Origin of the sequence: Microbacterium sp. NPDC089188 (assembly GCF_040685155.1) — a bacterium.
GTDB lineage: Bacteria > Actinomycetota > Actinomycetes > Actinomycetales > Microbacteriaceae > Microbacterium > Microbacterium galbum.
Map to the genome: position 1 here is coordinate 57,672 of NZ_JBFBHH010000002.1, position 110,159 is coordinate 167,830.

At 71.5% G+C, this 110,159-nt stretch carries 113 protein-coding genes and 1 tRNA gene (2 of these 114 cut by a window edge); 64 read left to right on the forward strand and 50 right to left on the reverse strand.

Features of this window, described 5'->3' with window-relative positions; translation table 11 throughout:
- Both AB0N80_RS06345 and AB0N80_RS06350 read right to left on the reverse strand, forming a co-directional pair.
- Window positions 1-425 carry the 5' portion of an ATP-binding cassette domain-containing protein gene (locus AB0N80_RS06345; protein ID WP_363578221.1) on the reverse strand. Its footprint begins 352 nt before the window's first position, so the window shows 425 of its 777 coding nt (coding positions 1-425); its start codon is at window positions 423-425; its stop codon lies beyond the left edge, outside the window.
- Window positions 422-1,120 (reverse strand): nucleoside/nucleotide kinase family protein, encoded by a 699-nt coding sequence (locus AB0N80_RS06350; RefSeq protein ID WP_315995206.1) that lies wholly within the window; start codon window positions 1,118-1,120, stop codon window positions 422-424. Before AB0N80_RS06350 ends, AB0N80_RS06345 begins: the two co-directional genes overlap by 4 nt.
- A 235-nt stretch (window positions 1,121-1,355) precedes the next feature.
- Between AB0N80_RS06350 and AB0N80_RS06355 the strand changes: the two genes are divergently transcribed.
- On the forward strand, window positions 1,356-2,084 hold the full coding sequence (locus tag AB0N80_RS06355) for an SDR family oxidoreductase (RefSeq protein ID WP_315995205.1): 729 nt from the start codon (window positions 1,356-1,358) through the stop codon (window positions 2,082-2,084).
- A gap of 229 nt (window positions 2,085-2,313) precedes the next feature.
- On the opposite strand, the gene AB0N80_RS06360 is transcribed toward AB0N80_RS06355, so the two are convergent.
- Together AB0N80_RS06360 and AB0N80_RS06365 are read right to left on the reverse strand one after the other, a co-directional pair.
- The gene (locus AB0N80_RS06360; RefSeq protein WP_363578222.1) at window positions 2,314-3,561 is read right to left on the reverse strand and encodes a D-arabinono-1,4-lactone oxidase; all 1,248 of its coding nucleotides are present in this window, start codon (window positions 3,559-3,561) and stop codon (window positions 2,314-2,316) included.
- A gap of 100 nt (window positions 3,562-3,661) precedes the next feature.
- Complete coding sequence (locus tag AB0N80_RS06365) at window positions 3,662-4,822, reverse strand: ROK family transcriptional regulator (protein WP_363578223.1); 1,161 nt, start codon at window positions 4,820-4,822, stop codon at window positions 3,662-3,664.
- A 210-nt stretch (window positions 4,823-5,032) separates the two neighbouring features.
- Here AB0N80_RS06365 and AB0N80_RS06370 point away from each other — a divergent pair, with 210 nt between their 5' ends.
- The 5 genes from AB0N80_RS06370 to AB0N80_RS06390 all read left to right on the forward strand — a co-directional run bounded on the left by AB0N80_RS06370 (window position 5,033) and on the right by AB0N80_RS06390 (window position 9,724).
- Window positions 5,033-5,518, forward strand: a complete 486-nt coding sequence (locus AB0N80_RS06370) for a glutathione peroxidase (RefSeq protein ID WP_363391037.1) — start codon at window positions 5,033-5,035, stop codon at window positions 5,516-5,518.
- Window positions 5,519-5,685: 167 nt separating this feature from the next.
- The gene (locus AB0N80_RS06375; protein ID WP_315995201.1) at window positions 5,686-6,582 is read left to right on the forward strand and encodes an alpha/beta hydrolase; all 897 of its coding nucleotides are present in this window, start codon (window positions 5,686-5,688) and stop codon (window positions 6,580-6,582) included.
- Between the two features lie 102 nt (window positions 6,583-6,684).
- Window positions 6,685-7,872, forward strand: a complete 1,188-nt coding sequence (xylA, locus tag AB0N80_RS06380; protein ID WP_363578224.1) for a xylose isomerase — start codon at window positions 6,685-6,687, stop codon at window positions 7,870-7,872.
- 143 nt (window positions 7,873-8,015) lie between these two features.
- Window positions 8,016-9,410 (forward strand): xylulokinase, encoded by a 1,395-nt coding sequence (xylB, locus tag AB0N80_RS06385; RefSeq protein ID WP_363578225.1) that lies wholly within the window; start codon window positions 8,016-8,018, stop codon window positions 9,408-9,410.
- Between the two features lie 164 nt (window positions 9,411-9,574).
- A complete protein-coding gene (locus AB0N80_RS06390) occupies window positions 9,575-9,724 on the forward strand; it encodes a hypothetical protein (RefSeq protein WP_363578226.1) in 150 nt (49 codons plus the stop codon).
- 12 nt (window positions 9,725-9,736) lie between these two features.
- Here the strand turns inward: AB0N80_RS06390 and AB0N80_RS06395 are convergent, their stop codons facing one another.
- Window positions 9,737-10,471: a hypothetical protein gene (locus AB0N80_RS06395; protein ID WP_363578227.1), complete on the reverse strand. Its 735-nt coding sequence runs from the start codon at window positions 10,469-10,471 to the stop codon at window positions 9,737-9,739.
- A 66-nt stretch (window positions 10,472-10,537) separates the two neighbouring features.
- Between AB0N80_RS06395 and AB0N80_RS06400 the strand changes: the two genes are divergently transcribed.
- The 4 genes from AB0N80_RS06400 (at window position 10,538) to araA (ending at window position 15,650) form a co-directional block, all read left to right on the forward strand.
- Window positions 10,538-11,521: a LacI family DNA-binding transcriptional regulator gene (locus AB0N80_RS06400; RefSeq protein ID WP_363578228.1), complete on the forward strand. Its 984-nt coding sequence runs from the start codon at window positions 10,538-10,540 to the stop codon at window positions 11,519-11,521.
- Between the two features lie 240 nt (window positions 11,522-11,761).
- Window positions 11,762-12,478: an L-ribulose-5-phosphate 4-epimerase gene (locus AB0N80_RS06405; protein ID WP_315995196.1), complete on the forward strand. Its 717-nt coding sequence runs from the start codon at window positions 11,762-11,764 to the stop codon at window positions 12,476-12,478.
- On the forward strand, window positions 12,475-14,118 hold the full coding sequence (locus AB0N80_RS06410) for an FGGY-family carbohydrate kinase (protein ID WP_363578229.1): 1,644 nt from the start codon (window positions 12,475-12,477) through the stop codon (window positions 14,116-14,118). The genes AB0N80_RS06405 and AB0N80_RS06410 overlap by 4 nt, the downstream gene beginning before the upstream one ends.
- A gap of 20 nt (window positions 14,119-14,138) precedes the next feature.
- The gene (gene araA / locus AB0N80_RS06415) at window positions 14,139-15,650 is read left to right on the forward strand and encodes an L-arabinose isomerase (protein ID WP_363578230.1); all 1,512 of its coding nucleotides are present in this window, start codon (window positions 14,139-14,141) and stop codon (window positions 15,648-15,650) included.
- A gap of 300 nt (window positions 15,651-15,950) precedes the next feature.
- Here araA and AB0N80_RS06420 read toward each other — a convergent pair whose 3' ends face one another.
- Complete coding sequence (locus AB0N80_RS06420; RefSeq protein ID WP_363578231.1) at window positions 15,951-16,460, reverse strand: hypothetical protein; 510 nt, start codon at window positions 16,458-16,460, stop codon at window positions 15,951-15,953.
- 104 nt (window positions 16,461-16,564) lie between these two features.
- Here AB0N80_RS06420 and AB0N80_RS06425 point away from each other — a divergent pair, with 104 nt between their 5' ends.
- Window positions 16,565-17,632, forward strand: a complete 1,068-nt coding sequence (locus AB0N80_RS06425) for an SDR family oxidoreductase (protein ID WP_363578232.1) — start codon at window positions 16,565-16,567, stop codon at window positions 17,630-17,632.
- 258 nt (window positions 17,633-17,890) lie between these two features.
- Window positions 17,891-18,385, forward strand: a complete 495-nt coding sequence (locus tag AB0N80_RS06430; protein ID WP_363578233.1) for a hypothetical protein — start codon at window positions 17,891-17,893, stop codon at window positions 18,383-18,385.
- A 49-nt stretch (window positions 18,386-18,434) separates the two neighbouring features.
- Here the strand turns inward: AB0N80_RS06430 and dgt are convergent, their stop codons facing one another.
- Window positions 18,435-19,985, reverse strand: a complete 1,551-nt coding sequence (dgt, locus tag AB0N80_RS06435) for a dGTP triphosphohydrolase (protein ID WP_363578234.1) — start codon at window positions 19,983-19,985, stop codon at window positions 18,435-18,437.
- 234 nt (window positions 19,986-20,219) lie between these two features.
- Between dgt and AB0N80_RS06440 the strand changes: the two genes are divergently transcribed.
- Window positions 20,220-21,002 (forward strand): alpha/beta fold hydrolase, encoded by a 783-nt coding sequence (locus AB0N80_RS06440; RefSeq protein WP_363578235.1) that lies wholly within the window; start codon window positions 20,220-20,222, stop codon window positions 21,000-21,002.
- An 86-nt stretch (window positions 21,003-21,088) separates the two neighbouring features.
- Here AB0N80_RS06440 and AB0N80_RS06445 read toward each other — a convergent pair whose 3' ends face one another.
- From AB0N80_RS06445 to AB0N80_RS06460, 4 genes are read right to left on the reverse strand one after another with little or no spacing between them, the layout of a single operon-like run.
- Entirely contained in the window at window positions 21,089-23,407 is a 2,319-nt protein-coding gene (locus AB0N80_RS06445; RefSeq protein ID WP_363578236.1) for a glycoside hydrolase family 3 N-terminal domain-containing protein, read from the reverse strand.
- Between the two features lie 7 nt (window positions 23,408-23,414).
- Window positions 23,415-24,290, reverse strand: a complete 876-nt coding sequence (locus AB0N80_RS06450; protein WP_315995187.1) for a carbohydrate ABC transporter permease — start codon at window positions 24,288-24,290, stop codon at window positions 23,415-23,417.
- Window positions 24,287-25,300 (reverse strand): sugar ABC transporter permease, encoded by a 1,014-nt coding sequence (locus AB0N80_RS06455; RefSeq protein WP_363578237.1) that lies wholly within the window; start codon window positions 25,298-25,300, stop codon window positions 24,287-24,289. Before AB0N80_RS06455 ends, AB0N80_RS06450 begins: the two co-directional genes overlap by 4 nt.
- 11 nt (window positions 25,301-25,311) lie before the next feature.
- The gene (locus AB0N80_RS06460; protein ID WP_363390995.1) at window positions 25,312-26,598 is read right to left on the reverse strand and encodes an extracellular solute-binding protein; all 1,287 of its coding nucleotides are present in this window, start codon (window positions 26,596-26,598) and stop codon (window positions 25,312-25,314) included.
- Window positions 26,599-26,773: 175 nt separating this feature from the next.
- On the opposite strand from AB0N80_RS06460, the gene AB0N80_RS06465 reads away from it, so the two are divergent.
- From AB0N80_RS06465 to mmuM, 3 genes are all read left to right on the forward strand, one after another.
- The gene (locus AB0N80_RS06465; protein ID WP_315995184.1) at window positions 26,774-27,772 is read left to right on the forward strand and encodes a LacI family DNA-binding transcriptional regulator; all 999 of its coding nucleotides are present in this window, start codon (window positions 26,774-26,776) and stop codon (window positions 27,770-27,772) included.
- 151 nt (window positions 27,773-27,923) lie between these two features.
- Window positions 27,924-28,430 carry a MarR family transcriptional regulator gene (locus tag AB0N80_RS06470; RefSeq protein ID WP_315995183.1) on the forward strand — a complete coding sequence of 169 codons (507 nt, stop codon included), beginning with the start codon at window positions 27,924-27,926 and terminating at the stop codon, window positions 28,428-28,430.
- A complete protein-coding gene (gene mmuM / locus AB0N80_RS06475) occupies window positions 28,427-29,284 on the forward strand; it encodes a homocysteine S-methyltransferase (protein ID WP_363578238.1) in 858 nt (285 codons plus the stop codon). Before AB0N80_RS06470 ends, mmuM begins: the two co-directional genes overlap by 4 nt.
- A 4-nt stretch (window positions 29,285-29,288) precedes the next feature.
- On the opposite strand, the gene AB0N80_RS06480 is transcribed toward mmuM, so the two are convergent.
- Window positions 29,289-30,215 carry a hypothetical protein gene (locus tag AB0N80_RS06480; protein WP_363578239.1) on the reverse strand — a complete coding sequence of 309 codons (927 nt, stop codon included), beginning with the start codon at window positions 30,213-30,215 and terminating at the stop codon, window positions 29,289-29,291.
- Between the two features lie 68 nt (window positions 30,216-30,283).
- Window positions 30,284-30,757, reverse strand: coding sequence for an Lrp/AsnC family transcriptional regulator (locus AB0N80_RS06485; RefSeq protein WP_315995180.1), 474 nt, complete (start codon window positions 30,755-30,757; stop codon window positions 30,284-30,286).
- Between the two features lie 155 nt (window positions 30,758-30,912).
- Between AB0N80_RS06485 and ald the strand changes: the two genes are divergently transcribed.
- A complete protein-coding gene (gene ald, locus AB0N80_RS06490) occupies window positions 30,913-31,998 on the forward strand; it encodes an alanine dehydrogenase (protein ID WP_363578240.1) in 1,086 nt (361 codons plus the stop codon).
- A gap of 127 nt (window positions 31,999-32,125) precedes the next feature.
- On the opposite strand, the gene AB0N80_RS06495 is transcribed toward ald, so the two are convergent.
- Both AB0N80_RS06495 and AB0N80_RS06500 read right to left on the reverse strand, forming a co-directional pair.
- Window positions 32,126-32,809 carry a response regulator gene (locus tag AB0N80_RS06495; protein WP_315995178.1) on the reverse strand — a complete coding sequence of 228 codons (684 nt, stop codon included), beginning with the start codon at window positions 32,807-32,809 and terminating at the stop codon, window positions 32,126-32,128.
- Window positions 32,806-34,488, reverse strand: coding sequence for an ATP-binding protein (locus AB0N80_RS06500; protein WP_363578636.1), 1,683 nt, complete (start codon window positions 34,486-34,488; stop codon window positions 32,806-32,808). The genes AB0N80_RS06495 and AB0N80_RS06500 overlap by 4 nt, the downstream gene beginning before the upstream one ends.
- Before the next feature lie 59 nt (window positions 34,489-34,547).
- Here AB0N80_RS06500 and AB0N80_RS06505 point away from each other — a divergent pair, with 59 nt between their 5' ends.
- Together AB0N80_RS06505 and AB0N80_RS06510 are read left to right on the forward strand one after the other, a co-directional pair.
- Window positions 34,548-35,996 (forward strand): cation:dicarboxylase symporter family transporter, encoded by a 1,449-nt coding sequence (locus AB0N80_RS06505; protein ID WP_315995177.1) that lies wholly within the window; start codon window positions 34,548-34,550, stop codon window positions 35,994-35,996.
- Window positions 35,993-36,823, forward strand: a complete 831-nt coding sequence (locus tag AB0N80_RS06510) for an aldolase/citrate lyase family protein (protein WP_363578241.1) — start codon at window positions 35,993-35,995, stop codon at window positions 36,821-36,823. Before AB0N80_RS06505 ends, AB0N80_RS06510 begins: the two co-directional genes overlap by 4 nt.
- A gap of 110 nt (window positions 36,824-36,933) precedes the next feature.
- Here the strand turns inward: AB0N80_RS06510 and AB0N80_RS06515 are convergent, their stop codons facing one another.
- From AB0N80_RS06515 to AB0N80_RS06530, 4 genes are all read right to left on the reverse strand, one after another.
- Window positions 36,934-37,491 carry a DUF1992 domain-containing protein gene (locus tag AB0N80_RS06515; RefSeq protein ID WP_363390976.1) on the reverse strand — a complete coding sequence of 186 codons (558 nt, stop codon included), beginning with the start codon at window positions 37,489-37,491 and terminating at the stop codon, window positions 36,934-36,936.
- Window positions 37,488-38,420 (reverse strand): oxygenase MpaB family protein, encoded by a 933-nt coding sequence (locus tag AB0N80_RS06520; RefSeq protein WP_363578242.1) that lies wholly within the window; start codon window positions 38,418-38,420, stop codon window positions 37,488-37,490. The genes AB0N80_RS06515 and AB0N80_RS06520 overlap by 4 nt, the downstream gene beginning before the upstream one ends.
- A gap of 72 nt (window positions 38,421-38,492) precedes the next feature.
- Complete coding sequence (locus tag AB0N80_RS06525) at window positions 38,493-39,017, reverse strand: hypothetical protein (RefSeq protein WP_315995173.1); 525 nt, start codon at window positions 39,015-39,017, stop codon at window positions 38,493-38,495.
- 2 nt (window positions 39,018-39,019) lie between these two features.
- Window positions 39,020-39,430: a DUF4383 domain-containing protein gene (locus tag AB0N80_RS06530; RefSeq protein ID WP_315995172.1), complete on the reverse strand. Its 411-nt coding sequence runs from the start codon at window positions 39,428-39,430 to the stop codon at window positions 39,020-39,022.
- Window positions 39,431-39,682: 252 nt separating this feature from the next.
- Here AB0N80_RS06530 and AB0N80_RS06535 point away from each other — a divergent pair, with 252 nt between their 5' ends.
- From AB0N80_RS06535 to AB0N80_RS06545, 3 genes are read left to right on the forward strand one after another with little or no spacing between them, the layout of a single operon-like run.
- Window positions 39,683-40,111: a YdeI/OmpD-associated family protein gene (locus AB0N80_RS06535; RefSeq protein ID WP_315995171.1), complete on the forward strand. Its 429-nt coding sequence runs from the start codon at window positions 39,683-39,685 to the stop codon at window positions 40,109-40,111.
- Window positions 40,112-40,164: 53 nt separating this feature from the next.
- Complete coding sequence (locus AB0N80_RS06540; protein ID WP_315995170.1) at window positions 40,165-40,794, forward strand: asparagine synthase; 630 nt, start codon at window positions 40,165-40,167, stop codon at window positions 40,792-40,794.
- 53 nt (window positions 40,795-40,847) lie between these two features.
- Window positions 40,848-41,054, forward strand: a complete 207-nt coding sequence (locus AB0N80_RS06545) for a hypothetical protein (protein WP_363390967.1) — start codon at window positions 40,848-40,850, stop codon at window positions 41,052-41,054.
- Window positions 41,055-41,212: 158 nt separating this feature from the next.
- Here the strand turns inward: AB0N80_RS06545 and AB0N80_RS06550 are convergent.
- Window positions 41,213-41,285: transfer RNA gene (locus tag AB0N80_RS06550), tRNA-Arg, on the reverse strand.
- Between the two features lie 146 nt (window positions 41,286-41,431).
- Here AB0N80_RS06550 and AB0N80_RS06555 point away from each other — a divergent pair.
- A complete protein-coding gene (locus AB0N80_RS06555) occupies window positions 41,432-42,928 on the forward strand; it encodes an L-serine ammonia-lyase, iron-sulfur-dependent, subunit alpha (protein ID WP_363578243.1) in 1,497 nt (498 codons plus the stop codon).
- 18 nt (window positions 42,929-42,946) lie between these two features.
- On the opposite strand, the gene AB0N80_RS06560 is transcribed toward AB0N80_RS06555, so the two are convergent.
- The 3 genes from AB0N80_RS06560 to AB0N80_RS06570 all read right to left on the reverse strand — a co-directional run bounded on the left by AB0N80_RS06560 (window position 42,947) and on the right by AB0N80_RS06570 (window position 45,713).
- Window positions 42,947-43,372 (reverse strand): MarR family transcriptional regulator, encoded by a 426-nt coding sequence (locus AB0N80_RS06560; protein ID WP_315995167.1) that lies wholly within the window; start codon window positions 43,370-43,372, stop codon window positions 42,947-42,949.
- A 274-nt stretch (window positions 43,373-43,646) separates the two neighbouring features.
- Window positions 43,647-44,264, reverse strand: coding sequence for a histidine phosphatase family protein (locus AB0N80_RS06565; protein WP_363578244.1), 618 nt, complete (start codon window positions 44,262-44,264; stop codon window positions 43,647-43,649).
- Window positions 44,265-44,480: 216 nt separating this feature from the next.
- Window positions 44,481-45,713: an aminotransferase class V-fold PLP-dependent enzyme gene (locus tag AB0N80_RS06570; RefSeq protein ID WP_363578245.1), complete on the reverse strand. Its 1,233-nt coding sequence runs from the start codon at window positions 45,711-45,713 to the stop codon at window positions 44,481-44,483.
- A gap of 142 nt (window positions 45,714-45,855) precedes the next feature.
- Between AB0N80_RS06570 and AB0N80_RS06575 the strand changes: the two genes are divergently transcribed.
- Both AB0N80_RS06575 and AB0N80_RS06580 read left to right on the forward strand, forming a co-directional pair.
- Window positions 45,856-47,310 (forward strand): amino acid permease, encoded by a 1,455-nt coding sequence (locus tag AB0N80_RS06575; protein ID WP_315995164.1) that lies wholly within the window; start codon window positions 45,856-45,858, stop codon window positions 47,308-47,310.
- A gap of 109 nt (window positions 47,311-47,419) precedes the next feature.
- Complete coding sequence (locus tag AB0N80_RS06580; protein ID WP_315995163.1) at window positions 47,420-48,745, forward strand: NAD(P)/FAD-dependent oxidoreductase; 1,326 nt, start codon at window positions 47,420-47,422, stop codon at window positions 48,743-48,745.
- 220 nt (window positions 48,746-48,965) lie between these two features.
- Here the strand turns inward: AB0N80_RS06580 and AB0N80_RS06585 are convergent, their stop codons facing one another.
- Window positions 48,966-49,826: a sulfurtransferase gene (locus AB0N80_RS06585; protein ID WP_363578246.1), complete on the reverse strand. Its 861-nt coding sequence runs from the start codon at window positions 49,824-49,826 to the stop codon at window positions 48,966-48,968.
- Between the two features lie 4 nt (window positions 49,827-49,830).
- On the reverse strand, window positions 49,831-50,343 hold the full coding sequence (locus AB0N80_RS06590; RefSeq protein ID WP_363578247.1) for a DUF4188 domain-containing protein: 513 nt from the start codon (window positions 50,341-50,343) through the stop codon (window positions 49,831-49,833).
- 69 nt (window positions 50,344-50,412) lie between these two features.
- Between AB0N80_RS06590 and AB0N80_RS06595 the strand changes: the two genes are divergently transcribed.
- Entirely contained in the window at window positions 50,413-51,027 is a 615-nt protein-coding gene (locus tag AB0N80_RS06595) for a MerR family transcriptional regulator (RefSeq protein ID WP_363578248.1), read from the forward strand.
- On the opposite strand, the gene AB0N80_RS06600 is transcribed toward AB0N80_RS06595, so the two are convergent.
- Window positions 51,024-51,314: a DUF4287 domain-containing protein gene (locus tag AB0N80_RS06600; RefSeq protein WP_363578249.1), complete on the reverse strand. Its 291-nt coding sequence runs from the start codon at window positions 51,312-51,314 to the stop codon at window positions 51,024-51,026. The two genes, AB0N80_RS06595 and AB0N80_RS06600, sit on opposite strands and share 4 nt — an antisense overlap.
- Before the next feature lie 89 nt (window positions 51,315-51,403).
- Between AB0N80_RS06600 and AB0N80_RS06605 the strand changes: the two genes are divergently transcribed.
- Together AB0N80_RS06605 and AB0N80_RS06610 are read left to right on the forward strand one after the other, a co-directional pair.
- Entirely contained in the window at window positions 51,404-51,865 is a 462-nt protein-coding gene (locus AB0N80_RS06605) for a GNAT family N-acetyltransferase (protein WP_363578250.1), read from the forward strand.
- Window positions 51,865-53,625 carry a S16 family serine protease gene (locus AB0N80_RS06610; protein WP_363578637.1) on the forward strand — a complete coding sequence of 587 codons (1,761 nt, stop codon included), beginning with the start codon at window positions 51,865-51,867 and terminating at the stop codon, window positions 53,623-53,625. Before AB0N80_RS06605 ends, AB0N80_RS06610 begins: the two co-directional genes overlap by 1 nt.
- A 43-nt stretch (window positions 53,626-53,668) precedes the next feature.
- On the opposite strand, the gene AB0N80_RS06615 is transcribed toward AB0N80_RS06610, so the two are convergent.
- Window positions 53,669-54,451 (reverse strand): siderophore-interacting protein, encoded by a 783-nt coding sequence (locus tag AB0N80_RS06615; protein WP_363578251.1) that lies wholly within the window; start codon window positions 54,449-54,451, stop codon window positions 53,669-53,671.
- 82 nt (window positions 54,452-54,533) lie between these two features.
- Between AB0N80_RS06615 and AB0N80_RS06620 the strand changes: the two genes are divergently transcribed.
- The 4 genes from AB0N80_RS06620 to AB0N80_RS06635 are packed head-to-tail and all read left to right on the forward strand — an operon-like array spanning window position 54,534 to window position 58,283.
- Window positions 54,534-55,511 carry an ABC transporter substrate-binding protein gene (locus tag AB0N80_RS06620; RefSeq protein ID WP_363578252.1) on the forward strand — a complete coding sequence of 326 codons (978 nt, stop codon included), beginning with the start codon at window positions 54,534-54,536 and terminating at the stop codon, window positions 55,509-55,511.
- Between the two features lie 39 nt (window positions 55,512-55,550).
- Window positions 55,551-56,525: an iron chelate uptake ABC transporter family permease subunit gene (locus AB0N80_RS06625; protein WP_363390888.1), complete on the forward strand. Its 975-nt coding sequence runs from the start codon at window positions 55,551-55,553 to the stop codon at window positions 56,523-56,525.
- Complete coding sequence (locus tag AB0N80_RS06630; RefSeq protein ID WP_363578253.1) at window positions 56,518-57,528, forward strand: iron chelate uptake ABC transporter family permease subunit; 1,011 nt, start codon at window positions 56,518-56,520, stop codon at window positions 57,526-57,528. Before AB0N80_RS06625 ends, AB0N80_RS06630 begins: the two co-directional genes overlap by 8 nt.
- Window positions 57,525-58,283 carry an ATP-binding cassette domain-containing protein gene (locus AB0N80_RS06635; RefSeq protein WP_363578254.1) on the forward strand — a complete coding sequence of 253 codons (759 nt, stop codon included), beginning with the start codon at window positions 57,525-57,527 and terminating at the stop codon, window positions 58,281-58,283. Before AB0N80_RS06630 ends, AB0N80_RS06635 begins: the two co-directional genes overlap by 4 nt.
- A 4-nt stretch (window positions 58,284-58,287) precedes the next feature.
- Here AB0N80_RS06635 and AB0N80_RS06640 read toward each other — a convergent pair whose 3' ends face one another.
- The 3 genes from AB0N80_RS06640 to AB0N80_RS06650 all read right to left on the reverse strand — a co-directional run bounded on the left by AB0N80_RS06640 (window position 58,288) and on the right by AB0N80_RS06650 (window position 60,503).
- Window positions 58,288-58,509, reverse strand: coding sequence for a hypothetical protein (locus tag AB0N80_RS06640; RefSeq protein WP_315995152.1), 222 nt, complete (start codon window positions 58,507-58,509; stop codon window positions 58,288-58,290).
- A 169-nt stretch (window positions 58,510-58,678) separates the two neighbouring features.
- Window positions 58,679-59,668, reverse strand: a complete 990-nt coding sequence (locus tag AB0N80_RS06645) for a DNA-3-methyladenine glycosylase 2 family protein (RefSeq protein WP_363578255.1) — start codon at window positions 59,666-59,668, stop codon at window positions 58,679-58,681.
- Between the two features lie 73 nt (window positions 59,669-59,741).
- A complete protein-coding gene (locus tag AB0N80_RS06650) occupies window positions 59,742-60,503 on the reverse strand; it encodes a winged helix-turn-helix domain-containing protein (protein WP_363578256.1) in 762 nt (253 codons plus the stop codon).
- A gap of 440 nt (window positions 60,504-60,943) precedes the next feature.
- Here AB0N80_RS06650 and AB0N80_RS06655 point away from each other — a divergent pair, with 440 nt between their 5' ends.
- The 7 genes from AB0N80_RS06655 to AB0N80_RS06685 all read left to right on the forward strand — a co-directional run bounded on the left by AB0N80_RS06655 (window position 60,944) and on the right by AB0N80_RS06685 (window position 68,348).
- Window positions 60,944-61,243: a GNAT family N-acetyltransferase gene (locus AB0N80_RS06655; protein ID WP_315995149.1), complete on the forward strand. Its 300-nt coding sequence runs from the start codon at window positions 60,944-60,946 to the stop codon at window positions 61,241-61,243.
- 168 nt (window positions 61,244-61,411) lie between these two features.
- Window positions 61,412-61,621: a hypothetical protein gene (locus tag AB0N80_RS06660; RefSeq protein ID WP_315995148.1), complete on the forward strand. Its 210-nt coding sequence runs from the start codon at window positions 61,412-61,414 to the stop codon at window positions 61,619-61,621.
- Between the two features lies 1 nt (window position 61,622).
- Window positions 61,623-61,940 (forward strand): hypothetical protein, encoded by a 318-nt coding sequence (locus AB0N80_RS06665; protein ID WP_363578257.1) that lies wholly within the window; start codon window positions 61,623-61,625, stop codon window positions 61,938-61,940.
- A gap of 154 nt (window positions 61,941-62,094) precedes the next feature.
- The gene (locus tag AB0N80_RS06670) at window positions 62,095-63,249 is read left to right on the forward strand and encodes an exonuclease SbcCD subunit D (protein WP_363578258.1); all 1,155 of its coding nucleotides are present in this window, start codon (window positions 62,095-62,097) and stop codon (window positions 63,247-63,249) included.
- Entirely contained in the window at window positions 63,246-66,380 is a 3,135-nt protein-coding gene (locus AB0N80_RS06675; protein WP_363578259.1) for an SMC family ATPase, read from the forward strand. The genes AB0N80_RS06670 and AB0N80_RS06675 overlap by 4 nt, the downstream gene beginning before the upstream one ends.
- A gap of 34 nt (window positions 66,381-66,414) precedes the next feature.
- Complete coding sequence (locus AB0N80_RS06680) at window positions 66,415-66,597, forward strand: hypothetical protein (protein ID WP_315995144.1); 183 nt, start codon at window positions 66,415-66,417, stop codon at window positions 66,595-66,597.
- Window positions 66,598-66,845: 248 nt separating this feature from the next.
- The gene (locus AB0N80_RS06685; RefSeq protein WP_363578260.1) at window positions 66,846-68,348 is read left to right on the forward strand and encodes an MFS transporter; all 1,503 of its coding nucleotides are present in this window, start codon (window positions 66,846-66,848) and stop codon (window positions 68,346-68,348) included.
- Window positions 68,349-68,371: 23 nt separating this feature from the next.
- Here the strand turns inward: AB0N80_RS06685 and AB0N80_RS06690 are convergent, their stop codons facing one another.
- The 4 genes from AB0N80_RS06690 to AB0N80_RS06705 all read right to left on the reverse strand — a co-directional run bounded on the left by AB0N80_RS06690 (window position 68,372) and on the right by AB0N80_RS06705 (window position 70,492).
- A complete protein-coding gene (locus AB0N80_RS06690) occupies window positions 68,372-68,929 on the reverse strand; it encodes a nucleoside phosphorylase (RefSeq protein WP_315995142.1) in 558 nt (185 codons plus the stop codon).
- A gap of 95 nt (window positions 68,930-69,024) precedes the next feature.
- On the reverse strand, window positions 69,025-69,969 hold the full coding sequence (locus AB0N80_RS06695) for an aldo/keto reductase (protein WP_363578261.1): 945 nt from the start codon (window positions 69,967-69,969) through the stop codon (window positions 69,025-69,027).
- 188 nt (window positions 69,970-70,157) lie between these two features.
- Window positions 70,158-70,298 carry a hypothetical protein gene (locus tag AB0N80_RS06700; RefSeq protein ID WP_167494236.1) on the reverse strand — a complete coding sequence of 47 codons (141 nt, stop codon included), beginning with the start codon at window positions 70,296-70,298 and terminating at the stop codon, window positions 70,158-70,160.
- Window positions 70,295-70,492, reverse strand: coding sequence for a hypothetical protein (locus AB0N80_RS06705; protein WP_315995140.1), 198 nt, complete (start codon window positions 70,490-70,492; stop codon window positions 70,295-70,297). Before AB0N80_RS06705 ends, AB0N80_RS06700 begins: the two co-directional genes overlap by 4 nt.
- 91 nt (window positions 70,493-70,583) lie before the next feature.
- On the opposite strand from AB0N80_RS06705, the gene AB0N80_RS06710 reads away from it, so the two are divergent.
- Entirely contained in the window at window positions 70,584-71,081 is a 498-nt protein-coding gene (locus AB0N80_RS06710) for a DUF427 domain-containing protein (RefSeq protein WP_363390858.1), read from the forward strand.
- Between the two features lie 24 nt (window positions 71,082-71,105).
- Here AB0N80_RS06710 and AB0N80_RS06715 read toward each other — a convergent pair whose 3' ends face one another.
- Entirely contained in the window at window positions 71,106-73,166 is a 2,061-nt protein-coding gene (locus tag AB0N80_RS06715) for an NAD(+) synthase (RefSeq protein WP_363578262.1), read from the reverse strand.
- Window positions 73,167-73,275: 109 nt separating this feature from the next.
- Between AB0N80_RS06715 and AB0N80_RS06720 the strand changes: the two genes are divergently transcribed.
- Entirely contained in the window at window positions 73,276-76,818 is a 3,543-nt protein-coding gene (locus tag AB0N80_RS06720) for a TM0106 family RecB-like putative nuclease (RefSeq protein WP_363578263.1), read from the forward strand.
- A gap of 99 nt (window positions 76,819-76,917) precedes the next feature.
- Here the strand turns inward: AB0N80_RS06720 and upp are convergent, their stop codons facing one another.
- Window positions 76,918-77,550 (reverse strand): uracil phosphoribosyltransferase, encoded by a 633-nt coding sequence (gene upp, locus AB0N80_RS06725; protein WP_076677423.1) that lies wholly within the window; start codon window positions 77,548-77,550, stop codon window positions 76,918-76,920.
- A gap of 87 nt (window positions 77,551-77,637) precedes the next feature.
- Here upp and tadA point away from each other — a divergent pair, with 87 nt between their 5' ends.
- The gene (gene tadA / locus AB0N80_RS06730) at window positions 77,638-78,069 is read left to right on the forward strand and encodes a tRNA adenosine(34) deaminase TadA (protein WP_363578638.1); all 432 of its coding nucleotides are present in this window, start codon (window positions 77,638-77,640) and stop codon (window positions 78,067-78,069) included.
- 22 nt (window positions 78,070-78,091) lie between these two features.
- On the opposite strand, the gene AB0N80_RS06735 is transcribed toward tadA, so the two are convergent.
- Both AB0N80_RS06735 and AB0N80_RS06740 read right to left on the reverse strand, forming a co-directional pair.
- Window positions 78,092-79,021 carry an LLM class F420-dependent oxidoreductase gene (locus AB0N80_RS06735; protein WP_363390849.1) on the reverse strand — a complete coding sequence of 310 codons (930 nt, stop codon included), beginning with the start codon at window positions 79,019-79,021 and terminating at the stop codon, window positions 78,092-78,094.
- A gap of 30 nt (window positions 79,022-79,051) precedes the next feature.
- Entirely contained in the window at window positions 79,052-80,164 is a 1,113-nt protein-coding gene (locus AB0N80_RS06740) for an alpha/beta hydrolase (RefSeq protein ID WP_363578264.1), read from the reverse strand.
- A 121-nt stretch (window positions 80,165-80,285) separates the two neighbouring features.
- Here AB0N80_RS06740 and proC point away from each other — a divergent pair, with 121 nt between their 5' ends.
- Together proC and AB0N80_RS06750 are read left to right on the forward strand one after the other, a co-directional pair.
- Entirely contained in the window at window positions 80,286-81,131 is an 846-nt protein-coding gene (gene proC / locus AB0N80_RS06745; protein ID WP_363578265.1) for a pyrroline-5-carboxylate reductase, read from the forward strand.
- 1 nt (window position 81,132) lies between these two features.
- On the forward strand, window positions 81,133-81,420 hold the full coding sequence (locus tag AB0N80_RS06750) for a DUF1905 domain-containing protein (protein WP_315995133.1): 288 nt from the start codon (window positions 81,133-81,135) through the stop codon (window positions 81,418-81,420).
- 143 nt (window positions 81,421-81,563) lie between these two features.
- On the opposite strand, the gene AB0N80_RS06755 is transcribed toward AB0N80_RS06750, so the two are convergent.
- Window positions 81,564-82,235: a TrkA family potassium uptake protein gene (locus AB0N80_RS06755; RefSeq protein WP_056224009.1), complete on the reverse strand. Its 672-nt coding sequence runs from the start codon at window positions 82,233-82,235 to the stop codon at window positions 81,564-81,566.
- Complete coding sequence (locus AB0N80_RS06760; protein WP_363578266.1) at window positions 82,228-83,670, reverse strand: potassium transporter TrkG; 1,443 nt, start codon at window positions 83,668-83,670, stop codon at window positions 82,228-82,230. Before AB0N80_RS06760 ends, AB0N80_RS06755 begins: the two co-directional genes overlap by 8 nt.
- Window positions 83,671-83,738: 68 nt before the next feature.
- On the opposite strand from AB0N80_RS06760, the gene AB0N80_RS06765 reads away from it, so the two are divergent.
- The 6 genes from AB0N80_RS06765 to AB0N80_RS06790 all read left to right on the forward strand — a co-directional run bounded on the left by AB0N80_RS06765 (window position 83,739) and on the right by AB0N80_RS06790 (window position 85,673).
- Window positions 83,739-84,134 (forward strand): metalloregulator ArsR/SmtB family transcription factor, encoded by a 396-nt coding sequence (locus AB0N80_RS06765; RefSeq protein WP_315995131.1) that lies wholly within the window; start codon window positions 83,739-83,741, stop codon window positions 84,132-84,134.
- A 136-nt stretch (window positions 84,135-84,270) separates the two neighbouring features.
- Window positions 84,271-84,462, forward strand: coding sequence for a helix-turn-helix domain-containing protein (locus AB0N80_RS06770; protein WP_076677409.1), 192 nt, complete (start codon window positions 84,271-84,273; stop codon window positions 84,460-84,462).
- An 83-nt stretch (window positions 84,463-84,545) separates the two neighbouring features.
- Window positions 84,546-84,644, forward strand: a complete 99-nt coding sequence (locus AB0N80_RS06775) for an AURKAIP1/COX24 domain-containing protein (protein WP_003792170.1) — start codon at window positions 84,546-84,548, stop codon at window positions 84,642-84,644.
- A 117-nt stretch (window positions 84,645-84,761) separates the two neighbouring features.
- Complete coding sequence (locus AB0N80_RS06780) at window positions 84,762-85,055, forward strand: rhodanese-like domain-containing protein (protein ID WP_315995130.1); 294 nt, start codon at window positions 84,762-84,764, stop codon at window positions 85,053-85,055.
- Window positions 85,056-85,095: 40 nt separating this feature from the next.
- Complete coding sequence (locus AB0N80_RS06785) at window positions 85,096-85,374, forward strand: glutaredoxin family protein (RefSeq protein WP_315995129.1); 279 nt, start codon at window positions 85,096-85,098, stop codon at window positions 85,372-85,374.
- Window positions 85,371-85,673 carry a Dabb family protein gene (locus tag AB0N80_RS06790; protein ID WP_315995128.1) on the forward strand — a complete coding sequence of 101 codons (303 nt, stop codon included), beginning with the start codon at window positions 85,371-85,373 and terminating at the stop codon, window positions 85,671-85,673. Before AB0N80_RS06785 ends, AB0N80_RS06790 begins: the two co-directional genes overlap by 4 nt.
- Window positions 85,674-85,712: 39 nt before the next feature.
- On the opposite strand, the gene AB0N80_RS06795 is transcribed toward AB0N80_RS06790, so the two are convergent.
- Both AB0N80_RS06795 and aspS read right to left on the reverse strand, forming a co-directional pair.
- Window positions 85,713-86,777 carry an ABC transporter ATP-binding protein gene (locus tag AB0N80_RS06795; RefSeq protein WP_363578267.1) on the reverse strand — a complete coding sequence of 355 codons (1,065 nt, stop codon included), beginning with the start codon at window positions 86,775-86,777 and terminating at the stop codon, window positions 85,713-85,715.
- A gap of 73 nt (window positions 86,778-86,850) precedes the next feature.
- Window positions 86,851-88,191, reverse strand: coding sequence for an aspartate--tRNA(Asn) ligase (gene aspS / locus AB0N80_RS06800; RefSeq protein WP_315995126.1), 1,341 nt, complete (start codon window positions 88,189-88,191; stop codon window positions 86,851-86,853).
- Window positions 88,192-88,215: 24 nt separating this feature from the next.
- Between aspS and AB0N80_RS06805 the strand changes: the two genes are divergently transcribed.
- From AB0N80_RS06805 to ccsB, 7 genes are all read left to right on the forward strand, one after another.
- Window positions 88,216-88,761, forward strand: coding sequence for a DUF6264 family protein (locus AB0N80_RS06805; protein WP_363578268.1), 546 nt, complete (start codon window positions 88,216-88,218; stop codon window positions 88,759-88,761).
- Between the two features lie 100 nt (window positions 88,762-88,861).
- Entirely contained in the window at window positions 88,862-89,563 is a 702-nt protein-coding gene (locus tag AB0N80_RS06810; protein ID WP_315995124.1) for a DedA family protein, read from the forward strand.
- 79 nt (window positions 89,564-89,642) lie between these two features.
- Window positions 89,643-90,284, forward strand: a complete 642-nt coding sequence (locus AB0N80_RS06815) for a histidine phosphatase family protein (protein WP_315995123.1) — start codon at window positions 89,643-89,645, stop codon at window positions 90,282-90,284.
- Complete coding sequence (locus tag AB0N80_RS06820; RefSeq protein ID WP_363578269.1) at window positions 90,284-90,889, forward strand: TlpA disulfide reductase family protein; 606 nt, start codon at window positions 90,284-90,286, stop codon at window positions 90,887-90,889. The genes AB0N80_RS06815 and AB0N80_RS06820 overlap by 1 nt, the downstream gene beginning before the upstream one ends.
- Window positions 90,886-91,635, forward strand: a complete 750-nt coding sequence (locus AB0N80_RS06825; RefSeq protein ID WP_363390823.1) for a cytochrome c biogenesis protein CcdA — start codon at window positions 90,886-90,888, stop codon at window positions 91,633-91,635. The genes AB0N80_RS06820 and AB0N80_RS06825 overlap by 4 nt, the downstream gene beginning before the upstream one ends.
- A 13-nt stretch (window positions 91,636-91,648) precedes the next feature.
- Window positions 91,649-93,337 carry a cytochrome c biogenesis protein ResB gene (locus AB0N80_RS06830; RefSeq protein WP_363578270.1) on the forward strand — a complete coding sequence of 563 codons (1,689 nt, stop codon included), beginning with the start codon at window positions 91,649-91,651 and terminating at the stop codon, window positions 93,335-93,337.
- A 4-nt stretch (window positions 93,338-93,341) separates the two neighbouring features.
- Window positions 93,342-94,352, forward strand: coding sequence for a c-type cytochrome biogenesis protein CcsB (gene ccsB, locus AB0N80_RS06835; RefSeq protein WP_363578271.1), 1,011 nt, complete (start codon window positions 93,342-93,344; stop codon window positions 94,350-94,352).
- A gap of 171 nt (window positions 94,353-94,523) precedes the next feature.
- Here ccsB and AB0N80_RS06840 read toward each other — a convergent pair whose 3' ends face one another.
- From AB0N80_RS06840 to AB0N80_RS06850, 3 genes are all read right to left on the reverse strand, one after another.
- Window positions 94,524-94,826, reverse strand: coding sequence for a DUF559 domain-containing protein (locus AB0N80_RS06840; RefSeq protein ID WP_363578272.1), 303 nt, complete (start codon window positions 94,824-94,826; stop codon window positions 94,524-94,526).
- Window positions 94,827-95,600: 774 nt separating this feature from the next.
- A complete protein-coding gene (locus tag AB0N80_RS06845) occupies window positions 95,601-97,685 on the reverse strand; it encodes a YhgE/Pip family protein (RefSeq protein ID WP_363578273.1) in 2,085 nt (694 codons plus the stop codon).
- On the reverse strand, window positions 97,682-100,570 hold the full coding sequence (locus AB0N80_RS06850) for an MMPL family transporter (RefSeq protein ID WP_363578274.1): 2,889 nt from the start codon (window positions 100,568-100,570) through the stop codon (window positions 97,682-97,684). Before AB0N80_RS06850 ends, AB0N80_RS06845 begins: the two co-directional genes overlap by 4 nt.
- 117 nt (window positions 100,571-100,687) lie before the next feature.
- On the opposite strand from AB0N80_RS06850, the gene AB0N80_RS06855 reads away from it, so the two are divergent.
- Complete coding sequence (locus AB0N80_RS06855; protein ID WP_363578275.1) at window positions 100,688-101,314, forward strand: TetR/AcrR family transcriptional regulator; 627 nt, start codon at window positions 100,688-100,690, stop codon at window positions 101,312-101,314.
- Here the strand turns inward: AB0N80_RS06855 and AB0N80_RS06860 are convergent.
- Together AB0N80_RS06860 and AB0N80_RS06865 are read right to left on the reverse strand one after the other, a co-directional pair.
- On the reverse strand, window positions 101,301-102,296 hold the full coding sequence (locus AB0N80_RS06860; RefSeq protein WP_363578276.1) for an o-succinylbenzoate synthase: 996 nt from the start codon (window positions 102,294-102,296) through the stop codon (window positions 101,301-101,303). The two genes, AB0N80_RS06855 and AB0N80_RS06860, sit on opposite strands and share 14 nt — an antisense overlap.
- A 16-nt stretch (window positions 102,297-102,312) precedes the next feature.
- On the reverse strand, window positions 102,313-102,495 hold the full coding sequence (locus AB0N80_RS06865) for a hypothetical protein (protein ID WP_363390802.1): 183 nt from the start codon (window positions 102,493-102,495) through the stop codon (window positions 102,313-102,315).
- Between the two features lie 94 nt (window positions 102,496-102,589).
- On the opposite strand from AB0N80_RS06865, the gene AB0N80_RS06870 reads away from it, so the two are divergent.
- The gene (locus AB0N80_RS06870) at window positions 102,590-103,387 is read left to right on the forward strand and encodes an LLM class F420-dependent oxidoreductase (RefSeq protein ID WP_363578277.1); all 798 of its coding nucleotides are present in this window, start codon (window positions 102,590-102,592) and stop codon (window positions 103,385-103,387) included.
- Between the two features lie 78 nt (window positions 103,388-103,465).
- Here AB0N80_RS06870 and AB0N80_RS06875 read toward each other — a convergent pair whose 3' ends face one another.
- The gene (locus tag AB0N80_RS06875; RefSeq protein ID WP_315995111.1) at window positions 103,466-103,645 is read right to left on the reverse strand and encodes a hypothetical protein; all 180 of its coding nucleotides are present in this window, start codon (window positions 103,643-103,645) and stop codon (window positions 103,466-103,468) included.
- A 105-nt stretch (window positions 103,646-103,750) separates the two neighbouring features.
- Here AB0N80_RS06875 and AB0N80_RS06880 point away from each other — a divergent pair, with 105 nt between their 5' ends.
- The 3 genes from AB0N80_RS06880 (at window position 103,751) to AB0N80_RS06890 (ending at window position 106,875) form a co-directional block, all read left to right on the forward strand.
- Window positions 103,751-104,653: a 1,4-dihydroxy-2-naphthoyl-CoA synthase gene (locus AB0N80_RS06880; RefSeq protein ID WP_315995110.1), complete on the forward strand. Its 903-nt coding sequence runs from the start codon at window positions 103,751-103,753 to the stop codon at window positions 104,651-104,653.
- A gap of 16 nt (window positions 104,654-104,669) precedes the next feature.
- Window positions 104,670-105,821, forward strand: coding sequence for an AMP-binding protein (locus tag AB0N80_RS06885; RefSeq protein WP_363578278.1), 1,152 nt, complete (start codon window positions 104,670-104,672; stop codon window positions 105,819-105,821).
- Between the two features lie 82 nt (window positions 105,822-105,903).
- Entirely contained in the window at window positions 105,904-106,875 is a 972-nt protein-coding gene (locus AB0N80_RS06890) for a 1,4-dihydroxy-2-naphthoate polyprenyltransferase (protein ID WP_363578279.1), read from the forward strand.
- Window positions 106,876-107,030: 155 nt separating this feature from the next.
- Here AB0N80_RS06890 and AB0N80_RS06895 read toward each other — a convergent pair whose 3' ends face one another.
- Window positions 107,031-107,357, reverse strand: a complete 327-nt coding sequence (locus AB0N80_RS06895) for a DUF4229 domain-containing protein (RefSeq protein ID WP_363578280.1) — start codon at window positions 107,355-107,357, stop codon at window positions 107,031-107,033.
- Window positions 107,358-107,465: 108 nt separating this feature from the next.
- Between AB0N80_RS06895 and AB0N80_RS06900 the strand changes: the two genes are divergently transcribed.
- Entirely contained in the window at window positions 107,466-107,891 is a 426-nt protein-coding gene (locus AB0N80_RS06900) for a PLDc N-terminal domain-containing protein (RefSeq protein WP_315995106.1), read from the forward strand.
- 7 nt (window positions 107,892-107,898) lie between these two features.
- Entirely contained in the window at window positions 107,899-109,680 is a 1,782-nt protein-coding gene (gene menD / locus AB0N80_RS06905; protein WP_363578281.1) for a 2-succinyl-5-enolpyruvyl-6-hydroxy-3-cyclohexene-1-carboxylic-acid synthase, read from the forward strand.
- A gap of 50 nt (window positions 109,681-109,730) precedes the next feature.
- On the opposite strand, the gene AB0N80_RS06910 is transcribed toward menD, so the two are convergent.
- A protein-coding gene (locus AB0N80_RS06910; protein WP_315995104.1) for a MarR family transcriptional regulator crosses the window boundary here: on the reverse strand, window positions 109,731-110,159 show its 3' portion. It continues 72 nt past the right edge of the window; 429 of the gene's 501 nt are visible here — the last part of the coding sequence; the start codon falls outside the window, past its right edge; its stop codon occupies window positions 109,731-109,733.

Consider the following 110,159-nt stretch of genomic DNA (forward strand, 5'->3'; position numbering starts at 1 on the left):
GTGGCGCCGAGCTCGTCGAACGCCGCGCGCGATGCCTTCGCCATGTCCTTCGTCTTCATGAAGCCGAGGGCACCGGCGAGCCCCGGGCGACGGATCTCGCGGCCGAGGTACATGTTCTGCACGGGGTCGAGGTGGGGCGCGAGCGCGAGGTCCTGGTAGACCGTCTCGATGCCGAGCGACGAGGCGACCTGGGGGTTGGACATGTCGATCGGCGATCCGTCGAACCGGATCTCTCCCTCGTCGACGGCGAGGTTGCCCGACAGGGCCTTCACGAGCGTCGACTTCCCTGCGCCGTTGTCACCGATGAGGGCGGTGACCTCGCCGGGGTAGACCTCGAAGTCGACGTTGTTGAGGGCGCGGACGGATCCGAACTGGCGCGACAGACCGCGTGCCTGCAGCACGGGCACAGCCGTGGTGGTGCTCATGAGGAAGCTCCTTCGTGGTGGCCGGCGCCCCCGGCGGGGGTGTCGGAGACGGTGACGACGAGGTCGGCGCGGTGGCGGCCGCGCTCGACGACGAGGGCGTTCGCCTCGTCGACGTCGCGGACCCAGGCGACGGCGTCGTCATGGGGGTGGCCGTGGGACAGGCGGCGGGCGACGAGCCGCTCGCGGCGCGCGGTGGGTTCGATGTCGAGGAACCAGACCTCGTCGAGACGGGATGCCACGGCATCCCACCCGAATCCCTCGTGCAGCAGGTAGTTGCCCTCGGTGATGACGAGCGGAACGTCGGCGGGCACCAGAACCGCGGAGCCGATGGACTCCTCGAGGTCCCGATCGAAGCGCGGCGCGTAGACCTCGTGCCCGGCGCGGATGCGGTCGAGCAGGGCCACGTAGCCGTCGACGTCGAACGTGTCGGGGGCGCCCTTGCGGTCGCGGCGACCGAGGCGGATGAGCTCCTCGTTCGCGAGATGGAATCCGTCCATCCCGACCAGCACCGCGTCGGAGCCGAGCGCGGCGAGCAGCGCGTCGCTCACGGTGGACTTGCCGGCGCCGGGGGTTCCCGCGAGTCCCAGCACGCGGCGCTCGCCCGATGCCGCGAGCAGCCGCGCACGCTCGACGAGGTCGTCGAGGTGCACGGTCGCGGTGGCGATCGGTGCGGCGTTCTGCGAGGTGCGGGTCACGGCGGTGTGGTCCTTCCGGGGACGCCGCACGTCGGAGTGCTGCGCCGGTGGAGCGGTCCGGTGGAGCTGTCCACCGGTCGAACGTTGGTTACGGTAAGCCCACCGTGACACCGGTGTCAACACCCGTGATCAATTCGTCATGACACCGAAGTCATCCGCGGGATTCTGTGGTTATCATGGGCCGCGACGACACCGCCGTCGTCCCCGCCCTCAGGACCCGCGAAAGAGCCCTCCCATGACCGAATTCACCGACCGCACCATCCTCGTCACCGGAGCCGGTGGCGGTATCGGCGGGGCGACCGTGCGACACCTCGTCGCCGCCGGCGCCACCGTGCTCGCCGCCGGCCGCACGGCTGACAGCGTCGAGGCGATCGCCGCCGAGACCGGAGCCGAGCCCGTCGTGTTCGACCTCGAATCCGAGGACGAGATCCGCTCCGCGATCGAGGGCCGAGACCTCTACGGCGTCGTGAACTGCGGCGGGTGGGGCGGCGAGATCGCGACACCCATGGAGACCGACATCGACGTGTTCGACAAGGTCATGAGCATCAACGCCCGCGGCTCGCTGCTGGTGACCAAGTACGCCTCGCGCGAGATGATCCGCGTCGGCAAGGGTGGCGCGATCGTCAACGTCTCGAGCCAGGCGAGCCTCGTCGCCCTCACCGGACACATCTCGTACGGTTCGTCGAAGGCGGCCCTCGACAACATCACGCGCGTGTCCGCCCTCGAACTCGGCGGCTACGGCATCCGGGTCAACAGCGTGAACCCCACGGTCGTCATGACGCCGATGTCGGCCTGGTACTGGGGTCGTCCCGACATCGAGGGCCCCTTCCTCGAGGCCATGCCGCTGCACAAGTGGGCGACCGAGGACGACATCGCCGCCCCGATCGTCTTCCTGCTCAGCGACGGGGCCGGCATGATCTCCGGCGTCTCGCTCCCGATCGACGGCGGCTACTCCAGCCGCTGATCCGGATGCCACGGAGCGGCGCCGCGGTGGGCGGCGCCGCTTCGCGGTCTCGGCGCGCGGAGGTCGCGACGCGAGGAGGCTGAGCATGCCGAAGCCTCCGGGGGTTGCGGTCCCTTCGCCGGGCTCGGGGACCTGGGTTCGCGGTGGTGACGCGAGGAGGCTGGGCCTGTCGAAGCCTCCGGGGGTTGCGGTCCCTTCGCCGGGCTCAGGGACCTTCGCCCGCCCGTGGTCACAGGCCGAGCGTGCGCTCCAGGTAGGCGTTGCGGAAGACCCCGCGCGGGTCCGCCTCGCGCGCCGCGGCGAGGAAGTCCTCGGTTCGGGGCAGCGTCGCGCGCACCGCCTCGCCGGGCATCGTGAACGCCTTCCCCCAGTGCGGACGCACGTCGAAGGGCGCCAGGGCCCGCTCGATGTGCGGCAGCACCCCGAGTACGCCGTCGGTGTCGTTGCGCCAGGTGAAGTGGATCGCGAGCACGTCGCGCTCGAATGCCGGGCTGAGCCAGAGACCGTCGGCGGCCACCGTGCGCAGCTCGGTCACCAGCAGGTGGGCGTCGAAGGCGGGGGTGATCGCGCGCACGGCCGCCAGTGCCTCGGCGGCCGCCGTGATCGGCACGAAGTACTCCGATTGGATCTCGTCGCCGTCGCTGGGTAGCGCGTCGGCGCGGAAGTGCGGCAGACGGGTGTGCCACGGCCCCGGGGTTCCGCGCTCGGTGGTGTTGTCGAGCGTGCGGATGCGCCCGAGGTGCAGGTCGTCCCCGACCGCGCGGCCCCCGAGTTCCTCGACCCACGTCGGCGCCCCGGTGTCGCTCTTGGCCCACACGAGGTCGTCGGCCGGGTCTCCCCACGTCGTGAACACGCTCACGCTGCGCGAACCGCCGAACACCGTCGCCGGATCGGACACGAGGTCGTCCCAGGCGACGCCCGTGAACGCCTGCTGCACGACCGTGTACGACGGGACGGTGCGCAGCTCGACGGCCGTGACGACGCCGAAGGCGCCGAGCCCCAGGGCCGCGGCCCCGAACCACGGGTGGCCCCGGTCGATGTGGTGCGTGCGGCCGTCGGCATCCATAATCTCGAGGGCCGTGACGGCGCTCGAGAGGTTGCCGTTGCCCATGCCCGACCCGTGCGTTCCGGTGGCGGCGGCCCCGGCGACCGAGATGTGGGGGAGCGATCCGAGGTTGTGCAGGGCGCGTCCCTCGGCCTCGAGCACGGGGGCGAGCTGCGCGAACGTGACGAGACCCTCGACGCGCACGCGGTCGTCGGTGACGTCGATGCGCGTCGGCATCCGCTCGAGCGACACGAGGGCGCCGTCGGCGTCGGCGATGTCGTTGAAGGTGTGGCGCGTCGCCTGCACGCGCAGAGCCGGACGGGATGCCACGACCTCGGCGAGCTCGCCCGCGTCGGCGGGCAGCAGCACCTCGGCGGCGCGATAGTGGTGATTGCCCGACCAGGTTGCTCCGGCGGCTCGTGTCTCGGTCATCGTGTCTCCTCGCGTCGTCGCCCACCCATCATGACCCGGACGCGCGACGTCGATGCCCGCGCGGACGGTTTCGGGAAGGGTTTCGTTCCGTGCAGAGTTCTCAACGGGCGGGGAACAGGGCGGCCTCGAAGACGGCCTCGGCCGCGCCCACGAGCAGGCGGTCCTCGCCGAGTTCCGCGGCCGCCAGGCGCAGACCCTCTGCGCACGCGGGCAGGGTCTGCGCGCGCACGGCGTCGTCGAGTCCCGCCAGATCGAGCTCGGCCAGGGTCGCGAGGAAGCCGCCGAGCACGATCACCGCCGGGTTCATCACGTTCGCCGCGTTCGCGAGAGCGGTCGCGAGGATCCGTCGCTGGCGCGCGATCTCCGCGCGAACGGCCGGATCGTCGGCGGAGCCCAGAGCCGCGGAGAGCGTCGCCTCGTCGGCGCTGTCGAGCCCGACCGCCGCGAGCAGGAGCGCGCGACTGACCTCGTCCTCGAGCACGCCGTCGACCGCCCGGCGGTCGCGGGGATCGACGATGCCGGGACGGTTCTGCCCGAACTCGCCGGCGTACCCTCCCGCGCCTCCCAGCGGCACCCCGCCCACGATCACCGCGCCGCCGATCCCGCTCGCGCCGCCGTTCAGGTAGACCACGTCGTGCGCCCCGCGCGCGGCGCCGAAGAGGTGCTCGGCGAGGGCGCCGAGTGCGGCGTCGTTGCCGACGTGGGCGGGCAGGCCCGTGGCATCCGTCATGAGAGAGGGCAGCGGGGCGTCGATCCAGCCGAGGTGCGGAGCCTCGCGCACGACGCCGTCGGAGGCGCGCACGGGGCCCGGGACCGCGACGCCGACCCCGACGATGCGGGCGTCGGTGAGGACGTCGCCCCGCCACCGTGCGAGGTGCGCGCCGACCAGCTCGGCGGTGCGTTCGGGGGTGAGCAGTTCGGTCTGCTCGAGTCGCTCGCGCGCCACGATCGTGCCGTCGAGGGCGACCGCGCCGAGGTCGAGGGCGTCGACCTCGGGGTTGACGGCGATCGCGACCACCCGCGGGTCGGGCGCGACGATGGGGGAGGGGCGACCGACGCGTCCCTGCGCGTCGGATGCGCGCTCGACGACGAGTCCTGATCGCTGCAGGTCGCCCACGAGGTCGGCGATCGTGGAGCGATTCAGGCCCGTTGCCTCGGTGAGCGCGGCCCGGGAACGCGGACCCTGGCGGTGCACCGTGCGCAGCACCAGCGACAGGTTGGCGCGGCGCATGCCGTCGCCGCGGGTGCCCTCGGTGACCATCCGACCACTGTGCCATGCCGTCGGCGTCCGACCGTGGCACTCTTCTCGTCCGTCCCGGGAGCCCGGCGAGCCGCGACTTCGCGTGTGCACGCCCTCCCGAGGGGCGAGCGGCGGCGCGCGGCGCTTCCCCCGGCGAGGGCGTCCACCTCCCGATCGTCGCGACTCGCGCATTCCCACCCCGGGCAAAGCGGGCGGTGCCAGGATCGACGCATGGACCTCTCCGGCATCCCCATCACGACCATCCGCGGCGACGAGACGACCTTCGGCGACCTGACCGACGGCAAGGCGGCGCTCGTGGTCAACGTCGCCTCGCGGTGCGGGCTCGCGCCGCAGTACGAGGCGCTCGAGGCGCTGCACAAGAAGTACGCCGACCGCGGGTTCACGGTCATCGGCTTCCCCAGCAACCAGTTCCTTCAGGAGCTCGGCGATGAGGACAAGATCGCCGAATACTGCTCCGCCACGTGGGGCGTCACCTTCCCGATGTCGGAGAAGGTCAAGATCAACGGCCGGAACGCCCACCCGCTGTACAAGGAGCTGACCTCGACCCCGGATGCCGAGGGCAAGACCGGCCGCATCTCGTGGAACTTCGAGAAGTTCGTCGTGGCCCCCGACGGGCGGGTGACGCGGTTCAGCCCGCGCACCCTGCCCGACGCGCCGGAGGTCGTCGCCGCGATCGAGGACGCCCTCCCGCGCTGACCGCGCCCTGCGCCGGCGCCCGCCCTCCCGCGCTCGCCCCTCGTCGAGCGTCCGGAACACGCTGTCGCGCCTCGGCCGACACGGCGTGTCCTGGACACTCGAGGGGGGAAACGGCGCCCGACGGCTGCCCTATCCTGACCGGGAACCCGACCTTCGAAGGAGCCGTCATGGCCGATGCCGTCGTCCTCGTTTCCGGCGGAGCCGCCGTCACCCCGTACACCGACCCCGAGCGCGCCGCGGCCGCGGGGCTCGCGGCGGGCAACACGATGACCGCACTGCGCGCGCACTTCGTGGCACGCGGCATCCGGGTCTTCACCGCTCCCGCCCGCATCGGTGCGGGGGAGGTGCGGGAGGATGCCGGGTGGCAGGGCTTCGACGACGTACCCGTCGTGCTGCCGGCCGGGGTGACGATCAACGCGGTCGGTCGTGTCGACGACGCGGGGGTGGCGCTCGCCGCCTTCCTGCGGTGGCTCGCGGACGAGCGGGAGGTCGGGAGCGTCGACCTCGTCGGTCACTCGATGGGCGGGCTGTTCTCGCGCGCCGCGATCCGCGAGCTCGGGGGCGGCGGCCCGCGCATCGAGCATCTGGTGACCCTCGGCACCCCGTGGGACGGCTCGGTGCTGGGCGACCTGCTCGACGGCGAGCTCTCGGAGGCCGATGCGCACGGCGACCCCGCCACGCGGCAGATCTTCGCCGAGGCGCGTCCGTACGCCGATGCCAACTCCCAGGGGGCGGCGGCCGAGGTCTCGCGCCGGTTCCTGCGCGGCTGGAACGACGCGCAGGCGGGGGTGCTCGACGGCATCCCGGTCACCGCGGTCGGCGCGGGCTACTTCTCGGCGGCGAGCGAGCCGGCGCAGCTGTGGCCGCATGACGGCCTCGTGTCGCTCACGAGCGGCCGTGCCGACGAGGTGCCCACGACGGTGCTGCCGAAGGTCGAACGCCATTCGTTCGGCGACCACGTGCACAGCATCTTCTTCGCCGAGGCCTTCGGCTTGCCGTGGGAGCGCGCCCTGACCTGGGACCCCGCGGTGTTCGCGGTGGTGGATGCCGCGCTCGGCGACTGACGCGGGGCTGGACGCCGTGGCATCCGGGGTATATGTTGTGAGCACCAACAAACCCGGCGCGCGTCACCGCGCACTCGTGCGTCTCCATGCGAAGGAGCAGGAATGCCCACCCCCACCCGCGATGACAAGTTCTCGTTCGGACTCTGGACCGTCGGCTACAACGGCACCGACCCGTTCGGCGGCCCCACGCGTGAGCCCCTCGACGTCGTGCACGTCGTCGAGAAGCTCGCCGAGCTCGGCGCCTACGGCCTGACGTTCCACGACGACGACCTCTTCGCCTTCGGCTCGACCGACGCCGAGCGTCAGAAGCAGATCGACCGCCTCAAGGGCGCGATGAGCGACACCGGCATCGTCACGCCGATGGTGACCACCAACCTCTTCTCGGCCCCCGTCTTCAAGGACGGCGGCTTCACCTCGAACGACCGCCAGGTGCGTCGTTTCGCGCTGCGAAAGGTGCTGCGCAACCTCGACCTCGCCGCCGAGCTCGGGGCGAAGACGTTCGTCATGTGGGGTGGCCGCGAGGGTGCCGAGTACGACTCCGCGAAGGACATCCGTCAGGCGCTCGAGCGCTACCGCGAGGCCGTGAACCTCCTCGGCGACTACGTCACCGACAAGGGTTACGACATCCGTTTCGCCATCGAGCCCAAGCCCAACGAGCCCCGCGGTGACATCCTGCTGCCGACCCTCGGACACGCGATCGCGTTCATCGACTCGCTCGAGCGCCCCGAGCTCGTGGGCCTGAACCCCGAGGTCGGCCACGAGCAGATGGCGGGACTGAACTTCGCCGCCGGCATCGCCCAGGCGCTGTTCCACGGCAAGCTCTTCCACATCGACCTCAACGGTCAGCGCGGCATCAAGTACGACCAGGACCTCGTGTTCGGCCACGGCGACCTGCACAACGCCTTCGCGCTCGTCGATCTGCTCGAGAACGGCGGCCCCGGCGGCGTGCCCGCCTACGACGGACCGCGTCACTTCGACTACAAGCCCTCGCGCACCGAGGACGAGACCGGTGTCTGGGACTCCGTGTCGGCCAACATGAACACCTACCTGCTGCTCAAGGAGCGCGCCGCGGCCTTCCGCGCCGACCCCGAGGTGCAGGAGGCCCTGGAGGCCGCGAAGGTCGCCGAGCTCGCGCAGCCGACGCTCAACGAGGGCGAGACCTACGACGACTTCCTCGCCGACCGCTCGGCCTACGAGGACTTCGACACCGACGCGTACCTCGGCGGCAAGGGCTTCGGCTTCGTCCGCCTGCAGCAGCTCGCGACCGAGCACCTGCTCGGCGCGCGCTGAGCCCCGCGGGGCCCGGATGCCACGGCATCCGGGCCCCTTTCCGTCGAGTGTCCACGACACGCCGCATCGCCTCGCGCGGCACGGCGTGTCGTGGACACTGAACGGGATGCCGCACCGCTGCGGCGCGAACAGAGGGAGTGAGCATGGCGCTCGTCATGGGAGTCGATTCGTCGACGCAGTCGTGCAAGGTCGTCGTCGTCGACGCCGAGACCGGGCGCGTGGTGCGTGCGGGGCGCGCATCGCACCCCGCCGGAACCTCGGTCGACCCCGAGGCATGGTGGATCGCGCTGCAGGACGCCATCGCCCGAGTGGGCGGGCTCGACGACATCGCCGCGGTCTCGATCGCCGGGCAGCAGCACGGCATGGTCGTGCTGGATGCCGAGGGGGCCGTCATCCGCGACGCCCTGCTCTGGAACGACACGCGGTCGGCCCCGGCTGCACGCGACCTCATCGACGAGGTCGGCGCGGCCGAGTTCGCCGAGCGCACGGGCGCGGTGCCGGTCGCCTCGTTCACCGGCACGAAGCTGCGCTGGCTGCGGGATGCCGAGCCTGACAACGCTGCGCGCGTGGCCGCGGTCGCGTTGCCGCACGATTGGCTCACCTGGCGCCTTCGCGGGTTCGGTCCGGGCAACGCGGTGCTCGAAGAACTGGTCACCGATCGCTCCGACGCGTCCGGCACGGCGTACTGGGGCGCCGGCGGATACGACGACGACCTCTTCGTGCGCGCCCTCGGTCACGACGCGGTGCGCCCGCGCGTACTGGGACCGTGGGAGAGCGCCGGGACGCTGCCGGGCGGGGCTCTCGTGGGCCCCGGCGCCGGGGACAATGCCGGCGCGGCCCTCGGCCTCGGCGCGGGCGTGGGCGACGTCGTCGTGTCACTCGGCACGTCGGGCACGGTGTTCGCCGTATCCGACACCCCGAGTCGCGACACCACCGGGACGGTCGCCGGCTTCGCCGACGCGACCGGGAAGTTCCTCCCCCTGGTCGCGACCCTCAATGCCGCGCGCGTGCTCGACGCGTTCGCGGGCCTGCTCGGCGTCACGCACGACGAGCTCGGCGCTCTGGCGCTGCAGGCCGAGCCGGGGGCCGACGGCGTGGTGCTCGTGCCGTGGTTCGAGGGCGAGCGCACCCCGAACCTGCCGAACGCGCAGGCCTCGCTGACCGGCCTGACCCTGGCATCCACGAACCGTCCGACGCTCGCGCGCGCGGCGATCGAGGGGATGCTCAGCGGCCTGGCCGTGGGTCTCGAGGCGATCCAGGCGCAGGGCGTCGAGGTGCGCCGCGTGCTGCTGATCGGCGGGGCGGCGGCCAACGACGGGGTGGCGCGCATCGCCGCGCAGGTATTCGACGCCGAGATCGTCGTGCCGGCGGCGGGGGAGTACGTCGCGCTCGGTGCGGCGCGCCAGGCCGCGGGCGTGCGGGCGGGTGGACCGGTCGAGTGGACGGTGGCCACGACCCGGGCGGTCGAGCCCGACCACCGCCCGCAGATCCGGGCGCGCTACGACGCGGTGGCGGCCCTGCGCGCCCAGGAGAGCTGATCGCGCGATTCGCAGTGGATTCGGGCGGCCGAAATACGTCAGAGTAGGACCGGGCCCGTCGACGCCTTGTAAGGGGGGCGTCGGCGGGTTCTTCACGGGAGCGCTCCCGGTGTCGTGCGTCAAGACCCTCACAGCCTCGGCCTGAGGCGCCCTAGCGTCGCCGCATGGTGCGCATCCGACTCGAGTCCCCGGCCTTCCAGCGCGACGTCGACGTCGACGACGCGGAGCCCCTCGTCGAGGTCGAGGGGATGACCTGGGCCCGCGCGGGCGAGATCGGCGGGCTGCCGCGGTACATCCCGGCGGCGGCGGGCTGAGGGGCGCGGCGGTCACGGCGTCCGGGCGGCGCCTTCCGCCGGCTGCACCCGCTCGTACGACGGCTGACGGAGCGCGCTCACCCAGCGGTATGCCCGAGCGCCCGGGATCGGCCGCCGGACCGTGTCGAAGCGCAGACCGTGGTCGTCCTGGTCGGCATCCCGTCGCAGCTCGAGGACGGCGAACGAATGCCACGGGCCCGCCGGAGTGGCATGAGCGACGGTGAGCGTCCAGGCGGAGTCGTCGTGCCCGGGCAGCTCTCGCGGATCGGTCGCCGGGGGACGCCCCCGCCGCGTCCGGGCGATCAGCACGACGGGTCCGCGCGGTCCGCGGTACGGCAGCAGCGTCCCCAGGCGGGCGCGCTCCGGCCGACGGTGCGGCAGCAGCAGGAAGCGCCCGGGTACGTTCCACCCCGTGGAGGCGAGCTCGAGGTCGCAGGCGGTGCCGTCGACGTCGATCCTCAGCGCGAGACCGATGATGTCGGGCAGAGGCGCGGGCAGCCCGAGCGATCGCGAGACGCGGGCGACGACCCGCACCGGACTGCCCGGGGCGTCGTCGATGAAGGCGATGCCGGAGGGTGCGGCATCCGGGATCCACCGCATCTCTCCGCTCAGCACCACGCCACGGCTGTGGATCGGACGGGGGTGCCTCACTCGTTGCAGGAGGCCGAAGGCCGCGGACAGAGCCGACCCGATCGCGCGCGCGAGCGGCGATCGGCGGACGGACGGGATGCCGGTGGTCGTGGTCACGCTCCGAGAGCACCTCACGAACCCGGTGCACGCCGAGGGGGTTGCGCGCCGCTACTGTGAGTCACCATGAGCGGCGACACCGGGGCGAAACGCATCGGCGTCCGCGAGGTCGCGGCAGCGGCGGGCGTGTCGACGCAGACGGTCTCGCGGGTGCTGAACGGCTACCCCGGTATCCGCGACGTCACTCGCGAACGCGTGCTCGACGCGGTCGCCGCCCTCGACTACCGCGTGAACAACGCCGCCCGCGCTCTCGGCACGAGCCAGACGCGCACCGTGGGGGTCGTGGCGTCCGACGCCGTCCTGCACGGGCCGTCGGCGGGGATCGCGGCGCTCGAGAGGGCGGCGCGAGGGCGGGGGCGCTGGATCTCGACCGCGTACACCGACTCCGACGACCCGGCCGACATCGACGCCGCGGTGCGCCACCTGCTCGACCAGGGCGTCGACGGCATCGTGCTGGTCGCCGCCCACGGTGCGACCTCGCTCGAGGGCTACGACGTGCCGCTCGTGCCGCTGTACGGCGAGTCCGGGTCGCGCCAGCGCGCCGCGGCCGCGCTCATCGTCGATCATCTGGTCGACCTCGGCCACCGCCGGATCGTGGAGGTCGCCGGTCCCGCCGACTGGCGCGAGGCGCGCGCGCGTACCCGGGGCGTCGCCGACGCGCTGCATCGTCGAGGCGTCGAGCGCGACGGCTGCGTCGAGGGGGACTGGAGCGCCGCGTCCGGATCCGCGATCGCCGGCGCCGTCGCCGACCTCGTCCGCGCGGGCGCGACCGCGGTCGCCGTCGCGAACGACCAGATGGCTCTCGGCCTCGTCGCGGGGCTGGTCGAGCGGGGGCTCGCCGTTCCCGGCGACGTCTCGGTCGCCGGCTTCGACGACAACCCGGATGCCGCGTTCTACACGCCCGCGCTCACCACGGTGCGTCTCGACGTCGAGGGCGAGGCCGCGGAGGCCGTGGCGACCGTGCTCGGCGAGGTCGCCGAGCCGCCGGCCGACCCCGTCCTGGTGCCGCGGGCCTCGACGGCGGCGCCGCGCGGGGCGGCCCCGCGCTGATCGCCGCGCGCCGGGAGGCGTGTCGCACCGGCATCCGTCTTCATGGCGGTCGGGGCGTTCCTCTCGTCGGGGTGCAGGTTCTCCGCCCTGCAGCGAGAACCGCGCCCGGACCGGGGAGCCGCGGGGAGCCCACGAGGGACGGGCCTGGCCGGTCGACGGGCAGGAGGGCTCGCCACCGGGGGATGTTACCGGTAACATGGCAGGCGCAATCCGCCACCGACAGAGTCGAAGGAGACCCGCGTGTCCGAAGCCGCCCCGTTCGCGCCCGAGGTGCAGGAGGCGATCGACGCCCTCCGCGTCGACGTCGCGAAGCTGCACGCCGAGCTCGTGCGCTACAACCTCATCGTCTGGACCGGCGGCAACGTCTCGGGCCGCGTTCCCGGCGCCGACCTGTTCGTCATCAAGCCGTCGGGTGTCTCGTACGACGACCTCGCCCCCGAGAACATGATCCTCTGCGACCTCGACGGCAATGCGATCCCGGGCACCCCGGGCAGTGAGCGGAGCCCCTCGAGCGACACCGCCGCGCACGCCTACGTGTACCGGAACATGCCCGAGGTCGGCGGAGTCGTCCACACGCACTCCACCTACGGCGTCGCCTGGGCGGCTCGCGGCGAGGAGATCCCCTGCGTCATCACCGCCATGGCCGACGAGTTCGGCGGCCCCATCCCGGTCGGCCCCTTCGCGATCATCGGCGACGACTCGATCGGCCGCGGCATCGTCGAGACCCTGCGCGGCCACCGCTCGCGCGGCGTCATCATGCAGAACCACGGCCCCTTCACGATCGGCACGAACGCGAAGGACGCCGTCAAGGCCGCGGTCATGCTCGAGGACGTCGCCCGCACCGTGCACATCGCGCGCGAGGCCGGCCCCCTCATCCCGATCCCGCAGGACAAGATCGACGCCCTCTACAACCGCTACCAGAACGTCTACGGACAGAGCACGGACGACCGCCGATGAACGCGCAGAACCCCGACACCGCGGGCACCGGATCCGCGACCACCGGCGCCCGGGCCGTCGGCGCCGACACCGCGGCATCCATCACCGAAGGCCGGGCCAGCCTCGGCATCGAGCTCGGCTCCACCCGCATCAAGGCCTGCCTCATCGGCCCCGATGCCGAGGTGTTCGCCACCGGCTCCCACGAGTGGGAGAACGTCTACGCCGACAAGCTCTGGACCTACTCCCTGGATGCCGTCTGGGCGGGCCTCCAGGCCGCCTACGCCGAGCTGGTCCGGAACGTGCAGCAGCAGTACGGCGTCACCCCCGAGCGCTACGCCGCGATGGGCGTCTCGGCGATGATGCACGGCTACCTCGCGTTCGACGCCGACGGCGAGCTGCTCGCTCCCTTCCGCACCTGGCGCAACACCAACACCGGTGTGGCGGCGGCCGAACTCACCGAGCTCCTGGGCGTGAACATCCCACTCCGCTGGTCGATCGCCCACCTGCACCAGGCGGTCGTGGATGAGGAGCCCCACGTGCCCGAGATCCGCTTCCTCACCACCCTCGCCGGGTACGTGCATTGGACGCTGACGGGCGAGAAGGTGCTGGGCGTGGGAGACGCCTCGGGCATGTTCCCGATCGACTCCGCGACGCGCGACTACGACGCCGCCCTGGTCGCCCGCTACGACGGCCTGGCTGCCGGACGCGTCCCCGCGCTGAACGACCTTCTGCCACGCGTGCTCGTCGCGGGTACCGCCGCCGGGAACCTCACCGACGAGGGCGCGGCCCTGCTCGATCCGACCGGAACCCTGCGTCCCGGCATCCCGTTCGCCCCGCCCGAGGGCGACGCGGGCACCGGCATGGTCGCGACCTGCGCCGTGGCTCCCCGCACCGGCAACGTCAGCGCCGGCACGAGCATCTTCGCGATGGTCGTGCTCGAGCGCCCGCTCAGCGAGGTGCACCACGAGCTCGACCTCGTCACGACGCCCTCGGGCGACGCGGTCGCGATGGTGCACTGCAACAACGGCGCGAGCGAGCTGGCCGCCTGGGCGAACATGTTCACCGCGTTCTCCGCCGCGGCGGGCGCGCCCCAGACTCCGGATGCCACGTACGCGGCGCTCTTCTCCGCCGCGCTCGAGGGTGAACCCGACGCCGGCGGGCTGTTGGCCTACAACCACCTCGCCGGTGAGCCCATCGCGGGTCTCGACGAGGGGCGCCCGCTCGTCGTGCGCACGCCCGACAGCCGCCTGACCCTGCCGAACTTCATGCGCGCGCAGCTCTACGGCGTCTTCGGGACGCTCGCGCTCGGCATGGACGTGCTGCACGGGGAGGGGGTGCAGCTCGACCGCATGTACGCGCACGGCGGCATGTTCCGCACGGCCGGCGTCGCGCAGCGCTTCCTCGCGGCGGCCCTCGACGCCCCGGTCGCGGTCGCCGAGACCGCCTCGGAAGGCGGCGCGTGGGGCATGGCCGTGCTGGCCGCGTACGTCGCCGACGACTCCGGCCGCGACCTCGACCAGTGGCTGCGCGAGACGGTCTTCGCCACCGCCCCGATCCGCACCGCCGACCCCGAGCCGGCCGACGTGGCCGGCTTCGCGTCCTACCTCGACCGCTACCGCGCAGGCCTCGCCGTCGAGGCCGCCGCCGTGGCATCCCTCTGAACACTCGAAAAGGAACAGTCATGACCCGCACGAAGCTCACGAACGACCTCGACGGCTACGAGGTCTGGTTCGTCACCGGCAGCCAGAACCTCTACGGCGAAGAGACCCTGAAGCAGGTCGCCCAGCAGTCGCAGGCCGTCGTCGAGGGCCTGAACGGCCTGCCGGTGAAGGTCGTCTGGAAGCCCGTACTGAAGGACTCCGACAGCATCCGCCGCATGGCGCTGGAGATCAACGGCCGCGACGACGTCATCGGCGTCATCGCGTGGATGCACACCTTCAGCCCGGCCAAGATGTGGATCTCCGGCCTCGACGCCCTGCAGAAGCCGCTGCTGCACCTGCACACGCAGGCCAACGTCGAGCTGCCGTGGAACGACATCGACTTCGACTTCATGAACCTCAACCAGGCCGCGCACGGCGACCGCGAGTTCGGGTACATCCAGACGCGCCTCGGTGTGTCGCGCAAGACCGTCGTCGGTCACGTGTCGAACCCGGCCGTGCGCCAGCAGATCGAAGACTGGGAGCGCGCCGCCGCCGGTTGGACCGCCGCCCGCACCCTCAAGCTCGCGCGCTTCGGCGACAACATGCGTTTCGTCGCGGTCACCGAGGGCGACAAGACCGAGGCGGAACTGCGCTTCGGCGTGCAGGTCAACACGTGGGGCGTCAACGAGCTCGTCGAGGCCGTGGACAAGGCGTCGGATGCCGACATCGACGCGCTCGTGCAGAAGTACGTCGACAGCTACGACGTCGTCGACGAACTGCTCCCCGGCGGTGCGCGCCACCAGTCGCTGCGCGACGGCGCGGCGATCGAGCTGGGCCTGCGCTCGTTCCTCGAGGAGGGCGGCTTCGGCGCCTTCACCACGTCATTCGAAGACCTCGGTGCCCTGAAGCAGCTGCCCGGTCTCGCGGTGCAGCGCCTCATGGCCGAGGGGTACGGCTTCGGTGCCGAGGGCGACTGGAAGACGGCGATCCTCGTGCGCGTCGCGAACGTCATGGGCGCGGGCCTGCCCGGTGGCGCCTCGCTCATGGAGGACTACACCTACGACCTCGTCCCCGGCTCCGAGCGCATCCTCGGCGCGCACATGCTCGAGGTCTCGCCCTCGCTCACCACGAAGAAGCCGCGCCTCGAGATCCACGAGCTCGGCATCGGCGGCAAGGACGACCCGGTGCGCCTGGTCTTCACCGCCGACGCGGGCCCCGCTCTCGTCGTCGCGATGAGCGACATGCGCGACCGCTTCCGCCTGGTCGCCAACGTCGTCGAGAACGTCGACGCCCCCGACCTGCCCAAGCTCCCCGTCGGCCGCGCCGTGTGGAAGCCCGCGCCCGACTTCGCCACCTCGGCCGGATGCTGGCTCGCCGCGGGAGCCGCGCACCACACCGTCATGACCACGGCCGTGGGCATCGAGGTGTTCCGCGACTTCGCCGAGATCGCAAAGACCGAGCTCGTCGTCATCGACGACGACACGACGGTCCGCGGTTTCCAAAGAGAGCTGCGCTGGAACCAGGCGTACTACCGCCTGGCCCAGGGCCTGTAAGACCCCGCCGTCCTCGGATCCTCCGCCGATCCGGGGGCGGTGCGGCACTCGCGCGCCTCGCTCTCTCGGGGCGCGTGCCGCGCACCGGCTCGACCGGCGCGCGGACCGTGCCCCGGAATCTCCGCAGCGGTGGGCTGCGGCGGTTCCGGGGCATCTCTGCGTTCAGCGCGGGCACCGCCGTGGTCTGCGGGCGACGGGCGGTGGCATCCGGTCGACGGGGACCCGTGTCCCACTCGTGATGGCGCGTGCCCCGTCTGTGAGGGGTTCGTGGGCGCGAGATCGAGAACGCCCCCGGCTTCCTTATCGGACGATCACTTTCGCCTGCGCGCTCGTCTCGGTGTCGCACGTCGTGACCTGCCACGCGGGAGCACCATCGTCGACGATCCGTTTCATGTCGATGATGAGGGGGCTGGGGTACGTCTCGCCCGATTGCTGCGCTGCGGCCCCTGCGGAGGGGGCATCGGCTCTCTGCTCGGCATCGGTGAGGTCGACCTCGTGAGACGCGCGCTTCTCGAGCGTCTGCACGTCGAGCAGGGCCTCCTCGCCGCGGGCCGGGTCGTTCCCGGTCACGCTGCGTACGCGCCAGGCCCACTTCTCATCGAGGTACTCGAGCCGCAGACCCACGACGGTGCCCGTCGACTCCCCCGGAAGGGACTCCAGGAAATCGGTCGGCCACCTGAGCTGATCGGGGAGACACGTGCCCGGGTAGCCGTATCCGAGCGCGCGCTGCGGCGGCGGGGCCGACGCGCACCCGACGAGGATGCCGAGCAGAACCGTCGTGGCGCAGGCGGCCATCGCGCGTCGTCTCATCGCCCCACCGTATCGGCGGGGCGATGAGACGACGCGCGGGGGCGGAATACCGCCGCGTCGCCGGTCGTTGCGGACGGTTCACCCGAACCGATGGAAGGCTCGTCTTGTCTCACACCTCACACGCTCTCGTGGTCGGCGCGACCGGCATCGCCGGCGGCGCCCTGCTCGACCGTCTCTCCGGCGACGGCTGGGAGGTGACGGCGCTCTCGCGGCGGCCCGGCGCGGAGCGGCCCGGGGTCACGTGGCGGTCTGCCGACCTGCGGTCGCCGGGTTCGTTGGCATCCGCCCTCGACGGCGTCCCCCTCACCCACGTGTTCTTCACGGCGTGGTCGCGACAGGACACCGAGGCGGAGAACATCGCCGTCAACGGCGGAATGGTCCGCGACCTGCTCGCCGCTCTCGCCGACGCCCCGGTGCGCCACGTCGCGCTCATGACGGGACTCAAGCACTACCTCGGTCCCTTCGAGGCCTACGGCCAGGGCGCCATGCCCGACACCCCCTTCCACGAGGACGAGCCCCGACTCGACGTCGACAACTTCTACTACGCGCAGGAGGACGAGCTGTTCGCCGCGGCGGAGCGGCAGGGCTTCACCTGGTCGGTGCACCGCTCCCACACCGTGCTCGGCTACGCGGTCGGCAACGCGATGAACATGGGCCTCACGATCGCCGTGGCGGCCGCCATCAGCCGGCACCTCGACAGGCCCCTGGTCTTCCCGGGGAGTGAGACGCAGTGGAACGGTCTGACGGACGTGACGGATGCCGACCTGCTCGCCGCCCAGATGGTGTGGGCATCGACCCACCCCGAGGGTGCCGACGAGGCGTTCAACACCGCCAATGGCGACGTCTTCCGGTGGCGGTGGATGTGGCCGCGGATCGCGGCCGACCTGGGCGTGGCGGCCGAGGGCTTCGACACCGAGCCGCGACCCTTCGAGCAGCAGATGGTGGAGGCCGCGCCCGTCTGGGCCGAGATCGTCGCGCAGCACGGTCTCGTCGAGCCCGACATCACCCGGGTGGCCTCGTGGTGGCACACCGACGCCGACCTCGGACGCGAGATCGAGGTGATGACCGATATGTCGAAGAGCCGCCTCGCCGGTTTCACCGAGCACCACCGCACGCGCGACTCCTTCAGCCGCCTGTTCGAGCGCTACCGCGCGGCACGCCTCATCCCCTGAGCCTCGTCGCGGTCGTCGGCCGGGGCGGCGTCCTCGACACCGTTCCAGCCGACGTCGCGCACACGTCGCCCACCGCGCCTCGATGCCCTCGCACACAGTGAAGCCGGCGATGACGGGGCGTGACAGGACCCGCCCCCCACCGCGGGGAGGCACCACGCTCGCCCGCCGCGCTCTGTCGGGGCTGCGCGCATGATTCGATGGTCCGGGGTCTGTTCACGGCCCGTAACCGCGCCCACCCGGCCCGTGCATCGGAGAACAATGTCGCAACCTGAGGATGCCGCGGACCGCTCCTCGGCGGAACCGCTCTTCGTCGTGCAGAGGTATCCGTCGCAGCACCTGGTCGCCCGGTGGATCGGCATCCTGTTCATGGTCGGGGCCGTGGTGCTCGCCGCGTCGGAGATCATCGAGCAGGATCGTCTGGCGTACATCGGCGTCACCGTGTGGCTGACCACACTGGGCGGTCTCGGCGCGATCATCTTCTTCTTCGCCCTGTCGTTGGGCAGAGCGCGCGTCCTCGTGTTCGAGGACCACCTCGTCGTCCGTTCGGGGCGACGCCGCGCACGGGTCGTGCCGGCGTCCGACATCGCCGAGCTCGCGGCGCTCATGTCGGGACGGCTGCGGGGGAGGGACGCGCGCGGGCGCACGCTCTTCGAGGTGATGAGCGTGTACCGGGGCTTCTCCGCGTTCACCACCTGGTTGCAGGCGAAGACGCCCCGTCAGTGGGCCGCGATGTCGGAGAGCTCAGGTCGCTGAGCCCTGTCATCCGCGACAGGCCTCGGACCCCGGAAGATCACCCTCCCCGTCACAGGCGCTGCCCCAGCGCCCACAGCCGGTCGGCGCGCCCCGAGATGGCCTCCGACAGCGCGAAGGCCTGTGCATCGGTGAGGGATGCCACGTAGTCGACGATCCCACGCGATCGGGCGAGGCGCTCGGCATCCGCCGGCCGGTGCTCCGCGGGCAGGGCGGAGTACTGCTCGCGTGCCAGGGCGATGAGCTCGCGCAGGCGCCGCGGCGTGCGCGCGCGGTCGAGGTCGTCGTCGAGCCACTCGCCGAGGGCGCGCACGGAGCGGGCGAGGATGCGACTCATTCCGCGCTGCTGGATCGCCAGATCGGGGCGGCTGAGCACGAAGCGCTTGTGCACGAACTTCAACACCTCGACGTGATGCCAGGCCCACGGCGACAGCACGACGGGTCCCGCGCGGGGCGTGTCGAGGGGGCGCAGGCGCGCCGACTCCTGGAACCGGCGGATCCAGCGGTCGGTGAAGGCGGCGAGCCGCCGCTCCGCCGTCAGGGAGCCGTCGAACGGGCGGGCGAGCAGGTCGGTGACCATCTCGGCATCCACGTCGCTGACGGCGGCGAGGAAGGCCTCGTCGTCGGCGATCCACGGGTCGTCGCGGCGCATCTTGCGACGCAGGCGCTCCAGGCCCGCGCCCGGCGCGAGCTCGGCGCGCACCTCGTCGTCGTCACGGGCGCGCCACTCCAGCACGTCGTCGAGCCAGCCGCGGAACTCCGCCGCGATCGGGGCATGATCCAGGATGCCGGCGCGATAGAAGTCGTCGACGTCGTGCACCGAGTAGGCGATGTCGTCGGCGAGGTCCATCACGGCCCCCTCGATGCTCTGCCGGAGGGGCTCGGCATCCACTCCCTGTCGGGCCTCGTCGAGATCGGCGAGGTCGAGGTCGTACGCGGAGTACTTGTGCACGCGATACGCGCCGTCGGGGGAGCGACGGATACCGCGGGGAGGACCGATGCGCTCGACGTCGTCGGCCGCGACCGACGGTGCCCAGGGGTACTTCGCCGAGGCCGCGCGCACGGCCGCGGTGAGGTTGAGTCCGCGCGGGGCGTTCTCGACCACGTCGAGCGAGACGAGGATGCGATAGGTCTGCGCGTTGCCCTCGAACCCGTCGGGGAGGTCGAGCTCCTCGCGCGCGAGGCGGTTGAGGGTCGACTCCCCGAGGTGGCCGAAGGGCGGGTGACCGAGGTCGTGCGCGTAGGCCGCCGCCTCGACGACGGTGGCGTTGCAGACGTCGCCCTCGCCGGCCCGGCGCGAGATCGTGTTGAGCTGCAGAGCGACGACGCGCGCGATGGCGCTCACCTTGAGGGTGTGGGTGAGGCGGTTGTGCACCGGGGCGCCCGAGATCGACGGCGACACCACCTGTGTCACCGCCGACAGGCGCGAGAAATACGGCGAGAACTGGATGCGCTCGAGGTCGATGGACCAGGGGTCGGCGCGGGCGTCGTCGTGGTCGGCGAACACCCGGGATGCCGCGTTGCCGACGACGGCATCCTGATCGGCGGTCCCGTGCCCCAGGCGCGCGGTGTCTGCCGGGGGAGTGATCTGGTCGGGGAGCACGGTGGTCCTCTCGGGGCGTCGACGACGTGTGTCCACGCTAACGCGCGGTGTCTGCTCCTTCGTTCCCGTTGACGGCACGGGTTCGGCGCGGGCGCGACGATCGAGGCGATCCGGCCCGACGCGGCACGACCGAGGATGGAGTCACGCAGTGCCGGGTTATACGCCTCCCTGCTGACCGACGCAATCGTCTGGGCCGCCCGCCACGGGGAAGCTGCCCGGGTTAGCGTTGCACGTGTGACGCTGAACCATATCCGACGCGGGACGGGCAGTCCTCTGCTGCTGGTGCACGGCCTGGGCGCGGGCTGGCGATCCTGGGCTCCGATCCTCGACGACCTGGCCCGGCACCGCGAGGTCATCGCCGTCGACCTGCCGGGGTTCGGTGAGACGCCGCCACTGTCCGGTGACGTCTCTATCGCCACGCTGACCGATTCCGTCGCGGACTTCATCCGCGAGCACAGACTGAACGGAGTCTCCACCGTCGGCCAGTCGATGGGTGGACGAATCGTGCTCGAGCTCGCGCGGAGGGGAGTCGGCGGGGACACCGTGGCTCTGGACCCCGGCGGCTTCTGGAGTCCCCGCGAGCGTGCGGTCTTCGCCGCCACGCTGCGGCCGTCGATCGTGCTGGTCCGCGCATCGCGCGGCGCTCTGCCGGCCTTGCTCGGTACCCCCGTGGGGAGGACGCTGCTGCTGGCGCAGCTGTCGGCGCGACCCTGGGCCCTCTCGCGCGAAACCGTACTGCCGGACGTGCGCGGACTGGCCGATTCCCCGTCGGTCGGAGCCGCGATGGACGCCCTCACCAAGGGTCCCCTGCAACAGGGCGCCCCCGCGGGGACGGCACCCGGTCGGGTCACGATCGGGTGGGGCCGGCGCGATCTGGTGACGGTGCCGAAACAGGCTGATCGCGCCGCGCGACTGTTCCCGGACGCCTCGCTCCATTGGTTCGAACGGTGCGGCCATTTCCCCCAGTGGGATGCTCCTCGCGAAGCGACACGACTCATCCTCGACCGCACCAGCTGACCCAGCGGATCACGCAACCGTCTCGGGCAGCCGGCTTTCCCTCGCGGCGCGAGACGGGGCCATCCGCCTCGCGCCGCAACCGCGCCTCACCCCCGCCGCACCTCGACCTCGACGAACCGTGCGTCATCGGCGCCCAGCTCGTACGTCGGCCCGGTGATCCGCAGCGCCACGGCCTCATCGACGTCCGCACACGACGACCCCAGCCGCAGCTCGACCTCGCCCGCCTCGACCACCCGCCGCAGCGCACGATCGCTGTAGGCCAGACGCAACGCGGGCACGGTGAAGCGCACCTCGGCGCTCTCGCCCGGTTCGAGCTCGACCCGCGCGTAGGCGACGAGTTGGGCGAGAGGCCGCGTGACGCTCGCCGCCGACCGGTGGGCGTAGACCTGCACCACGTCGGCACCGCGCACCGCCCCGGTGTTCGTCACTCGCGCGGCGACGCAGAAGGTGTCGCCCGCGCGCACCTCGGCGGTCGCGGATGCCCTCGCCCCGTCGACCGCGAGACCCTCGCGGCGGAACGACGTGTACGACAACCCGAACCCGAACGGCCGCACGGGCGTGGGATCCGTGCTGGTCACCCCCGACGGCCCGCCGAGCAGCGGGTGCAGGTAGGAGTACGGCTGCGACCCGGCGGAGCGGGGGAGCGAGACGGGCAGACGGCCCGAGGGGGTGGCATCCCCCGTCAGGAGTGCGGCCAGCGCGGGGGCGCCCTCTTCGCCGGGGAAGAACGCCTGCAGCACCGCCGCCGGAGCCTCGGCCCCATCGAGCGCCCAGTCGAGCGCGTACGGTCGGCCGGTGAGCAGCACGAGCACCACGGGGGTGCCGGTGGCCACGACCGCCTCGACGAGCTGCCGCTGCACGCCGGGCAGCTCGAGGGAGTCGGCGTCGTTGCCCTCGCCGACGGTCCCGCGTCCGAACAGGCCCGCGCGGTCGCCCACGACGACGATCGCGACGTCGGCATCCCGGGCGGCGGCGACGGCCGCGGCGAAGCCGGCGGTGTCGGAGCCCTCGACGGCACAGCCGGGAGCGTACGCGACCTCGCCGAAGCGCTCGGTGAGGGCGTCGCGCACCGTCGGCAGGGAGAATCCGAGCGGCACCCCCGGGTGGTGCGCGAGCACGTGGTTCGCGAAGGAGTAGCAGCCCATCAGCGCGTCGGTGCTGTCGGCGTTCGGACCGATCAGCGCCACCCGACCCGGTGCGCGCAGCGGCAGCACCCCGTCGTTGCGCAGCAGCACGACCGACTCCTCCGCGAGGCGGCGGGCGAGCGCGCGGTGCGCGGCGTCGTCGAGGTCGATGCTCTGCGGGGGCGCGGAGAAGTCGGCATCCAGGAGGCCGAGGTCCTCCTTCTCGGCGAGCACGCGGGCGACGGCGCGATCGACGACCGCCTCGGAAAGGGCTCCGGATGCCACCCGCTCGGCGAGGTGCGGATAGGCGTCGGGCCCCGGCAGCTCCACGTCGATCCCGGCCTCGAGCGCGAGCTGGGCCGCCTCCGCGCGATCGGCGGCGATGCTGTGCATCGAGCGCAGGAACTCCACGGCGAAGTAGTCCGACACGACCGTGCCGTCGAAGCCCCACCGGCGGCGGAGGAGGTCGGTGAGCAGCTCGCGCGACGAGGCCACGGGGACACCGTCGATCTCGGTGTACGAGTTCATGACGCTGCGCACCCCTCCGTCGCGCACGGCCATCTCGAACGGCGGGAGGAACACGTCCTGCAGCTCGCGCTGTCCGACCGAGACGGGGGCGTGGTTGCGCCCGGCGCGCGAGGCGGAGTACCCGACGAAGTGCTTGAGCGTCGCGTGCACGCCGGCGTCCTGGAGCCCGCGGACGAAGGCCGTGCCGATCGTGCCGACCACGTAGGGGTCTTCCGCGATGCACTCGTCGACGCGTCCCCACCGGGCGTCGCGAACGACGTCGAGCACGGGGGCGAGGCCCTGGTGCACGCCGAGCTCGCGCATCGAGCGGCCGATGGCGGATGCCATGAGCTCCACGGCATCCGGATCGAACGAGGCGCCCCAGGCGAGCGGGGTCGGGAAGGTCGCGGCCTTCCACGCCGCGAATCCGGTCAGGCACTCCTCGTGCACGAGGGCGGGGATGCCCAACCGCGTCTCGGTCTGCAGGCGCCGCTGCTCGCCCCACAGCCACGCCGCCCGCTCGATCGGATCGACCGGGCGCGTGCCGTAGACGCGTGTCAGGTGCCCGAGGCCGTGCACGGTGGCATCCGTGTAGGCCGTGGTGGTGACCTTCTCACCGGAGAGGGGGGCGACGACCTCGTCGCCCTGGTCGACCCAGTAGCCGACGAGTTGCGCGAGCTTCTCATCGAGGGTCATCTCGGCGACGAGGTCCCGCACGCGCGCGGACACCCCGGATTCGAGGGCAGCGCCGACGTCGGTCGTGTGGATGGTCATGGTCGGGTCAGCCCTTCACGGCGCCGGTGAGGCCGCCGACGATGCGCCGCTCGAACACGCTGAAGAACAGCAGAGCGGGGATCATCGACAGCGAGGTGAACGCGAGCACGCGGGCGGTGTCGACGGAGTACTGGGACGCGAACGCCTGCGTTCCGAGCGGCAGCGTGTACGCGGCTTCGTTGTTGAGGATGAACAGCGGCAGCATGTACGAATTCCAACTGTTGACGAAGGCCAGGATGCCGACCGTCACCACCGCGGGGACGGCGAGGGGGAGCACCATGCGCCAGAAGAACCCGAGCCGGCCCAGGCCGTCGATCGAGGCCGCCTCCTGCAGCTCGTGAGGGATGGCGGCGAGGAACGGCGACAGGATGATGATCGTCAGAGGCAGCGCGAAGGCGATCTGCGGCACGATGACGCCCGCGAGGGAGTTCATCAGACCCAGGTTGCGCACGAGGATGTACAGCGGCGTGATCGCGACGGTCATCGGGAACATCAGCCCCGCGGTGAACAGCGCGAACACGATGCCCCGACCGCGGAAGCGATAGCGCGCGAGGGCATAGGCGGCCATGAGACCCAGGGCGACGACGAAGAGCGTGGTGGCGATCGCGGTGATCGCGGAGTTGCCCACCTGTCCCCAGAAGACGCCGCTGGCGAGCACGTCGAGGTAGTTCTGTCCGTTCCAGGCGGTCGGGAACCCAGCCGGATCGACGGTGATCTCGGCGTTCGAGCGGAAGCCGCCGAGGATGATGTAAACGACCGGCGCGAGCATCATGCCGATGAGCAGCAGGGCGACGAAGGCCACGACGATGTTCGTGGAGCGCTTCGAGCCCGCGGCGACCCGACGCGGAGCCTTCGGAGTGACGAGCGTGGCGGTGGCGGTCATTTCGAACCTCCGGTGAGGGCGCCGGCGGTGTCGCGCCGCAGCACGAACCGCTGGTAGACGAGGGCGACGGCCAGCGAGATGAGGAACATCACCACGGCCACGGCGCTGCCGTAGCCGAAGCTGCCGGCATTGCGGCCGTTCGCGACCATGTAGGTGGCCATGGTCGAGGTGCCCGCGGTCGAGGCGACGTACTGGCCCCAGATGATCCAGACGAGGTCGAACAGCTGCAGCGAGCCGATGATCGACAGGAAGGCCCAGATGCGGATGGTCGGGCCCATGAGCGGCAGCACGATGTGCCGCTGGATCTGCCAGTAGGTCGCGCCGTCGATCGCGGCGGCCTCGCTGAGCTCCTCGGGGATGCCCTGGAGGCCGGCGAGGAAGAGGATCACGGCGAAGCCGATGTACTTCCACGTGATGATGATCAGCAGCGTCCAGATCGCCAGCGCCGGGTCGGAGATCCAGTCGGCGCGGAGCGCGCCCAGTCCGACCTTCTCGAGCGCACCGTTCAGGGCGCCGCCCGACTGCAGCATGAGTCCCCAGCCGAGGCCGACGACGACTTCGGAGATGACGTAGGGCACGAAGATCAGCACGCGGATGAGCGACTGCGCGCGCATCTTGCGGTTCAGCAGAAGGGCGAGTCCGAGTGCGAGCGGTCCCTGCAGCACGAGGGAGCCGACCACGATGAGGGCGTTGTGCCCGAGCGCCTCGTGGAAGGCGGGGTCGGTGAGGATCGTGACGTAGTTCCGGATGCCGACGAAGTCGGTGGGAGCGCCGAAGCCCGACCACTTGTAGAAGCCGTAGTAGGCGGCCAGGGCGACGGGGAGGATGACGAACGACACGAACACCAGGAGGGCGGGGCCGAGGAGGATCGCGAGTTCGCCGCGGATACGCCAGGCTTCGCGGCGCCGGCGCACGGGCGGCCGCCCGGCCGAGGGGGCGCGTCGGGCGCCCTCCTCGACCGGGCGGCGAGACCCGGTGTCGGCCGCCGAGGCGGCGAGCTGAGTGGCCATGATCGGTGTCCTCAGCGCGAGGCGGCCGCGTTGACGGCGTCGACGATGCCCTGCGGCGAGCCCTTGCCGGCGAACATGTCGACCACGGCGACGTTGAGCGCGTTGCCGACGTTCTGGCCGTACAGCGTGTCGAGCCAGACCGAGACGTAGGGCGCGTCGGTGTACGCCTGCAGCGCGGACTGGAGGGCGGGGGTGGTGACGGCATCCGTCGCCTCGCTCGAGGCGGGGATCGTCTGGAAGGCGTCGGCGTAGCGCTCCTGGTTCTCCTTGTTGACGGCGAAGTTCAGGAAGTCGGTGCACTGCGCGGGGGCGTTGACCCAGCACGCGTACCCGTCGACGCCGCCCATGATGGCGCCTTCCTCCCCGTCACCGCCGGGGACCTCGGGGAAGGGGAACCAGCCCAGGTCGGCGAGCGGCTGCTCGTCGGGCGTGAGCGAGGCGATCACTCCGGGGTTCCAGGCCCCCATGAGCTCCATCGCGGCCTGGTGATTGGCGAGCAGGCCCGCCGACGAACCCGCACCCTGCTGGGCGGCGGTGGTGAGGAAGCCGTCGTTGAAGGGCTGCGTGGCGAGGAACGACTGCAGGTTCTCGCCGGCCTCGATCCAGCACGGGTCGTCGAAGCTGCGGCTCTGCGCAGCGGCATCGAGCACGTCCTTCGCGCACGCGCGCAGGGCGAAGTTGTAGTACCAGTGGGCGGCCGGCCAGGCGTCTTTGGCGCCGACCGCGATGGGGGCGACGCCGGTGGCGCGGATCTTGGTGTTCGCCGCCTCGAGCTCGTCGATCGTGGCGGGCGCCGCGGTCACGCCGGCGGCGCTGAGCAGATCCTGCGAGGTGAAGATGCCGGAGGGGAGCACGGCCACGGGCATGCCGTAGTTCTTGCCGTCCACCTCGAACGCGCCGAGGGAGGTGCCCAGCGCGGCCTTCGCCTCGGGAGTGATCTTGTCGGTGAGGTCCATCGCCTGCCCGGCGGCGACGATGTCGGCGAGCTTGCCGCCACCGCGGGCCATGAAGATGTCGGGGGCGTCGCCGGCGTTCAGCGCGGTCTGCAGCTTGCCGTCGACCTCTTCGTTCTGCAGGGCCTGGATCTCGATCGTGACGCCGGGGTTGGCGGCTTCGAACGCGGCCGCGGTGTCTTCCCAGTACTTCTTGCCGTCACCGGTGGTGGAGTTGTGCCACATCGTCAGGGTGACGCTGCCGTCGGCGTTCTGTCCGCCGGATCCGCCGGCGGCGCAGCCGCCGAGGGCGAGGGTGCCGGCGACGGCGAGGGCCGCTCCGGCGATGATCTTGCGCGTGTTCATGTGATGTCCCGTTTCTCTTCGTCGAGGTGCGTCCGAAGACGCGTCGGTTCCGGCTGCTGTGCCGTTCGTTCACCACCCCGGGGTCTGCGGCCCGCTGAGGTGTCAGCAGTGTCACCCGTCGCCGGAGGGTCGTCAAACGTTTTCGAAAATGATTTCCACGCTAGGGTCGGATGCCATGAGGCGAGCGACCATCCACGACGTCGCCGCGGCGGCCGGGGTGTCGGTGGCCACGGTGTCGAAGGCCGTGAACGGCCGCTACGGCGTCTCGCCCGAGACCGTCGGGCGCGTGCTCGAGGCCGTGAAAGTCCTCGGGTACGAGTCCAGCCTCGTCGCGAGCAGCATGCGATCGCGCCGGACGGGCGTGATCGGCGTGCTCGTCGCCGACATCGAGCCGTTCTCGGCCGAGATCCTCAAGGGCGTCGGGGGAGCGCTGTCCGACACGGGGTACGACCTGCTCGCGTACACGGGTGCCCGTCGCGACGGCGAGGGGTGGGAGCGCCGTTCGCTCAGCCGGTTGAGCGGCACGCTGATCGACGCCGCGATCATCGTCACCCCGACGGTGGTCAACGTCTCGAGCGAGGTGCCGATCGTCGCGATCGACCCGCACACCGGCCGCGGAGACGTCCCCACCGTGGAATCCGACAGCTACACCGGCGCGCAGCAGGCCGTCCATTACCTCGTGCAACTCGGGCACCGCCGCATCGGTTTCATCGCGGGGCGTCCCGACCTGCGTTCGGCGGTGGCACGCGCGTCGGGCTATCGTGCCGGCCTCGCGGCCGCCGGCATCCCGTTCGACCCCGCGCTGGTGGGGGTCGGTCGTTACGAGCAGGACGTCGCGCGCGAAGCCGCCCACGAGATGCTGGCGCTCGCCGACCCGCCCACGGCGGTGTTCGCCGCGAACGACCTGTCGGCGCTGTCCATCGTCGAGGTCGCGGCCGAGCGCGGCCTGCACGTGCCCGACGACCTGTCGGTGGTCGGTTTCGACGACGTGCCCGAGGCGGCGCGCGCCCAACCTGCTCTCACGACCGTGCGTCAGCCGATGAAGCGGCTCGGCGCCGAGGCCGTGCGCATGGTCCTCGCGCTGCTCGCCGGCGACGACCTGCCCGAGACGCACATCGAGCTGCCCACGCGGCTCGTCGCGCGCGGAACGACCGCGCCCCCGCGCACCCGCTGAGCCGCGCTCCCCGCACCCCTCGTCGAGTGTCCACGACACGCCGCATCCCGCGCGATGGCGCGGCGAGTCCGGGACACTCGACGGGGAGACGCCCGGCGCCACACCGCGCCCCGCGCGCCGCACCACCCCGCGGCTCCGGTACCGTCGAAGAATGCCTACCGCGAGCAGCAAGGACGACGAGGTCGACCTCCTCATCGACGCGTGGTCGCAGTTGCTTCCCGAGGTCGACCTGACGCCCCTCGACGTGATGTCGCGGCTGCGCCGCGCCGCCTTCCACCTGTCGAAGCTGCGCGCGAAGGCGTTCGCGAGCGCCGGAATCGCCGTGTGGGAGTTCGACGTGCTCGCGGTGCTCCGCCGCGCCGGCACCGAACTGAGCGCCACGCGCCTGATCACCGCCACCATGATCGGCAGCGCGGCCATGACCAACCGCCTCGACAAGCTCGCCGACCGCGGTCTCGTGCACCGCCGCCCGAACCCGTCCGACGGGCGGGCGATCCTCGTGGCGATCACCCCCGAGGGGATCGAACGGGTGGATGCCGCGATGACCGAGCTCGTGCGCCTCGAGGCCGAGGCGCTGCGCGACGTCAGTCGCGCCGATCAGGCCCTGCTCGCGAGCGCGCTGCGCGTGCTCGCCGCCGGCGAGACGCACGAGGCGTGATCGACCTCGTCGTCACCCTCGCCCGCCGCCCCGTCGTCCTCGACGGGGGTCTCGGCACCCTCCTCGAGGCGCGGGGCAACGACGTGACGTCGGCGCTGTGGTCGGCGCGGGTGCTGCGGCACGACCCCGCCGAGGTGCGCGCGGCGCACGCGGCTTTCATCGACGCGGGCGCCGAGGTCGTCATCACCGCGTCGTACCAGCTCGGTTTCGCCGGCGAGATCCCGGATGACGACGTCGAGGCGCTCCTGCGCCGTTCGGTGTCGCTCGCCAGAGACGCGGGCGAGGCCGTGGTCGCGGCATCCGTCGGGCCGGTGGGCGCGCTCCGCGCCGACGGCAGCGAGTACACGGGCGCGTACGGTCTGACGCTGGCCGAGCTGCGCCGCGCGCACCGCCGCCGTCTGCACGTGCTCTCCGACGCCGGCGCCGACCTGCTGGCCGTGGAGACGATCCCGTCTCCCCTCGAGGTGGAGGCCCTGGCCCTCGAACTCGCCGACCTCGACGTCCCCGCGTTCGTCAGTCTCTCGGCCGACAGCACCGGGTTCTCGGCAACCGGGTCGCTCGCTGCGGCGCTGCGGACCGCGGCATCCGTCTCCTCCGTCGTCGCGGTGGGCGTGAACTGCTGCGCCCCCGACAGCGTGCCCGGCGCCCTCGCTGCCGCTCCCGGCGTCCCCCTCGTCGTCTACCCCAACACGGGGGAGACGTGGGATGCCGCCACCCGCACCTGGCACGGAGGGGCGGCGCCACTCGCCGACGACGCCCCCTCGTGGGTGTCGGCCGGGGCGCGCCTGGTGGGCGGGTGCTGCCGGTCGATGCCGGCCGACATCGCCGCGATCGCTGCGGCCGTCCGCGGCTGACGGGTCACGACGCGCGGGGTGGGTCGGCGCGCTCCGACAGCAGCGAGAGCTGTGCGGCGCGCCAGCCGTAACCGTCGCGCAGGCGCGAACGCACCGCCGGCAGCGCCGACGGGAGCGACACCTCGACGCCCCGGTAGACGTCGACCGCCGAGGGGTCGACCTCGCGCGCGGCCATGCGCAACTCGGTGAGCAGGGCCAGTAGACCGTCGGCGCCGAGCTCCGTGCGGGCGCGAGGCCAGTCGCCGAACGCGACCCGCGTCCACGTCGAAGTGCGGTCCGGTCCGCCGAGGGCGGGGGAGCGGCGCACGAGGACCACCGCGAGGCCGGTCAGCAGCACCGACGCCGTCGCGGCGACCCCCGTGGCCTCGACGGAGAACAGCATGCGGTCCAGAGGAGTGCCCGCGAGAGGGCTGAGCGACACGGCCACCCGCAGCAGCGAGTACGCGGCGAAGCCTCCCGTCGTCGCCGCCAGCACGATCGCCGAGCGCCGGGGGATGGTGCGCGCCCGCGCGCTGAGCACGGCGCACAGCCCGCACGCCGCGGCGACCGCGAGGATGCGCACCGTGAGCGCCGCCGACGCCTCGAGCGCGGTCGTGGTGATCCCCACGGTGAGCGCGAGGACGACCGCGAACGCTACGAGCGCCCGCACGCGCCGCGACCGGGGCGGGCTCACGGCGATGCAGAGCATCGCGGGGGCGAGGACCATCGCGGTGGAGGCCATCGTCAGGGCGACGGGGCCGCCGCCCTGGAACGCCAGCACGTACATCGCCGTCGAGCCCACGGCCAGCACGCCCGCCATCGAGGTGACCCGGAGGAAGAAGTGCACGGGCACGCGGCTGCCCAGCTGCGGCAGGATCACGCCGATCATGCTCGCACCCAGCGCGACGCACATCACCGCGAGTCCGATCGACAGCACCATGGAGGCCCCCACGGCCATCATGCTCGCTCCGGTGCCCGCCCCGACGTGCGGTGCCCGGGCTTGACGCGGGAGCCCGCGGCTCAGTCGAAGTCCGCGGCGAGGGCGTTGCGGTGGTACTCGAAGATGATGCTCGTGCGGGTGGATGCCACGCTGTGCCGCGCCGAGAGGTGATCGACGACGAAGCGGCGCACCGCCGAAGAGTCGTCCACGGCGATGTGCACGAGGAAGTCGTCGGCGCCGCCCAGGAAGAACAGCTGGATGACGTCGGGGTGGCGGCGGACCTCGTGCGCGAACGCCCGGATGCTCTCCTGTCGTTGGCCGGGTCGCAGCGTCACCCCGACGATCGCCTGGAGCCCGCGTCCGAGCCTGCTCTGGTCGACGGCCGCGTGGAAGCCGGTGATGAGGCCGCGATCGACCAAGGCGCGCAGTCGCGCGTGGGCGGTGGATGCCGCGACCCCCAGCGTCTCAGCGAGGGCGGCGTTCGTCATCCGGGCGTCGGCGGAGAGCAGCTCGATGATGCGGGCGTCGAGCGGGTGGAGATCGTCGTCGGCCATCGCAGATCCTTCGCGTGAGGACTCCCGGCGAGCCCGTCCGCGCCGATGATACGCGTGTTCAGGCGAACTGCACCGAATGATCTGCGGGGAAACACCACGGAAATACATCTTTCTGCGATTCTTCCGGCAACGCTCATTCGCTCGAGGAGGAACCCATGCGCGTCGCCGTGCCGACCGAGATCAAGAACAACGAGAACCGCGTCGCGATGACGCCGGCGGGGGTCGACGCCCTCGTGCACCGCGGACACGAGGTGCTCGTGCAGGCCGGAGCGGGGGAGGGCAGCGGGTTCTCCGACGAGCAGTACACCGCAGCCGGGGCGGAGATCGTCGCGACGGCCGACGAGACGTGGGCGCGCGCCGAACTGCTGGTCAAGGTGAAGGAGCCCATCGCTCCCGAGTACGGCTTCCTCCGTCCCGACCTCACCCTCTTCACCTACCTGCACCTCGCGGCCGACCGCCCCCTCACCGACGCCCTCATGGCGGCGGGCACCACGGCCGTGGCCTACGAGACCGTGCAGACCGCCGACCGCGCCCTGCCGCTGCTCGCGCCCATGAGCGAGGTCGCGGGTCGTCTGTCGATCATCGAGGGCGCGCACCACCTCCTTCGCGCCTCGGGCGGGCGGGGGCTCCTTCCCGGCGGCGTCCCCGGCACCCCGCGCGCGAAGGTCGTCGTCATCGGCGGTGGCGTCGCGGGCGAGCACGCTGCCGCCAACGCCCTCGGTCTCGGCGCGCGCGTCACGGTCGTCGACATCTCCCTGCCGAAGCTCCGTCAGCTCGAGGAGCGCTTCGGCGGAGCGATCGAGACCCGCTCATCGACGCGCCTCGAGATCGCGGAGCAGCTCGCCGACGCCGACCTCGTGATCGGCTCGGTGCTCATCCCGGGAGCGGCCGCGCCCAAGCTCGTGACCGACGACATGGTGGCGGCGATGAAGCCCGGTTCGGTGCTGGTCGACATCGCGATCGACCAGGGCGGTTGCTTCGAGGGGTCGCGCCCCACCACCCACGACGAGCCCACGTTCCGCGTGCACGACGCGCTGTACTACTGCGTCGCCAACATGCCCGGCGCCGTCCCGCACACCTCCACACGCGCGTTGTCCAACGCCACCCTGCCCTATGTCACGCGCATCGCCGACGCCGGCTGGGAGGCCGCGGCATCCGCCGATCCCGCCCTCGCCAAGGGCCTGAACGTGCGCGCGGGCGTCGTGGTGAACGAGGGCGTCCGCGCCGCCTTCGACCTCTGAGCCTCGCGGCGCCTCCGACCCTGATCGAGTGTCCACGACACCCGGACGGATCTCGAAACCGTCCGGGTGTTTCGGACACTCGGCACCCGGCCTTATGCGCGCACGGAGATGGCGGACGCCCGGCAGCTCAGCCGCGCACCCACGCGTACGTGATCTCGGGGCGACCCTGGCCGCCGTAGCGCGGCTCGCGACGGACGCGGCCGACGTCGGCGAGGTGCTCGAGGTAGCGCCGCGCGGTGACCCGCGACATGCCCTCGCTCTCGCCGACCTCGGTCGAGGAGACGGCGCCCGCCGTGGTGCGCACGCGCTCGGCGACGGCCTGCAGCGTGGCGTCGCTGAGGCCCTTCGGCAGGGCGGGGGAGGTGACCGTGCGTAGTGAGCCGAGCAGGGCGTCGACCTCGGACTGCGTGGCGTCGCCCGCCGCACGGTCGAGTCCCTCGACGTAGGCGCGATACCCCTCAAGCCGCTCCCGGAAGGCGCCGAAGGTGAAGGGCTTGATGAGGTACTGCACGACGCCGATCGACACGGCCGCGCGCACGGTCTCCGCATCGCGCACCGCGGTGACGGCGATGATGTCGGCGCGCGAGCCCATCGCGCGTGCCCGCCGCGCGACGTCGAGGCCGGCGCCGTCGGGCATCGTCATGTCCAGCAGCACGAGGTCGATGCGGCGGTCCGGCTCGCTCAGCGCCGTGAGCGCCGCGCGGGCGCCGGCGGCCTGCCCGACCACCTCGAAGCCGGGCACGCGCGCGACGTAGGCGCTGTGCAGCTCGAGCGCGAGGGCGTCGTCGTCCACGACGAGCACGCGGATCACGCGGTCACCGCCTCGGCGACCGCCGGGAGGAAGACGCGGACAGTCGTGGGGTCCGCCCTCACCTGCAGCGTCCCGCCCCGGGCGGCCACGATGTCGCGCACCAGGGCGAGGCCGACGCCCCGACCGCCGGGCGCGTGGGCGGTCTTCGTCGAGGAGCCGAACGCGAACGGATCCTCCAGCGTCGGGTCGAACCCCGCGCCTCCGTCGGACACCTCGATCACGACGTCGTCGCCGTTCTCGCGCAGCGTGGCGCGCACCCAGCGGGGTTCGGCCCCGGCGGCGGCGGCATCGAGGGCGTTGTCGACGAGATTGCCGACGACCGTGACGGCCTCCTCCGGGGCGAGCGGCAGCGAGGGGGTGGGCTCGGCGACGTCGAGGTCGAGCCGCACGCCGCGCTCGGCCGCCTCGTCGAGCTTGCCCAACAGCAGCGCCACCACGATCGCCCCCTCGTCGTGCGACACGAGACGATCCGCCAGCTCCTGGCGTTCCCCGGTGGATGCCACGATCAGGCGCCGCGCATCATCGACGCGGCCCAGTTCGAGCAGCGCGAGCAGTGCGTGCAGGCGGTTGCCGTGCTCGTGCGTCTGCGACCGCAGGGTGTCGCTGAGGGTGCGCACGCCCTCGAGCTCCCCGAGGAGCGCCTGCAGCTCGGACCGATCGCGCAGCGTCATGACCTGTCCGCGGGCGGGAGCGCGGCGGCCGGTGAGGTCGCGCGCCTCCTCCTGGTTGACCAGCAGCACGCGGTCGCCGTTCACGACGGTCTCCTCGACCATGCGGCGTCCCGTCGCGATGGCCTCGGCCAGAGCGGCATCCATATCGGCATCCCGCGGGTCGAGAGAGACCTGCCCGGCCGTCGCCGGGGGAAGACCCAGCAGGTCGGCGGCCTCGTCGTTGTAGAGCACGATGCGCCCGGAGCGGTCGGTGACGACGAGGCCCTCGCGCAGCGAGTGCAGCACGGTCTCGTAGCTCTCGACCAGGCGCGACAGTTCCCCCGGCGTGTACGACCCCGTCACGCGGCGCGCGCTGCGGCGCACGTACAGCGCCCCCAGCACGCCGAGTCCGACGATGGCGGCGGATGCCAGCACGATGAGCGGAGCGCGGGCGGCGATGTCCTGCTGCACGGCGCCGAGGGTGACCCCCACCGAGACGAGGGCGACGATCGCGCCCTCCTCGTCGCCGTTGTCGCGGATCGGCGCGATGGTGCGCACCGACGGGCCGAGCGTGCCCTCGTACACCTCCGTGAACGTCCGACCGGCGAGAGCCTCGTCGCGCGAGCCGATGTACGGCAGGCCGATCTCCGCGCGGTTGCGGTGCGTGAGGCGGATGCCGTCGGGCGTCATGATCGTGACGAACGACACGTCGGTCTCGGCGAGGATCTGCTCGACCATCGGCTGCAGACGCTCGGAGTCGCCGGCGGCGGCGAGGGATGCCACGTCGGGCTCGTGCGCGATCGTCTCGGCGACCGAGCGCGTGACCTTCTCGGCCTCGCGCTGACCGGAATCGCTGAGCTGCACCGACAGCAGCGCGGCGAGGACGCCGGCGACGAGGACGACGACGCCGAGCGACACCAGGGCCAGTCGCCCACCCACGCTCAGTCGCATGTCCACCGCCCTTCGTCGCGCCTGCCGTGAACAATACGACCACAAATCGCCGATCGGTTCGCCCTCGACCACAGTCATGTCATCCACTCCGGCGATCCCGCCGGACAACGAAGACGTTAGGAAAGGGATAGGCGCTGATGGCTCTCTCACTCCGCACCACTCGCGACGGTCGACCGCGTAAGAAGATCGATCGCAACCACTGGCTCTACATCGCCGTCATCGTCGCCGTCGTGGCGGGCGTGATCGTCGGCCTCGTCGCCCCGCAGTTCGCCGTCGGCCTCGAGCCGGTCGGCAAGGGCTTCGTCAACCTCATCAAGATGATGATCGCCCCGGTCATCTTCTGCACGATCGTGGTCGGCATCGGCTCGATCGCGAAGGCCTCGACGGTCGGCAAGATCGGCGGCCTCGCGCTGGGCTACTTCCTCGTGATGTCGACCTTCGCCCTCGGCATCGGCCTGCTCGTCGGCAACATCATCCACCCCGGCGAGGGCCTTAACATCGGCAGCGCGGCGTACGACGCCGTCCCCGAGGCCACCACCACGCAGGACTTCATCCTGGGCATCATCCCGACGACGTTCTTCTCGGCGTTCACCGGCGGCAGCATCCTCCAGGTGCTCTTCATCGCCCTCCTCTGCGGCTTCGCCCTGCAGGGCATGGGCGAGCGCGGGGCCCGCATGGTCGAGGGCATCCGCAACTTCCAGGTGCTCGTGTTCCGCATCCTCGGCATGATCCTGTGGCTGGCTCCCATCGGCGCGTTCGGTGCCATCGCCGCGGTGGTGGGCAAGACCGGCTTCGGCGCCGTCGTCAGCCTCGGCATCCTGATGGGCTCGTTCTACCTCACGTGCTTCCTGTTCATCGCGATCGTCCTCGGCGGACTGCTCTACGCCGTCACGCGGGTCAACATCTTCTCTCTCATGAAGTACCTGGGCCGCGAGTACCTCCTCATCGTCGGCACCTCGTCGTCCGAGGCCGCCCTGCCCCGCCTCATCGCGAAGATGGAGCACCTCGGCGTCTCGAAGCCCGTGGTCGGCATCACCGTCCCGACCGGGTACTCGTTCAACCTCGACGGCACCGCGATCTACCTGACGATGGCCTCGCTGTTCATCGCCACCGCGATGGGCGCGCCGATGTCGATCCCCGAGCAGATCGGTCTGCTGATCTTCATGATCATCGCCTCCAAGGGTGCGGCCGGTGTCACCGGTGCGGGCCTCGCGACCCTCGCGGGCGGCCTGTCGGCCTACCGTCCCGATCTCGTCAACGGCGTCGGCGTCATCGTCGGCATCGACCGCTTCATGTCGGAGGCCCGCGCGGTCACCAACTTCACCGGCAACGCCGTCGCGACCCTCCTCATCGGCGCCTGGACGAAGCAGTACGACGGACAGCGGGTGCGCGAGGTGCTCGCGGGGCAGATCCCCTTCGACGAGACCCTCCTCACCGGCCACGACCACTCGGCGACGCCGGCGGCGGATGCCAAGGAGCAGGCGTCGACCGAGGTCGGCGCCGGCCCCGCGGCCGTCGACACCCAGGCGCTCAACGCCTTCCGCGCACAGGCGGAGGCGGAGGCGGCCGCACGGAGCCGTTCGTGAGTCTTGCGCACATCTCGGCGGGGGCGGCTTCGGCCGCCCCCGCCCCTGCGCGCGTCGAGCTGGCGCGCACGTGGATGCTGCGCTCGCCGCTCGCGGGCGACCTCGAGACCGACGCCGACGTGCTCGTCCTCGATCTGGAGGACGGCCTGCCCGCCGCCCGCAAGGCGGAGGGGCGCGATCGGGCCCGTCGCGCCGCCGCGGAGGCTCCGGTCTGGCTGCGCATCAGCGCCGCCGGGACCCGCGACGGCCAGGCCGACCTGGCGCTCGGTCGCGAGCTCGACGCCCGCCTCGCCGGCGTGGTCCTCGCCATGTGCGCGGGCCCGGCCGATGTCGCGCACGTCGCCGCCTCCCTGCCGGCGGGCACCCCGATCGTCGCGATGGTCGAATCGGCGGCCGCGCTGCTGGAAGCCCCGGCGATCGCCGCGCACCCCGCGACCCGCCGCCTGGCGTTCGGCACCGGCGACTTCCGCCGCGACACCGGCATGTCGGCCGAGCGCATCGCGCTGTCGTGGCCGCGTGCGCAGCTCGTCGTCGCGTCGGCGGCTGCGGGCATCGCGGGCCCCATCGACGGTCCGTGCGGTCCGATCGATCAGGCGCACGACGCGGCACGCCATGCCGCCGCGATGGGTTTCACCGGCACGCTCGCGCTCCAGGATGCCGCGATCCCCGGCGCCCACGCCGGCTTCACACCCGCGCCCGTCGAGGTGGAGGCGGCCCGGTCGCTGCTGTCGACCACTCCCGACGGTCCGGTCGACGGCTCGTACGCACCGACCCTCGCTCGCGCGCGGGCCCTGGTCGCCCGCGCCGAGGCTCTCGCCGCCCTCTGATCAGCGGCGGTCCGCGCCGCCGCCCCGGTGGCTTCGGCGGGCTCAGCCACCTCGCGCCGCCGGTCCTCGCGCCATTCCAGGTCCCTGAGCCTGTGGAAGGGACCGCGACGTCACCGCCCGCGCCGGAACCATCGGCGCCGCGGTGGGGGAGCGGCCACGGCGGCCGCCTCCTCGCGCGCGCGACGTCGATCGTTCCAGGCTGCCACGACGGCATCCACGTCCACCGTGGGCGTCACGACCGGGGGCCCGCCCTGCAGTTGGCGGCGCGCCTCGATCACGCGCCGGTTGAAATCCTCGACCGCCTCGCGCACGTCGGGCTCGCGCGCGATGGCATCCAGGCGTTCGTCCATCTCGGCGTGCTCGACGCGCAGCGTCAGCGCCGGAGGCCCGAGGCCCGTCAGCTGCTCGGTCTCGATCTTGCGGCGGATCCACCAGTCGGGATCGTGCGAGGATCCGAGGTCCAGGGGCTTGCCCGCTCCGGGGAGGTCGTCGAACTCGCCGCGTCGGATCGCCTGCTGGATCGACGTCTCGACGAACGCCGCGCGTTCGGCGGCCGTCGACCCGCGCGCGGGGCCGGTCGGCTCCGCGGGTGCCGGCTCGAGTCCGGCGTCGCGCAGCTCGCGGTCGAGCCGGTAGCGTTCGGCGGCCTGGCGGGCGTCGTCGCTCACGCGGCCTCCCGACCGTCACGCTCCAACCGGGCGAGGCGGTGCCGGGCCATGTCCTGCGCCCGCGGGCCGGAGCCGAGAGCGCGCTCGGTGACGCGCAGGACGAACCGCGTCAGCGCCAGCACCGGCAACGGCCATCGTCGCACGCCGAGCATCTTGCGATACCTCCGCGGGATCGTGGCGACGGCGGCGGCGAACAGCACGCGATACGACAGGCCCATCAAGCCGGGGAACGGCGGCTTGCGCAGGAACCGCACCACCTCGGCGACCCTCTCGTCGCCGCGGAGTTCCCCGCGCTCCCAGAACCCGTCGATCTCGGCGCGCAACGCCGCGCGCGTGCGGGGAGGGTCGACCACCCGCATCAGCCGACCCGCGGTCGCCCAATCGGCGACGTAGGCGTCGGGTCCGCCGGGGATGGGCTTCTTCGACACCTCGTGTCCGGCGAGGAAGGCGTCGGTGAAGGCAAGGTGAACCCACCGCACCAGGTCGGCCGCTTCGGCGGTGTAGGCCCGCTCGCTGCCGTCACCGGCGCGGTACTCGCCTTTCACACGCTGGTGGAACCTGCCGACGCGCCGGGTCTCGGCATCCGCCTGCGTCCGCGAGCCGTAGGTCAGGGTGATGACCCAGCGCACCGTGCCGGTCAGCCGGCCGATGGGATCCTCGCGGTAGCGCGACCAGTCGTGCACGCCCGCGAGCGCACCCGGGTGCAATGCCTGGAGAAGGAGGGCCCGGATGCCGGCGACGAGCGTGCCCATTCCCGCATGCACCGTCCACGCGGGGCCGTTCTCCACGAAGTACCCGGTGTCGTCGCCGTCGGCGATCGCGCGGACGTACGGCGCCATGCCGGTCGGGTCCCCCGCCAGAGCGACGAGGATCTTGCCGCGCAGGCTCGCGATCCAGCCGGGGACGGAGGGGAAGGTCGCGTCGGTCACCGTTCCAGCGTGCCACCGTCTGAGCGGGTGGGCTCGGGAAGAGTTCGACGTCGATGCTTCCCGGAAGGGCGGTCAGTGTCCGTCGTGCGTGACGACCGGCACGGTGCCGTCATCGCGGAGCAGGACGGCATCCTGCGTCGCGCCGAGGGCAGGGGTGACGAGAACGGCGATCACGGCCGCGGCGACGAGCAGTCCCGTGACGCTCATCGGCTGGGCGGTGCGCGTCGCGCGCTGGCCGCGTCGACGCAGATGGATGGCCGAGGTCGCACCCACGACGACGAGCAGCACCGAGCCCGCCGCGACGCCGATGATGCTGGTGTGCGCCGAGGCGACGAACATCAGGGCGGTGGAGAGGGCGATCGCCGACAGGGCGCCCGCGAGGGCGAGGCGCGGGACGACGAGGCGTCCCGTCGACAGGGTCGCGGCCCCCCAGACGAGGGAGGCGAGACCGAGGATCACCATCCCGATCCCGAGGCCCGTTGCGAGGGCCCCGGAATCGGAACGGACGATCGCACCCGCGCCGAGGGCAGCGGTGATGAGGCCGGCCCCCCACGCGGATACGGAGGGCCACGACCGCACGAAGGTCGCGGCGTTCATGTTCAGACCGCCGCGGTGCGGGGGACGTTGCGCTCGGTGCCGAGGCCGACACCCAGCAGCACGACCGCGCTGGCGAGGTGCAGGAAGTGGTCGGCCGTGTTCAGCGCGAGGATGTTGGCGGCCGTGCCGACGAGGAAGAAGCCGACGATACCGAGGAGCAGGTAGACGGCTCCGACGGTGGTGTTGACGCCCTTCGCGGCGCGGGCGTTCGCGAGACCGGCGATCAGCAGCGCGGCACCGATGAGGAGGTGCGCGATGTTGTGCAGCGGGTTGACCGCGAAGATACCGAGCAGAAGCCCGCCCTCGGTCGCGATGAATCCGACGCCGCCCGTGACGGCGAAGCCGAGCAGACCGACGAGCAGGTAGACAGCGCCGAAGACGGTGGCCACGATGCGGTTGGGTGACGAGCTCATGATGAACCTCCCAGATTGTTGGCAGCGACCGTCCGGTCGCTCTCCACCATCTTCGGAGACAATGCGCCGATCGGATTGGGCTTTGCATTCCGGGGCGACGATCGGGTAGAACCCCGGATACGACAGAAGGCCCCCGAGTACTCTCCGAGGCCCTCCGCAACAGAGTCGACCATAGGTCGCGCCCCCACACCGATGATGGGGATTGCAATTCCCGCAGTGTTCACCTAGCTGCGTTTCTGTCACACTCCCCTCATGCGCTTCGAGACGACACTGTCGCAGATGGGGAACAACACCGGCATCGAGGTGCCCCCGGAGGTCATCGAGGCCCTCGGCGGCGGCAAGCGCGCCGCCGTGACGGTCGACGTCGACGGGTACGTCTTCTCGAGCACGATCGGTGCGATGGGCGGTCGCTCGCTCATCCCGTTCTCCGCCGACAAGCGCAAGGCGACGGGCCTTTCGGGTGGGGATGCCATCACCGTCGAGCTGACCCTCGACACGGCGCCCCGCACGACAGAGGTTCCCGACGATCTCGCGACGGCGCTCGCGGAAGCCGGGGTCCGGCCCGCGTTCGACGCCCTCGCCCCCAGCGCGCGCAAGGCGCATGTGACCAACGTGGAGTCGGCGAAGGCTGCCGACACGCGCGCTCGTCGCGTCGCGGCCATCGTGTCGAAGCTGTCCTGACCGCTGAGCGCTGCGCCGTCCGCCCCGGACGATAGCCTGGGAGGGGAGGTCCCGTGGGGCGCACGAAGGAGGCCATCGCCGAAGGGCTGTCGATCGCGACGGCCGCGGCGCGTTTGACCGTGCGCAATCGCATCCTGGTCGACACGATCGCCCGCGGCGGGCAGTTCGACAACGAGGTGTTCGCGGACTTCGCCCGCGACACCCTCCGCTCCCTCGCCGACGAGCAGGACCAAGCGGCCGAGCGGGTGACGCACCAGCGCAAGCGCGCGTGGGGGCGCTTCTCCGACTCCTCGGGCACCCACGACTACCGCGACCGCGACACCCGCAACCTCCGCCGCCGTGCGAAGCAGTCGCGCGGGGTCGCGAAGGAACTGCGCGCTCTCGCCGACGACCCCGATCGCGTGAAGACCCTCGTCGCCGACGCCCGCATCGCCGCGTGGGGCGACGTCGAGGCCAACCTCCGCCAGCGGCTGGACGTCGAGGGGATGACCGCCGACGCCGACCCCGAGTACGCCCAGATGCGCAAGGCGCGCATGGACGCCCTGCGCATGGTCGACCTCGCCCGTCTCGCCTCGCAGGCGAAGCGCCGGGCGAAAGAGCGGCCCGCGGCCGTGGACGACGACGTCGCTGCGCCCGACAAGAGCGCCAAGAGCGACAAGAAGAAGAAGTCCCCCGCGCGCTGACCTCTCGCGACAGGAGCGGAGGGGTAGCCTCGGCGGCGAGCGAGAGGGATGCCATGGCGCAACGGCGGTTCGGACGCACGGCCCGGGTGGCACGACCCGGATACGCCCTGGTCTCGGTGAGCGCGCGCGACGCGAACGGCTTCGTGCACCACTACGACGACATCGAGGCGCCGCTGGGCTCCCTGCACGAAGCGATCGCGATCCTGCAGCTGAACTCGGCCGCCACGGACGCCGCTCACCGGGGCGGCGCCTCGGCCTGACGTCTCGCAGCGCGGCATCCGCGCCCGAGGCACGGTCGGCCCGGCCGGCACGCGCCGAAGCCGACGCGCGCACTCGTCGACGACCTGCGTGGGAAACGGAAAAAGCCCCGGCTCAGAATTTCTTCTCAGCCGGGGCTTGTCACTGTCTCAACACAGTGTGCGCCCGAAGGGACTCGAACCCCTAACCTTCTGATCCGTAGTCAGATGCTCTATCCATTGAGCTACGGGCGCAGGGCCTCCGCGCGAAACGGCGCGCAGGCCGTGGTCAAGCATAGCCGGGACCCCGGGAGACGTCTAATCGGCCCCGAACCACGTGCATCCCGGGCGTGGCGCGGTGATGACCGGCAGGTGTCGAGTCGGCGACGTACGCTGGCGGGATGAGCGCATACACCTCCGCGTTCGAGCTGTTCTCCATCGGGATCGGACCCTCGAGCTCCCACACCGTCGGCCCCATGAGGGCCGCGTTCTCCTTCGCCGCACGACTGCAGGGGAGCGGAGCCCTGGAGCGGGTGGCATTCGTCTCCTGCGCCCTCTACGGCTCGCTGGGCGCGACCGGCATCGGTCACGGCACCCCCGACGCCGTCGTCGCGGGTCTGCAGGGCCTCGAGCCCGAGACCGTGGACCCGGATGCCGTCCGCCGCGCGTGGTCGGACTGGCCGGACGGGCGCCCGCTGGCGCTCGCCGGCACGCACGAGATCCCCTTCGCGAAGACGGACATCGCCCTCGAGCCGCGCACGCGGCTTCCCGGTCATCCCAACGCCATGACCCTCGTCGCGCGCGACCGCGACGGCGGCGTGCTCGTCGAGGAGACGTTCTACTCGATCGGCGGCGGCTTCATCCGCCGTGAGGGCGAACCCGCCCCGGTGGCGGCCGCACCGATGCCGCTCGCCTTCGACGACGCCGCAACGCTCCTCGCCCTGTGCGACGAGCGCGGCATCACGATCGCCGAGGCGGCGCGTCTGAACGAAGAGGCACTGCGCTCCGACGAGGAGATCGCCGCGGGCCTCGACCGCATCTGGGATGCGATGGCGGCCTGCGTCGACGCGGGTCTGCGCAACGACGGCGTGCTTCCCGGCATCCTGAAGGTGAAGCGCCGCGCCGCCGTGATGCGCGAACAGCTGGATGCCATCGAGGCCGACGGGCACCGCGAGCTCCCGGGGGAGTGGCTCGGGGCCTTCGCGCTCGCGGTGAACGAGGAGAACGCCGCGGGCGGGCGGGTGGTCACGGCGCCCACCAACGGCGCAGCGGGAATCCTGCCGGCGGTGGCGATGTACTGGTGGCGGTTCCTCGCGGACTCGGGGCTCGGTGTCGGCAACGCCGTCACGCCGCACGGCGAGCTCGTGGGCAGCGCGTTGCTCGGATACGACGGTCACGCCGTCACCCGCTCCGAGGTCTCGCACTGGGACGACGAGGAGGTCGCCGAGGCGAACCGGAGGCGCGGCATCCGTCGTTTCCTGCTGACGGCCGCCGCGTTGGGCTCGCTGTTCAAGGCGAATGCCTCGATCTCGGGCGCCGAGGGCGGATGCCAGGCCGAGGTCGGATCGGCGTGCGCGATGGCGGCGGGAGGGCTGACGGCGGTCATGGGCGGCACGAACCGGCAGATCGAGAACGCCGCCGAGATCGCCATGGAGCACCATCTCGGCCTCACGTGCGACCCGGTCGGGGGTCTCGTGCAGATCCCGTGCATCGAGCGCAACGCGATCGCCGCCTCGACGGCGGTCACCGCGGCCCGCCTGGCCCTGCGCGGCGACGGTAGTCACTACGTGTCGTTGGACGCGGTGGTCGAGACCATGCGGCAGACCGGCATCGACATGTCGACGAAGTACAAGGAGACGAGCGAGGGCGGCCTCGCGGTCAACGTCATCGAGTGCTGATCCGCTCGATGACGCCGGTCAGTCGCGCAGCTTCGCGGTGAGCGCGCGCAGCTGCGCGAGCTCGTCGTCGGTGAGGCGGGCCATACGGTCGGCGATCGAGCGTCCGTGCGCGGCGGCGAGGCGGCGGAACGTCACGGCGCCCTCCTCGGTGGCGGTGACCAGCGCCCCTCGGCCGTCCTCCGGATCGGCGCACTTCGTGAGCAGGCCTCGCGCGACCATGCGCTCGACCAGACGCGAGACGCTCGGCTGGCTGATGAGCATGTTGCCGGTCACGTCGCGCAGTCGCGCCGTCATGCGCGGCGCGCGCGTGACCGTGAGGAGCACGTCGTACTCGGCCTGGGTGAGCTCTTCGCCCTCGAAATCCGAGCGGATGTCTTCGAACACCTCGTGCTGAGCGCGGAAGAGGCTCTCCCAGGCCTGCACGGCGAGGCGGCGATCGGTCATGCCTTCAGCGTAGAGGGAGCCGGATGCCGCGGACTCGACGTCGACGCCGAGGCTGTGGACAGAGTAAGGGCCGGTCGGAGAGGCTTCCGACCGGCCCTTGTCCCTGCACCAAGAGTGTCCTGCAATCACATGTCGGTAGCTGCCACAGCAAAACAACTACCGTGCGAGCACTCTATAACGGTGAGGTAACGGAGGGGAAGAGGTCGCCGTTATATTTCCGTGACCGATTTGGCGCGACGATCCTGCGGGTCCCGGATGGCCCGTCCCGACGCGATCAGCGTCCGCGCACGTGGTTCCACTGCGTGATGACCTCGGAGCCGTGCTCGAAGCCCAGCTCGCTCACGGCGGAGGTGCCCAGGACGAAGTACCGGCCCCCGGCGGCGGTCAGGCCCAGCCAGGTGCCGGCCAGAGCGCGGAGGAAGTGTCCGTGCGAGAACAGCAGGACCTGCTCACCGGCCCGCACCCGAGGGCGCAGCTCCGCGAGGAGCGATCCCGCCCGTGCAGTGACGTCGGCGACGGACTCGCCCGGGGTCGCGCCGGCGGGCGTTCCCTCCCAGATCGTCCACGGACGGCCGAGCTGTTCCACGATCTCGGGAGTGGTCAGCCCCTCGTAGGCGCCGTAGTCCCATTCGACGAGACGGGCGTCGGTCCGTACGTTGGTGTACCCGGCGCGGGCGGCCGTCTCGACCGCGCGCTGGAGCGGGCTCGACAGGATCAGGTCGTACCGTCGGGTGGCGAGCAGCGTGCCCGCCAGCTCGGCCTTGTAGGCGCCGGTCTCGGTCAGCGGGATGTCGGTCAGGCCGGTGTGCCGTCCGGTGCGGCTCCACGCGGTCTCGCCGTGTCGCACCAGCACGATGCGTCCGTCGGGTTCGGTCAGCTCGTCATCCTTCACGCGTCCATCCTCCCGCTCCTGGGGGAGCCGCCGGCCCGACCGCACGAAGAAGGGCCGGTCGGAGGATTCCCGACCGGCCCTTTCCTGCACCAGAGTGTCCTGCAATCACATGTCGATAGCTGCCACAGCAAAACAACTACCGTGCGAGCACTCTATAACGGTGAGGTAACGGAGCGAAAGAGGATGCCGAGGGACATTCCCGATTCATAGGTATCGTCATCGCCCGGCGGCATCGAGACCCGCCGCCAGATCGGCGAGGAGGTCGTCGGCATCCTCGAGTCCGACCGACAGACGCAGGTGGCCGTAGCGGCGGAACGGCTCCGGGTAGGTCGCGGTACGGGGGCCGTCGGCGGACGTGTGCACGATGAGGCTGTCGTCGTGTCCGAGCGAGAAGCCCGAGGTGATCAGCCGCAGCTCGGACACGAACCTGTTCTGCAGGTCGGGGTCGCCGTCGAGCGCGAAGGCCATCATGCCGCCGTACGCGGCACCGCCGAACTGCCGGCGGGCGAGATCGTGCTGGGGGTGCGAGGCGAGCCCGGGATAGGCGACGAACGCGACGCGCGGGTCGGCCTCGAGCAGCTCGGCGACGCGCTGGGCGGAGGCGAAATGCTGCCTCAGGCGCAGGGGGAGCGTGACCGAACCGCGCGTGATCATCCACGCGTTGAACGGCGAGATGATGCCGCCGACGTCGACCATCGCGTCGGCCTTGATCGGTTCGATGAGCTCCGCCCGACCGATCACCGCTCCGCCCATCGCGTCGCCGTGGCCGTTGATGTACTTCGTCAGCGAATGCACGACGAGGTCCGCGCCGTCGTCGAGCGGCCGGTAGAACGGCGGGGGAGTGAAGGTCGAGTCGACCATCAGCAGAGCCCCGGCTGCGTGGGCGATCTCGGCCAGCAGCGTGATGTCGGCGACCTTCGTGGTGGGGTTGGCGATCGCCTCGACGCACACGAGCCGCGTCTCGGGCCGGATCGCCGCGCGGACGGCATCCGGATCGGTCACGTCGACGAAGGTCGCCTCGATGCCGTAGCGGCCCGGGAGCAGCTCGGTCCACAGGCGCCAGGTGGCCTCGTACACGACGTCGCTCACGACCACGTGGTCTCCCGCGCGCACGTGGGTGAAGAACACCGCGTGCAGGGCGGCGACTCCGGATGCCAGGGCGACGGCGTCCTCGCCGTGCTCCAGCGCGGAGAGCTTGCGCTCGAGCGCCAGCTGATTGACGCCGGTGTTGCGCGTGTACAGGCCCGGGGCGGTGGCCGACCAGCTGATCTCGCTGGGGTCGTCGGGGAGGGCGAACGAGTTCGACATGACGAGCGGTGTGCGCAGCGACCGCGTGCTGTCGAGCTCGATGCCGCCGTGCACGGCCAGACTCGACTCGCCGAGGGTCGGAGCATCGGTGCGGTCGGGGCGCACGGCGGGCATCGGGGAGATCTCGTCGGATGCCGTCATCGTGGCCCCTCTCGCTCTGCGGCGCGGCTCGCGCGCCCCGTCCAGCGTAGTGAGGGCGCGTCGGGGCCCGCCGTCGACTACTGTGACTGCGTCGCCCGGACGCCTCGACGGCTCCGGGCTCGATCATGAATGCGAGCACTCCATGAGTCGTCCCCTCGATTCCTCCCTCGATACGTCCGGCCCCGCCGGCGCACCGCGCCGACTGCGCCGGGCCATGGATGCCCGGCATCTCGTCATGATCGCCCTCGGCGGTGTCATCGGCTCGGGCCTCTTCCTGAGCTCGGGTTACACGATCCACCAGGCCGGCCCCCTCGGTGCGGTGCTGGCCTACCTGCTGGGTGCCTTCGTGGTGTGGTTGGTCATGGTCTGCCTGGGCGAGCTCGCGGTGACCTATCCCGTCTCGGGATCGCTCCACATCTACGCGGCGCGCACGATGGGGCCGGCCACCGGCTTCACCACGGCGTGGCTCTACTGGCTGTGCTGGGTGGTGGCGCTCGGGTCGGAGTTCACGGCATCCGGCATCCTCATGCAGCGATGGTTCCCGAACGTCGAGGTCTGGGTGTGGTGCATCGTGTTCGCCGGCGTGCTGTTCACCCTGAACGCCATCTCGGCGCGCGTGTTCGGGGAGACCGAGTTCTGGTTCGCCCTCATCAAGGTCGTCGCGATCGTCGCGCTCATCGTGCTGGGGACGATGGCGATCTTCGGCTTCACGCCGCTGTCGTCGGAGCCGCACGCGGCGGTCGGCCTCAGCAACTTCGCCACGCCCGACGGGCTGCTGCCCGCGGGTCTCGGAGGCGTGCTCATCACCTCCCTCGCGGTGTTCTACGCCTTCAGCGGCGCCGAGCTCGTCGGCGTCGCGGCGGGCGAGACGAAGGATCCGGGCCGCAACATCCCGCGGGCGCTGCGCTCGACGGTGCTGCGTCTGCTCGTGCTGTTCGTCGGTTCGATCGTCGTCATCGCCGCCCTCCTGCCCTACGAGCAGGCGGGGCTGTCGTCGAGCCCGTTCGTCGATGTCTTCGAGTACGTCGGCGTGCCCTACGCGGCCGACATCATGAATTTCGTCGTCATCACGGCGCTGCTCTCGGTGGGTAACAGCGGGCTCTACTCGTGCGCGCGGATGCTGTTCTCGCTCGCCGAGGAGGGCTACGCGCCGCGCGCCTTCACGCGGCTCACGCGGCGCGGCATCCCGATGGTGGCCCTGCTGGTCAGCCTCGCCATCGGTCTGGTGTCGCTCATTTCGAGCGTCATCGCCGCCGAGACCGTGTACCTCGTGCTCGTGTCGATCGCCGGCTTCGCGGCGGTCGCGGTGTGGATGTCGATCGTCGCCGCGCAGTTCTTCCACCGGCGGCAGTTCGTCCGCGACGGCGGCGACGTCTCCACCCTCGCGTTCCGCACGCCGCTGTACCCGCTCGTGCCCATCCTCGCCTTCGTGCTGCTCACCGCGTCGATCGTGGCGATCGCGTTCGATGAGAATCAGGTCGCGGCGCTGTACTTCGGCATCCCCTTCGTCGGCTTGTGCTACTTGTTCTTCTGGCTGCGCTACGGGCGCAAGGGCGTCACTCCCGTTCGGCGCGACGAAGAGGCACCGCTCGACTGACGCGCTGTACGCGCTGTCCATCCGCTTCGCGTCGGCTCGCCGGGGTGGCGGATGCCGCCGGGCCCGGCCCCGCAGTACCGTCGCTTCACCACGAGCACGCGGAGGACGCATGGACACGGTGGACACCCTCGTCGTCGGGGCGGGCATCTCGGGCCTGGCCGCCGCTCGGCTTCTGGCTCGCCACGGGCATCGGGTGGTCGTGCTCGAAGCGCGCGACCGCGTCGGCGGGCGCGTCTTCACCGACCGAAGCGGAGGGCACGTCACCGATCGCGGCGCGTCGTGGATCCACGGCATCGACGACAGCCCGGTCGCCGAGGCGGCCCGCGCGTTCGGGATGCCGATGGTGGAGTTCACGGTCGGCGGATACCAACCCGATTCTCGTCCGCTGACGTACTTCGACGCCGCCGGGCGCCGTCTCTCCCCGGACGCCGTGCGGCAGTACGCCGACGACATCCGAACGCTGAACGCCGTCCTGGTCGACGTCATCGCCGCGGCCGACGACGATGCGACCTACGGTGAGGTCGTGGAGCGCGCGCTCGCCGCCCAGAGGTGGGACGCCGAACGCGCGGAGCGGGTGCGGGAGTACAACGACCGTCGGGCCCAGGAGCAGTACGGGATCGGCATGCACGGCCTCGGCGCCCACGGGCTCGACGACGACACCGTCAACGGCGACGAGGTGGTGTTCCCGCAGGGCTACGACGAGCTCGCCTCGAACTTCGCCGAGGGGCTCGACGTGCGCCTCGACCACGCGGTCTCGCGCGTGCGGTGGTCGTCGGAGGGAGCCGAGGTGGAGACCGCCCGCGGCACGTTCCGCGCTCGGCACGTCGTGGTCACGGTGCCGGTGGGGGTGCTGCACGCGGGCGGTCTCGTGCTCGAGCCCGCCCTGCCCGCGGCGCACGCCCGCGCGCTCGGCCTTCTGCGCATGAACGCCTTCGAGAAGGTCGTGCTGCGGTTCGCCGAACGGTTCTGGGATGCCGGGGCTTACGGCATCCGCCAGCTCGGCGACGAGGGGGAGTGGTGGCACTCCTGGTACGACCTGGGGCGCCTGCACGACGAACCCGCCCTGCTGACATTCGCGGCGGGTCCTGCCGCCGTCGCCACGCGGGAGTGGAGCGACGACGAGATCGTCGCCTCCACCCTCGCGCAGTTGCGGCGCCTGTACGGTGACGCCGTGGCCGAGCCCGAGAGTGCGATCGTGACCCGCTGGCAGGACGACCCGTTCTCGCGCGGCTCGTACGCCTACATGCTGCCGGGCTCGGTCGGCGCCGACCACGACGACCTCGCCGCACCCCTCGGGGACGGGACACTGCATCTGGCCGGGGAGGCGACGTGGGGAGACGACCCGGCGACGGTTCCCGGCGCCATGCTGTCCGGGCACCGCGCCGCGCAGAACGTTCTGGGCCGCGAGGTGCCGGTCAGCGACCTCTGGGCCTGACGCCGCGGCGCGGGGTCTTTTCGTCGCGGGAGGTCCGGTCGCGGCGGGAGGCCCTCAGCCGCGGGAGGTCCCTCGGCCGCGGGAGGCCTTCGGCCGCGGGAGGTCCCTGAGCCTGTCGAAGGGACCGGAGGCTTCGAGGGGCTCAGCTTCCTGCGGGTACTGGGGCGTCAGCGGGCTCAGCCTCCTGCGGATACTGGGGGCGCCAGCGGGCTCAGCCTGCTCAGCGCGGGTCGGGTCCCGTCGCCACGGGCAGCTCGGCGTGGTTCGACCACTGGCTCCACGATCCCGGGTACAGCCGCGGCTCGAATCCCGCGAGCGTCAGGGCCACGGCCTGGTGCGCCGCCGTCACCCCCGACCCGCAATACACCCCCACGCTCACGCCGTCCTCGGCGCCGAGCATGCGGAAACGCGATCCCAGCTCCTCGCGTGAGCGGAAGCGGCCGTCGTCGCCGATGTTCTCCGTCGTGGGGGCGCTGACCGCCCCGGGCACGTGTCCCGCGCGGGGGTCGATCGGCTCGACCTCGCCGCGGTAGCGCTCGCCGGCGCGCGCGTCGAGCAGGAGTCCCTCGGCGGCGAAGTCGGCGACGTCGTCGAGGTCGAGGACGGGCAGGGCGCCGTACGTCAGTTCGACCGTCCCGGGGGCCGGGGGCGCGGCATCCCCCTCTTCTCGTTCGTACCCGGCGTCGTTCCAGGCCCGCAGGGCCCCGTCGAGGAGGCGGACGTCGGTGAGACCGGCGTAGCGCAGCAGCCACCAGGCCCGGGCGCTCGCCATGTTGTTCGCGTCGTCGTAGACCACGACCGTGTCGCCTGCATCGATCCCCCACCGCCGCGCCGTCGCTTGCAGGTCGTGGACCGAGGGCAGCGGATGCCGGCCCTCGGTCGGCACGCCATGCGCGGCGAGGTCGCGGTCGAGGGCGACGTACTGCGCGCCGGGGACGTGCCCCGCACGATAGTCCGGCCGACCGTCGGGGCGATCGAGCCGCCACCGCACGTCGAGCACGCGCACCGGCCCACCGTCGGGATACGCCCCCGCGGCGAGGGCGGCGTTCAGGTCGGCGGCAGTGGTGAGGATCGATTTCATACGCTCATTCTGACCCCGCGGCTCCGGCCCGGGCGCTGTGCGTGCGGCCGTCCGCCACGCGTGCACGAGCCCGGTCGTGACGGGACGGGATCGGCGCGACGGCGGTCGCCTTCGGCAAGCCCATCGGGGGAGTGCCGACGTAGACGGTCTCGGCCCGGTCGACGACGTACGTCTCGTGCCAGATGCCGACGATGCCGGGGTTCTTCCGCGCTCGACGGTTGAAGCGGGTCCACGCGGGCCGGTGCTCGTGCGACGGCGCCGAGGCGTAGGCGTAGAGCTTGTCGAGCGACGACCAGTACTGCACGAGGTAGGGGCCGCGCGATCCGAGCAGCATCGTGAAGCCCATCAGACCCGAATCGGGGTCGACGCTGAGTTCGCGCAGCATCCTGGGCATGTCGCCCATCAACGGCATCCACTGGTCGACGCGCCACCAGCGGTTGACGGTCATGCCGATGTGGAAGACGACCAGTTCGTCGTCCCAGAGGTGGGTCATCCGACCCTGATTGATGGATGCCATGGCTCGTCCTCACTGGATAGTGTCACTATCCAGTGTTGGATAGTCTTGCTATCGAGTCAAGGGGGCAGTGTGCGGATCTCAGAACTGGCGACGCGCAGCGGCGTCCCCGTCGCCACGATCAAGTACTACCTGCGCGAGAAGCTCCTGCCCGAGGGAGAGCGGTCCTCCCCTACGCAGGCCGCCTACGGCGAGGCGCACGTGCAGCGCCTCGGCGTCATCCGCGCCCTCGTCGACGCGGGCGTGGGGATCGCGGGCGTGCGCAAAGTGGTCGCGGTCCTCGAGGAGCCGCCCGAGAACCCGTACGACCTCCTCGGTGCGGCCAACGCCGCTGTGACGCCCGCGGTCTCCACCGATCTCGACCTCACCGCGGCGTTCGCGCTGCTGGATCGCATGGGCGGCGCGCCGCAGCACTGTTTCCCCGAGCAGATCGCCGCGGTCGCGCACGCCCTCGCGACTCTCGATCGAGCGGGGTTCACGGTGCCGGACGCGGTCATGGACGCCTACCTCGAGCACCTCGGTGCGCTTGCCGAGGCCGAGCTCGCGGCGACTCCCGACACCTCGATCGAGGACGCCGTGCGCTACGTGGTGCTGGGCACGGCGCTCGTCGAGCCGCTCATCCTGGCGCTCCGTCGCGTCGCCGAGCAGGTGGCCGCCTCGCGACGCTTCGGCTCCGGCGCCCCTTAGGCGCGCGGATTCGACGCGGCGCCGTCGAGCCAGAGCTCGTCTGTCGCGTCGCCGTGCGGACCGGGGCGGCCGACGTGCGCGTCGCTGATCTTCGGACCCTTCGTGATCACGTGGACCAGCGCCATCCCATGACCACGACCGAGGTCGTAGTCGTCCTTCAGCCACTGCAGGATGGGGCCGGCCTTGGTGCCGGGCCCGAAGCCGCGCTCGTCGGCGAGCGAGAGGAACTGGCGCGGGGTGAGCCCGGTCTTGGTCTCGATGTTGTCGAGGTACGCCTGGAACGACATGACGCGAGGCTAGCGTCGCCGTCCCGACCACGTCCATCGAAGAGGCGGTCGCGTCCGCGCCGTGCGCGACGCCCCGGTACGGTCGAAGGATGGCCGTCACCCTGCACCGGGCGCCCGTCGCCGACATCGCCCCGCTGACGCTGTACCGCATCCTGTGGATGCGCGTCAGCGTGTTCGTCGTCGAGCAGGAGGCCGCCTACCCCGAGATCGACGGGCGCGACATCGAGCCGGGCGCCGAGCTGATGTGGGCGAGCGAGGGCGACGACGTGCTCGCGACGCTCCGTCTCCTGCGCGAGCCGTCGAACACGCGGATCGGTCGGGTCGCCACCGCCGCCGCTGCCCGTGGCCGCGGCATCGCCGCCGACCTCATGCGCGCGGCGGTGTCCCACCTGGATGCCGAGGCTCCCGGCATCCCGATCCTGCTCGACGCGCAGGAGCACCTCGCGCCGTGGTACGGCCGGTTCGGCTTCGTCGTCTCGGGCGAGCGCTTCTCGGAGGACGGCATCCCGCACGTGCCGATGAGTCGCGCGCCCAGCGTCGGCACCGCGTGATGCGGCGGTCGCTGCCGGTCGCGGCCCTCGCGCTCGCCTGCGTGCTCGTTCTGGCGGGATGCGACCTGAAGTTCTCGCTGGGGTTCGGCTCGGGCTCCGACGGGTCGTTCTCGGGGTCGGAGCTGACCGTGCCCGTGCTCTACGCGAGCGGCAAGAAGGGCGGGGTGACCAGCCAGCGCATCACGGCCGACTCCGCAGACGGCGGTGACCTGAGCATCGACATCACCGAGAACGACGTCAGCGGCGTCGACCCGGTCACCCAGTCGGCGACGTGGACGGCCGTGACCGCGGCCACGCTGCTCACCGGAGCCCGGCCCGACACCGCGTACACGTTCGGTTTCGATGCGCGCATCGCCACCCCCGCGGCGGGGGCGGTCACCGCGGTCGGCGTGCTCGCGCTGTACTACGGCGCCGACGTGCAGCCCGGGGTGGCGCTCACGGGCGGGGTGACCCCGCTCGGTGCCGTGAGTCCGGTGGCGGGGCTTCCCGAACAGGTCTCGGCAGCGATCGAGGCGGGCGGGATCGACACCATCCTCGTGCCCGCGGGCCAGCGGACGGCGGTGGATGCCGAGGGCATGGCCGTCGACCTCGATCAGCTCGCCGCGACCGGGGGGATGACGATCACCGAGGTCGCCGACATCGCGAGCGCGTACGCGGTCATGACCGGGGAGGACCTCCCCGAGTCCGTCTTCCCGACGCCTCCCCCCTCGCCCTCGGCCCTGCCCACGGCGGCGGATGCACCCGCGGTGCCGGATGCCGTGGCCACCGCCGTCGACGATGCGCTGGATCGCGCGCGGTCGTCGCTCGACTCCGCGCCCGGAAGCACCCTCGCCGACCGGGCGCGGGCGGCGGTCGCGCGCGGCGAGCAGCTGCTCGCGGAGGACGACGCGGGCGGCGCGTGGGCCGCCGCGACGACCGCCGCCGACACCGCCGCCGCGGCTGCGGCGCCCGCGCTTGCATCGACGGAGGCGCAGACGCTCGCGACGGCCGCCGTTGCTGACGCCGACGCGCTGCTGGGTGAACTGGCAGCGGCACCCTCGTCGCTCGACGATGCCGATCCGGTGCTCGCCGCGATCGGGTGGGCGGCCGAGGCCGACGCGCTCGCCCAGCAGGCGCAGGCGTTCCTCGCGGCCGACGCCGACCCCTCGCTCTCCGCCGCGGGGCTGACCTCCGCTGCCCTGGCATCCTCGGCGGTAGAGACCGCACGGGCCCTCGCGGAACTGCGCACCGACATCGACGGGGCGGGCGGGCTCGCGTCCGACGCCGACCTCGACGGTCTCGCGTCGCTGCTGCGACGGGCGGCGGTGGCCGCGACCGACGCCTACGACGCGCGGCGCGGCGACAGCCCGCTGGCGGCGGACGACCTGAACGGCTTGCGCACGACAGCGCTCGAGACGGCACGCGACGCGTTGGGCGCGCGGGCCGACGAGGGAGGAGCGTGGCTCGCCCTGGGTGTCTCGACCGCCGCCTTCGCGCGCAGCTCCGCGGCGCTGTCGGCGCAGTCCGCCGTGCGGGTGCCCGACGGTGTCGACACCTCGGATGCCGTCGCCCAACGCATCGGGATCGCCGACGAATACACGGTCCGGGCGGTCGACGCCCTCACAGCCACCGGTGCCGCCCTTCCCCTCCTGCGGGGCGCTCTCACCGATGCGGCGTCCGCCGCGGCATCCTCTCCCGTCCCGGGTGCCTCGGCGGTGTTCACGACGCCGTTCCTGCGCGCGCGGGTGCTGGCCTTCGCGGGCGGAGTGCAGCGCGACTGACCGGGCGGCCGCGGGTTCGTGCCGGCGCAGGGCGGGCGACGGATCAGTGCGGCGCGTGATACTCCGCCGTTCCGCGCTTCCAATATCCCTTCACGATCGTCGCTGCAGGGTCGCCGGTCCATCGGTCGAGCAGGAGTGCCCGACCCGCCCGCACGATCGACTGCTCGGCGGCGACGAAGCCGAAGACGCAGCCGTCCGGCCGCTCCTCGAGGTCGAGCGCGTCCAACCAATCGGTGAGCTCCGAGCCCGCGGGGCGTTCTCCGCGGTGCAGCTGGACCACCTCCACACCCGTGGGTGCGGCGATGGGCAGGTCGTAGGCGGCGGAAGGGACCTCGACGGCGATGCGCCCCACGGCCTCGTCATCCATCGCCTCGGCGAACCGCCGGATCGCCGGGACCGCCGTCTCGTCGCCGGCGAGCAGCCACGCGTCCGGTCGGCCCGTCAGTACCATCGATCCCCGCGGTCCGCCCACGCCGACGGGTGCGCCGATCGGGGCCGTCTCGGCCCATCGGCTGCCGACCCCGTCGCCGTGCAGAGCCACGTCGATGTCGAGTCGTCCGGCCTCGGCATCCCACCCGACGGGCGTGTACTCCCGGTTCGGTGACGTCCGCATCTCGTCCGTCGTGGCCGCTGCCTCGGGGAAGAACACGCGCACGTGATCGTCGGCGCCGGGGGAGTCGAAACCCCGCAGATCGCGGCCCTCGAGGCGCAGGCGCACGTATGCCGGCGTGAGGAACGTCCGAGCAGCGAGCGTCGCCGAACGGAAGACGAGGTCATGTCGGCGGGGTTCGAGGCGGGCGTCGCATCGCGAGTTCGACAGATTCACATAGCTAAGGCTAACCTAACTTTTCCGAGGGTCGGGGTCCTCCCACCGCTCGCGCACCGTACACAGCACCGGAGTGACACACATGAGTTCTCGCCTGTCCCGCACCGCCCTCCGCCCCGCCGCGATCGTTTCGCTCGCTGCCGCGCTCGCCCTCACCGGCTGCGCCTCGGGAGCAGCCGCGCCCGCCGAGAGCGACGCAGCGACCACCGTCACGGTCGAGGACAATCACGGATCGATCGAGGTGCCGGTGGCGCCGGAGCGGGTCGTCGCGCTCGACAACACGACGTTCGAGACGCTCAGCGAGTGGGGCGTGACCCTCGTCGCGGCCCCCAAGCCGCTCATGTACGACCTCTGGCCCTCGCTCTCGGGCGGCGACGAGGTGCTCGACGCGGGCCTGCACCGCGAGCCGAACATCGAGAACATCCTCGCGGCCGACCCCGATCTCATCGTCGGCGGCTACCGCTTCCGCGAGATCTACGACCAGTTGAAGGAGATCCAGCCCGCGACGATCGAGACGAGCCCGCGCGACGGCGAGGAGCACACGTCCGAGCTCAAGCGCCAGACCGCCATCCTCGGCCAGGTCTTCGACAAGAACGACGAGGCGGCGACGCTGAACGCCGACCTGGATGCCGCCATCGCCGACGCGAAGGCCGCGTACGACCCGTCGCAGACGGTGATGGGGCTGATCACCTCCGGGGGGAAGATCTCGTACGCCGCTCCCGGAGAAGGCCGCGGGGTCGGACACCTCTTCCCGACGCTGGGCCTGACCCCCGCCCTCGACCGCGCGGCCGAGGACGCCTCGCACGGCGACGACATCAGCGTGGAAGCGATCGCCGCCGCGAACCCGGAGTGGCTGTTCGTGCTCGACCGCGACGCGATGTTCGGGGAGGACGGATACGTCTCCGCGAAGGAACTCGTCGAGAACGCCGAAGCGCTGAAGAACGTCCCCGCGGTGCAGAAGAACCAGATCGTGTACCTCGACGGCAGCTTCTACCTCGACGAGGGCATCCAGGCCTACACGAAGCTCTACCGCTCGGCCGCCGAGGCCTTCGCCTCCTGACCCCGATGGGGGTCCGGATGCCGGGCCCCCACCCCGCTCATGATCGTCACTGCTCCCTCTCCGCCCACGCTCCGGAGTCGCCTCGCCCTGCCGACGGCTCTCGCGGGCGTCGCCGGCCTCGTCGTCCTGTCGCTCTTCGTCGGCGCCTACGACATCGCCGGCGACGGTTTCGGCGCCGAGATGTTCTTCATCTCGCGCGTGCCCCGCACCCTCGCCCTCGTCCTCGCCGGCTGCGCGATGGCCGTCTCCGGCCTCATCATGCAACTGCTCACGCAGAACCGTTTCGTCGAGCCCTCCACCACGGGCACCTCCGAGTGGGCCGCGCTCGGTCTGCTCGTGACGGTGCTCTTCGCACCGGCCGCGCCGCTCATCGTCCGGATGGTCGTGGCATCGGTCGCCGCGTTCGTCGGAACGATGGTCTTCATCGGCATCCTGCGTCGGATCTCCCTGCGGTCCTCGCTCGTGGTGCCCCTCATCGGGATCATGCTCGGCGCGGTCGTCTCGGCCTTCACCACGTACCTCGCCGTCTCGACCAACTCGCTGCAGATGCTCGGCACGTGGTTCATGGGCAGCTTCACCTCGATCGTGCGCGGACGCTACGAGGTGCTGTGGGTCGTCGCCATCGTCGTCCTCCTGGTCTTCCTGTACGCGGACCGCATCACGGTCGCGGGCCTCGGGCGCGACATCGCGACCTCGGTCGGGCTCGACCACACGCGCGTGATGCTCATCGGCACCGCTCTCGTGGCCGTCGCCACGGGCGTCACCACCGTGGTGGTGGGTTTCCTGCCCTTCCTCGGGCTGGTCGTGCCGAACCTCGTGTCGATGTGGCGCGGCGACAACGCCCGCGCCAACCTGCCCTGGGTATGCCTGGGCGGGGTGGCCATCGTTGTCGTGTGCGACATCGTCGGGCGGGTGATCCGGATGCCGTTCGAGGTCCCCGTCTCGATGATCCTCGGGGTCGTCGGGTCCGCGGTGTTCATCACCCTGCTGCTGCGGGTGCGCGCCCGTGGCTGAGGTGCTGGTCCGCTCCGCCCCGCCGCGCACGGCCCGACGCCCGCGGATCGCCCTGCGGTTCGGCATCCTGATCCTCGTCGTGGTGGTCGCCGCCGTCGGGGTCCTCACCTGGAACGTGCCGGGGGAGCCGGGCTCGCGGGCCTTCTGGCTCGCCGTGGACCTCCGCGTCGTGAGCGTCGCGACCATCGCCCTCGTCGCCTGCTGTCAGGCGGTGGCGACGGTGCTGTTCCACACCGCGACGGCGAATCGCATCCTGACCCCGTCGATCATGGGCTTCGACGCGCTCTACGTCGTCATGCAGACGGCCCTCGTGTTCTTCTTCGGCAGTGCGGCGCTCTCGGCGACCGATGGCCTGCTCAAGGTCGTCGTGCAGAGCGTGCTCATGGTGGGCTTCGCGACGTTGCTGTACGGCTGGCTGTTCGCCGGTCGTCGCGGGAACCTCCACATCATGCTCCTGGTCGGCGTGGTGCTGGGCGTCGGCTTCGGTTCGCTCTCCACCGTGATGCAGCGGCTCCTCACACCGAGCGACTTCGACATCCTCTCGGCCCGATTGTTCGGCAACCTCTCCAACTCGGATGCCGAGTACCTGCCGTGGGGCGCCCTCGTCGTCGCCGTGGTGCTCGTGCTCGTCTGGCGCGCGCGGCATCGCCTCGACGTGCTGGCGCTCGGCCGCGAGGCATCCGTCAATCTGGGACTCGCCTACCGGCGCGAGGTCATCGGGATGCTCGTGCTCGTGGCCGTGCTGATCTCGGTGTCGACCACGATGGTCGGGCCGATGACGTTCTTCGGCTTCATCGTCGCGACCCTCGCGTACCAGCTCGCGGGCTCGGCGCAGCACCGCGTGGTGCTGCCGTTCGCGGTGCTGCTCGGCATGGCGACCCTGCTCGGCGCGTACGTCGTGCTGCGGCACGTGTTCTACGCCGCCGGGATGCTCTCGATCATCATCGAGTTCGTCGGCGGCGTCTTCTTCCTCGTTTACCTCCTCCGAAAGGGGAGCCTGTGATCTCGCTCACCGACGTCACGATGACCTACGGCGACCTGACCGTGCTGGGCCCCGTGACCCTCGACATCCCCGCCGGTGGGGTCACGGCGCTCGTCGGCCCGAACGGCGCGGGCAAGTCGACCCTGCTCACGATCGTCGGGCGCCTGACGACCGCGACGAGCGGCCGCGTCACCGTCGCCGGCCACGACGTGACGACGACGCCGGGGCGGACGCTCGCGAAGATCGTGTCGATCCTGCGGCAGGAGAACCACTTCGTCACGCGCCTCACGGTGCGCGAGCTCGTCGGTTTCGGACGCTTTCCGCACTCGCAGGGGCGGCTCACCGCTCTCGACCACGCGAAGATCGACGAGGCGACCGCCTTCCTCGACCTCACCGAGCTGTCGGGCAGGTACCTCGATCAGCTCTCGGGCGGGCAGCGCCAGCGGGCGTACGTGGCGATGGTGCTCGCGCAGGACACCGACTACATCCTTCTCGACGAGCCGCTGAACAACCTCGACATGAAGCACGCCGTGGCGATGATGGGACAGCTCCGCCGCGCGGCCGACGAACTCGGCAAGACGATCGTCATCGTGGTGCACGACGTCAACTTCGCCGCGGCCTACGCCGATCGCATCGTCGCTCTCGCGGAGGGGCGGGTGGTGCACGTCGGCACCCCGGGAGAGCTCATGACACCGGACACGCTCGAGGAGGTCTTCGGCACCCCCGTCGACGTGCGTCGAGACGGACCGTATCCGCTGGCGGTGTACTACCGGTGAGCCGTCAGAGCTGGATGCCGTTGTCCTCGTCGTTGACGCCGACGTTGCGGCCCCGACTCGACTCGTAGGCGATGAGCCAGCCGACCGATACGGCGGCGGCGATGACCACACCCAGCCAGACGTTCTGCCAGACGAGTCCGAAGAGGATGCCGAGCCCCAGCAGCAGCACGCTCCCGAGGACCCAGTACGTACGTCCGCGCGGCCAGCCGGTGCCCGATTGCATCATGCGCCCACACTAGGCGGCGCGTGCTCGCCCGGGCGGGTGGTTGCGTCCTCGGTGCGACGCGGTCGGTGCCGCGGCCCGTTTCCGTTCGAACGCGTCGAGCGCTCCGCGGGCATTCCTGGGGCGGCACAGGCGGGCATCGCCTCCCGGCGTGTTCGCCCCCGTGGGGCGGTCACCGATCGCGGTGATCCTCCGGGTGCAGGCGCGGACCGCGTCGGGGCTCCAGCCCCGAACCGGCGTAGATGAGGCGGATCACGCGCTGCCGGTGCCCCGCGAACGGTTCGAGCAGCTCGAGCATCCCGTCGTCGTCGGTGCGATGACCGGTGAGGGCGTACCCCACCTGGTGAGCGAGGTGGTAGTCGCCCACGCTCACGGCATCCGGGTCTCCGAAGGCGCGGATGCGCGTCTCGGCGCTCGTCCAGATACCGACGCCGCGCAGGCTGATGAAGACGCGATCTCGCGCCTCGCCGTCGGTCGCCGCGCTCGCCGCGCGGACGACGGTGGCTCCGCGACGCGCGGTCTCGACGATGGTGCGCGACTGGGGCGGTTCGAGACCCGCACGGTGCCAGGCCCACGAGGGCACGTGTCGCCAACCCTCGATGTCGGGCGGGGCGAACATGGGGCGCGGCGTCGGACCCGGTGCCCGCTCGCCGTACCAGGTGACGATGCTCCGCCACGCGGAGAACGCCTGCATGCTCGTGACCTTCTGCTCCATGATGGCGCTCACCAAAGCGTCGAAGACCAGGTCGGTGCGCCCGATACGCAGATCGGGATGCCGGTGGTGCCACGCCGCGACGGACGGGTGCCGAGACGCATCGAAATCGTCGGGATCGTCGTGCGCGCCGCACAGGGCGGGGAGCTGGTCGAGCGCCCAAGAGGCGCCGGGCCCCCAGGCCGCCGCCCTCACGCCACCCCCGACACGCTGACGGAGGGCGAGAGTCGCAACACCGATGGGTGTGCGACTGACCCGCCAGACAACGCCGCCGTTCGCCAGCGGCGCGGTTGCGAGGTAGGTCGGGTCGTTGGTGCCGTGGCGCTGCGCCGAGACCGTGCGACCGATGTCGGCCGCACGAGCGGGGCGATACTCGGTCTCGAGGGGGCGCTCAGCCGGTGCGACGAGCTCGCGCGTCGAGCGCCGCGTGCGCACCCCGGTCGACCTCATGCCGACACCCTACGTCGCATCGCCGACATCGCGTCATCCGTGGGCCCGATCCGCTGCGCGGAGGCCGGGACGATCAGAAACGGTCGGGCGAGGGCGTGCCGTGTCCATAGCGGATCGAGACGTCGGCGTGACGGTCGAAGCGGTAGCCGACGCCGCGCACGGTGCGCACGATGTCCTCGTAGGCGCCGAGCTTGGCGCGCAGGCGCCGCACGTGCACGTCGATGGTGCGCTCGCCGGGGGCGTCGTCGTCGGTCGCGCCCTCCCACAATGAGGCGACCAGCTCGGTGCGCTCGATCGTGCGGCCCTCGCGCAGGACGAGGTACTGCAGCAGCTCGAACTCCTTGAAGGTGAAGGCCGCCGATTCGCCGTCGATCAGGACGCGCTTGCGCGAGATGTCGACGACCACGCCGCCGGGGGCGCGGTCCTCCTCGGCGGGCTCGTCCTTCGTGCGCGCGACGGCCGACGGCTCGTGCAGGGCGAGGCGGACGACGTCGACGTCGCGACCGCCGGAGCCCACGGGGGCCAGGGCGACCGTGGCGTACGTCTCGGCGGCGGGCGCCAGCTCGCCGAGCGTGCGACGCAGGGCCTCCACCAGGGTGCCGAGGCTGACGCCGGCGGCGGCGGCCTTGGCCTCGTCGATGCCGACGTACAGGGCGAACCCGCGCGGAGCGGTGGCGGTCGCCGCCCGGGGAGCGTCGGCGGCGGCCGCAGGGTCGGTCACTGCGGCGGGGCGCGGAGCGGCGTCTCGGGGCGTGGCGGGGACGGTCACGCGCGGAGCCTGCGGGCGGGCGGCGGAGGCGGTCTGAGGGCGGTCGAGAACAGCGGAGATCGACATGAGGAGAAAGTCCTTGGGTGGGTGAACCCGGAAGCGTCGTCAGAGAGCGGGGTTCGACGGGAGGTGAGGGCCGAAGGGCCGGAGCGCGGCACCGTGGAGCGCGTGATCGACGCGGGTCTCAGGTGACCGGGGGACGAGGTCGGCGTTCAGAAGCACGAGGTCGTCCGGGCGAGGGGTCGCTGTTAGCGGCACATTCGACAACACATGACGGCGCGGCCGGGCATCATCATGCCGGCAGTCCTGTTCGCCTCCCGGGCGGACAGAGAACGCGCAGTCACAGTCATGGGGGCGATTATTACCTACCGCGTCGGGAACCGTCAAATCCGTCCTGCGCGTCGGATCGCCGAGCATTCTGCTCAGCGTCGGTGGGGGATCTCGGAGAGAGCCGGGCATTCTGCTCGGAAGAGCTCGCCCTCGCGGGAGCGGCGTACTCTCTCGGCATGGCCGATCTGAGCTTCGCCGACGACAAGACGGCATCCCGATTCACCCTCCACGACGGGGACGACCTCGTCTCCGTCCTCGACTACCGGGACGACGGGCGCACCGTCGCCCTCACACGGGCCTTCACCGTCCCGACCTTCCGCGGGCACGGGTACGCCGCCGTCATCACGGAGCGGGCGGTCGACGCGATCGAAGCCGCGGGTGACCGCGAGATCATCCCCGTGTGCTGGTACGTGGGGGAGTGGTTCGAGGCGCACCCCGAGCGCGCGGGTCTGCTGCAAGCTCGTCGCACGTCCTGACAGTCGGGCGGCGACTGCGCTCCGGGCCGCTCCGCGGCGGGCGCGCGCGACCCCGTTCAGCGTCGCAGCGGGGCTGATGCCCGCACCTACGCGCGCCGTCGGCGAGCGTCAACCCCTGCCCGCGGGTTCCGCGGCCCGAGGAAGCTGGAGATCTCGAAAGGGGGAGTCATGAACGACGACCGCGATCTGCCCGAAGGCGTCATCGACGCCGACCCGCCCGGTGGATGGGAGAGCGGCGACGTCGCCGACGCCGAGACCGCCGAGCGCAACGACAGCGCGAAGGGCTCGCCGCGTCTGAACGACGCCGCGCCCTCGGATCCCATCGAAGGCGATGCCGCCAGCCACGGCATCGACCCCGACCTGAGCACGGAGGACTGACATGACGGACGAGACACGGGCCCCCGAGCCCGCCGACGGCCCGGACGGCGGCGCCGGAGCAGCCGATTCGGTCGGCGGAGCGCTGCACAGCGACCGGAAGGCCGCGCGCCCCGACGACCAGTCGGAGCCGGCGATGGACACGCACCCCACCGACGACGAGGCCCGGATCCAGGGTGTGATCGTGCAGACGCGCGCCGACGTCGGCGACAAGAGCGAGGAGCGCATCGCCGACGTGCTGCGTCAGCGCTTCGCAGAGGTCGGCCTCGACCTCGGCGACGACCGCATCCGGGCGATCGCGGCGGAGGTCGCCGGCTCCTGACCGTCATCGTGAACGCCCCGCACTCCTCCGGGATGCGGGGCGTTCGTGCGTTCGGCGGCGACCCCCGCCCTCCCGGACGACGCCGCGCCGCGCGCGGGCTCCCCGTCGGGCGTCGCTGCGAGCCGATGTCGGAGGTGCGACGTACCGTGGCTGCATGCGGATCCTGCACACCTCCGACTGGCATATCGGGCGCACCTTCCACGGGCACTCGACGCTCGACGCGCTGAGCGCGGTGCTGGCCGCGCTCGTCGAGCAGGTGCGCGAGAACGCCGTCGACCTGATCGTCGTGGCCGGAGACGTCTTCGACTCGGCCGCTCCGTCGGCCGCCTGCTACCCCGTGCTCACGCAGACGCTGGCCTCTCTGACCGAGACCGGGGCGAAGGTCGTGGTCACCAGCGGCAACCACGATTCGGCGGCTCGGCTGGGCTTCCAGTCCGCACTGCTGCGCGACGAGATCACGGTGATCACCGACCCCGCGACGGTGGGGACGCCGGTCACCCTCGTCGACGCCCACGGTCCGGTGCACGTCTACGGCATCCCGTACCTCGAGCCCGCCATCGTGCGCCATCTGTGGAAGGGCGTCGAGCTGCGCACTCAGGCGCAGACGATGGCGCACGCGTTCGGGCTCATCCGCGCCGACATGGCCGAGCGCGGCGGTCGTGCCGTGGTCGCCGCCCACTGCTTCGCCGCCGGGGTCGATTCCACGCCCGGCGTCGAGCGCGAGATCCGCCAGGGCGGTCTCGACGTCGTCCCGCTGTCGACCTTCGACGGGCCCGACTACGTGGCACTGGGGCACATCCACGGTCGCCAGCAGTTGTCCGACCGGGTCCGATATGCGGGGGCGCCGGTGCACTACAGCTTCGGCGAGGCGGGCAAGCCGCGAGGGTCCTGGCTCGTCGATCTCGACGCCGACGGCCTCGCCACGGTGTCGTGGCTCGCCCTGCCGGTCCCACGGCCTCTCGCGACCCTGCGGGGGTCGCTCGAAGAGCTGCTCACGGCCGACCGGTTCGCCGGTCACGACGAGCACTGGGTGCGCGCCGAATACACCGACGCCACTCCGCAGCCCGATCCGATGCGCCGGTTGCAGGCCCGCTTCCCATGGTGCGCGACCGTCGTGCACCTCCCCGAGAACACGAGGGACGACGACGCCGTGGGCTATGCCCGACGCGTGCGTGCGGCTCGCGACGACGGCGAGGTCATCGACGCCTTCCTCTCGCACGTCCGCGAAGGCGAGGCGGCGTCGGAGGCCGAACGCGCCCTCATCCGGGAGGTGCTCGACGCGCGTCGAGTCGCGGAGGCACGGTCGTGAAGCTGCACCGCCTCGAACTCGAGGGCTTCGGACCGTTCCTCGAGACGCAGACCGTCGATTTCGACGCCTTCGCCGCGGACGGCATCTTCCTCATCACCGGCCGCACGGGCGCGGGCAAGTCGAGTGTGCTCGACGGCGTCTGCTACGCCCTGTACGGGGGAGTCCCGCGATACGACGGCGCCGAGCGTCGGCTGCGCAGCGATCACTGCGCACCCGACGATCCGACGCGGGTGACGCTCGAGTTCAGCGCCGCCGGGCGACGCTGGCGCATCACGCGTTCGCCCGAGTTCGAGCGCCCCAAGCGCCGAGGCGGGGGAACGACCAAGGAGCCCCACCGGGCGCTGCTCGAGGTGTCGACCGACGAGGGGTGGACGGGCGTCGCCGCGCGCCCCGTCGACGTGGCCGCGCAGCTCGACGAGATCCTCGGGCTCTCGCAGCAGCAGTTCCTCCAGGTCATCCTGCTCGCTCAGAACCGCTTCGCGCGATTCCTGCTCGCGAAGAACGACGAGCGGTTGGGCCTCCTGCGCACCCTGTTCGGCACCCGCACCTTCGAGCAGTACGCCACCGATCTCGACGACCGCCGCAAGCGCGCCCAAGACGCGCTCGCGGCCGAGGGGGTGGAGGTGACCACGCTGCTCGACGAGGCTGAACGCCTGGCCGGAGAGCTCGATGCCGTCGACTCCGACCACGGTGGCGTCGACGCCGACCAGTCGGGGGATGCCGGCGCAGACGCCCGCGCCGGTTCGCTGTCGAGTGTCGACCGGCTGGCCCGTATCGTGCGGTCCGTCGAACGCGCCGAGTACCGCGTCGAGACCCTCGCGCGCGAACGCGAGGCAGCCGATGCGCGCCTGGACGCCGCCCTGCTCGCGGAGCGGGATGCGACCGCGTTGCGGGAGCGTCAGGACGAGCGGCAACGGGTCCGCGAGCGGCTCGCCACTCTGGAGGGCGACGACGAACGCATCCGCGCGTTCCGCGCCGAAGCCGCCCTCGCGGCGGACGCGGAAGGCATTCGCAGCGCCCTCGAGAGCGGGGCGGCGACGGCCTCGACCGCGGCCGACGCGACCGATCGCGTGCGCGCCGCAGCCGACGCCGCGCGGGTGCTCGGCGAATCGGTCGGCAGCACCGACGACGACATCGCCCTCCTGCGTACGCCGGGTGTCGAGCCCGACATGAGCACGCCTCCCGTCGAGGCGAGCGTCGCCGTCGACCTCGACGACGCGTTGGCCCGGCGCGCCGACGACCTCACCGCATCGCTGTCCCGCGGAGAGGCGGCGCTCGCCGCCGAGGGCGAGGCGCGCGGGGTCGACGCCGACATCGAGAGGATCCTCGCGCGGGTGTCGACGGCGGACGCGGAACGAGAGGCTCTCGTCGGCGGCCGCGCCGACCTCCCCGCGATGCTCGCGACGCTCGACGAGCGTCTGACCGAACTCGTCACGGGAGCCGCGCGTCGGGAGGCCGCGATCGTCGCGCGTGATGAAGTGCGTCGCCGCCTCGAGGCCTCTCGCGAAGCGGCCCGTCTGCTCGAGCACCGCGATCAGGCCGACCTCGCGTCGCTCGTCCGCTCCGACGCCCTCCAGCGAGCCGTCGAGGCGTGGACCACGCTCCTCCGGCGACGGCTCGACGGAGCCGCCGTCGAGCTCGCCCACGATCTCGTCGACGGCGAGCCGTGCGCCGTCTGTGGTTCGCGGGAGCATCCGCACCCCGCGCGGGGCGGCGCCGCACCGGTCTCCGACGATGAACTGGCGTCCGCTGAGGAGCGCAAGAACCTCGCCGCCGAAGAAGACCGCCTCGCATCCGACGCGGCGCGGGTCGCGCGAGACGCCCATGCCCTGGCCGCGGCTCGGGCGGGCGGAGAAGACGTCCAGACGCTGACGGCCCGACTCGCGACAAGCGAGGAGGAGGTCGCTCAGGCGACCGCCGATGCGGAGGAGCACGAGCGGGTGCGGCTCGAGCGCGCGGCAGCGAGCGATCTCGGGGAGAAGATCGCCCGACGCCTCGACGAAGTGGGCGACGAGCTCGCCGAGGCCCGCCAGGAGCTCGCGCTCGCGAGGCAGCGAGCCGAAGACCTCCAACGGGTCGTGGCCGACGCGCGCGGGTCGTTCGACTCGGTCGCCGCGCGCCAGCGCGACCTCCGGGCACGACGCGACGTGATCCGCGAGCTCCGTGACGCGCGCGCTGATCTGGCCCGGGCGCTCGAGGCGCAGGAGGCGGCCGACCGGGCCCTTTCTGCGCTGATCGCCGACAGCCCGTTCGCCGACGCGGCCTCCGTCGCGGCCGCGTTGCGTTCCGACATCGACCGACGTCGACTTGAGGGCGTGGTGGCCGAGTACACCGCGACCGTGACCTCCGCCCGGGAACGGCTCCTGGAGCTCGAGCTCCAGCTCGCCGGTGCCGATGACGAGCCGCTCGAGCTCGCCCCGTTCGTCGCCGAGGTCGCCTCCGCGCGAACGGCCGTGCAAGATGCGGCTGCGGCACACGCGGCAGCGCGGGCGCTGGCCGAGCGACTGCGGGCGCTCGCGGAGCGCGCCGATGCCGCTCACGCCTCGGTCGCCGCGCTGGTCGCGGAGCACGCGGTCATCGCGCGGTTGGCCGACACCGTCGCGGGACGCGCGCCGAACACGCGCCGCATGACCTTGGAGACCTTCGTCCTGGCGGCGGAGCTCGAAGAGATCGTGGCGGCCGCCAACGTCCGCCTCGATGACATGTCGTCCGGCCGTTACCGTCTGCAGCACACCGACGCGCTCGCGGCTCGAGGCGCCGCGAGCGGGCTCGGGCTCGAGATCATGGACGCGTTCACCGGGCAGTGCCGACCGCCGCAATCGCTGTCCGGGGGAGAGACCTTCCTGACCTCGCTCGCCCTCGCCCTGGGGCTCGCCGAGGTGGTCACCGCCCGGGCGGGCGGCATCCATCTCGATACGCTCTTCATCGACGAAGGGTTCGGTTCCCTCGACGACGACACGCTCGACCTCGCGATGCGCACCCTCGACGAGTTGCGACAGGGCGGACGCACGGTGGGCGTCATCAGCCACGTGGCCTCGATGAAGGATCAACTGCCGGCGCAGTTGCACGTGACGGCCACCCCGCGGGGCCCGAGCGTGATCCGGCACGACCACGCGGTGACGCCTGTCTGAGAGAGGGGGCAGCGCGCCCGTCTAGGCTGATCGCATGCGCAAGAGCACCCTCTGGACCGTTCTCGGGGTCATCGCGGCCGTGATCATCGCCTGGGTCGTCGTGAACGTGCTGTTCTCGCTCATCGCCTTCGTCTTCCGCCTCGTCGCCGTCGCGATCGTCGCGCTCATCGTGTTCCTCGTGCTGCGTGCCGTCTTCGCGCGCCGCGACGTGGACTGACCGACGGAGCGCTGCGTCGGCGACCCGCTCCTGTGCCGCAACGGGGGCGACCGATACGGTGATGCGTCGGGCGCGCCCGTGCGCCATGTCGACGGGCGGTCGGCGATCGGTCCCGCAGGGGTGACGTTCCGCCGCGACAGCACCGGTCGGCGATGAGTCCCGCGCGCCGACGATCCGCTGCGTAGCGGTCGGTCGGGCCGACGCAAGCCCGTCCGTGGTGTCGGAGGTCGGGAGTAGCGTCCCCCTCGATGTCCGAGAAGTCGCCCGCCCCCGCAGAGACCGCCCACCCCGCCACCCGCGACATCGCGCTGTCGCCGAAGCATCGCTGGAGGGCTTACTGGGTCGCGGTCGCCGTGGCGGCGCTCACCATCCTCGACCTCACGAAGGTCAACGTCGCTCTTCCGTCGATCGAGGCAGCTCTGAACGCTGGCCCCACTGAGCTGCAGCTCGTCGTCTCGGGCTACATCCTCACCTTCGGGCTCGTCCTGGTGCCGGCGGGGCGTCTGGGCGACATCCGCTCGCGCCGCGTGCTCTTCCTCGTGGGCTTGTCGCTGTTCCTGGTCACGAGCCTGGCCTGCGCGCTCGCGCCCAACACCACGGTGCTGCTCGCCGCCCGTCTGCTGCAGGGCGTGGCCGCCGGCATCCAGATGCCGCAGGTGCTCGGGTTGGTGCAGCAGTTGTTCCAGGGCAAGGAGCGCGGGCGCGCCTTCGGTCTCTTCGGGGCCACGATCGGTATCGCCACCGCCTTCGGACCGACGCTCGGTGGTCTGCTCATCGCGCTGGGCGGCGACACCGACGGGTGGCGGCTGATCTTCTGGATCAACATCCCCCTGGTCGCCGTCGTCATCGCCCTCGCGGCGTGGCTGCTGCCGAACACGCGCGAGAAATCGCGGCGCCGCCTCGACCTCGACCCCGTCGGCGTCCTGCTGTTCGCGCTGACGATCCTGGCGCTCATGTGGCCGTTCCTGTTCACGACGGGCAGCCCCGACGACGATCCCAACCGGTGGTGGTTGCTCGTGGCATCCGTCGTCTTCGCCGCGGCCTTCGTCTTCTGGGAGCGCCGCTATGCGGATCGGGGGCGGATGCCGCTCATGCCGTTCTCGATCTTCTCGCTGTCGTCGTACCGCAACGGCGTGCTGATCTCGACCGCGTACTTCTCGGCCGTGCCGGCGATGTTCCTGCTCGGCACGCTCTTCCTGCAGGGCGGTCTGGGACTCGCGCCGGTCTTCGCCGGCATGGTCACGATCGGGTTCGCGGTCGCGTCGGCGGCGAGTTCATGGGTCGGCGGGAACCTCGTGACCCGGCTCGGACGTCCGCTCGTGGTGTGGGGCATCCTCGGCATGGTGGTGACCGCCGGCGGGCTCGTGCTCGTCGCCCTGTTCACCGCGCCCGAATGGACGCCGTGGGCGATGGCCGCCGTGATGGTGTTCGGCGGTTTCGCCGGGGGCCTGGTGATCTCCCCCAATCAGACCCTCACCCTGGCCGACATCCCCGTCCGCAGTGGTGGGGTCGCGGGATCCGTCGGTCAGCTCGGCCAGCGCATCGGCACGGCGGTGGGCACGGCGATCGCCCTCGCCCTCTTCTACGCCACGGTGTACCGCGAGCAGGGCAGCGTCGACGACACCGTCGTGCTGTACCACGACGCCTACGCGTCGGGAATGATCACCGTCGGCATCTTCCTCGGGCTGGCGCTCATCGTCGGCGTGGCAGACCTCGCCGGCCGCGCGCGGTCGGGGTCTCAGACGCCCTGAGCCGCGGCCTCTGCCGTTGCGGGTCAGACGCCGTAGCGGGAGCGGATCTCCGCGCGCAGGTCGTGGCTGCAGCGCTCGACCACGTCATCCCACAGTTCGGTCGCGCCGTCCTGCGCGCGGTCGGACACGGCGCGCAGGATGCGGATGGGCACACCGAACTGCTGGGCGACCCAGATCAGCGCGTACGACTCCATGTCGACCAGACTCGCCCCCAGCTCGCGGATGAGCCGCACGGTGTCGGCGTCGTCGACGAAATGGTCGCCCGTGGCGATGACGAGGCCCTCGTGGCCCGTTTCGACCCGCGTCGGCAGCGAGACGTGCTCGCCGAAGGTGCCGTCCAGCCCTTTCACGTCGTGCTGGATCGCGCCGGCGAGGTCGTAGATCCCGCCCTCGACCTCGTCGTCGATCGCGCCGGCCGTTCCGACGACCACGATCTCCTCGTACTCGCCCGTCGACAGCGCACGCGTCAACGCGTACGCGGCCGGGATCTTGCCCACTCCGGTGAGCAGGCGTTCGAAGCCGGGGAGGTCGTCCTCGAAGGCGACGAGTTCGGATGCGTGGGCGGCGACCAGGAGTTTCACCCTCTCATTCTCGCCGGAATCGGCGGAGGAGAACGGATGCCGAGAACAGGGGCCGAGCGTGCCCGTGTCCCGCCGAGCGGAACACGGGCACGAACTCAGCTCTGGGCCGCGTCCGACGCGTCCGTGAGGCGCGAGATCTCATCCGGGGTCAGCTCCAGGGAGGCGCTGGCCAGCAGGTCGGCGACCTGCGAGACCTTCGACGCGCTCGCGATGGGGGCGGCGACCGTCGGCTGCGCGCGCAGCCACGCGAGGGCCGTCGACGCGATCGACGCCTCGTGGGCACGACCCACCTCATCGAGGGCGTCGATCAGGGCGAGTCCGGCCGGGGTGGCCAGCTTCGCGGCGCCCTCTGCCCGGGGCGAGTCGCCCGCGGCATCCGCGCTGCGGTACTTGCCCGTGAGGAAGCCGCTGGCCAGGGCGTAGTACGGCACGAGCGACATGCCGTACTGCTCGGCGACGGGGACGATGTCGCGCTCGACCTCGGTGCGGTGCACGAGGTTGTAGTGCGGCTGCACGGCGACGGGGAGGTCGGCGCCGGCGGCCTCGGCGAGCGAGATCCACTCGCGGATCCGGGCGGCGGAGTAGTTCGACACGGCGACGTAGCGCACCAGACCGTCGGCGACCAGGTCGGCGAAGGCCGCGACGGTCTCCTCGAGGGGCGTCTGCTCGTCGTCGAAGTGCGCGTAGTACAGGTCGATGGTGTCGACACCGAGGCGACCGAGCGAGGCCTCTGCGGCGGCGCGCACGTTCTTGGCGGACAGGCCGCGGAAATCGGGGTGCTGGCTGACCTTCGTCGCCACCACGACGTTCTCCGGCTTGCGCGAGGCCAGCCACTCGCCGATGAGCGTCTCGCTCTCGCCACCCGCGTTGCCCGGAACCCAGGCGCTGTAAGCGTCGGCGGTGTCGATGAAGTTGCCTCCACCGGCGTGGAACGCGTCGAGCACCTCGAACGAGGTGTCGCGGTCGGCGGTCCAGCCGAAGACGTTGCCGCCGAGCGAGAGGGGGAGGATGTCGAGGTCGCTGCGTCCGATGCGCGTCATGATGCCCTTTCTGCAGAGGTCGAGTGACCTCGAGGACAACCGCGCGCTGTCGTGGGCATTCCCGAGACGAGCGTTCGCGCGTGTCTCGGGTCCACGCGCTCGCGTGTCTCGGCCTCGCGTCGGCGCGCGTTCTCATCACGCGCGCGTGATCGCGCAACTCTCGCGGGCGTTCCCCGCGGCGCGCCGGGTCAGCTTCCGCCGGACAGGATGCCGATGAGTCCGCTGACGAGCAGCCACAGGCCGATGCCGGCTCCGGCGATCCAGATCACGACCGTCCCGGCGGGGTACTTCTTCTTGCCGTCGCCGGCGGGGCCCTCGGGCGCGCTCACGAGCGCACCATCATGACGATCGAGACGACGAGCACGGCGAGACCTCCGATGACGGCGATGGCGGCGATGATCGGCCCGCCCCCGGTGAGGAACGCGGCCACGCCGAGGGCGAGGAACAGCACGGCCAGGACGATGCCGACGATCTGATACACCCGGTACCGCCGGCTGACGTTCGACGTCTTCTGATCGCTCACGCTGTCCCCCTTCCCCCCAGGCTACCGAAAAGCTGTGGTTCTCCTGAGCCGATCGGGCCCACCCCCGTCCGTCCCGGCGTAGCGTATGCGCATGGCGCGCCCCGTTCCCGATCCCGTCCGCCCCGGCCAGGAGTCCGTGTGGGACTACCCGCGGCCGCCCCGCGTCGAACGGGTGAGGAAGCGCGCGCAGATCGACTTCGGCGGCGTGCGCATCGTCGACACCGACGACGTGGTGCGCGTGCTGGAGACCAGCCACCCTCCGGTCTACTACCTGCCCATCGCGGCTTTCGGCGACGCGCTGACGCTCGGTGAGGGAGCGTCGTTCTGCGAGTTCAAGGGCGGTGCGCGCTACTTCGACGTCCACGGCGGCGGGGGAGCGGTCGCCGTGCGCGCGGCCTGGAACTACCCGCATCCGATGCCCGGGTACGAGATCCTCGACGATCGCGTCGCCGTCTACGCCGGGGAGATGGACCGGTGCGTCCTCGGAGGGGAGGTCGTCGAGCCGCAGCCGGGCGGGTTCTACGGCGGCTGGGTGACGAGCGACCTCGCCGGCCCGTTCAAGGGCGTGCCGGGATCGATGGGCTGGTAGCCCGGCTCCTCGTCCGTCGCGCGGTCAGTCGCGCGCGAAAGCCTGCGGCACGGCCGCGTGCAGATCGGCCAGCCACGCGCGGGCGTTGCCGTCGGACGGGGCGCGCCAGTCTCCGCGCGGCGACAGCGATCCCGCGGGCGAGACCTTCGGCCCGTTCGGGATGGCGGTGCGCTTGAACTGCGCGAACCCGAAGAAGCGGGAGAGGAAGACCTCGAGCCACTTCGCCACGGTGACGAGGTCGTACGACGGCCGCTCGCCTTCGGGGTAGCCGGGCGGCCAGGCTCCGGCATCCGGATCCGACCAGGCGTGCGCCGCGAGGAAGGCGATCTTCGAGGGTCGGAAACCGAAGCGCAGCACGTGGTAGAGCGTGAAGTCGTGCAGGTTGTACGGGCCGATGCGGTCTTCGGTCGACTGCATGCGTCCGTCTTGACCCGCGGGGACGAGCTCGGGGCTGATCTCGGTGTCGAGCACAGCCTGCAGCACGGTGACCGTCTCGGCGCTCAGCTCGCCCGAGCCGATGACCCAGCGGATGACGTGCTGGATGAGCGTCTTCGGCACGCCCGGGTTCACCGAGTAGTGGCTCATCTGGTCTCCGACGCCGTAGGTCGACCATCCGAGCGCGATCTCGGAGAGGTCGCCGGTGCCCACGACGATGCCGCCGTTCATGTTGGCGAGGCGGAAGAGGTAGTCGGTGCGCAGGCCGGCCTGCACGTTCTCGAAAGTCACGTCGTGCACCGGTTCGCCCGCGGCGAAGGGGTGGCCCATGCGGGAGAGCATCTCGGATGCCGCGGGACGGATGTCGATCTCCTCGATCGTCGCTCCGACAGCCTCGGCGAGGGCGATCGCGTTCCTCTTCGTCTTGTCGCTGGTCGCGAATCCCGGGAGGGTGTACGCGAGGATGTCGCTGCGCGGGCGCCCCATACGGTCCATGGCACGGGCGATGACGAGCAGGGCGTGGGTGGAATCCAGTCCACCGCTCACTCCGAGCACGGGACGGGGCCGGCCGATCGCCTCGAGACGCTGAACCAGGCCCGACACCTGGATGTTGAACGCCTCGTAGCAGTCCTGGGCGAGGCGGTCGGGGTCGTCGGGGACGAACGGGAAACGGTCGAGCGCGCGCCGCAGCCCGACGTCGGTCGCGGGCGGCGCCAGCTCGAACGAGACCGTGCGGAACACCGGGTTGACGGTGCGCCGATTGTCGTCGAAGGTTCCCTGCCGCAGGCGGTCCTGGCGGAGGCGGTCGAGGTCCACGTCGGCGACGCTGCGACGGGGACCGTCGGGGAAGCGTTCGGTCGTGGCCAGCAGCTGCCCGCCCTCGTGGATCATCGTCTGGCCGTCCCACGACACGTCGTTCGTCGACTCGCCCTGCCCCGCCGCCGCGTAGACGTAGGCGGCGAGACAGCGCAGCGACTGCGACTGGGACAGGAGCGTGCGATCGTCGGCCCGGCCGATCGTGATGGGGCTGCCGGAGAGGTTGGCGAGCACCGTCGCCCCGGCCAGAGCCGCACCCGATGACGGGGGTACGGGGACCCAGACGTCTTCGCACACCTCGGCGTGCAGGATGAGGCCCGGCACGTCGACCGCCTCGAAGAGGAGGTCGGGGCCGAACGGGGCGCTGCGGCCGGCCACCGTGATGACCTGACCCGCTTGATCGTCGCCCCGGGCGTACCAGCGGTGCTCGTAGAACTCGCGGTAGGTCGGCAGGTACGCCTTCGGGGCCACCCCGAGCACGCGCCCGCGGTGGACCACCACGGCGCAGTTGAAGAGGCGGTTTCCGTGGCGCAGTGGTGCCCCGACCAGCAGCACCGGAAGGAGGTCGGCCGAGGCGGTCATCAGCCGGTCGAGGGCCGCCTCGACGGCGTCGAGCAGCGGATCCTGCATGACGAGGTCGTCGATCGCGTATCCGGTGAGGCAGAGCTCGGGGAAGACGGCGACGGCGACGCCTTCGTCGTGACAGGCGCGAGCGGACGTCAGTACGGCGTCGACGTTGGTGGCGGGGTCCGCCACCGCGACGGGGACGGTGCAGGCGGCGACGCGCGCGAACCCGTGCCGGTAGACGCTCTCGAACGGCAGATCGGTGATCACCCGACCAGTCTGTCAGGCCCGTCCGACAGCGCGACGGCGGATGTGCGCGACGGGCACCCTGTGGATGCCGTGAACCCGATGTCGGAGGTCGCGATTAGCGTGGAACACCATGCGGTACATCGAGCAGGACGATCGGGTCGTCTGGAGCGCCAGCGACCTCAAGGCGGCGGCGGAATGCGAGTTCGCCTGGCTCCGAGCGATCGACGCGAAGCTCGGACGGGTCGCCCCCGTCGACGATCCCGAAGACGCCACCCTGGAGCGTGCCGCTCGTCTCGGCACCGCCCACGAGCTGCGCGTCCTCGACGACTACCGCGCGCGGTTCGGCGACGCGGTACGTGAGATCCCCGCCGCCCGTTCGTCCGACGCCGAGGCCCTCGCCGAGGCGGTGCGCCTCACCGACGACGCCCTCGCCGATCCCGCCGTCGAGGTCGTCTATCAGGCCGCGTTCTCGACGGCCGAGTTCGTCGGCTTCGCCGACTTCCTCGCGCGCGCCGACGAAGCGGATGCCGACGGCATCCGTCCCTGGATCGTGCAAGACACGAAGCTCGCACGTCGGGCGCGTGTCACCGCGCTCATGCAGCTCGCGGCCTACGTCGACCAGCTCGATCGGCTCGGCGTACGGAGGTCCGACGACGTGCAGCTGCTCCTCGGCGACGGCACGACCAGCACGCATCGGGTCGACGACCTGTTGCCGGTCTTCGCGTTGCGCCGTGCGCGTCTGCGCGCCCTGATCGCCGATCGCGATGTCGCGCGAGGGGCCGCGGGCGAGGCGATCGCCTGGGGCGACGGTCGGGGTGCCCTCGACGTCGTGGCGTGCGGCCGCTGCGCGACCTGCGAACTCGAGGTGGTCGCGCACCGCGACCTGCTGCTCGTGGCGGGCATGCGACCGGTGCAGCGCGAGCGGCTTCGCGCCGCCGGCATTCGAACGATCGACGAGCTGGCCGCAGGCGCGCAGGCTCCGACCTCGATGAGCGCCGACACGTTCGCCTCGCTGCGGACACAGGCGCGACTGCAGCTCGAGAGCCCCGCGGGCGTGCCCAGCGCCGAGGTCCCCGCCCACGCCGTACCGACGTTCGAGGTCGTCGCGCCCAAATCGCTCGGCGTGCTGCCCCGGCCCGATCACGGCGACCTGTTCTTCGACTTCGAGGGCGACCCGCTCTACACCGAGGGCACCGGCGAGCATTGGGGCATCGACTACCTCTTCGGCTGGGTCGACAGCCGAGAGACCTACGGCGCCCTGTGGGCGCACACGTTCGCCGAGGAACGCGCCGCCCTCGAACGGTTCCTCGACATGGTCGCTCTGCGTCGTCAGCAGTACCCGGGGATGCACATCTACCACTACGCCCCCTACGAGCCGACGCATCTGCTCACCATGGCGGCCCGCTACGGCGTGCGCGAGGCCGACGTCGACCGGCTCCTGCGCGACGGGGTGTTCGTCGACCTCTACCCGGTGGTCCGGCGCGCCTTGCGCGTGGGGTCGCGGTCCTACTCCATCAAGAAGCTCGAACCGCTCTACATGGGCGCCGAGGTGCGCACGAGCGACGTCCAGCGCGGCGACGACTCCATCGTCAAGTACGTCGAGGCGCGGGCCCTGGCCGCCGACGGCGACGCCGCGGGCGCCCGACGCGTGCTCGACGACCTCGCCGACTACAACCGCTACGACTGCGTCTCCACCCGGCGCCTGCGCGACTGGCTGGTCGATCGGGCGCGCGAGTCGGGAGCCGTCCCCTCGCGCAGTGCCGAGCCCGACGAGCAGGCGTACGAGCCGTCGCCGCGCGCGACGGCGCTGCAGAGGTGGGCCGCCGATGCCGCGGAGCCCGACGCCACCGCCCTGCGGCTCGCAGCCGCCGCGATCGACTACTACCCGCGCGAAGAGAAGACCTACTGGGCCACGCACTTCCTGCGCCTGCGCGAGCCGCTGTCGGTGTGGGAGGAGACGCGCGACGTGATCGTCGTCGACGCGGCGCGCTCCCGGGTGCGGACCGACTGGCACATCTCCGAATCGGGACGCGGGTCCGAGCGGCGTCTGGTCGAGCTGCGCGGCGAGCTGGCTCCCGGTACCCGGGTGAGCCCGGATGCCGAACCCTTCGCCGTCTACGACCTCCCCGCGCCGTTCCCCCTCGAGACGCGCCCCCGCTGGATCCACGGTGCGCGCCGCGTGACGGTGCGCGAGGTGCTCGACGACGGCGTGGTGATCGAGGAGATCGCGGCCGACGGTGTCACCTGGGACGATCTGCCGCTCGCCCTCACTCCTCCCGCCCCGCCGCGGGCCGGCAACCAGCAGAAGGCGATCGACGCGTGGGCCGATGCGGTGCTCGCTGCCGCGCCGAGTATCCCCGACGGCCCCGCGGCCGACATCCTGCGCCGCATCCCCCCGCGCACCCGGTCCGGCGCACTCGCCCCCGTGACCGCCATCGCGGGCGCTGCCGGCGACGACGAGGTCGCGGCGATCGCCCGCAGCGTCGCCGACCTCGACCACAGCTACCTCGCGGTGCAGGGACCCCCGGGCACCGGCAAGACGTACGTCGGGTCGCACGTCATCGCGCGGCTGGTGGCCGAGCGCGGCTTCCGTGTGGGCGTGGTGGCGCAGTCTCACGCCACCATCGAGCACATGCTCGACCGGGTCATCGCGGCGGGTGTGCCGGCGTCCCGGGTCGGCAAGGCGCCGAAAGACCCCGGCTCCGCGCACGCGTTCACGGTGCTGCCCAAGAACGGCGTCGCGGCCTTCACCGGCGAGAACGCGGCGCACGGATTCGTCGTGGGCGGCACCGCCTGGGACTTCAGTCACGAGGCGCGCATTCCCCGCGGCAGCCTCGACCTCCTCGTCATCGATGAAGCGGGTCAGTTCTCGCTGGCTTCGACCATCGCCGTCTCCCTCGCCGCGACCCGTCTGCTCCTTCTCGGCGATCCGCAGCAGCTCCCGCAGGTCAGCCAGGGCACGCACCCCGAGCCCGTCGACACGTCGGCGCTGGGGTGGATCATCGACGGGGCCGAGGTCGTGCCCCCCGAACTGGGGTACTTCCTCGCGCGCACCCGCCGTATGCACCCCGCGGTCGCGGAGCCGGTGTCGCGCCTGTCGTACGAGGGTCGCCTCGCGGCGCACCCGTCCACGGCGCTCCGACACCTCGACGGCATCGCCCCGGGCGTGCACGTGCGTCCGGTGCCGCACCGGGGCAACGCCACGGCATCGCCGGAGGAAGCCGACGAGGTCGTGCGCACTGTCGCCGACCTGGTCGGTCGCGAGTGGACGGGGGCCGAGGGCGGGGCCGGAGATTCCGCGACGGTGGAGCCTCCTCGTGCACTGCGCGCCGACGACATCATCGTCATCACCCCGTACAACGCGCAGCAGGTCGCCGTCGAGGAAGCGCTGGCCGCGGCGGGCTACGGCGACGTCCCCGTCGGGACGGTCGACAGGTTCCAAGGGAAGGAGGCGGTGGTCGCGATCCTCACCCTGGCGGCGTCATCGGGCCGAGACGCCCCGCGCGGGCTCGAGTTCCTGCTGCTGCGCAACCGCATCAACGTCGCCATCTCGCGCGCGATGCAGGCGGCGTACGTCATCTCGTCGCCTGCTCTGCTCGACGACCTGCCCCGCACGCCCGAGGGCGTCGCACGCCTCAGCGCGTTCGCGCGTCTGGTCGGCGCCGACGCCTGACGTCGAGGGGCGGCGTCGGGCGGTGGGGGACCGACGGGAGCCCGCCGCAGTGCGTCCGCGCGTCCGGTGGGCGCCGACGCCTGACCTCGACGGGCTCCGTCAGGCCGTGCCGTACAGGCGGTCGCCCGCGTCACCGAGTCCGGGCACGATGTACCCCTTCTCGTTGAGGCGCTCGTCGACGGCGCCCAGGACCAGGGTCACGTCGTGCCCCTCGACCTGCTTCTCGATCGCCGCGACACCCTCCGGGGCGCCGAGCAGGCAGATCGCCGTGACGTCCTGCGCTCCGCGGGCGAAGAGGAATTTGATGGCGGCGCCGAGCGACCCGCCCGTCGCGAGCATCGGGTCGAGCACGAAGCACTGACGGTCGCTCAGGTCGTCGGGCAGACGCTCGGCGTACGTCGTGGGCTCGAAGGTCTCCTCGTCGCGCACCATCCCCAGGAAGCCGACCTCGGCGGTGGGGAGGAGCTTGACCATGCCCTCGAGCATGCCGAGACCCGCGCGCAGGATCGGGACGACGATCGGGCGCGGCTCGCTGATCTTCACCCCCATCGTGGTGGTGACGGGCGTCTGGATCTCGATGGGGTCGACGCGGACGTTCCGGGTCGCCTCGTACGCGAGGAGCGTGACGAGCTCCTCGGTGAGCTGCCGGAACACCGGCGACGACGTCTGCACGTCACGCAGCACCGTGAGCTTGTGGGTGATGAGGGGGTGGTCGGCGACGTGGACACGCATAGGCTCAAGGCTAACCGCTTCCCCCGCGCGCCTCAGCCCTCGTTTTCCGGAGCCCCCGTGACGCCCACCGATCGCGACCTCGCCGCGATGCGTCGCGCCTTCGCCCTCGCCGACGACGCGCAGGGCGACGGCGACGTCCCGGTGGGCGCCGTGGTCCTCGATGCGGACGGCACCGTCATCGGTGAGGGCCGCAATCTCCGCGAGGTCACGAACGATCCCACGGCGCACGCCGAGATCGTGGCCCTGCGCGAAGCGGCATCCCGGATCGGGTCCTGGCACCTCGCCGACTGCACGCTCGTGGTGACGCTGGAGCCCTGCGTCATGTGCGCCGGTGCGATTCTGCAGGCGCGAGTGCCCCGCGTCGTGTTCGGATCGTGGGATGCCAAGGCGGGCGCCGCGGGATCCATGTACGACGTTCTGCGCGACCGGCGCCTGCCGCATCGTGTCGAGGTGGTCGGCGGGGTCGAGGAGGAGCGGGCGGCCGCGCAGCTGCGCTCCTTCTTCGCGGGCCGCCGCTGAGCGTTCCCGCGCCCGACGGCCGTCAGCGGGGCAGGAGGGGCAGCACCTCGGCGCCGACGAGGTCGGCGTGCTCGATGTCGCGCAGGTCCATGAGCTGGAAGTAGACGCGCTCCGCGCCGAGCGCGCGCAGCCGTTCGACCTTCTCGGCGATCTGCGCGGGGGTGCCGATGAGATTGGCGCCGTTGTCGAACTGCTCCCGCGATTGGCCGACGGCTTCGGCGCGACGCGAGATCTCGGCGTCGTCGCGCCCGACGATGGTGGGCAGCGCCACCGACAGCTTCAGCGAGGCGGGATCGCGGTCGATCGCCTCGCACGCCGCGCGAACGACGGTGAACTTCTCGGCGACGACGTCCTCGGCGACGAAACCGATGTTGAACTCGGTCGCATAGCGAGCCGCGAGCGCGGGAGTGCGCTTCGGTCCTCCGCCCCCGACGATCACGGGGACCTGCGGCTGGACGGGCTTCGGCAGGGCGGGCGCCTCGTCGAGCCGGTAGTGCACGCCCTCGAAGCTGAAGGTCTCGGCATCCGGGGTCTGCCACAGGCCCGTGACGACCTGGAGCTGTTCCTCGAGCAGGTCGAACCGCTTCGCGGGGAACGGGATGCCGTAGGCCGCGTGCTCCCGCTCGAACCAGCCCGTGCCGAGGCCGAGCTCGGCACGACCGCCCGACATCGCGTCGACCTGGGCGACCTGGATCGCCAGGATCGAGGGGACGCGGTAGGTGACCGACGAGACGAGGGTTCCGAGGCGGATGCGAGAGGTCTCCCGGGCGAGGCCGGCGAGCGTCGTCCACGCGTCGGTGGGGCCGGGGCGCGGGTCGCCCTCGCCCATGCGGAGGTAGTGGTCGGACCGGAAGAAGCCGTCGAGACCGTGGCGCTCGGCCGACTGCGCGAAGGCGAGTTGGTCGTCGTAGCTGAAGCCCTGCTGGGGCTCGGTGAACAGGCAGTACTCCACGAGGGTCTCCGGGGGGTCTAGGGGGGGAGGTCAGTCGGCCGAACGCAGGATGATCGCCTCGGTGGGCGGCGCCGGGTCGGCGGGGCGGCCCACGTAACCGATGTGGGTGAGCAGGGCGCGGCGGAACTGCGCCGGACGCTCGAGGTGCACCGAGTGCCCCGCACCCTCGACCGGGACCTCGGTCACCTCCCCGCCTTTCTCGGCATAGGCCGCGAGCACGTCGCGGGTCTGCGAGACCATCGGCTGGGCCGGTGCGACGTCGGCGCCCGGCCATCCTGGAACGACGCCGAGGGCGCCGAGGTGGTTGAGGTCGTAGAACGACGCGTCCGAGACGATCGCGTCGGCGGTGCCGTATATCCAGAGGATGGGCGGCTTGGGGTCGAGGTCGACGACCCCCGAGACGTCGAAGTACTTCGGCGCCAGGGTGTTCAGCACGCCCGTGGGCCCCGGGGCGAATCCCGGCCACGTCGCGGTGGTCACGGCATCCCCGGGGTAGTTGCCACCGGCGGTCGAGGTGGTGAGCATCGACTCCACCCACACGTCCTCGTGCTCGCTCGTGTAGCCCGGGGCGACGTAGCCGGAGCGGAACACCGAGCGCGGAGACGTGGGTGCGTCGGCCGTGGTGTCGTGATCGATGAGACGCTGCACGAAGTCCGGGTTCGCACCGCCCGCGCCGGTACCCGCATCGTCATCCGTGAGGCGCGTGCCGTCGCGTCGCGTGCCACCGAACCCGAAGGGCGACACGGGGGACTGCAGTGTGAGCGATCGCACCGGGTGATCGAGCGCGTACTGCATCACGACGCCCCCGCCCATCGACCACCCCACGAGGTGGGCCTCGGGGATGCCGAGCGCCTGCAAGGTCTCGAAGAGGTCGTCGCTGAAATCGCGGACGCCGCGGGTGGCGTCGATCGGGGTGTGCTCGGTGCGTCCGAACCCGCGGAGATCGACCGCGAGCACCCGCAGGTCGCTCGGCAGGTCCTGCATGATCTCCTGCCAGAACAGCGACGACGACACGTTGCCGTGCACGAAGACGACGGTGTGATCCGGTGTCGTCGCCGGGTCGTCGCCGACCCGTTCGAGCACGTTGACACCCAGCCGGTCGGTCTCGACCAGGCGTGCGCTGATGCCGTCGAAGAGAGTCATGCAGGTCCTCCGTGTCGCTCGCCGGTGCCCCGGTACACCGGCTTCCGATGCTAACGCCCGCCCCTTTCGGTCGCACTCAGGCTTGCCCCGCGCGACGGGGCTGCTTCGTAGACTGGGCCTCATGACGGATGCCACCAGCTCGCTGCCCCCGATCGCGATTCTCGGCGCCGGTTCGATGGGCGGTGCGATCCTCCGCGGACTCGTCGCCGCGGGACTCGCCGACGGGGGAGTGACCGCCACCAACCGCTCCATCGCCAAGGCCGCGGAGCTCGCCGAGCTCGACGGCGTGACGAGTGTGGCTCTCGAGGCCAACCCCCGGGGCAACGCCGAGGCGGTCGCGCAGGCCGACATCGTGCTCGTCGGCGTCAAGCCCGCCATGGTGCCCGATCTGCTCGACGAGATCGCGCCGCACCTGCGGCCCGGGGCGATCGTGGTGAGCCTGGCCGCGGGAGTGACCCTCGCCACCTTCGCTCACCACCTCGGCGAGGAGGTCGCGACCCTGCGGTCGATGCCGAACACCCCGTCGCTCGTCGGCAAGGGCGTGACGGGCTTGGCGGCGGGACCCGCGGCATCCGCCGACGACGTCGCCGTCGTCCGAGCGCTCTTCGAGACCGTCGGCGCGGTGCTGGAGGTCCCCGAGGCGCAGATCGACGCGCTCTCCACGATCTCGGGTTCGGGCCCGGCGTACGTCTTCCTGCTGGTGGAGGAGTTCACCAAGGCCGCCGTACGCATGGGCTTCGACGACGACCAGGCCCGGCTGCTGGCCGAGCAGACCTTCATCGGCGCCACGACGCTCCTGGACGCCTCCGACGTCGACCCCGCCGAGCTGCGCCGCCGGGTCACGAGCCCCAAGGGCACCACCGAGCGCGCGGTCGCCGTCCTGCAGGCGGCGCACCTCGACGACACGTTCACCCGGGGCGCCGAGGCGGCCCTGGCGCGGGCGAGAGAGCTCGCCGCCGGAAGCTGACATGCGCCTGCGCTTCCCCGGCACGATCTGGTACTGGCGCGGCCCCGCGCCGTACCACTTCGTCACCGTGCCGCCCCGGGAGGCGGCCATGATCGCCGAGGTCTCGCGGGTGGTCACGTACGGCTGGGGCATGATCCCGGCCTCCGTCACCGTCGGCTCCACGCGCGTCACGACGGCCCTCTGGCCGAAGGACGGCGGCTACGTGGTCCCGATCAAGAAGGCGCTCCAGGATGCCGAGGGGCTCGGCGTCGACGACGAGATCGAGGTCGTGCTCGACATCGACGCGTGACGGGTCTCCCCGCGGCGACCGCTCGCGCAAGGGGCGAAAGCCCCCGGGCGGGGAGAGCGTCGAGCGCTCGCAGGGTGCCCGTCCGGGGCCGCCGCGCGGCAGGGTCGCGTCAGCGCGGACGCAGGGCGCGCCGCGGCGCCGTGTCAGCGATCGAGAGAGGCGAAGCGCTCGATGTCGCTGTTCGTGCCCGAGACGATGATGAGGTCGTGATTGGTGACCACCGTGTTCGCCTCGGCGTAGCGGAAGGGGCGTCCGGGGCTCTTCACTCCGACCACCGTGACGTTGTACTTGCTGCGGACGCCCGACTCGTTCAGCCCCACGCCGCGCACGAGCTTCGGCGGGTACATCTTGGCCAGCACGAAGTCGTCGTCGAAGCGGATGAAGTCGAGCATGCGCCCGCTCACGAGGTGGGCGACGCGCTCTCCGGCCTCGGCCTCGGGGTAGATGACGTGGTTCGCGCCGACGCGGGCGAGGATCTTGCCGTGCGACTGCGACACCGCCTTCGCCCAGATCTGCGGCACCTTGAGGTCGACGAGATTGGCGGTGATGAGCACCGAGGCCTCGATCAGCGACCCGACGGCGACGACCGCGACCTGGAAGTCCTGCGCGCCGATCTGGCGGAGCGCGTCGATGTTGCGGGCGTCGGCCTGGACGGCGTGGGTGACGCGCTCCGACCACTTCTGCACGAGCTCGAGGTTGCCGTCGACGGCGAGCACCTCGCGGTCGAGGCGGTCGAGCTCGCCCGCGCAGGCCGCCCCGAAGCGCCCGAGGCCGATGACCAGGACGGGGGCGTCACTGCGGATGCGTTCAACCAACGATGGGCCTTTCCACGGGGAGCGCGTACAACTGCGACCGCGACGATGCCGCCACGGCCGCGGCGAGAGTCACTGTACCAATGCGCCCCATGAACATCGTGGCCGCCATCACGTAGACGGCCGGGTCGGAGAGCTCGGCGGTGAGTCCGGTCGAGAGCCCCACGGTCGCGAACCCCGAGACGACATCGAACAGCACATGCTCGATGGGCGCGTCGGTGATGCGGCTGATGGTCACCGTCGAGACCGCGACGATCGTCGCTCCCCAGGCGACCACCGAGAGCGCGACGCGCTGCACATCACTGGGGATGCGGCGGCCGAACGCCTGCACCGACGGGCGGCCCTTCGCCTCGGAGAAGACCGCGAGGGCGAGCACGGCGAGGGTGGTGACTTTGATGCCGCCGGCGGTGGATGCCGAACCCCCGCCGACGAACATGAGCATGGATCCGACGATCAGCGTCGCCCCGTTGAGGTCGCCGATGTCGATGACGCTGAAGCCGCCGGAGCGCGTCATGGCCGAGAGGAAGAAGGCCTGGAACGTGGTGTCCCACGCATCCATGCTCCCGAATGTGAGGGGGTTGTCGTATTCCAGCAGGAGAATGACGCCGGCTCCCACGAAGAAGAGCACCACCGTGGTGATGATCGTCAGCTTCGCGTGCAGCGACCACAGGCGGAATTTCCAGTAGTGCCGCCACAGCGTGAAGATGACGGGGAACCCGATCGACCCGAGGAACACCCCCGCCATCAGCACGGTCAGCAGGAAGTAGTCCTGGGCGAACGGGGTCAGCCCGTCCGCGTTCGGAATGAAGCCGGTGTTGGTGAACGCCATGGCCGCGTAGTACGGCGCCTCCCACAGGGCGATCAGGGGATGGATGCCGCCGATGATCAACGAGGGGTAGATCAGCACCGTGAGGACCGCCTCGATCACGAGGGTCGACAGGGCCACCGTCCGCAGCAGCTGACCGACCTCTCCCAGGCGCACGGTCTGGCCTTCGTTGACCGGGCCGCCGTGGGCGCGCAGCGGATTGCTGTCTCCGGCGGCGATGAGCTTCGCCCGCAGTCCCAGGCGCTTCGAGATGACGAGTCCGAGGATGGATGCCAGCGTCAGCACGCCGAGGGCGCCCACGTTGACGCCGATGTACGTGATGACACGGCCGAGCGGCGACAGGTCCGAGTACATGTTGATCGTCGACAGACCCGTGACGCAGATCGTCGACACCGCGGTGAAGAGGGCATCGGCGAGGGGGATGCGCTGGCCCGTCGCGGAAGCGGCGGGGAGGGAGAAGAGCGCCGTGAAGAGGGCGATGAGAGTCGCGAAGACGAGGACGGCGAAACGGGCCGGGGATGCCGTCGTGAGATTGCGCAGACGATCCCATGCCTCGTAGGCGATGCGCCGCGCGCGCACCGGCAGTCGCGCCTCATTCGGCGTCGCCGCCATGCGCCGCTCCCTCCGATACCCGAACCCGAATCATGGTACTCGGGCCGGGGCGCGGCTAATCTGATGCCATGGCGGACATCTTCGACGTGATCGCTGACGGAACGCGTCGCGACATCCTTCAGCTGCTCCTCGACCGCGCGACCGGCGGTGAGCGGGGCACGAGCGTCTCCCAGATCGTGGCGGCGCTCGGGGTGAGCCAGCCGACGGTGTCAAAGCACCTGAAGGTGCTGCGCGAGGCCGAGCTGGTGTCCGTGCGCGAGGAGGGGCAGCACCGCTACTACAGCCTCGCCGTTGCTCCGCTCGACGAGGTCGATGATTGGCTGGTGCCCTTCTTCTCCATCGAAGAAGACAACGAACCGGCCCTGCCGGAGTCCGCCGTGCACGCCGCCGAGGTCGTCGGCCGGGCCGCGGCATCCGTCAAGCACTCTTTCTCGACGGCGTTGCGAAAACTTCCCGGCCGGTGAGCATCCGGATGCCGCTGTGCGGCGTCCACACAGCACATCCGTCACAGAGGGCCCACAGGTTTACAGCCGTCGCGCGCAGACCCTAGAGTGTGCTCAGCATCAGGAGGGTGAGTTCACCCGGAACGAGGGGTGAGCGATGGCCGAGCTGCCGGACGTGCGGTTTCTGACGGTCGCCGAGGTCGCCGAGCTGATGCGTGTGTCGAAGATGACGGTCTACCGTCTCGTGCACGCCGGCGAACTGCCGGCGGTGCGGTTCGGACGCAGCTACCGCGTGCCGGAATCGGCCGTCGTCGAGGCTGTGCAGCGACCGGTGTCCGACGTCGGCTAGACTGATCCGAGGCTTTTTTCCGAACGCCTAGTGTTCCCGGGCGCCGACATCGGCACCCAGACCCCGACTTAGTGAGGTTTTCCGTGGGTTCTGTCATCAAGAAGCGCCGTAAGCGCATGGCGAAGAAGAAGCACCGCAAGCTGCTTCGCAAGACTCGTCACCAGCGCCGCAACAAGAAGTAACGCGGCCACCACACCGAGCGCCTGTCCGATGCGACGGGCGCTTCGTGTATCCGTGCACGTTCCGCCTACCGGCGCGGCGTCTCCGCGCCCGCTCGTTCCGTCTCCATGGAGGAAAGCATGCAGTCCATCTCGGTCCACGACCTGCACGCGGGGCGCGAGCGTCCCCTCATCGACGTGCGCGAGGAGCACGAGTTCGCCGCGGGCCACGTGCCCGGCGCCGTCAACATGCCGATGTCGAGCATCGGCGAGCACCTCGACGAACTCCCGGGCGAGCCGTTCGATGTGATCTGCCAGGCCGGCGGACGCTCGGCGCGTGTCGTGGAGGCCCTGTCGGCGCGCGGTCACGACGCGACGAACGTCGAGGGCGGCACGGGCGACTGGATCGCCGCCGGCTACGACGTCGAGGCCTAGCCTTCGTCTCCGGTCCGTCCGCGCCTCCTAGGATGGAGGCGTGACGACCCTCACGCTGATCGGCAAGCCCGAGTGCCATCTGTGCGACGTGGCGGAGCAGATCGTCGAGAGCGTCGTCGACGGCCTCCCCGCCGAGGTGGCGGACCGCGTCGAGATCGAGCACGCGTCGATCGCCGATGATCCCGCACTCTTCGCCACGTGGTGGGAGAAGATCCCGGTCGTCCTCATCGACGGCGACCTGCACGCGCATTGGCGCGTGTCGGCCGACCGTCTCCGTGCCGCGCTGCTGGCGGCAGATCCTGAAGGAGCCTCGTCGTGAGCATCCGTCACATCGTCCTGTGGAAGCTCGCGGCGGACGACGCCGACACCCGTGCGCTGCACGCCGAGCAGATCTCGGAGCGCCTGATGGCCCTTCGCGAGGTCATCGACGACATCGCGCACATCGAGGTCGGGCGCAACGTGGCCAACCCGCAGTCCAACTGGGATGTCGCGCTGGTCAGCGAGTTCGCCGACGTGGATGCGCTGGAGCGCTACCAGGTGCACCCGGCCCACCAAGAGGTCGCGGGCTTCGTCCGTTCGGTGGTCGCGGAGCGGTCCTGCGTCGACTACCCGTTCTGAGGGGTCGCCGCGGACCGGCGGTGACGCCGTCGGCTGCCGTCATTCGAGCGGGCGCACCGTCGCCGGGACGGCTGCGAGGGCGATGCGCACCGCATCACGGTCGTCGACGCGCTGGTCGGGCGCATGTTCCACGACGACGCGGCTGCCGTCGCGGGTGAGCACGGTCGAACGCCGCACGCTGCCCAGGAACGTCGTCTCCTCCACGACGGCGTCCATACCCGGAACGTCGGGGCCGACCAGCAGCACGTTCTCGGGCCGCACGACGACCTCGCAGTGCCCGTCGTGGGCGGAGCCCGCGAGCGGCAACTCCTGCCCCCAGACCTCGACGACCACTCCCTCGACGATCCCGGGCACCGCACTCACCGGACCGAGGACCTCCGCGACCGCCGCGTCCGCGACGCGCGCGTAGACCTCGTCGGGGCTGCCCGCCGCCACGATGCGTCCGGCATCCATCACGACGAGGTGATCGGCGACTGCGGCCCCCTCGGCGGTGTCACGCGTCGCCCAGAGCGTGGTGACACCGCGCTCGCGGAGCTCCCGGACGAGACGGTCGCGCGTCTCGGCGCGAGCACTCGTGTGCAGAGCGGCGAGGGCGTCGTCGAGCACGAGGGCCCGGGGCCGCGAGGCCAGCGCGCGGGCCACCGCCCAGCGCTGACGGTCGCCGTGCGAGAGACGGTGCACGCTCTTGTGGCCCGTCGAGAGGCCGACCAGGTCGCAGAGACGGTCGGCCTCGGCATCCGGGTCGATCACGCCCGCCTGCCGGGCTGCGGCCACGATCGCCGCGCGGGCGCGGCCGAAGCGGGCGACGGGGGTGCGATCCCGCACCTCCGCGACGCGGGGCGCCGCAGCGCCCACCCGTCCCTCGATCGTCACCGTCCCGGCGTCGGGTCGCTCGGCTCCGCCGACGAGCCGCAGCAGTGTGGAGGCTCCGCAGCCCGAGGGGCCGACCAGCCCGACGATGCGGCCCGGGGCGACCTCGAGGTCGACGTCGTCCAGGACGACGGTGCCCGCGCGCTCGCGACGCACGCCGTCGAGCACGATGGTCCAGCCCGTCGGGCGCGACGCGCCTCCCGATGGGGAATCGAGCGGAGTGACGGCGACCATGACCCGACGCTAGAGACCCCGGATGACACGACGACGCCCGGGGGGTGAACCCCGGGCGTCGTCAGGTCGAAACTTACGGGGCCAGACGCGTCGGTCCGCGGAAGAGGTAGGTGACCTCGCGGATCGAGGACTCACCGAGCAGCAGCATCAGCACGCGGGCGAGGCCCATTCCGAAGCCACCGTGCGGCGGGGCGCCGAAGCGGAAGAAGTCCAGGTAGAAGTCGAGGTGCTCGGGGTCGAGCCCCTTCTCCTTCGCCTGCTCGATGAGCACCTCGACGCGGTGCTCGCGCTGCGCGCCCGTGGTGATCTCGACGCCGTTGAACAGCAGGTCGTACGACTTGGTGAGTCCGGTCTCCTCGTCGCGCATGTGGTAGAAAGCGCGGATCGCGGGGTGGTAGTCGGTGATGAACACGAACTGGTGACCGTAGGTCTCCTGCACGTGCGCCGCGATCTGACGCTCGCCCTCCGGGTCGAGGTCGCCGTCGGTGCGGGGGATGTCGTAGCCGCGCGCGGCGACGATCTCGCGGGCCTCGGCGAGCGGGATGCGCGGGAACGGCAGGGTGGGCACCTGCACCTCGACGCCGAACAGCTCCTGGATCTCCGCGCCGTGCTTGTCGGCGACGGCCTGGAACGCGGTCTGCAGGAGCTCCTCCTGCATGCGGGCGACATCTTCGTGCGAGTCGATCCAGCTGATCTCGGCGTCGATCGAGGTGAACTCGGTCGCGTGACGGCTCGTGAACGAGGGGTCGGCGCGGAAGGCCGGCGCGATCTCGAAGATCTTGCCGAAGCCGGCGACCTGGGCCATCTGCTTGAAGAACTGCGGGCTCTGCGCGAGGTAGGCCGTCTTGTCCTCGAAGTAGGGAACCTCGAACAGCTCCGCGTTGGACTCCGAAGGGGATGCCATGAGCTTGGGCGAGTGCACCTCGATGTAATCGCGCTCCACCCAGTACGTGCGCATGGCGTGCTCGAGCGTCGTCTGCACGCGGAAGATGAGGTTGTTGCGACGCTGACGCAGGTCGATGAAGCGGTAGTCCATGCGCTTGTCGGGGCTGCTGTCGGCGGCGATCGGGGTCTCGGGGTTCGCCGCGGCAGCGATCACGAGCTCGCCGACCTTGATCTCGACGCCGCCGAGCTTGACACGCTCGTCGTGCTTGAGCTCCCCGCGCACCGTCAGGAAGGTGCCGGTCGCGAGGGCGCCGATCGTCTCGGTCAGGGCGAGGGCCGCGGCATCCTGGTCCGCGGCGTCCTCCGTCGGGCGGGTCGCCGGGTTGACCAGCTGCACGGCGCCCGTCTCGTCGCGGAGGACGACGAACTGCACCTTCTTCTGATCGCGTACGGTTTCGACCCATCCCGACACCTCGACGGGGCCGGCGGGGAGGGACTTCAGCTGGTTGACCAGGACGCGTTCGCTCACGATCGACCAGTCTACGTGCGGGTGGTGGCGGCCCCCACCCGCCGTCCTCGCGCCTCGTCGCCCGGTGTCGCGGGACGTGGGCCCCGTGCGGCGGGCGGAAGAGACGCCGCTCGTCGCTCGTCGAGGCCCGGGCGGGCGCGAACCCTCGGATTCCGACGCGGCATCCCTATGATGGCGCTCGTGACGTTCTCCCTCCCCCCGGAGTCGTTCCGGACGCTGCGTCCGGAACCACGGGGGCGTGCCCCCCGGCCGTGGGACGTCGCGACGACCATCGTTCTGCTGGTGCTCCTGCCCCTCCTGGCGCTCGCGGCCTCCTACGCGGGTGTCGTCCTCGCCTCCGCCGCGCGCGCCTGCGGAGCGCAGGCGTGCGACGCCGGTCTGATGAACCTCGGGTTCTGGATCGCCGTCATCGCGCCGTGGGTGATCCTCGTGGTCGGGCTCGTCGTGGCGATCATCCGTCTCGTACGGCATCGCCTGGCGTTCTGGGTGCCGCTGGTCGCGATCCTCTCGATGGTCGCCGTGTGGTTCATCGCCGCGGCGCTCGTGGGTGCCGGGCTCACGGCATCCTGAACCGCTCCGGGGCAACCCCCAGCAACGGCGCCTGACCGGCCCGTAACCTGACCCTTGGGCGCCCGCACGGGCGGCCGATCACCGAGCGCGAAGGCACCCGATGACCGACGTCACCCTCTCCCTGTCTCCCTCCCTCTCCCCGGTGCGCGCCGGGTCGGGCTCGACGGAGGGCCAGTCGTGGCTGACCTCGCTGGCCGACTGGACCGTGTCGCTCATGGAGGTCATCGGCCCCGTCGGCGCCGGTGTCGCGATCGCCCTCGAGAACCTCTTCCCGCCGCTGCCCAGCGAGGTCGTGCTGCCCATGGCCGGGCTCACCGCGAGCCGCGGCTCGTTCACGCTCTTCGAGGCGCTGCTGTGGACCACGCTCGGATCCGTGGTGGGCGCCTTCGCGCTCTACGGGCTCGGGCGGTGGCTGGGCGCGGGGCGTCTGCGTGCGTTCGCCGCGAAGATGCCGTTGCTGCACCCCGAAGACGTCGATCGCACGGTCGCCTGGTTCGAGAGGCACGGGGGGAAGGCGGTGTTCTTCGGACGCATGATCCCGATCTTCCGCAGCCTCATCAGCATCCCCGCGGGAGTCGCGAAGATGCCGCTCTGGCGCTTCGGGCTCCTCACCGGCGCGGGCAGCCTCATCTGGAACACGATCTTCGTGCTCGCCGGGTACCTGCTCGGCGAGAACTGGCACATCGTGGAGGAGTACGCGTCGATCCTGCAGTACATCGTGATCGCGGCGGTCGGCATCGGTCTCGCGTGGTTCCTGTACTCGCGCGTGCGCTCGCTGCTCGCCGCGCGCAAAGACGCCTGACCCGGCGGGATATCTCCACGTCGAGGCAACCGGCATCCGGACTCAGTCAGACCACAGAACCCGCGCCTAGACTGGGATCGTGCCCGCCGATCGCCTTCATCTCGTGCGCCACGGAGAGGTGTATAACCCCCGTCGCGTGCTCTACGGTCGGCTCCCCGGATTCGGCCTGAGCGTCGACGGTCGGCGCATGGCGCGGCAGGCAGCCGAGTACGTGAAGAGCCTCGAGCGGCCGGTGAGCGCTCTCGTGGTCTCGCCGCTGCAGCGCACGCGCGAATCCGCCGAGCCTTTCGTCGAGCTGTTCGGTGCCGAGCCGTTCATCGACGACCGGGTGATCGAGCCCACCAACGTCTTCGAAGGGCGCCGGATGAAGCAGGCGCTCGCGAATCCCCTCAACTGGCGCCACCTCAGCCGCCCGGCCGTCCCCAGCTGGGGCGAGCCGTACGAGCGGATCGTCGCCCGCATGGTCGCGGCGATGGATGACGCCTGGAACCGTGTGCCCGCGGGCGACGTCGTCGTCGTCTCGCACCAGCTCCCCATCTGGGTGACCCACCTCGCCCTGTCCCACCAGCCCACCCGACACGACCCGCGCAAGCGTCGCTGCGCGCTGTCGAGCGTGACGAGCTTCGAACGGCGCGACGGCGCCGGCGGTCCGCGGTTCGTCGAGGTGGCGTACGCAACGCCGGCGTCCACCGCCGGCGCCGTCGACGTAGGAGCCGTGTGATGCGCCGAATCCTCTCCGCGGTCGGGGCGGTCCTCGCCTCCGCCGCGCTCGTCACGGGTCTGGCGGCCTGCAGCGCCGACCCCCTCGCGGACCAGTACCGCGCCGGCGACAACAAGGGCTACATCGCCGCCAACGGGTTCCAGACCAAGGAGATCGCGGCGGATCAGCGCGGCGAGCCCGTGGAGTTCTCCGGCACGCTCGACAACGGCTCGCCCGTCTCGAGCGCCGACTTCTCGGGCAAGGTGCTCGTTGTCAACTTCTGGTACGCCACGTGCGGTCCCTGCATCATCGAGGCCCCGCGTCTCGAGCAGGCCTACCAGAGCTTCCAGGGACAGGACGTCGCCTTCCTCGGCATCAACACCTACGACCAGCCCGCGACCGCCTTGTCGTTCGCGCGCGACCACGAGGTGTCGTACTCCAGCGCGATGGCGGTCGACGACGCCCAGCTGAAGCTCGCGTTCAACACGGCCACGCCGTTGAACGCCACCCCCACCACCCTCGTGCTCGACAAGCAGGGCCGCGTCGCCGCCCGTATCGTCGGCGAGCTGCCCGAGGCCTCGATCCTCGAGGCGATCGTGCGCACGCTCGTGGCGGAGAGCGCGTGAACCCCGGCGCCCTCGTCTTCGACGGCGCGCTGTGGGTCGCCGTTCCCATCGCGCTCGCGGCCGGCCTCATCTCCTTCCTCTCGCCGTGCGTGCTGCCGCTCGTTCCGGGCTACCTCGGGTATATCGGCGGTGCCGTCGCCCCGCGCGGGGGCTCGGCATCCGGGCCCGGTCGAGGACGGCTGCTCGGCGGGACCCTGCTGTTCATCGCGGGGTTCACGGTCGTGTTCATGGCCGTCAATGTGCTGGGCGGAACGTTGGGCGCCTTCTTCCTCGCCTACGCCGACGTGATCACGCGCGTCATGGGCGTGGTCATCATCCTGATGGGCTTGGTGTTCATCGGGCTGTTCGGCCTCGCGCAGCGTTCGGTGCGGATGCAGTCCCGTGGCAACCTGGGGCTCATCGGCGCCCCTTTGCTGGGCATCGCCCTCGGCATCGGGTGGACCCCGTGCATCGGGCCCACGCTGGCGGCGATCATCTCCGTGTCGTACAACCTCGGGGATCCCGGCCGGGCGGCACTGCTCGGGCTGATGTACTCGCTGGGCCTCGGCATCCCCTTCCTGCTCCTCGCCCTCGGCTTCGGGTGGGCGACGAAGTCCGTGGCGTTCGTGCGCACGCACATCCGCGTCGTGAACCTCATCGGCGGAGCGCTGCTGATCGTGCTCGGCCTGCTCATGGTGACGGGCCTGTGGGGCCAGTGGATGTCGACCCTGCAGGGGGTGATGGGCAATGTCCAACTCCCGCTCTGATCGAGGGAACACGATGACCGACCCGCTGCGTCCGTCCGACCACGCCGACTCCACGTCCGACGAGGTCACCCAGCCGCGCCTGGGCGTCGTGGGATGGCTGCGGTGGGGATGGCGCCAGCTGACCAGCATGCGCACGGCCCTCGTGCTGCTGCTCCTGCTCGCGATCGCCGCCGTCCCGGGATCGCTCGTGCCCCAGCGCAGCGCCGACCCCAACGGCGTCACGCAGTACTTCACCGACAACCCCGATCTCGCGCCGGTGCTCGACAAGCTCAGCCTGTTCGACGTCTACACCTCGCCCTGGTTCTCGGCGATCTACCTGCTGCTGTTCATCTCGCTGATCGGCTGCGTGCTCCCGCGCACGAAGCACCACTGGAAGGCGCTGCGCTCGCAGCCGCCGCGCACGCCCGCGCGTCTGTCGCGCCTGGACGACCACCGCTCCCGCTCGATCGCGGTCGACGCGGATGCGGATGCGGATGCCCTGGCGACCGCCGCCGTGGAGAGCGCGGCCGCGCAGCTGCGCAAGAGCGGCTACCGGGTGGCGCGCTACGACGGGCGCGGGTCGTTCTCGGTGTCGGCGGAGCGCGGGTACCTGCGCGAGACCGGCAATCTGCTCTTCCACGGCGCGCTCGTGGGCGTCCTGATCGCCGTCGGTGTCGGCGGGGGCTTCACCTACACCGGTCAACGCGTGCTCGTCGAGGGCCAGGCCTTCGCGAACAGCCTGCTCGACTACTCCTCGTTCAACCCGGGTCGCTTCGTCAGCGGAGACACCCTCACGCCCTACTCGATGACGCTCGACAAGTTCGACGTGTCCTACGTTCCGCCCGGGCAGCCCGGTTCGGGACAAGCCGGCGACTTCGTGGCGCACGTGACGACGCAGGCCCCCGGCACCGACCCGCAGGACGGCGAGGTGCGCGTCAACCACCCGCTCGACGTGCAGGGCGACCGCGTCTACCTGCTCGGCAACGGCTACGCCCCGACCGTCACGATCCGCGACGCCGAGGGCAACGAGGTGTTCCACGACTCGGTCGCGTTCCTGCCGCAGGATGCCAACATGACCTCGCTCGGCGTCATCAAGGTCGCCGACGGTCTGCCCGAACAGCTCGGTCTGCTCGGATTCTTCTACCCGACGATGGACGTGCTGCCCTCGGGCGCGCTGACCTCCACGTACGGGGCGCTGGAGTACCCGACCCTGACGCTGCGCGTGTACGAGGGCGACCTCGGCATCGACGACGGAACGCCCCGCTCGGTCTACACGCTCGATCCGTCGGGCATGACGCAGATCGCCGGCGGCGACAGCGGCAACCCCGCCATCCAGCTCATGCCCGGGCAGACCGAGGATCTGCCCAACGGCCTCGGCACCATCACCTTCGAGAACGAGGCGCCCGCGGGGGCCGTCGGGTACGACGGATCGGTCAAGCGCTTCGCATCCCTGTCGATCCACCGCGACCTCGCCGGACCGTGGGTGCTCGCCTTCGCCCTGCTGGCGCTGCTCGGCTTGCTCGCCGCGCTCTTCGTCCCGCGTCGCCGCATGTGGGTCAAGGCGACCCCGCAGGGCGGCTCGGTGCTCGTGGAGTACGCGGGCCTCGCGCGCGGTGAGGACCCGACGCTCGCCGCCGCCGTCGATCAGCTCGCCGAGAAGCACGGCGGGACCCTCCCCGGCCCTCCTCCCCAGAGCCACCCCGACACCGGAAAAGTAGACTGAGACCATGCCCGGAACCGACCCGCTTCTCCTCGACGAGATCTCCCTCCTCCTGGTGTGGACGGCGGTCGCCATCTACGTGCTGGCGTTCATCGCGTACGCCATCGATCTCGCGCGCCGCTCCGACCTCGCGCTCAAGGCCAAAGACGAGGTCGTCGCGCGCGAGCTCGTGACCGCGGGCGGCGGGGGAGTGATCTCCTCGGGCGCCGGGTCGTCGGCATCCGGTGCCTCCACCGCCAAGCCCCGCTACCTGTGGGCGCGTCTTGGCACGGTGCTGACGGCGCTCGGCTTCGTCTTCCACCTCGTGGCGACGGTCCTGCGCGGGATCGCAGCCGAGCGCGTGCCGTGGTCGAACATGTACGAGTTCGCCATGACCGGCCTGCTGCTGATCATCGCGGTGTACCTCGCCGTGCTGACGCGCTACGACCTGCGCTTCCTCGGCTCGCTCATGACCGGCCTCGCGGTGCTGCTGCTGGGTGGCGCGACGCTGGCGTTCCACGTCGAGGTCGTTCCGCTGGCCGACCCGCTGAAGTCGGTCTGGCTCGTCGTGCACGTCTTCGTCGCGAGTCTCGCGACGGCACTGTTCGCCCTCGCTTTCGGGCTCTCGGTCGTGCAGCTCATCCAGACGCGGCGCGAGCGCAAGCTCGCCGAAGCCCCGGTGGATGCCGAAGCGAAGCGCAGCTTCCTGCGCACGGTTCCGAACGCCGACGCCCTCGAGTCGCTGGCCTACCGCTTCGCGATCGTCGGATTCATCTTCTGGACCTTCACCCTCATCGCCGGGTCCATCTGGGCGAACGACGCGTGGGGCCGGTTCTGGGGCTTCGACACCAAGGAAGTCTGGACCTTCGTCATCTGGGTGCTCTACGCGGGCTACATCCACGCCCGCGCGACGCGAGGCTGGCGCGGCACCCGCTCGGCGTGGCTGTCGATCATCGGCTTCACCGCGGTGCTGTTCAACTTCACGATCGTCAACGTCTTCTTCAAGGGCCTGCACGCCTACAGCGGCCTGACGACGTAAGGACCCTCACCCGGTTCCCGGGCCCGTCCGGCTGTCGCCGGGCGGGCCCTTCGTGTATCGCGGAACGTCCCGGCTCTGGCCCGGGCGCGATGCCCTCGCCCGGTGGGCGGCGGGGTTTGAGTGTCCAAGACATGCCGCTGGCGGCGGGTGGACACGGCATGTCTTGGACACTCAGGGGGCGTCGGCCGCGCGGAACGCGTGACGCACGGGTGCGACGATGTCCTGCATCGGCGTCTCGAGGTGGTGGGCCACGACACGAATGAGCGTCCACCCCTCCCGGGCGATGGCGCGCCAGCGGTCGGCATCCCGTCGGAACTGGTCTGCGTCGGCGTGCTGCCGCCCGTCGTACTCGACCGCTACCCGGTGGTCGGGGTAGGCCATGTCGAGTCGAGCGACGAAGACCCCGTCTGCCGTGCAGAGGGTCCAGTTGAGGTGCGGCTCGGGCAGGCCCGCCCGCAGGAGGACGAGGCGCACGGCCGTCTCTCGCGGAGATTCCGCTCCGGGTCTGACAAGCTGCACTGCCTCGCGGAGGGCGACTGCTCCGCGACGCCGTGCGCGTCGTGCAGCTGCGTCGAGGTCTGACACGGTGTCGCCCTGTGACAACGCCCAGTCTCCCGCGGCGACGAGGTCTTCCATCGGGACGAGCGAGCCGAGCTGAGCCCAGGTCTCGACGCGGTTTGCGACCGGCAGGCCGGCGCGCAGTGTGACACCATCCGACGGCATGACCAAGCGATGTCCCACGACACCTGCCGTGCGAGGCTCCCGCGCGGGGGGAACCGCGCTCACATGCAGAAAGTCGTCAGGGCGGAACGGGAGGGGCATCCCCCACAGCGTGGCGGCGGTCGAGTGGCTGAAGAATTGCGCGCCGATCATCCGAGGGAGAAATGCCCTGCATCTCGCCTCCAGACCCTCCAGCGGATCTTCGCGCGCGACGCGCACTCCATGGAACGGCGACCGCAGGTCACCGGCGGAGAGCCGCCGGCGGGGGACGCCGTGTGCATCCGCGTCGCGGACGTGGAACGCCGAGCGCAGTTCAGGGGGGAGTGGGTGCGGGTGCATGCCCACAGCAGACACGATCGTCCGCGCGTGGGCCGCCCGGCCCCCGCTCTGCTGTGGATACCCCCCCGCTGTGAAGGAGTGGTGCACTCCCCGGATCGCCCTCGAGTGTCCAAGAAACGCCGTCTCTCGCGGCCAGGGCGGCGTGTCTTGGACACTCGACAGGAGAGGGCGCGTCGGGCACCCGCGCGCTTACGCGGGCTGGGCGGCGGCGCGGGTGGAGGTGGTGCGGCGGCGCACCACGATCAGCGTCGTGGCGATGAGCGACAGCACGGCCCAGACCACGAACCCGGCGATACTCGCCCCGACTCCGCCGGCCGACGACAGGGCGCCGAGCATCGCGTCGTAGGCGGGGGCGGTCGGCAGCAGGGATGCCGCGGCGGCCAGCGCGGGCGGCACGGTCGACACGATGCTCGCGCCGAGGGCCAGGGCGCCGATCACCGCCGCGATCCATCGACCCGCTCCGCCGAACACCGCCACGAGGGCCTGGTGGACGGCGGCGAAGGCGATGCCGGCCGCGATGCACACGAGGGCGAAGAGGGCCCAGTCGCCCCAGTCGTACTTCGAGGCGATCTGGACGACGGAGGCGACCAGCAGGCCCTGCACGGCGCCGACGAGCGCAGCAGGGGCGAAGCCGCGCAGCGCGACCAGCGCGGACGGGCGACGGCTGGTGAGAGCGCGCGCCGACACCGCCTGGAACGCGACGAATGAGGCGAGTCCGCCGAACCACAGCACGGCCATGGCCAACAGGGGCACCGCGGCGAGGCCGAACAACGAATTGTCTGCGCCCGTGGCCGAGACCGGGTCGGCGACGACGTCGGCGAGGGTGGTCGCTTGGGTGTCGGTGTACGTCGGCAACTGCGCGACGGCGGTGTCGAGCCCATCGGCGAGGGAGGACGTTCCCGTCGCCACCTGCTGCACGCCGTCGGCGAGCTGGCCGGCGCCGTCTTCGGCCCCGGCGGCTCCGGATGCCAGCTGCGCGGCGCCCGAGCCAAGGGCCGCGGCTCCCGTGCCGAACTGCGTCGCGCCGTCAGCCAGTTTCGTCGCGCCCCCGGCGATGCCGTCCATGCCGCCGGCGAGCGTGCCGAGTCCGGAGGCCGCCTCGCGGGCGCCACCGGCGAGGCCGGTCGCGCCGTCGGCGAGCTGCTGGTTGGCGTCGGCGATCGCACGGATGCCCGTGGGCAGCTGCGCCGCCTGACCGGCGAGGTCGCCGATCTGCGTGACGGTGTCGGTGGCCCGGTCGAGGGAGGCCGCGGCGGCGGCTGCCGCATCGCGCAGCGCCTGGCACTGCTCCGGGGTCCCCGTGCACTCCGCCGCCGCCTTCTGCAGGGCGGCGTTCGCGTCGACGAGAGCCTTGTTGACCTGCGGGGCGGCATCGGCGAGCTTCTGCGCGTCGTCGGCGAAACCCGGCGGGATCTGGTCGGCGAGACCGTCGATCTGCGTCGCGAGCTGCTGATTGCCGGCCGCGATGCCGTCGGCACCGGTCGCGAGCTTGCTCACTCCCGCCGCGGCATCCCGCGTCCCGTTCGCGAGCGCCGTCGAGCCCGATGCCAACTGCGTCGCGCCGTCGGCGAGCGGACCCGCGCCGGCCGCGAGCTGCGACGCCCCATCGGCGAGGCTCGAGGCTCCGTTCGAGAGCTGTCCCAGGCCGTCGCGCAGATCACCCGCGCCGGACGCGGCCTGCGATGCCCCGTCGGCCAGCTGATGGGCGCCGCTCGCCGCGGAACCGAGCTGGTCGCTCAGCGTCGTGAAGCCGAGGAAGACGTTCTTCAGATACTGAGAGGACAGCTCGCCCCCGTAGACGCTCGTGGCGGTCGTTGCGAGCGCGGAGGTGATCGCTCCGTCGACGACGCGCGCGTCGGGAGCGGTCTGCACGCCGATGGTCGCCTTGACCGGCGTCTCGCCGGGGCGCGTCGACAACGAGGCGGCGGTGAAGTTCTCGGGGATCGTGACGACGGCGGTGTAGGTGCCGTCGGCGAGACCGGCCGCGGCATCCTCGTCGTTCGAGATGACCCAGTCGATGTTGCTCGGCTGATCGTCGGCGCCCTTCACGAGGCCGCCGGTGAGCTGCCGACCGAGGGGGACCAGCTGGCCGTTCAGCTCGACGGCCTTGTCGTCGTTGACGATCGCGGCCGTGATGTTCTCGAGTCGGTCGGTGGGGTTGTACAGCGCGCCCACCAGGATGCCGCCGATCACGGCGGGCAGCAGGAGCACGCCGATGAGCGTCAACCACGTGACGGGGCGGCGCGAGCGGGAGCGCTCGACGGGGAGAGTCATGCGAACACCTCGGAGAGATCGGCGAAGGTTTCGGGTTCGGAGCGGTGCCGTCGCGGCGTGGGCAACGGGAGGGAGGTCACGTCGGGGCGGTGCGCCTCGGACAGCAGGGCGAGGGCACGGCGCTCGTCGCGGGCAGAGACGACGAGCGTGAAGGGTGACGACGCGTCGCCCGACCGCTCGCGGGCCTCGACGGCCGCGCGGCGGAGCACGTGTGCGACGTCATCGCGGGCGTCGTCGTCGAGGCGGTCGATGTCGCAGACGACGACGATGCGTGTGCCGCGGGCGACGGCCTGGGCCACGTCCGCCTCCGCCGTCGAGGGGTCGTCGAGGAGGGCGACACCGACGCGGGCGCGCACGGCACCGGCGCGTTCGGGCACCAGGAGCCCGTCGACGCGCAGCTTCCCCTCGATCTTCGACAGGCGACCGGCGAGGGCGAGGAGAAGTGCGCGCGTGGTGCGGCTCTCTCCCGTCACGAGCAGGGTGCCGCCGTACCCCAGTCGCATCGACACGTCGCGGAAGACCGGCTCCGCGGTCTCGGAGGCGACGCTGGTGCGCAGGTCGTCGGCGGCGATCGCCAGCGCGGGCTCGGAGGGCCACTCGGCGAGGTGCACCTCGCGCTCGACGGCCTCGCCCTCGACGTCGAGCTTGGGCAGGATGCGGTCGAGCCAGCGCGGCATCCACCAGGCCTTCGCGCCCAGCAGCGCGAGGATCGCCGGGACGAGGGTCATACGTACGAGGAACGCGTCGACGGCGACGCCGACCGCGAGCCCCAGGGCGATGGGCTTGAGACTCGAGTCGCCCTCGGGCACGAACGCGACGAACACGGCGAACATGATGACCGCGGCCGCCACGACGACACGGGCGGATGCCGCGAAGCCGCTGCGCACCGCGCCGAGTGCCACCTCGCGGGGTGTGCGCCCCTCGCGCTTCGCGTGGACGTAGTCCTCGCGCATGCGCGAGACGAGGAAGACCTGGTAGTCCATGGCGAGGCCGAAGAGCACGCCCATGACGACGATCGGCATGAAGCTGATGATGGGCCCGACCTTCGCGACATGCAGCGCATCGGCGAACCAGCCCCACTCGAACACCGCGGCGACCACGCCGAACGAGGCGGCGACCGACAGCAGATATCCGCCCGCAGCGGTGAGCGGAACCCAGATCGAGCGGAACACGATCATCAGCAGCACGAGTGAGAGTCCGACGACGAAGAGGCCGAAGGGCAGGAGCGCGGCTCCTAGCTGGTCGGAGATGTCGATCGTCACCGCGGTGTAGCCGGTGACGAGCAGGCGCACGCCGAACTCGTCGTAGAGGCGATCCTCCTGAGCCCGCAGCTCGCGCACGAGGTCGGCGGTGCGGGGGTCGTCGGGTGCGGTCTCGGGCACGATCTGCACGATGCCGGTGTCGGCGGTCTCGTTGGGGGTGGCCAGGGCCACTTCGGCGACTCCGGGGATCTTGGCGATCTCTTCGCCGATGTCGGTCATGAGGGTGAGGGGATCGTTCGAGGTCACGATCGTGCCGGTCATGATGAGCGGCCCGTTCGCTCCCGGTCCGAAGTACTCGTCGGTCAGCTCGTAGGCGACGCGCGCCTCGTCGCCCTCGGGCAGTTGGCCGGCGTTCGGCAGGGTCAGGGCCAGCGACGCGGCGGGAACGGCGGTGACGCCGAGCAGCCCGATCACCGCGACGGTGGTGACCACCGGATGCCGGGTCACCAGGCCGACCCAGCGCTTGGCGGGGCCGTTCCGCTCGGCTTTGATGGCCGCGGTGGTGGCGCGTCGCACGCTCTCGGCGGCGGCCTCTTCGGCGGCGGCCGTGTCGTCTTCGGCGGTGGCGGTGCGCGAGCGCTTCTTCGGGCGCTTGTATCCCCACCCGACGACACGGTGACCGGCGAAGCCGAGGAAGGCCGGCGTGAGCGTCAGCCCGACGCACACCGCGATTGCGACGGCGACGGAGGCGGCGATCCCCATGGTCGTCAGGAACGGGATGCCGGCGAAGCTCAGCCCGATGAGGGCGATGAGCACCGTGATGCCGGCGAACACCACGGCCGAACCCGCGGTGCCGACCGCGCGGGCCGTGGACTCCTCGGGGTCCATGCCCGCTCTCGTCTGGTCTTGATGTCGAGACACGATGAAGAGCGCGTAGTCGATGCCGACCGCCAGGCCCAACATCACCGCCAGCAGCGGGGTCGTCGACGACACGGTCGCGAAGCCGGTCGCGATGAAGATGAGGGCGATCGAGAGGGCGACGCCCAGGATGGCGGTGGCCAGCGGCATCCCGGCCACCAGGAACGAGCGGAACGTCACCATCAGCACGAGCGCGGCGATGAGCACGCCGAGGGCTTCGGTGAGCGAGGCGCCGGGGATCTCGGTGGCGAACAGCTGCCCACCGAGAACGGATTGCGAACCGGGGGGAAGTGCCTCGCCCAGAACCGTCGCGGCCTCGCGGAGCCCGTCTTCGGTGGCCTGCGGCACCTCGGTGGCCTCGCCGGAGAACTGGATGCGGACGATGGCGGCGCGTTCGTCGTCGGAGATGCCGCCCGAGATGCGGGTGTCGTAGGGGTCGGTCACGGCTTCGACGAAATCGAGGTCGCCGATGTCGGTCGACGTCTTCTGCACGGCGTCTTGATACGCCGGGTCGGTGACCTTCGCCCCGTCGGCGGAGACCACGATGATCTCGGCGCTGGCGCCGCTCACCTGGGGGAACGTGCGCCCGAGCATCTCGAGGCCCGCCTGCGACTCCGTGCCGGGGATCGTGAAGGTGTTGTCGGTGCCTTTCGCGAACAGCGCGACACCTCCGCCGGCGAGCACGAGCACGAGCAGCCAGGCCGTGAGAACGCGCCACGGGTGACGGAACGACCAACGCCCGAGGGTGTACAGGAATGTCGACACGGTGGCTCCCAGATCGGTGAACGGGTCGATACATCACCGTATCGGATACAACAATGTATCCTAGACCCTCGGGGGTGCTGTCGAACCTGGATGTCACCCGAGAACAGGAGGCCTCGGATGACCGATTCCGCGCCCGCGACGACGCGCCGCCGCGAGAACACACGCGTCCGTCTCATGGATGCCGCAGCCGAGATGTTCGCCGAGGTCGGCATCGACGGAGCGTCGGTCGAGGCCATCTGCGAGCGTGCCGGCTTCACCCGCGGCGCGTTCTACTCCAACTTCGGGTCGAAGGAGGAGCTCTTCCTGGCCCTGTGCGCGCGATCGGCGGAGACGACGATCGCGGCGGTGCGCGCGCGCGTCACATCGATCGAGAGTCGCGGCCTCGAAGACGCCGGCGACGTGCTGCAGCTCGTCCAGGAGGTGCTCGAGGCCACCGGCGAGGACCGGCTGGACGTCCTCCTCGGGGCCGAAACGCGCCTTCAGGCGCTGCGCAACCCGGGTTTCGCCGAGGCCTACCTGGCTCTCAACCAGGGCCTGGGGGAGAGCGTCACCCAGCTCGTCCGTGACATCGCCGCCGCGCGGGGACTCTCGCTCCGCGTTCCTGCGGACGTGGCCACCGATCTTCTGCTGTCGGTGTGGATTTCGACGTCCGAGACGGCGTTGCTCACTCGTCAGGCGCCGTCGGAGTCGCGGTCCGGTCTGGCGGATCGCCTGTCACAGGTGGTCGGCCTCATCCTCGAGTGAGCAGGTCGTGGCAGCGGCCGAGGCGCGCCACCCACCAGTCGCGCCGTTCGTCGTCGGCGGCCACGCGGTCGAGGTCGAGGCCGGTGGGGCGCGGGCGCTCGAGGGAGAGCACCCCGCCACGGGCCACAAGGGGGGATGCCACCACGTCGGCGGCGAACAGCGAGGCTGTGCCCAGCCCGCAGTCGTAGGGGAGCGCGGGCAGCGATGCCGCGAGGGCGGCGCCCATCGACAGCCCGATCGAGGTGTCGAGCGCGCTGGAGACGACGACGGGGAGTCCCGCCTGCCGCACGATCTCGCGTGCCGCGTGGACACCGCCGAGGGGCTGCGCCTTGATGACGAGCAGATCCGCCGCGCCGCTGCGCGCGACGCGGAGCGGGTCCGCCGCCTTGCGGACGCTTTCATCGGCGGCGATCGGGATGTCGAGGTAGGCGATGCGTTCCCGCAGCTGCGCGAGCTCCTCGATCTCGGCGCACGGCTGTTCGACGTATTCCAGGTCGAACTCGGCCAGGGCGTGCACGGCCCGTTCCGCCTCGTCGACGTTCCAGCCCGCGTTGGCGTCGATGCGCACACGCCCCTCCGGGCCCATGCTCTCGCGCACCGCGCGGACCCGCGCGACGTCGTCGGCGAGGGTCTGCCCGGACTCGGCCACCTTCACCTTGACCGTCCGGCATCCGTCGTATCGGGCGAGGAGCCCGGCGACCTCGGATGCCGCGACCGCGGGCATCGTCGCGTTCACTCCGACGCCGTCGCGGACCGGGGCGGGGGAGGCCGCCCACCCGTAGTCGACGGCGGCGGCGAGCCAGGTTGCGGCCTCGGTGTCGTCGTACTCCACGAAGGGCGAGAACTCCGTCCATCCCTCCGGTCCCTCGAACACGAGCGCTTCGCGCGTCAGGATGCCGCGGAACCGGGCGGCGAGGGGAAGCGACACCACCCGCGCGGTGGCGAGGATGTCGGCGAGCGGGGGGAGGGCGACGGTGCTCATGCCCTCATCATGGTGCTCAGCGGTGGTTCGGAGCAGGGGGCCCGCCGGGGAGGAATTTCTGCCGTTCGTCACTGTACGACGCTGACAGGTTGCGCTGGTGGTCGAGCGACTCCATCGCCCCCTCGAATTCCGCCCGCGTGCGTCGCGGGCCGAACAGGTAGTCGCGCATCCGCGCGAGGATCGACACCTTCTTCGTCATGATGACTCCGATCGTCGTGAACCCTCCACGCTACGTGCGGTCGCCCGCGAGGTCCACCCGTCTCGGCGCCCGGCAGCGGGCATAGGCTGACGCCATGCTCTTCGACACCCCCGTCCGGCTCGGCGTCCAGATCCAGCCGCAGCACGTGCAGTACTCCGACATCCGCGACGCCGTCCTCCGTCTCGAGGAGATGGGCGTCGACGTCCTGTTCAACTGGGACCACTTCTTCCCGCTCTACGGCGATCCCGACGGCGAGCACTTCGAGGCGTGGACGATGCTGGCCGCGTGGGCCGAGCAGACCGAGCGCGTCGAGTTCGGCGCTCTCGTCAACTGCAACAGCTACCGCAACGCCGACCTGCAGGCCGACATGGCCCGCACCGTCGACCACATCAGCAAGAAGGGGGGCGACACCGGTCGCTTCATCTTCGGCACGGGTTCCGGATGGTTCCAGCGCGACTACGACGAGTACGGATACGAGTTCGGCACCGCGGGCTCGCGTCTCAACGCTCTCGCGAGCGACCTCGACCGCATCGCCGACCGATGGGGCAAGCTCAACCCCGCACCCACCCGCGAGATCCCCGTCATGATCGGCGGCAAGGGCGAGCAGAAGACCCTCCGCATGGTCGCCCGTCATGCCCAGATCTGGCACAGCTTCGTCACGTCCGACGAACTGCCCCACAAGTTCGACGTCATTCAGAAGTGGGCCGAGACCGAGCAGCGCGACCTGTCCGACCTCGTCGTCTCGAACGAGCTCAAGGACCGCGACGAGGACGTCGCCGACGCGCTCTTCGACGCGGGAACCCGCCTGTTCACGCTCGGCTTCTCGGGTCCCGAATGGGACTACTCCCTCGTCGAGCGCTGGTTGCGCTGGCGCGACGCGAAGAACGCGTGAGCGCGGGCGCCCCGATCGCTGAGGGCGCCCCACGACGACAGCGGCGCCCCGATTCGATCGGGGCGCCGCTGTCGTCGTTCACGGCTTGAACTGTGCTCCGCCGGACGTGCCCGTCCCGTTCTTCACGGCCTCGCCGGCGTAGTACGCCGTCTCGCTCTGATGGTTCATCGAGCGCCGTGCATCCTCGGACTGGTCGTGTGAGGGGGCACCCAGGAAGTATTCGCGGATGCGGCCCAGAATCGACACCTTCTTCGTCATGCTGACTCCGATCGTCGGGCTGCCCAGGCTACGGCGCTTCACGGGGTCCGTCCACAGGTGGGCGCCCGCCGGTCCGTGCGGGGCGCCCGCGCGTAGGCTGAAACCGTGACCGTCTCCGAGCTCTTCGACCCCGCGGAATGGACCCTGGCGCCCGGCGCCGAGGGGTACACCGACATCACCGCCCACGTCACCCACGACGGCCGCGTCGCGCGCATCGCGTTCGACCGCCCGGAGGTGCGCAACGCCTTCCGTCCGCACACCGTCGACGAGTTGTACCGCGCCCTCGACATCGCGCGGCAGGACCACCGGATCGGCGTCGTCCTGCTGACGGGCAACGGCCCGAGCCAGAAAGACGGCGGGTGGGCGTTCTGCTCCGGGGGCGACCAGCGCATCCGGGGGCGCGACGGCTACAAGTACTCGCACGAAGAGCATGTCGTGCACGACCCGGGCCGCGCCGGTCGTCTGCACATCCTCGAGGTCCAGCGCCTCATCCGGTTCATGCCGAAGGTCGTCATCGCCGTCGTCCCGGGGTGGGCGGCCGGTGGCGGCCACTCGCTCAACGTCGTCTGCGACCTGTCCATCGCCAGCCGCGAGCACGGTCGGTTCAAGCAGACGGATGCCGATGTCGGCTCGTTCGACGCCGGGTACGGCTCCGCCTATTTCGCGCGCCAGATCGGTCAGAAGTTCGCGCGGGAGATCTTCTTCCTCGCCGAGGAGTACTCCGCCGAGCGGGCGTACGAGATGGGCGCGGTCAACCGAGTCGTCGCGCACGCCGATCTCGAACGCGAAGCTCTGTCGATGGCCCGCACGATCCTGACGAAGTCGCCCACCGCGATCCGCATGCTCAAGTACGCCTTCAACGCCGTCGACGACGGGCTCGTCGGCCAGCAGCTGTTCGCCGGAGAGGCGACCCGTCTCGCGTACGGCACCGACGAGGCCGTCGAGGGGCGCGACTCCTTCCTGGAGAAGCGCGAGCCCGACTGGTCCGACGTGCCGTGGCACTACTGATGGCTCGGACCCGCCCGTGAGGCTCGAGCCGCCGGCATCCACGGATCCGCGCGATGTGCTGCGAGCGCTGAGGGCGGCCGTCGTCGGAGCAGGTCCCGCCGTCGCCCTGGGCGGCGGTGCGCTGCCCGACGACGTGCCACCCGGAACCGCCGTCGTCGTGACGACCTCGGGCTCGACCGGTGTGCCGAAGTCGGTCGTGATCAGCCGGAACGCCCTCATCGCGAGCGCGTACGCGACCGCGGCGCGCATCGGGGAGGGGGCGTGGCTGCTGGCCGTGCCGGCGACCTACGTCGCGGGCGTGCAGGTTCTCGTGCGCGCTCTGCTGGCCGATCGCGAGCCCGCGGTCGTCGCGGGGCCCTTCCGCCCCGAGCCGTTCGCCGCGGCGGCGCGCGGAATGGCGTCGCACGACAACGGCGCCCGCGTGCCGACCTACACCTCCCTCGTCCCCGCGCAGCTGCAGCGGTTGGTGGATGCCGCGGACGCCGATCCGACGGTGGCCGAGGCGCTGCGCTCGTTCGAGGCGATCCTCATCGGCGGTCAGGCCCTCGCGCCGTCGGTGGCGGCGCGTGCGGAGGCCCTCGGCGCCCGGATCGTGCGCACCTACGGCTCGAGCGAGACGAGCGGGGGCTGCGTCTACGACGGCGTGCCGCTCGATGGGGTCGGGATGACGGTCGTCGACGGTGAGGTGCTCCTGTCGGGACCCACGCTCGCGGAGGGCTATCTCGGTGACCCCGAGCGCACGGCATCCGTCTTTCCCGTCGGCGCCGACGGCACCCGCTGGTACCGCACGGGCGACGGGGGCGAGATCGTCGACGGCGTGCTGAGCGTGACCGGTCGGATCGACAACGTCGTCGTCTCGGGCGGGGTGAACGTCTCCCTCGACCGGGTGGAGGCGGCGGTGCGAGCCATCGCGGGGCTCGAGGAGGCGGTGGTCGTCCCGATCCCGGATGCCGAGTGGGGACAGGGGTCCGCCGTCGTGGTCCCGGGCATCCCACCGGCCGCGGAGGCCGCGGTCCTCGAGCGCATCCGCGCGGTGGTGGGTTCGTCGATGGGGGCACCGGCGCGTCCGGCGCGGGTCGTCTCGATCGCCGAGCTCCCGACGCTGTCGTCGGGAAAGCCCGACCGAGCGGCGCTGCGCGCCGCGGTCGCGCTCGACTCGCGGGCATGAGCGCGACCCGCGGGCGAGATCGTACGGGCACGGGCACGACGCGCGGACAGGGGCACGACCGGCGGGCATAGGATTGCCCTCCGTGGCAGCACCCTCTCGCAAGCGTTCGCACCCCGCCAAGAAGCGTCGCCCCGGCGGCAACCCGCAGAAGGCGAAGGCGGGTGCGCCGCAGGCCACCGCCCCGGCCACGGCGCGCGACTGGATCGCGGCCGCCCGCCTGCGGACCCTTCCGCTCGCCATCACCCCCGTGTTGATCGGAACGGGAGCGGCGACGCTCGTCGACGAGCGGCTCCACTGGGTGATCGCGCTCGCCTGTCTGGCGGTCGCGTTCGCCCTGCAGATCGGCGTCAACTACGCCAACGACTATTCCGACGGCATCCGGGGGACCGACGACGTGCGCGTGGGGCCCGGACGCCTCACCGGGGGCCGGAAGGCGAAGCCGCGCACGGTGCTGATCGTCGCGCTCGCGTTCTTCGCGCTCGCCGCCGTCATCGGGCTGGCGCTGGTCGTACGCACGGGACAGTGGTGGCTGCTCGCGGTCGGGGCCGTCTGCATCGTCGCCGCGTGGTTCTACACGGGGGGCAAGCGCCCCTACGGCTACAACGCGATGGGCGAGCTCTTCGTCTTCGTGTTCTTCGGCCTCGTCGCCACCCTCGGCACGACGTGGCTGCAGGTGCAGGCGCTACCGCAGGAAGCATGGTTCGGCGGGGTCGCCGCGGGTCTGCTCGCGTGCGCCGTGCTGCTGGCCAACAACCTGCGCGACATCGATCAGGACCGCCTCGCCGGAAAGCGCACGCTGTCGGTGCTGATCGGCCGGCGTCCCACCCAGGTGCTGTTCACGCTCTTCGTGCTCGTCCCGTTCGCGATCGCCGTGTTCCTGGCGTTCGTGTACCCGATCGCCTGGCTGATCCTCATCGCGTTGCTCGGCGGCCTGGCCGCGATCCTCATCGTGTGGACGTACCGCACACCCCGGGAGCTCATCACGGCGCTGCAGGTGACGAGCTTCACGTCCGTCGCCTACGGCGCGCTGCTCTTCTGGGCGTTCGCCGGCTGATCCGGACCCCGCGGGGGTCCGACCGCCCCTTGCGGAGGGGCGCCGTGATCTGCGTCGCCCCGCCGTCGGTCGAGCGCGCCGGTCGGACCGGATGACGGGAGGGGTGCGGGCGCCCGGCCGGGGGTTCCCGTGCGGCCGAGTCGGCCGGTGGGAGCTCAGTCCGCGGAGGGCCGTTGATCGCGGTCGACGTCGACGCGTGCGGCATCGACCACCGCGTCTTCGGCATCGGCGTCGGAGTCCGCACCGGAGCGGCGTCCTGTCGTCGTGCTGCGCTGCGTGCGGCGCTCGGCGAGTCCGCCGGTGACCTTCTCGAGGGGGCGGCGGAGGAACAGCAGCGAGAGGCTGAAGCCGATGAGGGCCGCGAAGATCGCCGCGAGCCAGGGGAGCTCCTGGAACACGGGGAACAGCAGCAGGATGCCGAGCGGCACGAGGAACGCGAGCAATCGCAGCACCGTGTAGACGAGGGCCGAACGTGCGCGCATTCGTCCATTCTACGGCGGCGGCCTTCGCCTCCTTCCCGGGTCGTTCGACGGTGGGGGATGAGGAGGAGCTCCGGGCCCTCGTCCAGCCGACGCACGTAGAATCGGTCCATGGCACGGCTGCTTCTCATCCTGGCGTTCGTGGCGGTCCTGTTCTGGGTCTACACGATCGTCGACTGCGCTGTGCAACCCCCCTCGCGTCACCGCGGGGTCAGCAAGCCGGCGTGGATGGCCATCGTCATCCTGCTGCCGGTGCTCGGCGGCATCCTGTGGTTCCTCATCGGTCGTGGCCGGGCGAGTCAGACGGTCGTGCGTCGCGCCCCCGACGACGACCCCGAGTTCCTCGGGCGCATGACCGCCTCGGCGCGCGCCGAGCAGGACGAGCGCATCCGACGTCTCGAGGAGGAGCTCGCCCAGCTCGACGCCGACGCCGACGAACCGCCGCGCCCGCCCCGCACGACCGACCCGGGTGACACTCCCGATGGCGGCAAGCCCGGCGACGACGACACCCGCGGCCAGCGCGGCACCGTCGGCTGAGCCGCTCGTGACCTCGCCGAACGATCGGTCCGCCGCGCCCTCGACGGATGCGGCCGCCGCGCTGCTCGCCGGTCTCGTCTCCCGTGGCGTGCGGCACATCGTGGTCAGCCCCGGCTCGCGCTCGCAGGCTCTCGCCCTCGTCGCTGCCGAGCTCGAGCGCGCGGGCCTGGTCGCGTTGCACGTGCGCATCGACGAACGCGTCGCCGGCTTCACCGCGCTGGGCATCGGTCGAGAGACCGGGATGCCGGCGGTCGTCGTCTGCACGTCCGGCACCGCCGTGGCCAACCTCGTGCCGGCCGCCCTCGAGGCCCACCATGCCGGCGTGCCGCTGCTGCTGCTGACCGCCGACCGCCCGCCGGAGCTGCGCGGGGTCGGGGCGAACCAGACCACCCGGCAGCCGGGGCTGTTCCGCTCGGCGACCCGGTTCGAGGCCGATCTCGCCGTTCCCGAGGCGGTCGACCACACCGGGGATGACGAGCAGAGCGCAGCTCTCGACCAGGTCGCGGCCGAAGCGCTCGCCGCCTCTCTCGGCGAGGGAGCGCGTGCCGCCGGTCCGGTGCACCTCAACGTGCCCTTCCGCGAGCCCCTCGCCGGCGCCGCCCCGTCGTGGCTCGCCGCGCGGGCGGCATCCCCCGCATCCGACGACGTCGCCGCCGCCGAAGATCCCGACGTGTCCGGCGCGCTGTACCAGGGGGGCGGCGGCATCGGCGTCGCCGACGTCGCGCCCGAGACCGAGGCGGCGCACCCCGTGCCCTCCGGCCTCCGCACCATCGTGGTCGCGGGAGCCGACGCCGGTCCCGCCGCCGAGCAGTTCGCGCACGACGGCGGGTTCCCCCTCGTCGCCGAGATCGTCAGCGGCGCGCGATTCGGCCGCCACGTGGTGCACGGCTACCGCGCTCTGCTGCGCGACCCCGACCTCGGCGGGCGGATCGAGCGCGTCGTGGTGTTCGGTCGCCCGACGCTCAGCCGCGAGGTGACCCGGCTGCTCATGCGCGACGACGTCGAGATCCTCGCGGTGCGCGGACCGGGCGAGCCCGTGAACCTGAACGGCGCGACGGTCGCGGTCGATGCCGTGCGACCGGCGGGCACCGGCGATCGGGCGTGGCTCGGCGAGTGGATGCGCGCTTCGCGCGACGCCGCCGTCGACCTGTCGCCGCCCGCTCCCGACGCCGAGGGGCTGGCATCCGTCGTCCCGTCGGAGCGGCTCGGGGCGATCAACGCCGAGGTCGGCGTGATGCGGGCGCCCGTGGATCGGGCCGCCCTCGTCGACGCGCTGTGGCGGGCCACCTGGCCGCACGACCGTCTGGTGTTCGGCTCGTCGCGCATCGTCCGCGTGGCCGACGAGCTGCTCGGGGGCAAGAAGGTGACCGTGCACTCCAATCGCGGCCTTGCGGGCATCGACGGCACGATCGCCACCGCGACGGGCGTCGCCCTTGCCAGCCAGGTCGACGAGAGACCGGGCGTCACGCGCCTGCTGCTGGGCGATCTCGCCTTCCTGCACGACATGGGCGCGCTGCTGCTGCCGCCGGGGGAGCAGGAGCCGCGCCTGCAGGTCGTGGTCGGCAACGACGGAGGCGGCACGATCTTCGACGGCCTCGAGGTGGCATCCGTCGCCGGCGACGATGCGATGACGCGCGTGCAGTACACCCCCCAGGCCGCGCGTCTCGAGCAGCTCGCCCTCGCCTTCGGATGGGAGTACCACCGCTGCACCACCCGCGTCGCTCTCGATCAGGTGCTGACGGCCCCGAGCGGGGGTCGACAGCTCATCGAGGTGCCTCTGTCGCGCTGACATCCGACACCGCGCGTGCCGTCAGCGGTTCGTGTCGGGGTTCTGCGCTTTTAGCGGCTCGACGCCGACCGGGGCGCGGCTGAGCGGGGCGGATCGGCGCGCAGATGGTCGGCCGCGCGCTGGAGGATGCGGGCGAGATCGTCGATGTCCGCGTCCGTCAAGGACGAGAACAGCAATCGGTGCAGCGCGTCGATGTGGCCGGGGAACACGGCGGCGAGCACGTCCCGCCCGGCCGCGGTGAGGGCGACCACGACGCTGCGTTCGTCGTCGGGCGACGGCGAACGTGTCACCAGTCCGCGCCGCTCCAGCGTCTGCGCCTGGTAGGTCAGGCCGCTGCGGCTGTGCACCAGCTGATCGGCGAGATCGGTCATGCGCAGGCGTCCGTCCTGCGCTTCCCCCAGGGTCGCGAGGAGCTGGAACTGCACGTAGCTCAGCTCGCCGGCATCCCGCAGCTGCTTCTCGACCGCGTGTCGCAGGAG

What these genes read in the sequence shown, in the direction of transcription:
- AB0N80_RS06355 (WP_315995205.1), top strand. Translation starts at nt 1,356, where the DNA reads ATGACCGAATTCACCGACCGCACCATCCTCGTCACCGGAGCCGGTGGC.
- AB0N80_RS06360 (WP_363578222.1), bottom strand. Translation starts at nt 3,561, where the DNA reads ATGACCGAGACACGAGCCGCCGGAGCAACCTGGTCGGGCAATCACCAC.
- AB0N80_RS06365 (WP_363578223.1), bottom strand. Translation starts at nt 4,822, where the DNA reads ATGGTCACCGAGGGCACCCGCGGCGACGGCATGCGCCGCGCCAACCTG.
- AB0N80_RS06370 (WP_363391037.1), top strand. Translation starts at nt 5,033, where the DNA reads ATGGACCTCTCCGGCATCCCCATCACGACCATCCGCGGCGACGAGACG.
- AB0N80_RS06375 (WP_315995201.1), top strand. Translation starts at nt 5,686, where the DNA reads ATGGCCGATGCCGTCGTCCTCGTTTCCGGCGGAGCCGCCGTCACCCCG.
- xylA (WP_363578224.1), top strand. Translation starts at nt 6,685, where the DNA reads ATGCCCACCCCCACCCGCGATGACAAGTTCTCGTTCGGACTCTGGACC.
- xylB (WP_363578225.1), top strand. Translation starts at nt 8,016, where the DNA reads ATGGCGCTCGTCATGGGAGTCGATTCGTCGACGCAGTCGTGCAAGGTC.
- AB0N80_RS06390 (WP_363578226.1), top strand. Translation starts at nt 9,575, where the DNA reads ATGGTGCGCATCCGACTCGAGTCCCCGGCCTTCCAGCGCGACGTCGAC.
- AB0N80_RS06400 (WP_363578228.1), top strand. Translation starts at nt 10,538, where the DNA reads ATGAGCGGCGACACCGGGGCGAAACGCATCGGCGTCCGCGAGGTCGCG.
- AB0N80_RS06410 (WP_363578229.1), top strand. Translation starts at nt 12,475, where the DNA reads ATGAACGCGCAGAACCCCGACACCGCGGGCACCGGATCCGCGACCACC.
- araA (WP_363578230.1), top strand. Translation starts at nt 14,139, where the DNA reads ATGACCCGCACGAAGCTCACGAACGACCTCGACGGCTACGAGGTCTGG.
- AB0N80_RS06420 (WP_363578231.1), bottom strand. Translation starts at nt 16,460, where the DNA reads ATGAGACGACGCGCGATGGCCGCCTGCGCCACGACGGTTCTGCTCGGC.
- AB0N80_RS06430 (WP_363578233.1), top strand. Translation starts at nt 17,891, where the DNA reads ATGTCGCAACCTGAGGATGCCGCGGACCGCTCCTCGGCGGAACCGCTC.
- AB0N80_RS06445 (WP_363578236.1), bottom strand. Translation starts at nt 23,407, where the DNA reads ATGACCATCCACACGACCGACGTCGGCGCTGCCCTCGAATCCGGGGTG.
- AB0N80_RS06450 (WP_315995187.1), bottom strand. Translation starts at nt 24,290, where the DNA reads ATGACCGCCACCGCCACGCTCGTCACTCCGAAGGCTCCGCGTCGGGTC.
- AB0N80_RS06455 (WP_363578237.1), bottom strand. Translation starts at nt 25,300, where the DNA reads ATGGCCACTCAGCTCGCCGCCTCGGCGGCCGACACCGGGTCTCGCCGC.
- AB0N80_RS06460 (WP_363390995.1), bottom strand. Translation starts at nt 26,598, where the DNA reads ATGAACACGCGCAAGATCATCGCCGGAGCGGCCCTCGCCGTCGCCGGC.
- AB0N80_RS06465 (WP_315995184.1), top strand. Translation starts at nt 26,774, where the DNA reads ATGAGGCGAGCGACCATCCACGACGTCGCCGCGGCGGCCGGGGTGTCG.
- AB0N80_RS06470 (WP_315995183.1), top strand. Translation starts at nt 27,924, where the DNA reads ATGCCTACCGCGAGCAGCAAGGACGACGAGGTCGACCTCCTCATCGAC.
- AB0N80_RS06485 (WP_315995180.1), bottom strand. Translation starts at nt 30,757, where the DNA reads ATGGCCGACGACGATCTCCACCCGCTCGACGCCCGCATCATCGAGCTG.
- ald (WP_363578240.1), top strand. Translation starts at nt 30,913, where the DNA reads ATGCGCGTCGCCGTGCCGACCGAGATCAAGAACAACGAGAACCGCGTC.
- AB0N80_RS06500 (WP_363578636.1), bottom strand. Translation starts at nt 34,488, where the DNA reads ATGACTGTGGTCGAGGGCGAACCGATCGGCGATTTGTGGTCGTATTGT.
- AB0N80_RS06505 (WP_315995177.1), top strand. Translation starts at nt 34,548, where the DNA reads ATGGCTCTCTCACTCCGCACCACTCGCGACGGTCGACCGCGTAAGAAG.
- AB0N80_RS06525 (WP_315995173.1), bottom strand. Translation starts at nt 39,017, where the DNA reads ATGAACGCCGCGACCTTCGTGCGGTCGTGGCCCTCCGTATCCGCGTGG.
- AB0N80_RS06530 (WP_315995172.1), bottom strand. Translation starts at nt 39,430, where the DNA reads ATGAGCTCGTCACCCAACCGCATCGTGGCCACCGTCTTCGGCGCTGTC.
- AB0N80_RS06535 (WP_315995171.1), top strand. Translation starts at nt 39,683, where the DNA reads ATGCGCTTCGAGACGACACTGTCGCAGATGGGGAACAACACCGGCATC.
- AB0N80_RS06545 (WP_363390967.1), top strand. Translation starts at nt 40,848, where the DNA reads ATGGCGCAACGGCGGTTCGGACGCACGGCCCGGGTGGCACGACCCGGA.
- AB0N80_RS06555 (WP_363578243.1), top strand. Translation starts at nt 41,432, where the DNA reads ATGAGCGCATACACCTCCGCGTTCGAGCTGTTCTCCATCGGGATCGGA.
- AB0N80_RS06560 (WP_315995167.1), bottom strand. Translation starts at nt 43,372, where the DNA reads ATGACCGATCGCCGCCTCGCCGTGCAGGCCTGGGAGAGCCTCTTCCGC.
- AB0N80_RS06570 (WP_363578245.1), bottom strand. Translation starts at nt 45,713, where the DNA reads ATGACGGCATCCGACGAGATCTCCCCGATGCCCGCCGTGCGCCCCGAC.
- AB0N80_RS06575 (WP_315995164.1), top strand. Translation starts at nt 45,856, where the DNA reads ATGAGTCGTCCCCTCGATTCCTCCCTCGATACGTCCGGCCCCGCCGGC.
- AB0N80_RS06580 (WP_315995163.1), top strand. Translation starts at nt 47,420, where the DNA reads ATGGACACGGTGGACACCCTCGTCGTCGGGGCGGGCATCTCGGGCCTG.
- AB0N80_RS06585 (WP_363578246.1), bottom strand. Translation starts at nt 49,826, where the DNA reads ATGAAATCGATCCTCACCACTGCCGCCGACCTGAACGCCGCCCTCGCC.
- AB0N80_RS06590 (WP_363578247.1), bottom strand. Translation starts at nt 50,343, where the DNA reads ATGGCATCCATCAATCAGGGTCGGATGACCCACCTCTGGGACGACGAA.
- AB0N80_RS06600 (WP_363578249.1), bottom strand. Translation starts at nt 51,314, where the DNA reads ATGTCGTTCCAGGCGTACCTCGACAACATCGAGACCAAGACCGGGCTC.
- AB0N80_RS06605 (WP_363578250.1), top strand. Translation starts at nt 51,404, where the DNA reads ATGGCCGTCACCCTGCACCGGGCGCCCGTCGCCGACATCGCCCCGCTG.
- AB0N80_RS06610 (WP_363578637.1), top strand. Translation starts at nt 51,865, where the DNA reads ATGCGGCGGTCGCTGCCGGTCGCGGCCCTCGCGCTCGCCTGCGTGCTC.
- AB0N80_RS06620 (WP_363578252.1), top strand. Translation starts at nt 54,534, where the DNA reads ATGAGTTCTCGCCTGTCCCGCACCGCCCTCCGCCCCGCCGCGATCGTT.
- AB0N80_RS06625 (WP_363390888.1), top strand. Translation starts at nt 55,551, where the DNA reads ATGATCGTCACTGCTCCCTCTCCGCCCACGCTCCGGAGTCGCCTCGCC.
- AB0N80_RS06640 (WP_315995152.1), bottom strand. Translation starts at nt 58,509, where the DNA reads ATGATGCAATCGGGCACCGGCTGGCCGCGCGGACGTACGTACTGGGTC.
- AB0N80_RS06645 (WP_363578255.1), bottom strand. Translation starts at nt 59,668, where the DNA reads ATGAGGTCGACCGGGGTGCGCACGCGGCGCTCGACGCGCGAGCTCGTC.
- AB0N80_RS06650 (WP_363578256.1), bottom strand. Translation starts at nt 60,503, where the DNA reads ATGTCGATCTCCGCTGTTCTCGACCGCCCTCAGACCGCCTCCGCCGCC.
- AB0N80_RS06655 (WP_315995149.1), top strand. Translation starts at nt 60,944, where the DNA reads ATGGCCGATCTGAGCTTCGCCGACGACAAGACGGCATCCCGATTCACC.
- AB0N80_RS06660 (WP_315995148.1), top strand. Translation starts at nt 61,412, where the DNA reads ATGAACGACGACCGCGATCTGCCCGAAGGCGTCATCGACGCCGACCCG.
- AB0N80_RS06665 (WP_363578257.1), top strand. Translation starts at nt 61,623, where the DNA reads ATGACGGACGAGACACGGGCCCCCGAGCCCGCCGACGGCCCGGACGGC.
- AB0N80_RS06670 (WP_363578258.1), top strand. Translation starts at nt 62,095, where the DNA reads ATGCGGATCCTGCACACCTCCGACTGGCATATCGGGCGCACCTTCCAC.
- AB0N80_RS06680 (WP_315995144.1), top strand. Translation starts at nt 66,415, where the DNA reads ATGCGCAAGAGCACCCTCTGGACCGTTCTCGGGGTCATCGCGGCCGTG.
- AB0N80_RS06685 (WP_363578260.1), top strand. Translation starts at nt 66,846, where the DNA reads ATGTCCGAGAAGTCGCCCGCCCCCGCAGAGACCGCCCACCCCGCCACC.
- AB0N80_RS06695 (WP_363578261.1), bottom strand. Translation starts at nt 69,969, where the DNA reads ATGACGCGCATCGGACGCAGCGACCTCGACATCCTCCCCCTCTCGCTC.
- AB0N80_RS06710 (WP_363390858.1), top strand. Translation starts at nt 70,584, where the DNA reads ATGGCGCGCCCCGTTCCCGATCCCGTCCGCCCCGGCCAGGAGTCCGTG.
- AB0N80_RS06720 (WP_363578263.1), top strand. Translation starts at nt 73,276, where the DNA reads ATGCGGTACATCGAGCAGGACGATCGGGTCGTCTGGAGCGCCAGCGAC.
- upp (WP_076677423.1), bottom strand. Translation starts at nt 77,550, where the DNA reads ATGCGTGTCCACGTCGCCGACCACCCCCTCATCACCCACAAGCTCACG.
- tadA (WP_363578638.1), top strand. Translation starts at nt 77,638, where the DNA reads ATGCGTCGCGCCTTCGCCCTCGCCGACGACGCGCAGGGCGACGGCGAC.
- AB0N80_RS06740 (WP_363578264.1), bottom strand. Translation starts at nt 80,164, where the DNA reads ATGACTCTCTTCGACGGCATCAGCGCACGCCTGGTCGAGACCGACCGG.
- proC (WP_363578265.1), top strand. Translation starts at nt 80,286, where the DNA reads ATGACGGATGCCACCAGCTCGCTGCCCCCGATCGCGATTCTCGGCGCC.
- AB0N80_RS06750 (WP_315995133.1), top strand. Translation starts at nt 81,133, where the DNA reads ATGCGCCTGCGCTTCCCCGGCACGATCTGGTACTGGCGCGGCCCCGCG.
- AB0N80_RS06760 (WP_363578266.1), bottom strand. Translation starts at nt 83,670, where the DNA reads ATGGCGGCGACGCCGAATGAGGCGCGACTGCCGGTGCGCGCGCGGCGC.
- AB0N80_RS06765 (WP_315995131.1), top strand. Translation starts at nt 83,739, where the DNA reads ATGGCGGACATCTTCGACGTGATCGCTGACGGAACGCGTCGCGACATC.
- AB0N80_RS06770 (WP_076677409.1), top strand. Translation starts at nt 84,271, where the DNA reads ATGGCCGAGCTGCCGGACGTGCGGTTTCTGACGGTCGCCGAGGTCGCC.
- AB0N80_RS06780 (WP_315995130.1), top strand. Translation starts at nt 84,762, where the DNA reads ATGCAGTCCATCTCGGTCCACGACCTGCACGCGGGGCGCGAGCGTCCC.
- AB0N80_RS06795 (WP_363578267.1), bottom strand. Translation starts at nt 86,777, where the DNA reads ATGGTCGCCGTCACTCCGCTCGATTCCCCATCGGGAGGCGCGTCGCGC.
- AB0N80_RS06810 (WP_315995124.1), top strand. Translation starts at nt 88,862, where the DNA reads ATGACCGACGTCACCCTCTCCCTGTCTCCCTCCCTCTCCCCGGTGCGC.
- AB0N80_RS06820 (WP_363578269.1), top strand. Translation starts at nt 90,284, where the DNA reads ATGCGCCGAATCCTCTCCGCGGTCGGGGCGGTCCTCGCCTCCGCCGCG.
- AB0N80_RS06830 (WP_363578270.1), top strand. Translation starts at nt 91,649, where the DNA reads ATGACCGACCCGCTGCGTCCGTCCGACCACGCCGACTCCACGTCCGAC.
- ccsB (WP_363578271.1), top strand. Translation starts at nt 93,342, where the DNA reads ATGCCCGGAACCGACCCGCTTCTCCTCGACGAGATCTCCCTCCTCCTG.
- AB0N80_RS06845 (WP_363578273.1), bottom strand. Translation starts at nt 97,685, where the DNA reads ATGACTCTCCCCGTCGAGCGCTCCCGCTCGCGCCGCCCCGTCACGTGG.
- AB0N80_RS06855 (WP_363578275.1), top strand. Translation starts at nt 100,688, where the DNA reads ATGACCGATTCCGCGCCCGCGACGACGCGCCGCCGCGAGAACACACGC.
- AB0N80_RS06860 (WP_363578276.1), bottom strand. Translation starts at nt 102,296, where the DNA reads ATGAGCACCGTCGCCCTCCCCCCGCTCGCCGACATCCTCGCCACCGCG.
- AB0N80_RS06865 (WP_363390802.1), bottom strand. Translation starts at nt 102,495, where the DNA reads ATGACGAAGAAGGTGTCGATCCTCGCGCGGATGCGCGACTACCTGTTC.
- AB0N80_RS06870 (WP_363578277.1), top strand. Translation starts at nt 102,590, where the DNA reads ATGCTCTTCGACACCCCCGTCCGGCTCGGCGTCCAGATCCAGCCGCAG.
- AB0N80_RS06875 (WP_315995111.1), bottom strand. Translation starts at nt 103,645, where the DNA reads ATGACGAAGAAGGTGTCGATTCTGGGCCGCATCCGCGAATACTTCCTG.
- AB0N80_RS06895 (WP_363578280.1), bottom strand. Translation starts at nt 107,357, where the DNA reads ATGCGCGCACGTTCGGCCCTCGTCTACACGGTGCTGCGATTGCTCGCG.
- AB0N80_RS06900 (WP_315995106.1), top strand. Translation starts at nt 107,466, where the DNA reads ATGGCACGGCTGCTTCTCATCCTGGCGTTCGTGGCGGTCCTGTTCTGG.